The sequence below is a fragment of the Stenotrophomonas sp. YJH_SMC_20 genome, from assembly GCF_059367845.1.
The window spans coordinates 1-112,536 of the sequence record NZ_JCAFRG010000008.1; the positions used below are offsets into that span (position 1 = coordinate 1).

A 112,536-nucleotide genomic window follows, 5' to 3' on the forward strand; every position below is an offset into this window, starting at 1 on the left:
GCTGGTGGAATACATCCAGTACTACAACCAAGAGCGCATCAAATTGAAATTGAAGGGCCTGAGCCCGGTACAGTACCGGGAGCAGGCCCAACAGGCCCAATCGGCCGCCTGACCCCTGTCCAAGTCTCGGGGGTCACTTCACCCTGGGGGCTCGATGGCGCCATCCATGGCGCCAACGGTCCTCACAGCCACACCGCCCCACCCTAGACAGTGTCCCGATGACGGTCGGTAGATCCACGCCATGCGTGGATGAATCTCTTTCAGATATCGAATCAATTCGGGGTCAGATCCGTTTTCCTGCGGAAAACGGATCTGACCCCAAGCGCCATTCCGGCAGATCGCGGACATCTGTCGAAGGAGGGGTGGGGGGGGTTGGGGGGGCGTGAGCCGCATGGATGCGGCGACCGAGCTTACATGGACGTACTTGCAGCGGCCCCCGCAACCGGACCCACCCCGCCATCCCAAGGAATGCACGCTGTTGCTGTTGCTGTTGCTGTTGCTGTTGCTGTTGCTGTTGCTGTTGCTTCGGCAGGTGCAGGGCTGCAAGCCCTGCCGAACAACCCCCTACTTTGCCTGCTCGCAGAACTTCTGCCGGTACTCGAGTGCCTTCGGCATCAACGCCTGCAGGTTCTGGATACGGGTACCCGGGTTCGGGTGAGTCGACGCGAACTCCGGCGGTGACTGGCCACCACTGGCCTGGCCCATGCGCTGCCACAGCGGCACCGCCTCGCGCGGGTCGAAGCACGCCGCCGCAGCCAGCATCAGTCCCACTTCGTCGGCCTGGGTCTCGTGGCTGCGCGCATACGGCAACAGATACCCATAGCCCATCGCCGACATCATCATCTGTTGCTGCTGCGCATCCATGCCGCTGGCGGCGCCGGCCATCTGCCCGATCTGGGTCAGCTTCTGCTGCGCCATCCGCTGCGCACCGTGGCGCAGCAGCGCATGGGCAATCTCGTGGCCCATCACCACCGCCATCGCGTCGCGCGTGCGCGCCACCGGCACCAGGCCGGTATAGACCGCCATCTTGCCACCAGGCAGGCAGAATGCGTTGGCCTGTTCAGATGGGATCACGTTGACTTCCCACTGGAAATCACGCGCGAAATGCGCCGGCTGAACGCCGTGCTCCTGCGCCAGTGCAGTCTCCACCACATCAACCTTGGCAATCAGGCGCTGGGCGATGTCGCGCACATCGCGCGCGATCGGCGCGTTGGAGTCCATCGGCGGCTCCTCCGAGAGGATCTGCTGGTAGGCCTGCAGGCCCAAGGCGGTCTCCTGGCGGGCGTCCAGGCTGCTGTCAATCATCACCTTCTCGCCGGTGTAGGGGTCCACCGTGCGATTGGAAAACCAGTAGAAGAGCGCATAGCCGGCGGCCAGCAACAGCACCCACCAGCGGATGTTGCCAAACAGGCCGCGACGCTGCGGGCCTTGGGGCGAGCGGGAAAAGGGATCATTGCGCATCAGGGGTCGTCCAGCAGGCCCCGCCGGCCGGCGGGCACGGCGCAATCTTAGTGCGCGGGCGCCAGCAGCGGGTGAAGCCCGGTGCCGCTCAGATGCCCCGCACCAGGCGGAAACCGATGCGCGCGCTGGTGGTGTCCGAATCCTGCGACTGCCGCCACGCCGCACGGGTCTGCTCCGGCGCGTTGGCCCAGTTGCCCCCGCGGATCACCCGCGCGCGACAGCCCGGGTTGAACCAGGCCGCGCCATCGGAGGGCGCGCGCCGGTAGCTGGCATGCCAGCAATCGGCCACCCACTCGCTGAGATTGCCCGCCATGTCGTGCAGGCCGAAGGCATTGGCCTGGAAACTGGCCACCGGCGCGGGCCCCCACCAGCCATCGCCATAGCCGATGAAGGCGTTGTGCCAGTGCCGTCCCGATGGCGAGACATCCTTGCTGCCAGTGAAGTTGCCAGCACCGGGCGGCGGCGTGCCGGCGGCGCCCCACGGATAGCGGCCACTGCTGCCGGCGCGCAGCGCGTATTCGAACTCGGCCTCGCTGGGCAACCGGTAGCTGCGCCCGGTCTGCTCGGACAACCACGCCGCATAGTTTTCGGCATCGCGGATACTGACATGCATCACCGGCGAATTGGCCATCGCGAGGCCACCGTCGTAGTCCGAACGCCAGTCCACGCCGCTGCGGCGGATGAAGTTGCCGCTGCGTTCGTCATAGACCACCGAATGGCCGCGACGGGTCGCACGCGGGCGCGCATTGGTCGCCTTCACGTAGCGCTGGAAATCGCTGACCGTCACCTCGGTGATCGCCATCGCGAAGCCTCGATCAAAGCGTACATAATGCGATGGCCGCTCGGCATCGCTGGCGCCCGGCTCGGCATCACCGGCCCCCATCTGGAAGCCGCCGTGCGGGACCACCACCATCTGCGGCCCGCGCCCGCCATCGCGCATGGCATCGCTGAATACCTGCCCCGGGCGGAAGCTGCCGTAGTGCGTGGCCAGGTCAATGCGCTCACGCAGCTGGGCCACCACCGGGTCTCCCGGCAGGGCGATGCGCAGGGCCTCGGCCAGCTTCTCGCGTGCCGGCTTCAGGCCCTGCGGCGTGGACAGGTCGCGCAGGCCGTCATCGCGCAGCTGCAGCAACACCGCCGCACGGATCTGCTCGATGCGCTCGAACGCGTCGGCAATGGTCGGCGATGAGTCGCGCACCTTGCTGGCTTCGGCCAGCCAGGTGCCCGCGCTGGCGAAATCGCGCGTGCGAGCAGCGTCCTCGGCACGACGGATCAACCCGCTTTCGGCCGCGGCCAGTCCCTGCCGTGCACGGCTGTTGTTCTCGTCCAGTGCGAGCGCCTCGCGGAAGTTGCCGATGGCGCCATCCCCGTCCTCGCCGATCCGGTCCGCGCGCAGGTCCTCTTCACCGGCGCGGTTGTAAGCGACCACCCGCTGGGCAAGCTCCACCCGACCCTGCAGTGCGCGTACCTTCTCGTCCTTGGGCGCCAGGGTCAGCAGCACCAGCGCCTGGCGGCTGGCCTCGGCCAGCGCCTCGCGCTGCTTCAGCGGCCGCACCAGCAACGCATCCGCCTGCTGCTGCAGGCGCTGGCGGGCACGCTGCAGGCCCTGGCGGGCCTGGCGGTCGTCCGGGTCCTCTTCCTGTACTGCCAGCCACAGCGGAATGGCGGCATCGGCATCCTCATACAGCCGGCCCTCAGTGAAGGCCTGCCCGGCCGCGCGGCGCAACTGGGCCAGGCTGCGGCCCTGGCGGTCCACCCGCGGCGGCGTCCACTGCTGTACATCCTCGGCGGCATCCTCACCGGCGATGGTCACGCTGCCCTGCCCGGCCTGCGGGCGCTCGTCGCTGTCTGCGTTCGCGGACGGGCGCGCCTCCTCCCCGGCACTCCGGTCCACTGCCGTGGGGGGCGACGGCGTGCAGCCTGCCAGGGCCATGGCCAAGGCGGTGCACAGCGCGGACGACAACGGAAAACGCAAGCGGAGCCTCCTTCGGCACGGACGCGCACCGACGTTAGGCTATTCTCCCCTGCCTGAGCAAACCCGAGTAGTAGGCCCTGAACCGTGGCAACCTGGATCACCACCCCCGCCGAGCTGGATGCGTACTTCCAGCAGCGCCCGGCCCGCATCGGCCTGGACACCGAATTCATCCGTGAACGCACCTTCTGGCCGCAGTTGGCTCTGGTGCAGATGGCGGTCGGGCAGGACATCCTGCTGATCGATCCGCTGATTCCCGGCATGACCGAGGCACTGGCGCCGTGGCTGGCCGATGAATCGATCACCAAGGTGATGCACAGCGCCAGCGAAGACCTGGTTGCCTTCAAGTGGACCTGCGGCGTGTTGCCGCGACCGCTGTTCGACACACAGATCGGCGCCTCGCTGGCCGGCATTGGTGGCGGCATGGGCTACCAGAAGCTGGTCGCGGAAATCACCGGCGTGGCGCTGGCCAAGGGCGAAACCCGCTCGGACTGGATGCGCCGTCCACTCTCGGAGTCGCAACTGCAATACGCCGCCGACGACGTCGAGCACCTGTTCGCGCTGCATGACGCCATTGATGCCAAGTTGCAGGCACTGGGCCGCCAGCAGTGGCTGCACGACGACGGCGAGCGCCTGCTGGCCAGCGTCGCCAATGACGAGGACCGCTGGCCGCATCTGGCGATGCGCTCGGCGCAGTTCCTCGACGCAGCCGCACAGCGCCGCCTGCTGCGCCTGCTGCGCTGGCGTGATGTGCAGGCACGCAGCAGCGACCGCCCGCGCAGCTGGATCCTGGACAACGAACTGGCCGCCACGCTGGCACGCACGCCACCGGCCGATGCCGCCGCGCTGGCCACGCTGTTTGAACAGTTCCCGAAGGCACCGCGCAAGCTCGCCGGCGCGGTGTGGCAGGCGCTGGACACGCCGCTGGCCGATGAGGCCGAGGCACCGCTGGCGTTGCCCGCCAACGACACCAACAAGCAGGCACTGAAGAGGCTGCAGGACGCCGTTGCCGAGCGCAGCCGCGAGCTGGGCCTGCCGGATGGCGTGCTGGCCTCGCGCAAGCATCTGGAAAGCTACCTGGAGCGCCGCCAATGGCCGGCCGCTCTGGCCGGCTGGCGCCAGCAGGAACTGGAGTCGCGGCTGCAGGCGCTGCTGCCGGCACGCTGATGACAAGGCGCCGGACCACGCCGGCGCCGTGCACCTCAAGCCTGCAGGGGCCGTGCTAGGGTTGGGCGGTACTGACAAGGAGACGTCGATGCAGACCCTCAAGATCGCGACCGCCTGCGCACCGCTGCTAACCACGTTGGGCCTGGCATGCTCTGGGCAGGCCGCACCGCTTTCCTACGCACAGGAAAAGGAGAACACAGCCAAGCTGGTGGACATCATTGACGGTGCCACCCGCGACGGTCTGGTTGCCGTGCTGGTGCCGGCCCCGTATGTCGTGCACAACGGCGGGCCAGGTGTCGGCTCTCCGGTCCCCGGCTTTCATCTGGGCAACCGCTCGACCGACCTACCCGGGTTCTCGACGCGGGTGTCCTTCCAGCACAAGGATATTCCCTCCCAGGGCTATGTGCAGCTGTTCAACACCAACGAACTGGAAACCGGCCCGCAGCGGACGGTGTTGATGGACGTGTTCGAGGTGCATCTGATTCCGCCGGGCACCTATCTGCTGAACGGTGCGGAGAACTACCGCCTGAACACCCGCGTGGCCAAGCTGAAGCCGCTGGGGACCACGGACGAAGTATCGAAGGACATCGGCGCCACCCGCCTGGCCGACGTCGATTACCGTTTCTATTCCTGGAAGAAGGTCTGGGTACCACCCGGCGTCCTGACCGATCAGCACTCCCAGCAGGTCTGCATCTCGGTGCATGTGGCCTCCGGCAACTGCGTGGCATGGGGCACCCAGAACTACGAAACCTCGCGCCCGACCGAAGGCTACTGGGATGACAGGATCGTCCCTGAAGACATCCCTGCCGTACGCATCCAGGCGGTCATCGCCAAGGCCCACGCGCCACTGGCCTTCACTGCCCGCGAAGGGCAGATCCTGCTCAGCCCCTTCATTGTTGCCGCCGACGGCGATATCGATTTCAACGCCAACGACTGCGCACCGGTCGACAAGCTGATGGGATGCGCCCTGCGCCGCTTCACGGTGCACTACCAACCCGCGCCGCTGGACGCTGCACGCAAGCACATCGCAATCACCTCGCGCGGCCTCAACGGCAAGCAGCGCAAGGTACTGGAGCGGATGGAGGCGATGCAGCTGCAGGTGCTGGGCCCCAGTGCGCCGTCCGATGCAGCGCTGGGCAAGGGCGTCAGCGCCACGCCTTGAGCACGGATGATGCCTGGCCAGCAACGAAAAACGGCGCTCGATGAGCGCCGTTTCCGGTACACGACGGGGTAAGGCTTACCAGTTCATGTTCAGCGAGACACCGACGGTGCGCGGTTCGTTGTAGACCGCGGCCATGTAGTTCTCGATCACACCCTTGAGGTTCTTCTCGTTGGTGATGTTGCGCGCGAACAACGCCACTTCATAGGCACCGTAATTGCCCGAGTAGCCGATCTTCAGGCCACCTTCGAAGTCACCCTTGGAGTTGAACTCCTTGCTGTCGTACAGCACGAAGCTGGTGTAACCCTGCTTGTTCCAGTCGGTGGACACGAACATGGTGCCGGCGTCGCTGACCGGGAAGTCGTAGCGGGCGGCCAGGTTCACGTTGTACTTCGGTGCGTTCGGCAGCGGGTTGCCGTCGATCTGCGCGAAGGTGTTGGCGCCGACCTTGATGGTCGGGTCATTCACCGTGCACACCACCTGGCCGTTGAGGCCGCAGACCTGTGCGTAGACGCGCTTGTCCTTGATCTCGCTGTGCAGCAGGCTCAGGCCGGCGCTCAAGGTCAGGTTCGGGATCGGGCGCAGCTCCATGTCGGCTTCGAAGCCGTAGGCCCTGGCCTTGTCGGCGTTGAACAGCACGCCGTTGCCGTCCGAATCGTTGCCGTTGAGCTGGATGTCGTTGACGGTGTAGGTGAACGCGGTGGCGTTCAGGCGCAGGCGGTTGTCCCACAGGCTGCTCTTCACGCCCGCTTCCCAGGACAGGATCGTCTCGGAATCGGCGGTGGTGAAGTCGGCATTGAACACTGCCGAACGACCCTGGATGGTCGGGCCACGGAAGCCACGCGCGACCTTGGCGTAGACGCTCACGTCCGGCGTGATCTGATACATCGCGCTCAGATCCCAGCTCGGGGTGGTGTCGGACATCTTGACGTCGGTGCGGCCCTTGTAGGTGACCACGCCGGCAGCGGTGTCGGCGGTCTTCAGCAGGCGGGTGTGCTTCTCGTCCCTGGTCTGGCGCAGGCCGGCGGTGACGGTGAACTTGTCGGTGAAGGCGTAGCTCAGCTGGCCGAAACCGGCCCACGAGGTGTTCTTGTTGCGCAGGCGCACCCAGTTGTTCGGGTTGCGTGCCGCGCCCTGCAGGAACCAGGCGCGCTGGTAGAAGTCGGTGGTGTCGCTGCCGTTGAAGTAGAACGCACCGGCCTGCCACTGCAGCGCGCTGTCGTCATGGCTGGCCAGGCGGAATTCCTGGGTCCACTGGTCCAGGTCGCGGATGCGGCCCATCGACTGGCCGTAGCCGTTCGGCACGCCGTTCACCGGGAAGTTCACCGCAGCGCCGCCGTCGGTGTCGCCACGGCTGTAGCCGGAGGTGGTTTCGTAGGCGGTGATCGAGGTGAAGTCGATCGCGCCGAAGTCGTAACGTGCCTTCACCGAGCCGCCGTAGGTCTTGTAGGCCTGCGGATTGTTGCCGGCTTCGTCGTAGGCAACCTTGTCGCGCGGCACGTCGGTCTTGTTCGAGCCCTTGGTCAGCGCACCGCGCAGGAACAGGGTCGAGGTACCTTCGTAATCACGAGCATGGGCCGAGGCCAGGATCGAGAACTGGTCGCTCGGGGTCAGCAGCAGCTGCGCGCGCACGTTGCGGTCATCGAAGCCGCCCATGGCGTTCTTCTTCGGGCTGACCGTGCCGTCGGCGCTCGGGCCCCTGTAGGTGTTGTCGACGTAGTCGTCGCGGTGCTGGTACAGCGCCGACACGCGGAACGAGGCAATGTCGTTGATCGGGCCGCCGAAGCCGCCGTCGATCGACACGCTGTTGTAGGTGGCGTAGCTGGCGCTGACGCGGCCGGTGTAGTCCTGGGTCGGCTTCAGGGTGTCGAACTTGACGATGCCGGCGGTGGTGTTGCGGCCGAACAGCGAGCCCTGCGGGCCGCGCAGCACTTCCACCTGGTCTACGTCATAGACCGGGTTGGACTTCAGCACCACGTGCTCCAGCACCACGTCGTCCTGGATGATCGACACCGGCTGCGAGGCTCCCAGGTAGAAGTCGATGTTGCCCAGGCCGCGGATGTAGAAGCGCGGGAAGATGCGGCCGGTGGTGGTTTCCGCATACAGGCTCGGCACGCGGCCGGACAGTGCCAGCAGGGTGTCGTCGCCGCCGGCGGTGAAGTCGCGCATGCGCTCCCCCTGCACCACACCCACCGAGACCGGCACTTCCTGCAGGTTCTGCTCACGGTGTTCGGCGGTCACGGTGATCGTGTCCAGGCCGGTCGGGGTCGGCGCACTGTCCTGCGCGGCGGCACCGAAGCTGCCCGCCAGGGCCAGGCCAGCACAGGCCAGGGCCAGCGGGTGACGGCGGAAGGAAACAAAGGAAGACGACAGACCCGACAGGCGGCGGGAATCGGAATGGGAGGGCATGGAATGCTCTGAGGAGGCGTCCGTGCGGCCTGCGCGAGCCGGGCGGCAAAAGGGAGGAGAACTGCGCAAGCGGCCATTATCCCCCAAATTGTTACGATTTCGTTGCGCGGACCCCGCCGCGGCGAACCGAACGGTTTCGGCACCATTGCGCGCGCTCACGCCGCGTCGTCCGGCGTCCCGGATCGGCTTGGCAAGGCGCGGCCACTTGGCTACACTTGAGTCCTGCCGTGGGGCCATAGCTCAGCTGGGAGAGCGCGTCGTTCGCAATGACGAGGTCAGGAGTTCGATCCTCCTTGGCTCCACCACTCTTCAGAAGAACCCGCAGATCGCCATGATCTGCGGGTTTTTTCTTTTCAGCGCCTCCGGCTCAGGCCGGCTCCTGGTCTCCATCCTTGCGTTGCGGGCCGCGCGAGTGCGTATCACGCACCTGTTGATCGCGCTGCCCCGGCCGCTGCTTGGCCACATCGTCTTGCTTCCTGTCCTGGCGGCTTTCCTGGATGCCCTGCTTCGGGTCCTGATCCCTGCTTTGCTCGTTCATCGAAAACTCCCTCGCCAGCAGCAGGCCAGCGCTGCCACCACGCTAGAGGTTGCCGGGTGAGCCGCAGGTCAGTCCCGCGCCAACATCCTGTGCAGGAAGCGGCTTGCCGCCACCGCCCCGCCCAGCCAGAATCCGGGGCACCACGCTCACCGGTGTGCCATGCCCTCCTCTGCCCAGCACGCAGCCCACGCGTTGCCGATGCTCCTCAATGCGACCGACGGCAGCATCCAGCTCGGCAACCTGCCAGCATTGATCGGCCCCACCTTGTTACTGGACGAAGCGCGTGCCGCCTTTGCCCCGCTGGTCCGAGGGGAGCGCGATGTCGGCACCGGCTATCGCTGGCTCAGCCTGCACCGGCTCAGCCTGGGCGGTGTGCCCGCTGGCATCAGCCTGTGCTTCCACGGGCAACAGCTCGACATGGTGACGATCGGCGTCGATCTGCCTGGTGCGACACTGGAAGACGGCTGGCCGACCCAGGCCGCGATCGATGCCGAAGTCGCTTTCATGCGGCGCACCTTGGCCACGGCACTGGGGCGCAAACTGGCAGGTGGCCGCGCCCGGTTCGACTGGGGCGAAGCCTGGGCCGGTTTCGATCCGAAGGGCTTCATGGCCAGCAGCGGCATCCGCTACGCGCCACGCTCCTGACCCCGCTCAGGTACGTGTGATCGACACCCCACCTTCCACACGCATCGCGGTTCCGGTAACGAAACTGCTTTCATCGCTGGCCAGGAACAGCGCCGCGTTGGCGATCTCCTCCGGCTCGGCCATGCGCTTCAGTGCGTGCAGCGCGCGCACGAAGTCGCGGGCATCGCCGGTGGGTGCGGCCTGCCGCCCCATCTCGGTATCGGTACCACCGGGCAGCAGCACATTGCTGCGTACGCCGCGCGCACCGTATTCGGCGGCGATCACCTGGCTCAGGCCGATCAGCCCGGCCTTGCTCGACGCATAGGCCGCCATGCCCGGGAAGCCCACGGTGTGACCGACGAAAGTGCCAACGAACACCAGCGAGCCGCCGCCGCGCGCCAGCAGTGCCGGCAACTGCGCACGTGCGGCATGGAACGCGGCATCCAGATTGGTGGCCATCACTTCACGCCAAGCGTCCACCGGGAACTCCGCTGCCGGCACGCCCGGCCCGAGCATGCCAGCATTGTTGAGCGCGATGTCCAGGCCGCCGAAGGACTGCTGGGCCAGATCGACCAGCGCTTGTGCCGTGCCCGGGTCAGCCACGTCAGCGGCATGCGCCACGGCTTCGCCACCGGCGGCGCGAATCTGCTCGACCAGCGCCTGCAGCGGCTCCGGCCGCCGTGCGTTGAGCACCAGCTTCGCCCCTTCGGCGGCGAAGCGCAGCGCGCTGGCGCGGCCAATGCCAGCGCTGGCACCGGTGATGAGAGCGATCTTGTTGTTCAGGCGCATGGTCGTGGTGCCGGTTGTGAAGTGGCCGCCACGATGCCGCGCCTTCGGCCTGCCAACACTCCGTTTCCGGGCCTGGCCCGTCGGTGCAGGAAACGGAGTTTCCGCAGAACCGGCGCGTGCCAGAATCCGGCCATGGACAGTACCGCCACCACCGCCCTCGATGCCCGCGTCGAACGGGTCTGCCGCCACCTGCAGACCAGCCTCGACGAACCCTCACTGCAGGAACTGGCCGACATCGCCGGCTGCAGCCCGACCCGGCTGCACCGCCTGTTCAAGCAGGCCACAGGATTGACCCCCAAGCAGTACGCTGCCGCGCTGCGCGCCGACCGCCTGCGCACCGGGCTTGAACAGCAGGAACGCATCACCGATGCCTTCCATGATGCCGGCTTCGGTTCCAGTGGGCGCTTCTACGAGAACGCACCGAAGTTGCTGGGCATGACGCCCAAGCAATGGCGCGCAGGTGGTCGCGGCGAAGTCATCCATTTCGCGCTTGCCGAAAGTTCATTGGGCAGCGTGCTGGTGGCCAGCAGTGCCACCGGCGTGGTCGCGATCCTGCTCGGCGACGATCCGGAGACGCTGCTGCAGTCATTGCAGCAACGCTTCCGCCAGGCCGTACTGGTCGGCGCCGACCAGGGCTATGAACAACTGGTGGCACAGGTGGTGGGCCTGGTCGAGGATCCCACGCGGGGCGCCACACTGCCGCTGGACATCCGCGGCACCGCGTTCCAGCAACGGGTATGGCAGGCCTTGCAGCAGATCCCACGTGGCCAGACCGCCTCGTATGCCGACATCGCCGCGCGCATCGGCGCGCCGCGATCAAGCCGTGCGGTGGCTCGCGCCTGCGCCAGCAATCCACTGGCGGTGGCCGTCCCTTGCCACCGCGTCGTACGTCGCGATGGGGACCTGTCCGGCTATGCGTGGGGCGTAGCGCGCAAGCGCGAACTGCTGCGCCGGGAAAAGGCCTCGACTGCCTGACGTGGGTGCCGACCTTGGTCGGCACGCCCAGCTTCCGGTAGGTGCCGACCTTGGTTGGCACACCGCCAAGCCCTCAATCCAGCTTCACCACCAGCTTGCCGAAGTTGTGCCCCTTCAACAGCCCGAAGAACGCCTCCGGCGCATTCTCCAGCCCTTCCACCACATCCTCGCGGTACTGGATGCGGCCTTCGCGCAGCCACTGCGGCATCTCGCGTTCGAAGTCCGGCCACAGGTGGTTGAAGTCGTGCACGATGAAACCGCGCACGGTCAGGCGCTGGCGCAGAATCTGGCTGAACAGTGCGGGCAACCGGTCCGGACCGGGCTGCTCGACGCCCCGCTCGTTGTAGGTGGCGATGGTGCCGCACACTGGAACGCGGGCGAAGTCGTTGAGCAGCGGCAGCACTGCATCCAGCACGTGCCCGCCCACGTTCTCGAAATACACGTCGATACCCGCAGGAACCGCTGCGCGCAGCTGCGCGGCGAAATCAGCGGCGCGATGATCCAGCGCCACGTCCACCCCCAACGTCTGCAGGTAAGCGCGCTTGGCTTCGCCACCGGCGATGGCGACCACGCGCGCGCCCTGCAGCTTGGCCAGCTGCGCCACGGTCGCGCCCACCGGCCCGGTCGCGGCAGCCACCACCAACGTCTCGCCCGGCTTCAGACGGGCGATTTCATGCAGGCTGGAATAGGCGGTGAAGCCGGGCATGCCATATACCCCCAGCGCCGTACTCAGCGGCAGCCCGGCCGGATCCAGCCGGCGCCCCAGTGCCTTGGCCGGCAGCACCGCGTGGGTCTGCCAGCCACCCGGTGCCAGCACCAGCTCACCTGTGGCTACGCCCTCGGCGTTCGACTGCAACACCTCGGCCACGGTCTGCCCTTCCATCACCGCGCCCACCGCCACCGGCGCGGCGTACGACGGGCCCTCGTCCATGCGTCCCCGCATGTACGGGTCCAGCGACAGGTAGCGGTTGCGCAGCAGCACCTCGCCGTCGCCCAAGGGCGGCAGCGCGGCATGCTCCAAGCGGAAATTGGCTGCAGTAGGCGCCCCCAGCGGACGCGACGCCAGCACGATGCGGATGGTGGTCGATGAGTCGGACATGACGACGATCTCTGCTGTTGCCAGCGTCAGGAAGAGAACGCCGACACTACGCCGCAGCGTGCCCCAATGGCGGTCACGAAAACAGCGTTCCATGTCAGGTGTCGGTGCCGTCCAAGCGCTGGCCCCGCCACACCGCTTTTGTCGATCACCGTGGCCCGCTGAATTCCGCCGCAGGCGATGATCACCGCGCCGCCGCGCCCGGATTAATCGGCATCCAGCGCGCCCCCGCCCCGCGACGGCGGATCAAGTACTTGCGCCTGCGCAGACGGCAATGTGAAGGTTTTTTGCCAAAATGCTTGCCGTAGGCGACTGACCTCCGTAATATGCGCGTCCTTGGCAGCGACCTCGCTGCAATGAACTACGTGGCCGAGTAGCTCAGTTGGTAGAGCAGGGGATTGAAAATCCCCGTGTCGGCGGTTCGATTCCGTCCTCGGCCACCACGTTCGACAGCCTGCAGAAATGCGGGTCTTTTTTTCGGGAATCGCAGTTGATCGTGATTGCCACACAGTTTGGCCGAGTAGCTCAGTTGGTAGAGCAGGGGATTGAAAATCCCCGTGTCGGCGGTTCGATTCCGTCTTCGGCCACCATCTTTCGAGACCTGCAGAGATGCAGGTCTTTTTTTTGTCCGTGCTTCGCGCACTGCACAAGTTGCGGATGCGGCGCCTGCGCACACGCCCGGTTGACGAAACATTTACACCGGCATGCGCGGCGGCACCTACGCTCCAGACTCCTGCCTGGAGCCTAACGATGCCTCTGCGCCCTGCCCTGCTCGCCTGCCTGCTGCTGGCCGCCTTCCCGGTGATCGCCACTGAACCTGTGCGCGCGGTCGAGCGCCTGGACATCGATCGCTACGCCGGCCAGTGGCACGAGATTGCGCATCTTCCGGTTTCGTTCCAGAAGCAATGCGTGGGCGATATCACCGCCAACTACGGGCTGCGCCGCGATGGCCGCATCAGCGTCACCAATACCTGCCGCAACGGCGACGGAGAACGTGTGGTTGCTGAAGGCGTAGCACGCCCGGTCGCCGGCCATCCCGGCCAGTTGCAGGTGCGCTTCGTGCCGGACTGGCTGAGCTGGGTGCCGCTGGTCTGGGCCGACTACTGGGTCCTGGCCCTGGACCCGGACTATCAGTGGGCGTTGGTCGGTGAACCGGACCGCAAGTACCTGTGGATTCTCTCGCGCCTGCCGGAAATGGATCGCGCCCGGTTCGAACAGCTGAAAGAAAAAGCCGAAGCCATGGGCTACGACCTCGGCCCACTGCGCCTGATGGCCCCGATCCGCGATACACCCACCGACTGAACCTCCCCGCATCCGGCGCACCACGCGCGCGCCATCCGGCGCCGCGCACGCCCGGCCGCCATCTTCACGCGCTACCCTCTGCGACGGGTCGCCACAGGCGATCCAAACGACCATACGCCGTAGTATGCTTATCCAACGCACCCCTTCAGAGGAACTGCGCCCATGCTCCACCGTTTCCGTATCGCCTTGATCGTCCTGTGCACCCTCGCCCTTGTTGCCTGCAACAACGGCATCGTCAAGCGTGTTTCGGAACCGGCGGCCAGCCTCCAGCAGCTGACCGTGCGCGCCGACGGCAACTGGACCGTGGCCCTGCGCCTGCAGAACTACAGCTCCATGCCCATGACCTTCGATGACGTCGCGCTGGCGCTGACCGTCGGCGACAGCGACGCCGGCACCCTGCAGGCCAAGCCGGGCATCTCCATTGGCGGCACCTCAGCCGATGTCATCAATGTTGACCTCGTGCCCAGCTCGGCCGCACGCCTGGTGGTGGCCGACGCGCTGGCCAGCAACCGCACCCTGGCTTACGGCCTGAAGGGAACGGTGGCGGCCACGCCGCAGGAAAAGAAGCAGCGCAGCTTCGATATCAGCAGCCGCAGCACCCTCAACCAGGCGCCCGGCCTGCCGGGCGTGCTGCGCTGATTTCCACCTTCCGTCGCGGCGCCTGGCGCCACTCTCCCTGCCCTGATCAAACCGAGACGTACCGATGAGCAGCTACACCGCCCCGCTTTCCGACCTCCGTTTCGCCCTGCACGACGTGCTCAAGGTCGAACCCCTGTTCGCCCGCCTGGGCTTCACCGACGCCACCGCCGACGTGGTCGATGCCGTGCTGGAGGAAGCCGGCCGCTTCAGCGCCACCGTGCTGGCCCCGCTCAACAGCGTCGGCGACGAGATCGGCTGCGTGCTCGACCAGGCCACCGGTGAAGTGACCACCCCGCCCGGCTTCAAGCAGGCCTACGACCAGTTCGTCGATGGCGGCTGGACCGGCCTGACCGCCTCGCCGGAACTGGGTGGGCAGGGCCTGCCGCACACCCTGGGCGTGCCGCTCAACGAAATGATCAACGCCGCCAACCTGGCGTGGGGCAACTTCCCGCTGCTCTCGCACGGCGCCATCGAAGCGCTGAAGCAGCACGGCGAAGCCTGGCAGCACGAGGCCTTCCTCAAGCCGCTGATCGAAGGCCGCTGGACCGGCACCATGTGCCTGACCGAACCGCACTGCGGCACCGACCTGGGCCTGCTGAAGACCAAGGCCGAGCCGAATGCCGATGGCAGCTACGCGATCACCGGCACCAAGATCTTCATCACCGCCGGCGAGCACGACCTGACGGGCAACATCGTGCACCTGGTGCTGGCCAAGCTGCCCGACGCCCCTCCGGGCGCCAAGGGCATCTCGCTGTTCGTCACCCCCAAGTTCAAGGTCGACCGCGAAGGTAACGTCGGCGAGCGCAACGCACTGCGCTGCGGCTCGATCGAGCACAAGATGGGCATCAAGGGGTCGGTCACCTGCGTGATGAACTTCGATGGCGCACAGGGCTACCTGGTCGGCCAGCCGCACAAGGGCCTGCAGGCGATGTTCACCATGATGAACACCGCGCGCCTGGGCGTTGGCCTGCAGGGCATCGGCCTGTCTGAGCGCGCCTACCAGAACGCACTGAAGTACAGCCGTGAGCGCCTGCAGTCGCGCGCCCTGAGTGGCGCCAGGTTCCCGGACAAGCCGGCCGACCCGATCCTGGTCCACCCGGATGTGCGACGCATGCTGCTGACGGTGAAGTCGCTGGTCGAAGGCAGCCGCCTGCTGGCGCTGCACGCTGCCACCCTGATCGACATTGCCCACCATGCCGGCGATGCCGCCGAGCGCGAGCGCGCCGACACCCTGGTGAGCTTCCTCACGCCCATCTCGAAGGCCTGCCAGACCGAATGGGGCATCGAGAACACTTACAACGCCCTGCAGTGCTTCGGTGGCCACGGCTACATCCGCGAACACGGCATGGAACAGCTGGCCCGCGATGCGCGCATCACCACGCTGTATGAAGGCACCACCGGCATCCAGGCGCTGGACCTGATCGGCCGCAAGACCGCCTCCAGCCAGGGCGCCGGCCTGAAGCTGATGCTGGCCGAGATCGAAGCCTTCGCCAAGGAACACGAGGGCAACGAAGCGCTGGCCGAGTTCATTGGCCCGCTGCGCGCCAAGGCCGCCGAATGGGGCAAGCTGACGATGGACGTGCTGCAGCGCGCGGCCGGCAATCCGGACGAACTGGGCGCAGCCAGCTACGACTACCTGTTCTATTCGGGTTACGTAGTGCTGGCCTACTGGTGGGCCCGCAGCGTCGCCGCCGCCGATGCCAGCGCGCACGGTGCCGCTTTCGCCCAGGGCAAGCGCGAAACCGCGCGCTTCTACTTCGCCCGCGTGCTGCCGCGCACCCTCAGCCACGCCGCCGCCATCCAGGCCGGCGCCGCCCCGCTGATGGCAATGGACGACGAGCGCTTCGGCGCCTGAGCCGGGCTGCCGCCCGGCACCCGCGGTAGTGCCGGCCGCTGGCCGGCAACCGCAATAGGAACAGCTGGATCCCGGTGGATGGCGGGGCGGTGTGGGCTGGCAGGACACGCCGTAAACCCCGCTCCGCGGTCCGGCCCAGCCGCTGGCGGCTGGGCGTTCGGGCGCTTGCGAAGCAGTGCTTCGCAAGCAAAGCGCCCTCACCCCTGGGGGCTCGATGGCGCCTTGCTCGTGTGCGCTGTCCTGCGCACACGGCAAGACCGGGGTTGGGGCGTCCTGCCCAACCCGCCCGAAGCATGCCTCGGGCCCATGGCGCAAACGGTCCTGCCAACTCACACCTCCCCGCCTCTGACAGTTCCCCGCGATCTGCGTAAATCCACGCCACGCGTGGATGAAAGCCACCGAAATCCCTCTGGGGAAAAGCCCCCCTTTGTTAAGGGGGGCGCGCCGATGGCGCAGGGGATAGGAGGAATGCGTGGGCATCCCAACCCGCCATCGGCGGGCTGGGATGCGGAATGCGCGGACCTGAATCTTGCGATTTGGGTTTCGCCCACAGGGCGATACCCAAATCGCAATGATTCAGGTATAAGCTGTTCTCCCGATGGAGACAGACACTACACGCTTGGGTCTGATCGAAGCCGGAGCTCCCCTTTCTGCTCCGGGCGCCGAAGCATCGCCCAACGCCACGACGCTGCATCGCCCCGGATCGGTCCGGCTGCTCTCGCTTGATGCCCACGGACGCGTACTGGACTGGATCACCTGGCAGGACGCAGCCTGCCTCTACGCCCGCGAAGCGGTTGCCTGGACGCTGGGCGATCCCTGCCTGCACATCCACGGCGGTACCAACCGCTTCAGCGGCCTGCAGAGCGGCATGGACCTGCACCCGATCATTGCCGCCCGCGGCCACGCCCGCTCCCGCGCGATCGATCCGACACCGAACCTGACCAACCCGGCCCTGTTCGCCCGCGACGCCCATCTGTGCATGTACTGCGGCCAGCAGTTCAACCGCCCCACGCTCACCCGCGACCACGTCGTGCCGCTGTCCAAGGGCGGCCTGGATTGCTGGGAAAACGTGGTTACCGCCTGCTTCCACTGCAATTCGCGCAAGAGCGACCGCACCCCGCAGCAGGCCGGCATGCCCCTGCTGGCAGTCCCCTACCGGCCCAGCTGGATCGAGCACCTGATCCTGTCCAACCGCAACATCCTGGCCGACCAGATGGCCTTCCTGAAGGCGCAATTGCCCAAGCGGTCGAAACTGAGCACCTGAACGCCCGAAAATGCAACCCTCACCGTCCTGTCACGGGCGGCGGCGTTTGCTTGCCCCACCCCCGTTTGAGGGCGAAAATGGGCGTTCAGAAAAAGTGCGAACATGATGATCGACTCTGCCCGCTATCCCCGCCTCGCGCGCATCCAGACTCCGGATGACCTTCGCACGTTCGACGAATCCGAATTGAGGGCGGTCGCCGACGAACTGCGCGCCTACCTCATCGAATCGGTGGGCAAGAGCGGCGGCCACTTCGCCGCCGGCCTGGGCGTGATCGAGCTCACCGTGGCCCTGCACTACCTCTACCAGACTCCGGTCGATCAGCTGGTCTGGGACGTGGGTCACCAGACCTACCCGCACAAGATCCTGACTGGCCGCCGCGACGAGATCCATACCGTCAAGCAGAAGGACGGCGTCGCGCCGTTCCCGAAGCGCGAGGAAAGCGAGTACGACACCTTCGGCGTCGGCCACTCCTCGACCTCGATCTCGGCGGCACTGGGCATGGCCATCGCCCGCCAGTCCGAAGGCGACGACCGCAAGATCGTGGCCGTGATCGGTGACGGCGCGATGACCGCCGGCATGGCGTTCGAAGCGCTGATGCATGCCGGCGGCATGGAGCCGGAACCGAACCTGCTGGTGATCCTCAACGACAACAACATGTCGATCTCCGAGGCGGTCGGCGGCCTGACCAAGATGCTCGGCCGTGCTACCGGCAGCCGCACGCTCAATGCGCTGCGCGAAGGCGGCAAGAAGATACTCGGTGACAAGAAGAACAACCCGGCGCGCTTCGTGAAGCGCTGGGAAGAACACTGGAAGGGCATGTTCGTGCCGTCCACGATGTTCGAGGAAATGGGTTTCCACTACACCGGCCCGATCGACGGCCACGACATGCCCGCCCTGCTGTCCACGCTGAAGACGCTGCGCGCCTCCAAGGGCCCGAAGCTGCTGCACGTGATGACGACAAAGGGCAAGGGCTACGAGCCGGCTGAAGGCGATCAGATCGGCTACCACGCGGTGGGTCCGTTCGATCCGGACAAGGGCCTGGTGGCCAAGGCCGGTGCCAAGAAGCCGACCTACACCGATGTGTTCAGCGACTGGCTGTGCGATGCCGCCGCCGCCGAACCGCGCCTGTACGGCATCACCCCCGCGATGCGCGAAGGCTCCGGCCTGGTGCGTTTCAGCAAGGAATACCCGCAGCGCTACTTCGACGTGGCCATTGCCGAACAGCACGCGGTCACCCTCGCCGCCGGCATGGCGACCCAGGGGGGCAAGCCGGTGGTGGCGATCTACTCGACCTTCCTGCAGCGCGCGTACGACCAGTTGGTGCATGACGTGGCCATCCAGGACCTGGATGTGCTGTTCGCGATCGACCGCGCCGGCGTGGTCGGCCCGGACGGCGCGACCCATGCCGGCAACCTCGACCTGAGCTTCCTGCGCTGCGTGCCGAACATGGTGGTGATGGCCCCCTCCAACGAAGCAGAATGCCGGCAGATGCTCAGCACCGGCCTGCAGCACCCCGGCCCGGCAGCCGTGCGTTATCCGCGTGGCACCGGCACCGGCGTGGCTGCCGGCACCGACCTGTCCACCCTGCCGATCGGCAAGGGCGAGCTGCGCCTGCAGGGCAGCCGCATCGCCCTGCTGGCCTTCGGCAGCACGGTAGCCGCCGCCGAGCAGGTCGGCCGCGAGCTGGGCCTGAGCGTGGTCAACATGCGTTTCATCAAGCCGCTGGACCGCGAGCTGTTGCTGGCTGTGGCCGCCCAGCACGAGGGCCTGGTGACGATCGAAGACAACGTGGTGGCCGGTGGCGCCGGCTCCGGCGTCGGTGAGCTGCTCAACGCCGAAGGCGTGCTGCGCCCCATCCTGCACCTGGGCCTGCCCGACAGCTACCAGCACCACGCCAGCCGTGAAGACCTGCTGGCCGAAGCCGGTATCGATGCCGCGGGCATCCGCGCGGCGGTACTCAAGCGCTGGCCGCAGCTGGCCGCCGGCACACCGCCGCTCAGCGCGGCCGGCTGAGGCCGATTGCCAATCCGTGGATCCACGCATGGCGTGGATCTACTGCGGAACAGAGGCGCAGACCCACGCCAGATGCAAAGTAGATCGACGCCATGCGTGGATAGCGGGGTCCCAGAACCGGATCTGGCCGGAAGCCCCAACCCTCAGCCGTAGCTGACCGCTTCCACGAAGGCGCCGCTGGCTTCCACCCGCACCGCAGCGCGCTGCCCGGTGTCGACGAAGTGGAGACGTGCAAGGGTCTCGGCGAAATCATAGGCTCTGGCACCGTCGCGGAACTCGATCGGTTCGGGCCGGTCCGGGTGCAGCACGCGCCATTGGCGTTGCTCGCATTGCAGGCGGATCAACATGCAGCTCACTCCTTGAGGCAGCGTATCGACGGTGGCGGGATGGGCGTGCCGGTTACGGCAGACTTCATCGCGACGGATCAGGGGCACGCAGGGGTGCCCTGATTCGCAGAAGATACGACGTTCAAAATGTGAGCTGTATCAGATTATTCTGATTTTCGAGGGGCGCGCTCAATTCACCTGGAACTGCGCCCGGCAGCCGTCGCTGACCCAGATGCCACGGCGGTCCCAGCCCCACGTCTGGCCTTCGATGCAGGCACTGCGTGAATCCTGGCGGACCAGGCGCACGCCACGGCGGATGCGGGCATCGCAGTATTCCTGGCGGTGACCGTTGGAATGGCAGGTGATCACCTCGCCCCCGCCCCAGCCATTGCCACCATTGCCCCAGCCGTTGCCACGGCCACCACCCCAGCCACCGCCGCGGCGGTACTCGCCGACGAACTCGGCACGGCAGCCCTGGGTGACCCAGACGCCGTAGCGCGATTGCCCCCAGGTCTCGCCTTCCACGCACGGCGAGCCGGACAACTGGCGGATCATCCGGGCACGGCCTTCCAGGCGGCATTCATTGCTGCGGTTCTTGATCGATTCGCAGCGTACGATGCCGCCGCCGTCGCGACCGCCATAGCGATCGTCGTCATAGCCGTAGCCATAGCTCTGCGCCTGCGCGCCGCCCGCGGCGGCCAACATCGGCAGCAGCGTGCAGGCCAGGGCGCGCCAGGTGAGTGCCTTGCCCATCGGAATCTCCACATGAATACGATGGCGCAAGCATCCGGGATTCGCGGCGCGGCGGACAGGGGGCGCCCCCAAGGCGGTTCTTTCCCCATTCAAACAGCTCAACCGTGGCTGACTGCACCTCGGCCGGGTGGTGTCAACGTCCGAAGTGGAGTGCGTCCACGGAATTGCCAAGCGCCTCGACCCGTACCGTGCTGCACTGGCCGGTGCGGCGGTGGTGCTCCTGGGCCCGCGCTGCGGCGTCATCGAAGGCCTCGGCACCCCGTGCATAACGGGTTGCGTCATGCGCCTGCGGGTCCAGTACGGACCAGTGCCGGGCATTGCATTGAACGGTAATGACCATTGGAGACTCCTGCGGAATGGGTCAAGCCGGCGACGGAAGGCCCTGAGCACCGGTACCCCATCAGGCTAGCGATCGCCTCCGGGATGGCCCATCAGATTTGTACGAAAATGCCGCGCCGCGCTGTCAGGGCGCCCCGCCATCACATCCCTGAGGCCGTTTAGTGAGTCCCCTTTCGTGACCCTTGTCACGGAGTTGGCGGAGCTTCACACTACCGTCACCAACAGGGGCCCCTTCCACATGCGCACCTTCTTCTCGCAGCAGCGTTGGACGCTGCTGAAGTTCTACTTCGTGGCCAGCTACCTCGTGCTGATCGAGGAACTGATCCGCGCCGCCATGCACTGAGCGCTTGCTGCAGGGCTATTTGCGGCAGACACTGTCGCTTTAGGCACGGAGCCCGCCCGATGAAAGCGCTTCTTCTGATTCCAGCCCTGCTGGTGCTGTCCGCCTGTGCCAACCAGCATCAGGCCGCTGCGCGTGCCGATACGGCGGCCACTTCGCCTGCCACGCCGAAGATGGGTGGCGACCGCGATGCCCACGGTTGCATCGGTTCGGCCGGCTACCAGTGGTGCGAGCACAGCCAGCGTTGCGAACGTCCGTGGGAACTGGCGCAGGCACAGGGTCTGGCCCACACCGCCGAAGCCATCGATGCCTACTGCGCGAAGCCGGCCAGCCCGGCGCGCAAGTGAGTCGCGCCGCTCATGGCTGAGCTGAGTCCGCTAACCACCCTGGCCCCGGGCCGCTACCGCCACTTCAAGGGCGGCGAGTACGAAGTGCTCGACATCGTCCGCAGCAGTGAGACCCTGCAGCCGATGGTGCTGTACCGCGCGCTGTATGGCGAAGGTGGCCTGTGGGTACGCCCGTACGCCATGTTCGTCGAGCAGGTGCCGGGCGAGCACGGACCGCAACCGCGTTTCGCCCGCATCGACGCATGATGGCTCCGCTGCCGGCCTTGGCCGGCAGCGCGCGGCAACGCGGTGGGCCTGCGCTACAGTCGTACCGTCCAGTCGGTTTCTTCCCGCCACGCCGGTATCCGCTCCTGTTCGCGCTGCAAGGCAGCAGACCGCGTGCGCCAATCACTGCTGCGGGCCACCATCGAAGTAGCCTGCCGTAATGGCTTGGCTGCTGGTGGATGAAGCCACCGGCGCGCTGATCGGCGATTTCGAAGCGCGGGCAACCCGATGGAACCAGCGCTGCCTGCACTTGACGTCCTGGAAGCGTGCGATGCTGGCCGAATCCTGGCGACGCCAACGGTACGCGGCGCGCTGCACGCTGCCAATGGCTGCTGGGCCACGGCCTACCCGCTGGACGCGCAGGAACGTGCCAGCGCATTGACCATGGCCGAACAGGCGCTGAAACTGAGCGCAATGAGCTGGAGCGGTCAATGAATTCCTATCTCTACCTTGCCGCTGCCATCGTGCTGGAAGTGATTGCCACATCACTGCTGAAGGCGTCCGACGGCATGAGCCGGCTGGCGCCGACACTGGGCGCACTGGTCGGCTATGGACTGTGCTTCTACCTGTTGTCGATGACCATGAAGTCGATCCCGACCGGCATCGCCTACGCGATCTGGTCCGGCGTCGGCATCGTGCTGATCTCGCTGATCGGGCTGGTGGTGTTCAAGCAGCGCCTGGATGCACCCGCGCTGATCGGCATCGGCCTGATCTGCGCCGGTGTACTCGTGATCAACCTGTTTTCGCGCAGCAGCGCGCACTGAGCACACTGCTGCGCGATCAACGCTAGCTGACCTTCTTGGCCACGGTCATGCCGAGCAGGAACAGCACCACGGCGATGATGATGCCGGCCCAGAACAGGAACTTGGCGATGCCGACCGAGGCACCGGCGATGCCACCGAAGCCGAGCACGCCTGCGATCACACCGATGATGGCGAAGATGATGGCCCACTTGATCATGTCAAACCTTTCCCTGCGGGGACTGCGTACTGGATGATCAGGCTAGGCCGTCACCGATGCGGCAGTCGTGAACAGGCCGCGTGCGCGGCGTGAATCAGCGCGGACGAAAGCGCAGCAGCGCGACGGCAAACGCCAGGAACACGCTACCGACCAACCGCTCGAACCAGCGTCGCGCAAAGGGTTCGGCCAGCCAGCGGCGCAGGCCATGGCCACCGGCTGCATACATCACGTACCAGAACAGTTCGCAAGCGGCGAAGGTGGCCACCAGCACGCTGTACTGAAACGCCTGGCCACGTGACGGGTCAACGAACTGCGGCAGGAACGCCGCCGCGAACAGCAGCAGCTTGGGATTGCTCAGGCCCACCAGAAGGCCACCACGGAACACGGTCCAGGCACCAAGCGTCGGCATCATCGGCAGTGCGGCATCCACCGTCACCGTAGGCGCGGGACGGCAGCTGTCGCGCCATGCCTTCAGGCCCAGCCAGGCCAGGTAGGCCACGCCCAGATAGCGCAGCACTTCGAACAGCATCGGCGAGGAATGAAGCAATGCGCTCAGGCCAGCAGCGGACGCGGCCAGCACCAGCAGCATCGCCAGCAGGCAGCCGGCCATCGCCGGTACACTGCCGCGGAAGCCGAGTCCGACGCTGCGGCCGAGGATATGCAGCATGTTCGGCCCCGGCGTGCCACACAGAACGAACACCGTGGCGAGGAACCACCACCAGGTATGCAGGGCCATGGCGCACATCCGCTTCAGAAGACCGTACCAGCATAGAGTGCGTCTGCAACGCGCGGCACATACAGCACAGCGTGGATGTGGTGGTTACAGAGGCAGGCTCAGGCCGCGTGCGCGTCGCGCCGTACCAGTACCTGGTCGATCAGGCCCCATTCGCATGCCTGCTCGGCACTCATGAAACGATCGCGGTCCAGGGTCTGCTCGACCTCCTCGACACTGCGTCCGCAATGCTGCGCATACAGCCGGGTGATGCGCTGCTTGGTGCGCTGCATTTCCTCGGCGTGGATGAAGATGTCCGAAGCCTGGCCCTGCACCCCGCCCAGCGGCTGGTGCACGTGCAGGCTGGCATTGGCCAACGCCGCGCGGTGACCCGGCTCGCCGGCCATCAGCAGGAACGACCCCATCGACCGCGCGGTGCCCATGCACAGCGTATGCACCGGAGCAGAGATGTATTGCATCGTGTCGTACATCGCCAAGCCGCTGGAAATGACTCCGCCTGGCGAGTTGATGTACAGATGGATCGGCTTCTCCGGGTTTTCCGATTCCAGGAACAGCAGTTGCGCGCAGACCAGCGCCGATACGGTGTCATCGACTTCGCCGTTGAGAAAGATGATGCGCTCGCGCAGCAGCCGCGAGTAGATGTCATAGGAACGCTCGCCGCGCTCGCTGCGTTCCACCACCATCGGTACCAGCTGCATCCTGTCCCGCATGTGCCTGCTCCTTGTCCGGTGGGATTGAGGCGTCGCCTCACGCCGCGCGCATCATGGTGCGATGATCGTCGTTGGCGGCCAACGGCCGCAGCGCGCGCAGGTCGGTGAGCCGATGCACGATGGTCAGCACCGTTCCCCCGCCGTCATCCGCGCGCAGCCGGAAACACACCTGGCTGTGCAGATGCGGGGGATGCGCATCGCGCAGGTGGAACCCCAGCTCCCGCCCCTCCTCGCGCAGGCAAGGCTGCGGATCGGCAAGATCGGCCGCAGGCAACCAGCGCTCACGCAGCGCCGGGTCCAACAGTGCGCGCCAGACCCGTTCCGGTGGCGCTGGCAGCCACTGCTCCATCACCAACGCAGGAGCCGCTTCGTTCAGAACGTCGTCCATCAATCCATCTCCTTCAGCAGATCCTGCAAGGCATCCATACGCGCGGGCCAGTAGGCCCGGTAGCGCTGCAACCAGCGTCCGATGTGAGCCAGCCCGCGCGGATCGACCTCGTAGTAGACGAAGCGGCCTTGGCGCTGTTCGCTCACCAGCCCGGCATCGCGCAGCACCGCCAGGTGCTGGGACATCGCAGACTGGCTGATCGCCATGCCCTCGCGCAGCGCGCTGGCATGCTGCCCGCCCTCGGCCAGCTTTTCGAAGATGTGGCGGCGGGTGGGGTCGGCCAGCGCTTTGAAGAGGGCGTTCTCGATCATGACCAATACATTAGCAATCACTAATGTGTAGTGCAACTCCCGCATCGGCTGTGCTGCAATGACGGCTCCCCGGCATGGAGCTGTGCATGAAGACCCTTGGCCTGATCGGCGGCATGAGCTGGGAAAGCTCGGCGCAGTATTACCGGCTCATCAACGAGGACGTGCGGCAGCGCCTCGGTGGCGCACATTCGGCGCAGCTGCTGCTGTGGTCGGTGGACTTCGCCCCGATCAAGCAGCTGCAGCACGACGGCGACTGGGATGCACTGGGCGACCACATGGTTGAGGCCGCACGGCGCCTGCAGGCCGGTGGTGCCGAACTGCTGCTGGTCTGCACCAACACCATGCACCAACTGGCCGACCGCATCGAGGCGGCCTGCCCACTGCCACTGCTGCATATCGCCGACCCCACCGCCCAGGCCATCGTGCAGGCAGGGGCGCGAAAGGTGGGCCTGCTCGGCACCGCCTTCACCATGGAGCAGGACTTCTACCGCGGCCGGCTGCAGGATCGCTTCGGATTGGAGGTCCTGGTTCCCGAAGCCGATGATCGTCGCAGCGTGCACGACATTATCTACCAGGAACTGATCGCCGGCGTGGTCAGCGAACACTCACGACAGGTCTACGCCGGCGTGATCGAGAGACTGGTCGCGCGCGGCGCCGAGGCCATCATCCTCGGCTGTACCGAGATCATGCTGCTGGTACGGCCGGAGGACAGCACAGTGCCGCTGTTCGATACCACTGCACTGCATGCGCGGGCCGCCGTGGACGCGGCGCTGGCGTGAATCAAAGCGCGCCGGAACGCGGAATCAGTCCGCGCCCTGCACTTCCAGCGCGGTGATCAGCCATTCGACCACCGCCTGGGAATCGCACAGGAAGAAGATGGCATCGCCGGAGCGCGCTTCGGTAAGCAGGCGATAGACCGTGATCGCCACCGCCGACTGGTTGGCGATGAACACTTCCGGGCTGCGCGGCCCTTCGCTGTGGCCAGCAACCGCGTGCAGCGCCTTGCGTGCGGCCACGGTCGCAACCGGGTCCGCGCTGCGGGTCAGTTCCGGCCCGCGCAGGCCCCAGGCAGTGAACACGTGCTTGCCCTTGAACGTGGTGTCCAGGACCCGCACCTCGGCGCCGCCTGCGTCGGCCGAGCGATGAATGACGGTACTGCTGATCAACGCAACCCCCTGTGGTCGTCGTGGTCCGCGCATCCTCCCGCACAGGCCGCCCGCACACCAGTGACGGCAGCCACAGGCTGCGCCGACAGGCGTGGAAGACATGTAAGAAGGTGTAAGCCGATGCGATCGGATGTGCAGCGATGATACGGGATGTAAGCCTCTGCTTGGGCCCGTGCGCACTACTAAATCCTTACTGAGCCACTTCCGGAACGATGCGTTCCGACGGCCCCGTGCTGGGTCATTCTTGCCGCCCGAATCCCCCGCTCGAGGCTCCCCATGACCCTTCGCCCGCTGCTGCCGATCACCGGTGCCGTCCTTGCCCTGCTGCTGGCCGCCACCGCCGTGGCCGCCCAGGACCACGACACTGATCACATTCCAGCGCTGCGCTGCGAATCCCAGTTCAACAAGACCGAGCAATGCCCCATTGAGGGCCCGATGCGCCTGGCCAGGCAACTGTCGGTCACCCGCTGCGTGGAGAACCAGAACTGGGGCCAGAGCCGCCGCACGTTATGGGTGACCGACGGCTGCCGCGCCGAGTTCGTCGCCGACGGATACGGGCGCTGGCCGGGACGTGGCCGTGGCCGTGATCGCGACAACGAGGGTGAACGCCTGGTCTGCGAGTCCTACGAGAACAAGGACAAGGAGTGCCGCATCCGCGTCCGCCACGAGGTGCGGCTGGTCAAGCAGAAATCGGTGACGACCTGCATCGAGGACCGCAACTGGGGCTGGGACCGTCGCGGCGTGTGGGTCAGCGACGGCTGCCGTGCCGAGTTCCGGGTGTATTGACTGCCTGCCACGCGCTGGCTGTGGCGCATGCGCGGACACGGCCGACGTGATCGATAGACTGGGCGCAACCAGCCCAGGAGCTTCGATGGTGCCGCCCGATCCTTCCTCGACGACGCTGCATATCCGCGAGGCAATGCCCGCCGACGTTCCCGCGTTGATCGCGCTCGACAGCGTTGCGGCCCACGATCCGCGGCGCGCACGGCAGATCAGCGACTGGCAGGCCAGCGGTGGCATGCACGTGGCCGAACGGTCCGGCCAGCTGGCCGGTTACCTGGTCATCCATCGTCATTTCTTCGGCGAAGCCTTCGTCGAGATGCTCATGGTGGCGCGCGAACAACGCAGACAGGACGCCGGCGCCGCCCTGCTGCGCCATGCCATCGCGCTGCAGGGGCAAGGCAAGCTGTTTACTTCGACGAATGCATCCAACACCAGCATGCAACGCCTGCTCGCCGCCTCGGGTTTCATCGAAAGTGGCATCGTGCATGGATTGGACGAAGGCGATCCGGAACTGATCTACTGCTTTGCCGGCAGCAGATCGAGATACACGGCCACCTTGGCGTCCAGCAGGTCCATCAACAGCGGATCCATGCAGCGATAGTCGTCGGGGATGTCCAGGCAATGCAGGCGCTTGTGTTCCAGCAGTCGCGCGTACGTGGCCTGCAGGCGATGCTGGTGCTTGGCCTCCATCGCGAAGATGACATCGGCCCAGCGGATATCCGCCGGGCCGATGGGGCGTCGTGCGTGCGGGCTGGTACCGGCCGACAGCGCGTTGAAGCCGGGCCGCCGTCGCCACATGGCTTCGGCGGTCGGGCTGCGCAGCTGGTTGCGGCTGCAGACGAACAGCAGGTTGATCATTCCTGTTCCTGCAGTTGGCGGGCACTGAGGACCGGATAGGTGAAGCCCAGCTGGCGTGCGCGCGCGAGCTTGGCATCGCGCGTATACAGCAGCTTCCAGTTCTTCTCGGGCTTGTAGCTGTAGGCGGTCGTGGCGCGGTCGCCACCATGGTTGCGGGCCTGGCTGCGACGCCAGGCACGGTTTCTTGCAGATTCCATGATGTGTTCTCGTGAGTACCGGGTTCAGCAGCCGCGGTAGTACGAGTGGCGCGCAGCATACACCGCACGCACAAAAAAAACTCACGCATCGCTGCGCGGGCTTCTTGATTCATCACAGTGGTCGGGACGGCCGGATTCGAACCGACGACCCTCTGTCCCCAGGCATCATCACTGGTTGCCCCATCCCGTTGATCTATAAGGGTTTCAGGCCTGCACCGGGCCTCCCATAAGTGCCGATTGAGGCCCAATTCAATCAATTACTTCCGCGCTGATAGGGTTGCAGCCACCGGGACTAAACATGGCTCCGCATCTGCTGCGGCCCTGCCCTCATCTACGCCCTACGGGCGTCGCTCGGACGGAGCTTGGTCACCGGCGGCGGCTTGGCGGGCTCCAATGACCGCACCCTCCTGCCTCGGACTATTCCGGCGGAGAAAAACCGTGTGCTTGACCCAAAACGAAAAACTTGTACGCGTTCGGGAATCGAACAGCGCCTGGATGTGAGCTGGCCGCCAACTCTAGTGCGTACGAAAGAGATGAGACATTCTTGCCGGGGACCGGCGGATGCCGCAGCGCCATGCCCTTGTCGTCAGTAAAATGAGTGAACTCGTGGACCATCGTGCCAACCTTTGAGGGTTCACCAATGTGATTGGCAGGCAGCATAGATAGGGACCAAAATACAGGGCATGCGTGAATTACGTATGGAGCACCTGACTGCACATAAGCAATGGTGTCTGCCGGCACTTCGTCAGCATTGCACCGGCAGGAGAGGGACACCGGCGGCTTCGGGGTCACTCCGTCTCCCGAAATTCTCCAGATGATCGCCATCAAAGTGCTATCAACCAGCGCATCATCTTCGTTGACATCTTCACCGGCAACGACGTTGACGTCCGGGCCATGCTCCCCGAAGTAGCGCGTATAGTGAACTGAGGGGCTGAACCTCAGCCACAACTCAGTTTCAGATGTTGTATCGACCTCAGTCATCTGCTGGAGCTGGCTCAGCGCATTTCCTGCACCAATCGTTACCCCAGCCAATACACTCTGAAAAATTGCACTTTTTTGGCCGAAGGCGGGGTGCCAGCCGGATCGACACATGCCACAGGTTCAAGAAACTCCCCCGCCCGGGCTTGCTTCATTGTTCTTCCAGTAACGGGTACAACAACCGTGCGGGGTGCGGGATACGCACTTTGCCACTTGCCTGATTGCCGCTTTATGGGCCCAGCTTCCGCATTCCTGCCGTCGGCGGTGCGATAGGAAATCGGGGCTCGCAAGCCAATGGTGTAACTCAGCCCTGGCGACAGACTATAGCCACTTGCAAGATTTATATCTAGGCTGAAACTGCCGCCAGGAGGTATGGACAAAGAACTCGGAGTTTCGGAGAGCGTATCCCTCATTATCCCGAAGAACTGGACTTCGCGCCCATCCTGCTGTTTCACTATGAAGGGATCATCCAACAACATTTTGCGAGCATTGAGCGTCGGCAGAGAAGACTCAGCGACTACCGCAACCTGGTCACCGACATTCGAGAGCTTCAACGCGATTGAAGTTTCTCCCAGGTCGCCCTTCAGCGGAACTATTTCGACTTGTAGCCGAGCGTCGGCCATCGCAACATTGCTGCTACAAAGCGCGATGAACAGCATTGCCACTTTAATGGGTGATTTCATTCCGCCACCCGCCTTCTTCCATGATTCAAGATGCGTTATTAACATACAGATCAGCATTTTCCAACCCGAACCTCAGCCATCGATCTGTAGGACTTCCCCCGAACCGCAGATTAAATTTTCGAACCGCCATAAGAATCACGTTTTTGCAGGCACTGACCTCCAGGATCTTTTGCTACCGCGCCTACGCCACTGTGCCGAGCTCGGCCATGATCGCAAAGGCCATCGCCGGCGAGACCGTTGGACTTCAGTGAAGCGTCGAAGAACTACGCCTTTCGCCTGGCAATCGAGCGCATCAGCGGAGAGCCGCGAGTTCCAGGACGTCCGCGAGTCAATCAGCTTGGATCGGCATGCATCAGGTGTCACTCAAGGAGATCCGCAGGCTTGGCGGTGCTCTTCCACACAACCGTCGAGGTTGGTCGGAAGAACAAGTGCAGCACCTTCTCACACACAGCTCGCCGGCGATGACCGAGGTGTATCTGGAAGGCCACGAAAGGCCGTTGAGCGAGATCAACACGGGCATCCTCGCCATTCGATAGGGTGGCGATAGGGTGCACAACGAAAAAGGGCCTGCACCGTATGGCGCAAGCCCTTGTTCTATCGCTGCTTTTGGTCGGGACGGCCGGATTCGAACCGACGACCCTCTGCCCCCCAGGCAGATGCGCTACCAGGCTGCGCTACGCCCCGACTGATGCTGCGATGTGCCCGCCAGTGCGGCGGGCCGTGAAGTATAGCGGATTACGATGGAAATGGGATCAGCGGCGCAACAACTGCAGCACTTCTTCCAGCTCCATGCGTACCTGCTTGATGATCTGGTTGCTCAGCGCCGATTCCTCGCGGGCATCGGGGCCGTCCAGACGCAGGCGTGCACCCCCGATGGTGTAGCCCTGTTCGTACAGCAGGCTGCGGATCTGCCGCACCATCAGCACGTCATGGCGCTGGTAGTAGCGGCGGTTGCCTCGGCGCTTGGCCGGCTCAAGGCTGGGAAACTCGGTTTCCCAGTAGCGCAGGACGTGCGGCTTGACGTCGCACAGCTCGCTGACTTCACCGATGGTGAAGTAGCGCTTGGCCGGGATCGGCGGTAGTTCGCGGTTACTGCCCGGATCCAGCATAAGCTTCCACCCTCTCCTTGAGCTTCTGGCCCGGACGGAAGGTGACCACCGTACGGGCGGAAATCGGAATTTCCTCGCCGGTCTTGGGGTTGCGACCCGGGCGCTGGTTCTTGCGCCGCAGATCGAAATTACCGAAGCCCGACAGCTTCACCTGACGTCCCTGTTCCAATGCTTCACGCAGCACATCGAAAAACGCGTCGACGAATTCCTTGGCTTCCCGCTTGTTCAGACCGACTTCGTCGAACAGCTTTTCCGCCATCTCCGCCTTGGTCAATGCCATTGCCTGCTACCCCCGAGTGCTGCCCGCTCAGCCGCGGATCCGGGCGTGGTGTTCACGCTCGATGGCAGTGACCGCCTCGGCCACCACCGCTTCCACGTCGCGGTCCGTCAGAGTGCGCGACTTGTCCTGCAAAATCAAGCCCATAGCGAGACTCTTGAATCCCGGCTCGACGCCCTGGCCGACATAGCGGTCGAACAGGTTCAGGTCGCGCAGCAGCGGGCCGGCGGCCTGGCGGACGGTCGCCGCCAGATCGGCCCAGGCCACCTGTTCAGGCACCAGGAACGCCAGGTCGCGGCGCACCGCCGGGAAGCGCGACAGTTCGCCGGCACGCGGCAGGCGGCGGGCGGTCAGCGGTTCCAGGTCCAGTTCGAAGGCGTAGACGTCGGCTTCGATGTCCATCGCCCTGGCCAGGCGCGGGTGAACCTGGCCGATCCAGCCGATCGCCACGCCATCGCGCAACACCTCGGCCGAACGCGCCGGGTGGCCGTAGGCGCGGGTGGACGGACGGAACTCCAGCTGCGCGCCACTGGCGGCCGCCAGCGATTCGAGGTCACCCTTCAGGTCATGGAAATCGACCTTGCGGGTCGGCAGGCCCCACTGCACCGCCTGCGCATCACCGCAGACCGCAGCGGCCACGCGCGGGGTTTCCAGCGGTGCCGGCTGGCTTCCGCCAAGCGACGCATCTCCGGCCTGCTGGGCGAACACCCGACCCAGCTCGAACAGGCGCACGCGGCCGAGCTGGCGAGCGGCATTGCGGCCTAGGGTGGCAACCAGGCCCGGCAGCAGCGACGGGCGCATCACCGCCAGTTCGGCCGACAGCGGGTTGGCCAGCGGCACCAGGGCGTCGCGCAGCTGCCACTGGGCCAGCAGTGCGTCGTCGACGAAGGCGAAATTGACGGTTTCCTGCAGGTCGCGAGCGATCAGCTGGCGGCGCACGCTCAGCGCGTCCAGCTGGGTCTCGCTCGGCATCGCCACGCGCGAGGCACCGCCCGGCAGCGTGGTCGGGATCTGCTCGTAACCGTGGATGCGGGCCAGTTCTTCGATCAGGTCCTCTTCGATGGCGATATCGAAGCGGCGGCTCGGCGCGGTGACCTGCCAGCCGTCGGCGGTGGCGGCCACGTCCATGCCCAGCGCACGCAGGATGCGCTCGACTTCGGCATCGTCAATGGTGATGCCAAGCACGCGGGTGATGCGCGTGCGGCGCAGCACGACCGTGGCCGGCTGCGGCAGATCGGCCTCGCGCACAGCTTCGGTGACCGGCGCCGGGGTACCGCCGGCGAGGTCCAGCACCAGGCGGGTGGCGTACTCGATCGCGGTACGCGGCAGTGCCGGATCGACACCGCGCTCGAAGCGGTGGCCGGCATCGGTGTGCAGGCCCAGCTTGCGGCCACGGCCCATGATCGCGGCCGGCGCGAAGTGCGCGGCCTCCAGGAACACGGCGGTGGTAGCGTCGGTGACACGGGTGTCGAAGCCGCCCATCAGGCCGGCCAGGCCGACCGCACGATCGGCGTCGGTGACCACCAGGAAGCTGTCGTCCAGCGCGGCATCGCGGCCGTCCAGCAGCTTCAGCGTCTCGCCCGCGCGCGAACGGCGCACGGCAATGCTGCCCTGCAGGGTGGCCAGGTCGTAGGCATGCATCGGCTGGCCCAGTTCCAGCATCACGTACTGGGTGATGTCGACCAGCAGCGAGACCGGACGCACGCCACTGCGGCGCAGGCGCTCGGCCATCCACAGTGGGGTCTTGGCGGCAGCGTTGACGCCCTCGATCACACGGCCCAGATAACGCGGCGCTTCGGCGCCAGCGTCGAGCTGGATGGCCAGCTCACGGCTGCCGGCAGCCGGAATGGCGCCGGCGACGAAATCCAGCACTTCACTGCGGGTAGCGGCGGCGACGTCGTAGGCGATGCCGCGCAGGCTGAAGCAGTCGGCGCGGTTCGGGGTCAGCTTGATTTCGATACTGGCGTCCGGCAGGCCCAGGTACTCGACCAGGGCCTGGCCGACCGGGGCGTCATCGGGCAGTTCCAGCAGGCCGGAGGCATCGTTGTCCAGGCCCAGCTCCTTGGCCGAGCACAGCATGCCGTTGGACTCGACGCCGCGCAGCTTGGCCGGCTTGATCTTCAGCTCGCCGATCTGCGCACCGACCATCGCCAGTGGCGCGACCAGGCCCGCGCGGGCGTTCGGCGCACCGCAGACGATCTGCAGCAGCTCGCCCTGCCCGGCATCGACCTTGCACACCTGCAGGCGATCGGCTTCCGGGTGGCGCGCGGCCTCGACGATGCGTGCCACGACCACGTGATCGAGGCCTTCGCCCAGCGCGGTTACTTCTTCCACTTCCAGGCCGATGGCGGTCAGCACCGCGCTCAGCTCATCGCGCGAGGCGGAGGTCGGGACGTGGCTGCGCAGCCAGTTTTCGGAGAATTTCATGGTGTCACCCTGGTGGGAGGCGTGCCTCCCGTTGCGGTTTTTGTGGTCGCCCAGCGCATGCGCAAGGAGGCGTCCATCCAGAAAGGCAGCCGAGCATGGCCCGGCTCTACACGGTTGCGGCTTACGCGAACTGCTTCAGGAACCGCACATCGTTCTCGAAGAACGCGCGCAGGTCGTTGACGCCGTAGCGCAGCATCGCGAAACGCTCCACGCCCATGCCGAAGGCAAAGCCGGTGTAACGCTCCGGATCGATGCCGACATTGCGCAGCACGTTCGGATGCACCATGCCGCAGCCGAGCACTTCCAGCCAGCGGGTGCTGCCATCGGGCTGCTGCCAGGCGATGTCCACTTCCGCACCCGGTTCGACGAACGGGAAGTAGCTGGGACGGAAGCGCATCTCGAAATCGCGCTCGAAGAACGCGCGCACGAATTCTGCCAGCGTGCCCTTCAGGTCGGCGAAGGTCGAGTGCTCGTCCACCAGCAGGCCTTCGACCTGATGGAACATCGGCGAATGGGTCTGGTCGCTGTCGCTGCGGTACACCTTGCCGGCAGCGATCATGCGCAGCGGCGGCGCGTGGTCGCCCATGTAGCGCACCTGCACACCGGAGGTATGCGTGCGCAGCAGGCGGCCGTCGCCGAAGTAGAAGGTGTCGTGCATGGCGCGCGCCGGGTGGTGCGGCGGGAAATTCAGCGCCTCGAAATTGTGCCAGTCATCCTCGATCTCCGGCCCTTCCGACAGCTCGTAGCCCAGCCGGCCGAAAATACCGGTGATGCGTTCCAGGGTACGGGTGATCGGATGCAGGCCAGCGCGGTCGCCATTGCGGCCCGGCAGGGTGATGTCGATGGCTTCGGCAGCCAGCCGCGCGTCCAGTGCGGCGTCTTCCAGCAGCGCCTTGCGCTCGGCCAGCGCACGGGTCAGTGTGTCGCGGGCCTGGTTGATCGCTTCACCGGCGGCCTTGCGCTCCTCGGCCGGCAGGGCACCGAGCTGCTTGAGCTGCGAGGTGATGCTGCCGCTCTTGCCAAGCAGGGCCACGCGCAGCTGTTCCAGCACGTCAGGGCTCTGTGCGGCGGCCACATCGGCCAGCGCCTGGGTGGTGAGGGATTGGATGTCGCTCATGGGGGGCCGGAACTCCAGTCGATCTGCCATCGCGATGCGCGAAGGGCCGACCCCTGTCGCCACCGCCGTCCCCGCGCTGCCGCTGTGGCCGCACCGGGACCCAAAAAAGAATGGGGAAGGACTTGCGCCCTTCCCCATGCATTGCCTTGACCTGACACCGTTCCGAGTGAACGGTTACGGCATCGGGAAGGACTTATGCCGCCAGCGCGCCCTTGGCCTTTTCGGCCAGCGCGGCAAAACCGGCTGCGTCGTGCACGGCGATGTCAGCCAGGACCTTGCGATCCAGGGTGATGCCGGCCTTCAGCAGGCCGTTCATGAAGCGGCTGTAGCTCAGGCCGTTGATGCGGGCAGCCGCATTGATGCGGGTGATCCACAGCGAACGGAAGTTGCGCTTCTTCTGCTTACGGCCGATGTAGGCGTACTGCTGTGCCTTGATGACCGCCTGCTTGGCAACGCGGAAGACCTTGCGACGGGCGTTGTAGTAGCCCTTGGCGAGATCCAGAATCTTCTTGTGGCGGCGACGCGCCTGTACGCCACGCTTAACTCGTGCCATTTTTCAGTTCCTCAGAGGTAAGGGAGCATGCGGTCCAGACGGCCTGCGTCTTCTGCACGGACATGGCCCGTCTGACGCAGATTACGCTTACGCTTGGTCGCTTTCTTCGTGAGGATGTGGCTACGGTTGGCGTGGCCGCACTTGTACTTGCCCGAGGCGGTCTTGCGGAAACGCTTGGCCGCTGCCCGGTTGGTCTTGATCTTGGGCATTGCAATGTCCTTGATGGGATTTGACCCTGGTTTCTGACTGATCTGGCGGCGGCCTGGGCCGCTCTTTCCGTCCTGCCATGATCGGCGTACGACCCGTCCTGGGTGGGTCGAGCCGGGCATGATACAGGCAAAACGGCCCTGCCACCAGCCCCTGCCCGCCTTTCATCCGCAACCCGCCGGCCCGCCACAAAAGCAAAGGGACGCCAGCGGCGCCCCCTTACCCTGAACCATTCAGCCAGGCGCCCCGAAAGGCAGCCCGTCAGGCCTCAGGTCTTCTTCTTCGGCGCGATCATCATGACCATCTGACGCCCTTCCAGGCGCGGACGGGATTCAATGACGATGTCCTCGCCCAGATCGGCCTCGATCCGGTTGGCCATTTCGCGGCCCAGCTCCTGGTGGCTCATTTCACGGCCACGGAAGCGGATGTTGACCTTGATCTTGTCACCATCTTCGAGGAACCCGCGCATCTTGCGCAGCTTGATCTGGTAGTCGCCCTCGTCCGTGACCGGACGGAACTTCACTTCCTTGATCTCGACCTGCTTGGTCTTCTTCTTGGCCTCGCTGGCCTTCTTCTGCGCTTCGAACTTGAACTTGCCGAAGTCCATGATCTTGCAGACCGGCGGATCGGCCTGCGGCTGGATTTCGACCAGGTCCAGGCCTTCATCTTCGGCCATGGACAGCGCTTCGTCGCGCGACAACACGCCGATCATTTCTCCGTCACTGCCGATCACGCGGACGCGCGGCACACGGATTTCCTGATTCTTGCGGTTCTGTTTGTTGTCAGGGGTGCTGATATTACGTTCTCCCAAGGGTATCGAACCGGCCCGGGTGCCTGTGCCCCCGGACCGGACCTTTGCTTACGCGCCCTCGGCGTGGAGCCGCTCGATGAAGGCCTGCAGGCTCATGCTGCCCAGGTCTTCGCCAGAACGCGTACGCACCGCCACAGCCCCATTTTCCTTCTCGCGGTCACCGATGACCAGCAGGTAGGGCACGCGCTGCAACGTATGCTCGCGGATTTTATAGCCGATCTTCTCGTTACGCAAATCCGAGCTGACGCGGAAGCCTTGCTCCGCAAGGGTTTTGGTCACGCCCGAGACATAGTCGGCCTGGGCGTCGGTGATGTTGGCCACCACCACCTGGGTCGGCGCCAGCCAGGCCGGGAACTGGCCGGCATGGTGTTCGATCAGGATGCCCAGGAAACGCTCCATCGAGCCGACGATGGCCCGGTGCAGCATGACCGGGTGCTTCTTCTGGCTGTTCTCGTCCACGTACTCGGCGCCCAGGCGGCCCGGCATCATGAAGTCGACCTGCATCGTGCCCAGCTGCCAGGTACGGCCGATGGCATCCTTCAGGTGGTACTCGATCTTCGGGCCGTAGAAGGCGCCCTCGCCCGGCAGCTCCTGCCATTCCACGCCACAGGCGGTCAGCGCCGAGCGCAGCGCGCCTTCGGCCTTGTCCCAGGTGGCGTCGTCACCCAGGCGCGATTCCGGGCGCAGCGCGATCTTGATCTGGATCTCGTCGAAGCCGAAGTGCTGGTAGACCGCCAGCGCCTGCTGGTGGAAGGCGGTCACTTCCGACTCGATCTGGTTTTCCGTGCAGAACACGTGGCCGTCGTCCTGGGTGAAGCCACGCACGCGCAGGATGCCGTGCAGCGCGCCGGACGGCTCGTTGCGGTGGCACGACCCGAACTCGCCGTAGCGGATCGGCAGGTCGCGGTAGCTGTGCAGGCCCTGGTTGAACACCTGGATGTGGCCCGGGCAGTTCATCGGCTTGACCGCGTAAGTGCGTTTCTCCGATTCGGTGAAGAACATGTTGTCCTGGTAGTTGTCCCAGTGGCCGGACTTCTTCCACAGGCTCACGTCCAGAATCTGCGGGCAACGCACTTCGCCATAGCCGCTGTTGCGGTAGACCTTGCGCATGTACTGCTCCACCACCTGCCACAGCGCCCAGCCCTTCGGGTGCCAGAACACCAGGCCCGGGGCTTCTTCCTGCAGGTGGAACAGGTCCTGCTGCTTGCCGATGCGGCGGTGGTCGCGCATTTCGGCTTCTTCGATGCGCTTGATGTACGCCTCCAGCTGCTTCTTGTCGGCCCAGGCGGTGCCGTAGATGCGCTGCAGCTGCTCGTTCTGCGCGTCACCGCGCCAGTAGGCGCCGGAGATGCGGGTCAGCTTGAAGGCCTTCAGGAAGCGCGTGTTCGGCACGTGCGGGCCGCGGCACATGTCCACGTATTCCTGGTGGTAGTACATGCCCATCGCCTGGATGTCGTCGGCCATGTCCTCGATCAGGCGCAGCTTGTAGTCCTCGCCACGGGCCTTGAAGATCTCGATCACTTCGGCGCGCGGCGTCATCTTCTTGATGACGTCGTAGTCCTGGGCGATCAGTTCACCCATGCGCTTCTCGATCGCGGCCATGTCGTCCGGGGTGAACGGGCGCTCGGAATAGATGTCGTAGTAGAAGCCTTCGGCGATCACCGGACCGATCACCATCTTCACATCCGGGTACAGCTGCTTGACGGCGTGGCCGACCAGGTGGGCGCAGGAGTGGCGGATGATCTCCACGCCCTCCTCGTCCTTGGCGGTGATGATGCGCAGGCTGGCGTCGTGGTCGATGACGTCGCTGGCATCGACCAGCACGCCATCCACGGCACCGGCGATGGTGGCCTTGGCCAGGCCGGCGCCGATCGACTGGGCAACCTCCATGACGCTCACAGGGTTTTCGAATTCGCGGCGGCTGCCGTCGGGAAGGGTAATGTTGATCATCGCAGTGGCTTCGTGCGGGGCCCGCCGGGCGGGCTGGAAAGCGTTCCCGGGCCGTTGCCCGGGCAATAAAAAAGCGCCGCGAGGGCGCCTGGTACGCAGGGCCTTCGGGGGCAGGTCAACAGTGGGCGGTGGTAGTGCTCATGTCGCACGCTCGGCCGGCGCTGGGCGCGGGCCACCTTGTTCCAGTCAGGGGTTCTGCGATGATCTTAAACCAGCGCACCGGAAAGCCCAAGGGCCACCGTACGGCCCGCTGAATGAGCCGCGCTGGCGGCGTGAAAACGCAATGATTACCATGTGCGCGCAGCCCGCCCCGTGCCAGCCTGCCCGCTTTCCCCCAGGACCTCGTGATGCGCCACCCGCTTCGACCGGCTGCCGCCGGCCCCGCCCGTGCCCCGCGTTCGCCGACCCGCCGCCGCGCAGGCTGCCCGCGATGATCACCGTCGGCCTCTCCACGCTGGGTTTCTGCAGCCTGGGCATGCTGGCGGCGATGTTCTCGGCACTGGCCTTCTATGCGGCCTCGCCCCACTGCCGCTGGCCGCGCCTGCGCCGCGCCGGCCGCCTGGGCCGCCAGATCGGCCTGGTCGCCGCTGCCGCCGCGCTGTGGCTGTGGATGGCCGAGCTCGGCTTTGCCGCCGGCCTGGTGGCGATGTTGTGCACCTGGATGCTCGCGGCGATGCTGCTGCCGGCGCTGGCCGCCTGGCACCGACCGGGCACGGAGTTGCCCTGATGTGGGCGCGCGCCTTCGCCGGCATCATCGTCGGCTTCCTGCTTGCAGCCGCCGTTACCGGCCTGCTCGCCTGGCTTCCGCCGGGCCCTTGGCAGCGAGCGCTGGTACCTACCCTGATCGCCTTCATCCCGCTGTGGATGCTGGCCGCCCTGTGGGCGTTCAGCTTCCGCAGCGCGCTGCGCGCCTGGCTGGTGCTGGGCGGCAGCGCCTCCACCGGCTTCGTCGTGCTCGGGCTGCTGCGCCTGACCGGCGCGGTGCAATGAGATCCACGCCATGAAGTTCAGTTCGCAGACCCTGCGCACGTTCACCACCCTGCACACCTGGGTCGGCCTGGTGGCCGGCTTCGGCCTGTTCGTGGCTTTCTACGCAGGCTCGCTGACCCTGTTCCACCATGACCTGCCGCGGTGGCAGACACCGGGCGCCGCCACGGCACTCCCGGCCAGCCTGGATGACGCCCAGTACCTGCTGGAGGACGTGCTGGCGGCGCATCCGGAAGCGCGCCGCCACGTCGGCATGACCTTCCCCGGCACCGAACACCCGCAGCCTCTGGCCTACTGGCAGGCCGATGACGGCAGCTGGCGCTATGCCTGGCCCGGCCAGATCGCCGGCAGCCCCACACCACCGCAGACCGGACTGGCCGAACTGGTCAACGAGCTCCATTACAGCCTCGGCCTGCCCGTGGCCGGGATCTACGTGATGGGCATTGTCAGCCTGCTGTACGGGATGGCACTGCTCAGCGGCCTGGTGATCCATCTGCCGAAGCTGCTCGGCGACCTGTTCGCGCTGCGTCCGGGGCGCAACCTGAAGCAGCTGTGGCAGGACGCGCACAACGTGGTCGGTGTGCTCAGCCTGCCCTTCCACCTGATGTTCGCGGTCACCGGCGCCCTGCTCTGCCTGGTGTTCGTGCAGATGGCCCTGCTCAATCCGCTGATCTACGACGGCAACGCGCTGCAGGCAGTACCGACTGCGATGGACACCGCGCCGGTGCGAAATGCCAGTGGCATCCCGGCACCGCCGGGCAGCCTGCGCGTGCTGCATGCGCGCGCACTTGAAGTGGCCCGCGCACAGGGCGTGGCCAACTTCGAACCGGCCTATCTGAAGCTGGCCAATGGCGGCGATGCCAACGCGACGATCGAGATCACCGGCGAGGCCAGTGGCACCCTCGGCCCGCTTGGTGCCGTGGCATTGGACGTCGCCACCGGCAATCTGCTCGCGTCGCAGCTGCCGGGCCAGCGCGACGCCAACCACGCCACGCTCAGCGCCGCCTACGCGTTGCACTTCGGCAAATTCGGCAATGGCGTGGTGGTCTGGCTGTACTTCCTGCTCGGACTCGGCGGTGCGTTCCTGTTCTACTCCGGCAACCTGCTGTGGATCGAGTCGCGGCGCAAGCGTCGCCAGCCGCAACAGCCACGTGCCGGTGTGAACATGGCGCGGGCCACGGTCGGCGTGTGCATCGGCCTGTGCGTGGCGATCTCGATCGCGTTCGGCACCGCACTTGTGCTGGAGCGGCTGGCACCGTCGGCGGTCGACCACGGCATCCGCTGGGCCTGCTTCGGCAGTTGGGCGGCCTGCGCGCTATGGGCCACGCTGCGCCGCCCGGCGCAGGCCGCGCGCGAACTGCTGTGGGCGGCGGCGGTCAGTACCGCGCTGGTGCCGGTGCTGCACGGCGCACTCAATGGTGACTGGCTGTGGCGCGCCGCCGCAGGGGGGCACTGGCCGCTGTTCTGGGTCGATGCCATCGCGCTGGCGATGGCCTTCGGCTTCGCGCGTCTGGCCGTGGCCAGCCAACGCCGCGCCCGCAACGGCGATCCCAACAGCGTCTGGGCCGATTGAGCCTTCGCCGGGCATGGCCCGGTGCTACTGGAAGTCGGCTTGGCACGGGCAACGACGTACACCGCAGTGTGTGTATCAGGTCGGTGACGTTGCGGCATGGGCCCAGCACGACGCGCCACCCGACACTCAATCGCCGATGCGCGCCTTCTGCCAGGGGCCCAGCATGGCATTGAGCAGGCTGGCCTGTTCGTCATCGCCGGTCAGTTCCCACATGAACACGCCGGCCAGGCCCTGTTCGCGGGCGAACTGCGCACGCAGCCCGATCGAGCGCGGGTCTTCATAGCTGATGAAGACCTTCTGTTCGGCGTTGTACAGCCACGGGCTCTGCGCCTGCGGCTGCCAGTGCCTGGTCCAGCCCGGCTGGTCGAGATAGCGCGCCTTGATCACCCGCCAGTCGCCCGCATCGGCCGGTGCGCTGTAGGGCTGGTACAACCCATCCGGGGCATCGCCGGTGACCTTGAAGCCGCGCCCGTAGAACGGCACGCCCAGCACCAGCTTGTCGGCCGGTACGCCGTGGTCGCGGTAGAACTGCACGGCACCGGCCACGTTGTTCCAGCGCCGCAGTTCCGGCGCCAGCGGGTCGGCCGCCACCTCATGCAGCGGCGCGTTGAAGGTCGACACCGCCGAGAAGCCGGTGCCCATGTCGTAGCTCATCAGGTTGACGAAATCGAACACCTTGGCCAGCGCCGGCAGGTCGTAGCTCGCCGCCGGATCGTAGGGGCCATCGGTCTGCAGGCGACCGGCGGCCAGCGCGGCGGTCAGCAGCATCGGCTGTCCCATCTTGCGACCGCGCGCATCGAGTGCCACGCGGAACGCCTGCGCGAGCCGGGTCAGGTTGGCGCGGTCCTGCGGGCGGTGCGCCAGCTCCTTCGGGCCACCACTGACCGGGAACTCCCAGTCGATATCCACGCCATCAAAGCTGCCGGCGTGACGATCAAAGAACAGCGCCATGCACGAATCGACCAACCGCTTGCGGCTGGCCTCGCTCAGCGACGCATCGGAGAACCCACCCGCGCCCCAGCCACCGATCGAAATCAGCGTGCGCAGGTGCGGATGCGCCTTCTTGAGTTCGGCCAGTGCGGCGAAATTCTTCGGCGCTTCCGCACCGATCGTGCAGCGCCCGTCCTCGATGGTGGAGAACGCATAGAACAGATGCGTCAGGCGCTCGGCTGGAATGCTCGAGACCGGATAGCGTTCGGCCGAGCCGCCCGGGTAGTAGGCGCCGAAGATCGGCGGCTGCGCGGGCGCCGCGTGCGCGGCGATGGGCAAGACACCGGCAATCAGCACGGCAAGGACGGCCACGGTCTGGCGGAACATGGAGATCTCCCGGTTCGAAGGCGCCGCCACGTTAGCAAACCGATGGGGCTGCGGTACGGGTATCGCGGCATGTCGTCCCATGGACAGGCGCGATCCGTACAACCGAGACAGAACGATGGCCGCGTGGCGGCGATCATGCACTGCAGCAGGACATGCAGCGACCTGGATGAGCTTCTCTTCGCAACATCGAGGCAAAGAAAAAGCGGGCCGAAGCCCGCTTTTTCATTTGCGAAAGCGTGAGGACCAACGGTCCTCACCCACCGCACGATCAGCAGTACCGATTATTCGGCGCTGGCGCCTTCGCCTTCTTCGACTGCCTTCATCGACAGGCGGATACGGCCCTGCTTGTCGACTTCCAGCACCTTGACCTTGACCACATCGCCTTCCTTCAGCTTGTCGCCGACCTTCTCGACGCGCTCGCTGGAGATCTGCGAGACGTGGACCAGGCCATCCTTGCCCGGCAGGATGGTGACGAACGCACCGAAGTCCATGATCTTGGCGACCTTGCCTTCGTAGATGCGGCCCGGCTCGACGTCCGAGGTGATCTGCTCGATGCGGGCCTTGGCAGCCTGGGCAGCGATGGCGTTGACCGACGCGATGACGATGGTGCCGTCGTCCTGGATGTCGATCTGGGTGCCGGTTTCCTTGGTGATGGCCTGGATGGTCGAGCCGCCCTTGCCGATCACTTCGCGGATCTTGTCCGGGTGGATCTTGATGGTCAGCAGGCGCGGCGCGTAGTCCGACAGCTCTTCACGCGGAGCGGTCAGGCCGTGGGCCATCTCGCCCAGGATGTGCAGGCGGCCAGCCTTGGCCTGCTGCAGGGCCTGCTTCATGATTTCTTCGGTGATGCCTTCGATCTTGATGTCCATCTGCAGGGCGGAGATGCCCTCAGCGGTACCGGCCACCTTGAAGTCCATGTCGCCCAGGTGATCTTCGTCACCCAGGATGTCGGACAGGACCACGAAACGATCGCCTTCCTTGACCAGACCCATGGCGATACCGGCCACCGGGGCCTTCACCGGCACGCCGGCGTCCATCAGGGCCAGCGACGAGCCGCAGACCGAGGCCATCGACGAGGAACCGTTCGACTCGGTGATTTCCGAAACGACGCGGATGGTGTACGGGAAGGCTTCCAGCGACGGCATGACAGCCAGCACGCCGCGCTTGGCCAGACGACCGTGGCCGATTTCGCGGCGCTTCGGGCCCATCATGCGGCCGCACTCGCCCACCGAGAACGGAGGGAAGTTGTAGTGGAACAGGAAGTTTTCCTTGTACTCACCGGCAACGGCGTCGATGACCTGGCCATCACGGGCGGTGCCCAGGGTGATGGTCACGATGGCCTGGGTTTCGCCGCGGGTGAACAGCGAGGAACCGTGGGTACGCGGCAGCACGCCGGTCTTCACGGTGATCGGGCGGACGGTGTCCAGCGCACGGCCGTCGATGCGGACCTTGGTGTCCAGCACCGAGTCACGCATGGTGCGGTATTCCAGCTCGCCGAATTCCTTCGACAGCTCGGCCGGGTTCCAGCCTTCGGCGGCCACGCGGCCCGCCAGGGCTTCGAATACGTCCTTCTTGATCGCCGAGATGGCGTCGCGGCGCTGCAGCTTGTCACGCACCTGGAAGGCTTCGCCCAGGCGCGGGCCGATGGCTTCCTTCAGGGCGGAGATCAGCGCGTCGTTCTTGGCCGGGGCTTCCCAGGTCGACGGCTTGGTGCCGGCTTCGACGGTCAGCTCGTTGATCGCGTTGATGACCTTCTGCATTTCGCGGTGACCGAAGGTCACGGCGCCCAGCATCACTTCTTCGGACAGCAGCGCGGCTTCGGATTCGACCATCAGCACGGCGTTGGAGGTACCGGCGACGACCAGTTCCAGCTGCGAGTCAGCCAGTTCGCTGACGGTCGGGTTCAGGATGTACTCGCCGTTCTTGTAACCGACCTTGGCAGCGCCGATCGGACCCATGAACGGGGTACCGGCCAGGGCCAGGGCAGCCGAGGCACCGATCAGGGCCGGGATGTCACCGTCCACGTCCGGGTTCAGCGACATCACGGTGGCGATGATCTGCACTTCGTTCTTGTAGTCTTCCGGGAACAGCGGGCGGATCGGACGGTCGATCAGGCGCGAGATCAGCGTTTCCTTCTCGGTCGCACGGCCTTCACGCTTGAAGAAACCACCCGGGATACGGCCGCCGGCGTAGAACTTTTCCTGATAATCGACGGTCAGCGGGAAGAAGTCCTGGCCTTCGCGCGCGCTCTTGGCGGCGACGGCGGTGACCAGCAGTACGGTGTCGTCCATCTTGACGATGACGGCACCGCTGGCCTGGCGGGCGACTTCGCCGGTCTCAAGCGTGACGGTGTGCTTGCCGTACTGGAAGGTTTTGGTGATTTTTGCCACGGAGGGTGTCCTTGGGGATGCTGTCTGCGAATTTGGACCGTCGGCGACCCTTGCCGCCAGCGGGTGACCGGATCGTTCCGGCCTGAATCGGGGATTGCGGTACTACAAAACAAAACCGCGGCGCATCGCTGCGCCGCGGGGAATTCGTTGCTTAGCGACGCAGGCCAAGCTTCTCGATCAGGGCCTTGTAACGCTCGACGTCCTTCTTCTTCAGGTAGTCGAGCAGGCTGCGACGGCGGTTGACCATCTGCAGCAGGCCGCGGCGGCTGTGGTGGTCCTTCTTGTGGGTCTTGAAGTGGCCGGTCAGCAGTTCGATGCGGGCGGTCAGCAGGGCCACCTGGACTTCCGGGGAGCCGGTGTCAGCGGCGCTGCGCTTGTTGTCTTCAATGACCTTCTGGGTGTCGATCGACATTTCTTTTTTCTCTGTGATGCGTGGCCGGCAGGAACGCGCTTCGCGCACCGCCAGGCTCGCCGTGGACTACGAGGATGAAACCTGCACGAGGCAGGCTGCCGGAAAACGGCCGCGAAATTGTAACGGCCAGGGGCTTCCGGGACAAGGACCGGGGCTGAACCGCCCTGGCCCCGGTCAGAGGTTGAAACGACGCTGCGGAGCCAGCAGGCCACTGCCATCGACCTGGCCCAGCCCCTGGACAGCATCGCCCGGACCGAACACCGCCACCAGGCCGTGGGGCCAGGACGGGTCGCGCTGGCGCTGGCCGACGCAGAAGCGATGGGCCTGGTCGGCATCGAGTTCGACCCGCGGGTATTCAGCCAGGCCGGCCGCCAGCGGCAGCAGCAGCGCATCCATGGCCGCCTCGTCGCCGGCCTCGGCCATCGCCCGCAGCTGGTCCAGGGTGACCATCGCCGGTTCGCGGAACGGCTCCACCCAGAGCCGGCGCAGCGCACTGATGTGTGCGCCACATCCCAGCGCCTCGCCCAGGTCGCGGGCCAGGCTGCGGATGTAGGTGCCCGAACCGCAGGTCACGCGCAGCCGCAAGCGCTCAGGCTGCTGCTCCAGCACGTCGATGGCGTGCACCTGCACCTCGCGTTCCGGCGCCTCGATGACGTCACCACGGCGGGCCTTCACATACAGCGGCTCACCACCCTGCTTCAGTGCCGAATAGACCGGGGCACGCTGGCGGATGTTGCCGGTCAGCGGCGCCAACGCGGCCTGCAGGGCCTCGGCACCGATCGCCGGTACCGGGCGCTGCTGCAGCACCTGGCCCTCGGAATCGTCGGTATCGGTCGTCTGGCCGAGCACGATCTCGGCATCGTAGGCCTTGGCCGACCCCAGCAGCAGCCCAGCGATCTTGGTCGCCTCGCCGAAGCACAGCGGCAGCAGACCGGTGGCCAGCGGGTCGAGGCTGCCGGTGTGGCCGCCCTTCTCGGCACGGAACAGGCGACGGGCCACCTGCAGGGCGGCGTTGGAGCTCATGCCGGTCGACTTGTCGAGCAGCAGGATGCCATCCAGGCGGCGGAACTGAATTCGGGTCATGACAGATACGGGTAGCGCCGGGCCATGCCCGGCGAGCGCGAAGCGCGGCCAGCGTCCCGCCTCGCACGGTCAGAATGAAAAGACGCCGGGCATGGGCCCGGCGCTGGCTTATTCTTCGTCGCTCTCGCGACGCTTCTCCGCGGCCAGCGTATCGGGCAGGTCGCGCAGGAGGTTGTCGATATGCTCGCCACGATCGACCGAGTCGTCGTAGTGGAAATGCAGCTCCGGCACATGGCGCAGCTTCATCGCCCGGGCCAGGTCCATGCGCAGGCGGTAGCCCAGTTCCTTCAGGCCGGCCACCGCTTCCGCCGAACGCTCCGGCATCAGCGCGGTGACGAAGACCTTGGCATGAGCCATGTCGCGGGTGATTTCCACGTCGGACACGCTCACCGAGGGCAACCCGTGCTCGCGCACGGCGTTGTGCACCAGGGTGCCGAGTTCGCGGCGCAGCTGGGCAGAGACACGGTCGGTTCGATGGAAAGTCTTGGGCACGAGGAGCTCTTGGTTCAGTTGTCGCCCGACCAACGGTCGGGCGCTACCTTTGATTCGATTGTCGCCCGGCCAACGGTCGGGCGCTATCTTTGATTCGATTGTCGCCCGGCCAACGGTCGGGCGCTACATCTACCATGGTACCCGACCGTTGGTCGGGTTCTACATCACGGTAGGGCCCGACCGTTGGTCGGGCCGCCTTGCAGCATTACAGGGTGCGCGGCACTTCGATACGCTCGAAGCACTCGATCTGGTCACCCGGCTTGACGTCGTTGTAGGCCTTCACCGCGATACCGCATTCGGTACCGTTGCGGACTTCCTCGACGTTCTCCTTGAAGCGACGCAGCGATTCCAGCTCGCCCTCGAAGATCACCACGCTGTCGCGCAGCACGCGGATCGGCTTGTTGCGCTTGACCACGCCCTCGATGACCATCGAGCCGGCAACAGCGCCCAGCTTGGAGCTGCGGAAGACGTCGCGGACCTCGGCGATACCGATGATCTCTTCGCGGATCTCCACGCCCAGCAGGCCGGAGGCCACCTGCTTCACCTGATCGATCACGTCATAGATGATCGAGAAGTAACGCAGGTCCACGCCGTTGGATTCGATGATGCGACGGGCCGAAGCATCCGCACGCACGTTGAAGCCGATGACGGTGGCCTTCGAAGCGGCCGCCGAGTTGGCGTCCGACTCGGTGATGCCGCCCACGCCGGAGTGGATCACGTTGATGCGGATGTCGTCGTTGGACAGCGCGACCAGTGCCTGGCTCAGGGCCTGCACCGAACCCTGCACGTCGGCCTTGATGACCAGGTTGAGGACCTGCTGGCCCTCGCCCTTGCCCAGGGTCGCCATGATGTCTTCCATGCGGCTGCCCGCGGTGGCGACCAGGCGCGATTCACGGCGCTTGGTCTCACGCTGCTGGGCAACGTCCTTGGCCAGCCGCTCGTCCTCGACGACCACGAAGTCGTCACCGGCTTCCGGCACGCCGGACAGGCCCAGGACCTGCACCGGGATGGACGGGCCGGCGAACTCCGGCTGCTTGCCGGTTTCGTCGAACAGCGCACGCACGCGGCCGTACTGGATGCCGCACACCAGGTAGTCGCCCTTCTTCAGGCGACCCTGCTGCACCAGCACGGTGGCGACCGGGCCACGGCCCTTGTCCAGCGACGATTCGATCACCACGCCCGAGGCCCGGCCTTCGTCGACCGCCTTCAGTTCCAGCAGTTCGGCCTGGATCGAGATGGCGTCCAGCAGGTCGTCGATGCCCAGGCCGGTCTTGGCCGAGATCTCCACCATCTGGGTGTCACCACCGAAGTCCTCGGCCACGACCTGCTCGGACAGCAGTTCGTTCTTGACCCGCATCGGGTCGGCGTCGGACTTGTCGATCTTGTTGATCGCCACGATCAGCGGCACACCCGCCGAACGGGCGTGCTGGATCGCTTCCTTGGTCTGCGGCATGACGCCGTCATCGGCAGCAACGACCAGCACCACGATGTCGGTCAGCTTGGCGCCGCGCGCACGCATCGAGGTGAACGCCGCGTGGCCCGGGGTATCCAGGAAGCTGATCACGCCCTTGGGCGTATCCACGTGGTAGGCACCGATGTGCTGGGTGATGCCGCCGGCTTCGCCGGTGGCAACCTTGGTGCGGCGGATGTAATCCAGCAGCGAGGTCTTGCCGTGGTCGACGTGGCCCATGATGGTGACCACCGGCGGACGCTGGGTGGCTTCGCCCTGGTTTTCACCGGCCGAGGCCAGCAGCGCGTCTTCGGCGTCGTTGTCGTTGGCACGGATCGCCTTGTGGCCGAGTTCTTCGGTCACCAGCGCGGCGGTGTCATGGTCGATGGACTGGGTGATGGTGGCCATCACGCCCATCTTGAACAGCGCCTTCACCACCTCGCCACCCTTCAGCGCAAGCTTCTGCGCCAGGTCGGCCACGGTAATGGTGTCGCCGATCGCCACTTCACGCACCACCGGTGCGGTCGGACGTTCGAACGCGTGCGGGCCGGCGTTGTTGCCACCACGCGACATGTCGCGACGGCCACCGGCCTGGTTGCGGCCGCCCGGACGACCACGGGTGTTGCTGTTGTTGCTGTTGCCACGACGCGCACGATCGGCCGCGGACAGGTGCATCTGGCCGGCGAAACGATCACCCGGGCCACGCTCGTTGCGCGGCGCGCTGCGGTTGTTGCGGTCGTCGTTGCGCGGCGGCGGCGCACTGCGCGGCGCAGCCGGGGCTGTCGCCGGGGCGCGCGGCGGGCGCGGCGCGGTTTCGTCGATCGGAGCACGCTTGGGCTTGCTGGCAGCCAGCGTCTCGGCCGCCTTGGCGGCAGCCGCAGCTTCCTCGGCGGCCTTCTTCTCGGCCTCGGCGCGTTCCTTGGCGGCGGCCTCTTCCTCGCGGGCACGGACGATGGCTTCGTCGCGCAGACGATCCTTTTCGGCCAGCGCCTGCTGTTCGGCGAGGTTGCGCGCACGCGACTCTTCCAGCTTGCGCAGGATGTCGGCGCGCTCTTCGTCCGGCGTCATGGCGCGAGCACCATCCTTGACGTAGGTACGCTTCTGGCGCACCTCGACATTCACGGTCGTCTTGCTGCGACCGGAACTGACCGTCACTTCCTGCTGTTTCCGGCGGTTGAGCGTGATCTTCTTTGCAGACTGATCCGTCTCTTCCGGGGCCTGCTCGGGCTTGCCGTGCGAACGACGAAGGAAGCCCAGGAGCTTCACCTTCTCGGTACTGGTCACGACCTGGTCGGGACCGCTGAACTTCATGCCGGCACCGGCCAGCTGTTCCAGCAGTTTTTCGACCGGCGTGTTGACCAGTTCGGCAAGCTTGCGGATGGTGGTTTGCTGCGACATTCGGATCCTATGATCTTGTGGGCGCCCCCCCGCATCTGGAGGTGGCGCGGATTCTACGCCCTGAGCGGCTCAGGGCCCTGTTCATTGCCGGCTCATTCGCCGCGTTCCAGTCGGGCGATCTCCTCGGCACGCGCGGCCAGGATCAGCGCCGCAGCGCGCTCCTGGTCCAGCCCTTCAATGCCGAAGTCCATGACCTCGTCGGCGGCCAGGTCGGACAGGTCCTCGCTGGTACGCACGCCGTGGCCGGCCAGCGCATACGCGGTGGCTTCGTCCATGCCCTTCAGGGACAGCAGGTCCTGCGCCGGCTGGCCGTCTTCAAGGCCTTCCTCGACTGCCAGGGCCTCATTGAGCAGCGCATCGCGGGCACGAGCGCGCAGCTCTTCGACGATGTCTTCGTCGAAACCTTCCACGGCCAGCAGTTCGCCGACCGGGACATATGCGATTTCCTCGACGGTGCCGAAGCCTTCGCTGACCAGGATGCCGGCGATCTCTTCGTCCACTTCCAGCTTGTCCATGAACAGCTGGCGTGCGGCGGCCTGCTCGGCCTCCGACTTGGCGGTGACCTGGTCCTGGGTCATCACGTTGAGCTGCCAGCCGGTCAGGCGGCTGGCCAGGCGCACGTTCTGGCCGCCCTTGCCGATCGCCTGGGCGAGACGGTCTTCGGCAACGGCCAGGTCCATCGAGTGCTTGTCTTCATCGACGATGATCGACTGGACTTCGGCCGGCGCCATCGCATTGATGACGAAGTTGGCCGGATTGTCGTTCCACAGCACGATGTCCACGCGCTCGCCGTTGAGCTCGTTGGACACGGCCTGCACGCGCGAACCGCGCATGCCGATGCAGGCACCGATCGGATCGGTGCGCTGGTCGTGGGCCAGCACGGCGATCTTGGCGCGATCGCCCGGATCGCGCGCACAGGCCTTGATTTCCACCAGGCCCTGGCCGACTTCCGGCACTTCCAGCTTGAACAGCTCGATCATGAATTCCGGGGCGGCGCGGCTGATGAACAGCTGCGGACCACGCGGTTCCGAACGGACCTCGGCCAGGTAGCCGCGCACGCGGTCACCGGCGCGCAGCACGTCGCGCGGGATGCCCTTGTCCTTCGGAATGAAGCCTTCGGCGTTGCCACCGAGGTCGACATAGATGTTGCCACGCTCGGCGCGCTTGACCACGCCGGTGATCAACTCACCGACACGATCCTTCCACGCGTCCACGACCTGCTGGCGCTCGGCTTCGCGCACGCGCTGGACGATGACCTGCTTGGCGGCCTGGGCAGCAATGCGGCCGAAGTCCGGGTTCTCGATCTGTTCTTCGATGTAGTCGCCGACCTCGACGCCTTCGGCTTCGTCGACGGCATCCATCAGGCGGATCTGGCGGTCGGGCGACTCCATGACCACATCATCGGCCACCACTTCCCAGCGGCGGAAGGTTTCGTAGCTGCCATCCTTGTGGTCGATGACCACGCGGGTCAGCACTTCCTCGTCGGGATAGCGCTTCTTCGCTGCCGAGGCCAGAGCGGCCTCGATGGCATCGAAGATCACTTCACGCGGCACGCCCTTCTCGTTGGCGACTGCGTCGACTACCAGCAACAGTTCCTTGCTCATTGGCTCACTCCGCGCGCGGCTTCTTTGCCGCCGGCTCGTTGGAAGAAGAATTCGTGTTCGGCTTCGGACGCTTCGGTGCCGGACCGGTCGGCTTGCTCGGGGCCAGCCCCAGCGCCACCCAGTCGGGCATGATCCGTGCCTTGTCGATGTTGTCGGCCGACACCACCACTTCGGCCTTGTCGACGATGAAGGTGATGGTGCCCGCAGCCTCGTCGGTCGCCTCGATACGCCCCTGCAGGCGACGACGGTTGTCCTGCGGCAGCTTCAGCGTGACCTTGGCCGATTCACCCTGGTGGCGAGCGAACTGCTCCAGGTTGAACAACGGGCGATCCACGCCCGGCGAGGACACTTCCAGCGTGTAATTGCCGCTGATCGGGTCTTCGACGTCCAGCTGCGCCGACACTTCGCGGCTGACCCGCTCACAGTCGTCGACATTGATGATGCGCTCGGGCTGTTCAGCCAGTGGCACGTCGATGTAAAGGCGCAGGGTCGCACCGCCGGGGGCCGGCAGATACTCAACGCCCAGCAGCTCCAGGCCCAGCGACACAACGGTCGGGGCGAGCAGATTCGCGATGTCGGTTGCCTTGTCGCTCACAGCCTGCCTTGATCTCTTGGTTGGGTGCCGGCCTTGGCCAGCGTGAAAACATGACGCCCCGGAAACGACAAAGGGCCCGCTGGGCCCCTTTTCCGGAAAGACTCCGGTGACTGGATTCCGGTTGCAACCTGCATTGCCTGCCGGTCGCGGCCCTCCTTCCGGATCCGGACTCCCGCTGGGAGGCCGCCTTCAGGGGTACTGCTAGGCCGCTGATGATAGCGGCTGCACCGCGCTGGTGCAAGGTGCGGGCCTGGGGGCAGCCCCTTTTCCGCACCGGCAGTTCGGGCATGGCTCGACTCTACAGAAACGGGCCAGCCCAAAGAAAAACGCCTTCGAAGGAGGACTTCGAAGGCGATCTCTTTACTTGGTAGCGGGGGCAGGATTTGAACCTGCGACCTTCGGGTTATGAGCCCGACGAGCTGCCAGACTGCTCCACCCCGCATCAGAAGCGGAATTATGAGCGATTGCTTCGAAACATGCAAGCATTCCCTCATTCATCAAATCGGTTGGCGCCGATCCGACGTTGGTAGCGGGGGCAGGATTTGAACCTGCGACCTTCGGGTTATGAGCCCGACGAGCTGCCAGACTGCTCCACCCCGCACCGGAAGTGTTTGAACTGCTGCCGCGCTCTCTCGATGACGGCTACCGCAACGATGTTCTGGCTGAACCGCTGCAGTGACAACTCAGGCTGCGCATATTACACGAATCGCGCAGCTTTGTGTCAATTTTTATGCAAGATGCGCAAATGCCTGCTGGCACCAGACCATGATCGGGTTCCAGGCAAGGCCCAGCGCCAGCAGTGCCAGCGCGTTCACGCCCAGCACCAGGCCCAGCACGCGGTCGTTGCTGCGCGGCATGGCCTCGCCCACCGGCTCATCGAAGTACATGACCTTGATGACGCGCAGGTAGTAGAAGCAGCCCACCACGGCGCACAGCACGCCAAGGATGGCCAGCCACAGCAGGCCGCCGTTGACGGCCGCGCCCAGCACCGCCAGCTTGGTCCAGAACCCCAGGAACGGCGGGATGCCGGCCAGCGACGCCATGATGCACAGCACCAGGCCGGCCATCCACGGATTGCGGGCGTTGAGCCCCTTGAAGTCCTCGATGTTCTCGGCTTCGAAACCGGCGCGCGACAGGGCGATGATCGCACCGAAGGCAGCGGTCGACATGATGGCGTAGGCCAGTGCGTAGAACAGCGCGGCGGCATAGCCCTGCGCGCCGCCACCGGCGATGCCCATCAGCAGGAAGCCGATGTGCGAGACGGTGGAGAACGCCAGCATTCGCTTGAGGTTGCTCTGCGCGATGGCCATCAGGTTGCCGATGACCAGCGAGACTGCGGCCAGGCCGGCAATGAGCAGCTGCAGCTCGGTCGACAGCGGCCCCACGCCCATTTCCAGCAGGCGGTAGGCCATGCCGAAGGCCGCCAGCTTCGGCGCCGAGCTGATGAACAGCGCGATCGGTGCCGGGGCACCCTGGTAGACGTCCGGCAGCCACATGTGGAACGGCGCGGCGCCCAGCTTGAAGGCGACGCCGGCGATCATGAACACCGCACCGGTGATCAGCAGCACGCGCTCTTCCGAGTGCGGGATGGCATCGCGGATGACGTCCAGGTGCAGGCTGCCGGTGGCGCCGTAGATCAGCGACATGCCGTACAGCAGCAGGCCCGAGGCCAGCGAGCCCAGCACGATGTACTTCATCGCCGCTTCCGAGGCCAGGCCGTTTTCACGGTTGCTGGCGACCAGGGCGTAGGAGCACAGCGCCAGCAGCTCCAGGCCCAGGTAGACCATCAGCAGGCTGCCGGCCGAGACCAGGATCATCATGCCGGCGGTACCGAACAGGATCAGCACCGGGATCTCGCCCTGGAACAGGTTGCGGTCACGCAGGTAGCGCCAGCCGTAGATCAGGGTCAGGCCGCTGAGCAGCACGATCCCGGTCTTCATCACGTCCGCGGCGGTATCGCGCACGAACATGCCATGGAAGACCTCCCCCTGCCCGCCCACGCCGGTGGCCAGCATGAACAGCACCACGGCCAGCGCAGCGAGCGCGAACAGGTGGGTGACGATCTTGTTCCGGTTGCTGACGAACAGGTCGAGGATCATCAGGGCGAAGGCGCTGCCGATCAGCACCAGCTCGGGAGCGAGCGGTGGCAGGTCAGCGGCGGTCAATGGCAGCAGCGGCGAGGTGGTCATCATCAAATCCTGGAATTACAGCAGCTTGCTGGATGCGATCTGCATCGCCAGCTTCGCGATCGAGGGCTCCATCAGGTCGGTCAGCGGCTTGGGGTAGATGCCCAGGGCCAGCACGCCGATGGCGAACACGCCCAGCACCAGCCATTCGCGGCCGTTGATGTCCTTCAGTTCGGCCACATGGCTGTTGGCCACTTCGCCGAAGAAGATGCGCTTGTACAGCCACAGGGTGTAGGCGGCGCCGATGATCAGGGTGGTGGCCGCGCCCAGGGCGATCCACGGATTACGCTGGAAGGCCGAGAGGATGACCATGAACTCGCCGACGAAACCGCTGGTACCCGGCAGGCCAGCATTGGCCATGAAGAACAGCATGGCGAAGGTGGCGAACCACGGCATCACGTTGACCACGCCGCCGTAATCGGCGATGCGGCGGCTGTGCATGCGGTCGTACAGCACGCCGACGCAGGAGAACATGGCGCCGGACACGAAGCCGTGCGAGATCATCTGCACCATGGCGCCCTGCAGGCCCAGGCGGGCGGCATCGGCGTTGCCGGCTTCACGCACCAGCCACAGGGCGATGAAGGTGCCGAGGGTGACAAAGCCCATGTGCGCGATCGACGAGTAGGCGATCAGCTTCTTCATGTCGTCCTGCACCAGGGCGACCAGGCCGACATAGATCACTGCGATCAGCGACAACGCGATCACCAGCCAGGCCCATTCCTGCGACGCGTCCGGAACGATCGGCAGGTTGAAGCGCAGGAAGCCGTAGCCACCGATCTTCAGGGCGATCGCGGCCAGGATCACCGAACCGGCGGTCGGCGCTTCCACGTGGGCATCCGGCAGCCAGGTGTGGACCGGGAACATCGGCACCTTGACCGCGAAGGCGATCAGGAAGGCGAAGAAGATCCAGGTCTGTTCCTTGGCCGACAGCGGCAGTGCGTACAGGTCGGCCAGCTGGAAGCTGCCGCCCTTCATGTACAGGTAGATCAGCGCCACCAGCATCAGCACGGAGCCGAGGAAGGTGTACAGGAAGAACTTCAGCGCGGCGTAGATGCGGCGCGGGCCGCCCCAGACACCGATGATCAGGAACATCGGAATCAGCATCGCTTCGAAGAACACGTAGAACAGCATCGCGTCCGTCGCAGCAAAGATGCCCACGGTGACGCCTTCCAGGATAAGGAAGGCCGCCACGTACTGGTTCACGCGCTTGTCGATGGCGCTCCAGGCGCCGATCAGGGCAAGCACGCTGACCAGGGTGGTCAGCAGGATCAGCGCCACGGCAATGCCGTCCACGCCCAGGTTGTAGCCGATCTTGTACGCCGGGATCCAGGCGTGGGTCTCGACGAACTGCAGACCGTCGACGCCCGCGTTGTAGCCGCTCAGCAGCGAGAGGCTCGCCACGAACGTCAGCACCGCTACGCCCAGCGACGCCCAGCGGGCGGTCTGCGCATCACGGATCGCAAGAATCAGGGCACCACCGATGATCGGCAGCCAGATGAGGACACTGAGTAGAGGCCAGTTCGACACGTCTTCTTATTCCGTACAGGTCATCAACGCAGGTAATGCATCAGCACGCCCAGCAGGGCAATCAGGCCGATGATCATCGCGAAGGCGTAGTGATAGAGGAAACCGGATTGGGTACGACGCAGCACGCCGGCTGCGACGTCCACAACACGTGCCGAGAGATTGACCACGCCGTCGACGATGTTGCTGTCGATCCAGCGCGAGACCTTGCCCAGCTTGACGCTGCCACCGGCAAAGCCATCGATCCACAGCTTGTCGAAGCCGTACTTGTTTTCCAGCACCGAAACCAGCGGAGCGAAGGTCTTGCGGGCCTTGCCCGACAGGTCCGGCTTCCACAGGTAGAACAGTGCGGCCAGCAGGAAGCCCGCAACGGTCAGCACGAACGCCGGCGCCATCATGCCGTGCAGCGCGAACGCGACCGGGCCATGGAACTCCTCGCCCAGGAAGCCGATGGTGTTCTTGGCCGGATCGTAGAAGTCGACGATGCCGGTGAAGAACGTATGCGCCTGTCCCTTGATGGCGTCGTGCGCGTGGTGGCCGGCCCAGTCGGTGCCATACAGCATCGGACCGATGCTGAAGAAGCCGATGGCGATCGAAGGGATGGCCAGCAGGATCAGCGGCAGGGTCACCACCCACGGGGTTTCGTGCGGCTCATGAGGACCGTGGCCATGGCCGTGGTCGTCGTGATGCGCATCGCCGTGGTGGGCGTCGGCGGCATGGTGCTCGTCATGGCCATGGCCATGCGCGTGGTCATCATGCGTGTCGCGGAATCGTTCCTTGCCATGGAAGGTCAGGAACAGCAGGCGGAAGCTGTAGAAGCTGGTGACGATCACGCCGCCCAGTACGGCCCAGTAGCCGTAGGTGGCCACCCAGTTGTTGGACAGGTGCGCGTGCAGCTCGGCCGCCTCGATGATGGTGTCCTTCGAGTAGAAGCCGGAGAAGAACGGCGTACCCACCAGCGCCAGGGTACCGATCCACATGGTGATGAAGGTGATCGGCATGTACTTGCGCAGGCCGCCCATCTTGCGCATGTCCTGCTCGTGGTGCATCGCGATGATGACCGAGCCGGCGCCCAGGAACAGCAGGGCCTTGAAGAAGGCGTGGGTCATCAGGTGGAACACGGCGGCCGAATAGGCCGACACGCCCAGTGCAACCGTCATGTAGCCCAGCTGGGACAGCGTGGAATACGCGACGACGCGCTTGATGTCGTTCTGCACGATGCCGATCAGGCCGGTGAAGAACGCGGTGGTGGCACCGATGAACAGCACGAAGTTCAGCGCGGTCTGCGACAGCTCGAACAGCGGTGACATGCGGGTGACCATGAAGATACCGGCTGTCACCATCGTCGCGGCGTGGATCAGTGCCGAGATCGGGGTCGGGCCTTCCATCGAGTCCGGCAGCCACACATGCAGCGGGACCTGGGCCGACTTGCCCATGGCACCAATGAACAGGCAGATGCAGATGACGGTGGCGATCGACCAGATCACCGGCTCGTTCAGCAGCTGCATGCCCAGGATGGTGCCGTCCCAGATCTGCAGCTGGGCGCGCGGGTCAGCCAGCATGCCGGCCTGCGAGAACACCTGCGAGTAGTCCAGGGTGCCGAACACCCACAGCACGCCGGCGATGCCCAGCAGGAAGCCGAAGTCACCGACGCGGTTGACCAGGAACGCCTTCATGTTGGCGAAGATCGCGGTCGGGCGCTTGAACCAGAAGCCGATCAGCAGGTACGACACCAGGCCCACCGCTTCCCAGCCGAAGAACAGCTGCAGGAAATTGTTGCTCATCACCAGGGTGAGCATCGAGAAGGTGAACAGCGAGATGTAGCTGAAGAACCGCTGGTAGCCCGGGTCGTCCTGCATGTAGCCGATCGTGTAGATGTGGACCAGCAGCGACACGAAGGTCACCACTACCATCATCATCGCGGTCAGCTTGTCGACCATGAAGCCGACGTGCGCCGAATACTGGCCGACTTCAAAGAACGTGTAGATGTTCTGGTTGAACGGCTGCGCGCCGCCCCACATCAACTGGTAGAACGTGTACATCGACAGGCCGCAGGCCACCGCGACGCCGAGGATGGTGATGGTCTGCGCGCCGAAGCGCTTGACCTGGCGACCGAACAGGCCGGCGATGATGCTGCCGAACAGCGGTGCGAGCACCACTGCGATCAACAGACTCTTGGAGAGAGTGATTTCCATCTGTGGATCAGCCCTTCAACGAATCGACTTCGCCGACATTGATCGTGCGGCGGGTACGGAACAGGGTCACCAGGATCGCCAGGCCGATGGCGGCTTCCGCGGCGGCGACGGTCAGGATGAAGAACACGAACAGCTGGCCGGACGGATCGCCCAGCTGGCGCGAGAAGCCGACGAAGTTGATGTTCACCGACAGCAGCATCAGTTCGATCGACATCAGCAGGACGATGACGTTCTTCCGGTTGAGGAAGATGCCGGCCAGGCTGATGGCGAACAGCACCGCGCCAAGCGCAAGGATGTGGCCAAGGGTAATCACGGCTGGGTCTCCTCGCCGGTGGCCGGCTTGCTGTTGCTGTGCACGACCGGGGCCTCGGCACCCATCTTGACCATGCGCAGACGCTGGCCGGCCTTGACCATGGTCTGCTCACCCGGGTTCTGGCTCTTGACGCCGGTGCGGCGACGCAGGGTCAGCATCACGGCAGCAACCACGGCCACGGTCAGGATGACGGCGGCGAACTCGAACGGAAGCAGGTACTCGGTGAACAACGTGCGCGCCAGCCAGGTGATGTTGGACGTGTCGGCGGCGACCGCAGCGGCGTTGTCGGCCGGGAACGGCGTGGCCGAACGCGCCTTGACGCCGATCAGGATCAGCATCTGCACCAGCATCGCGACGGCGACGATGAGGCCGACCGGCAGGTAGCGCACCCAGCCCTCACGCAGCTTGGTGGGGTCGATGTCCAGCATCATCACCACGAACAGGAACAGCACCATCACCGCGCCGACGTAGACCAGCACCAGCGCCACACCGAGGAACTCGGCGCCCACCAGCAGCCACACGCAGGCAATGGAGAAGAAGGTCAGCACCAGGCAGAGCACGGCGTGAACCGGGTTGCGCACGCTGATCACCGCACCGGCCGAAACCGTTGCCGCGATGGCGAACACCCAGAAAGCGATATTTACCCAATCCATCTCTCGACCTCAGCGGTAAGCGGCATCGGCGGCACGACGCTCGGCGATCTCGTTTTCGAGACGGTCGCCCAGGGCCAGCAGCTGCGGCTTGGTAACGATGTTTTCGCCACGATTCTCGAAGTGGTACTCGAGGATGTGGGTTTCGACGATCGAGTCCACCGGGCAGCTTTCCTCGCAGAAGCCGCAGAAGATGCACTTGAACAGGTCGATGTCGTAGCGCGTGGTGCGGCGGGTTCCGTCCTCACGCTTGGCCGAGTCGATGGTGATGGCCAGCGCCGGGCACACCGCTTCGCACAGCTTGCAGGCAATGCAGCGCTCTTCGCCGTTGGGGTAACGGCGCAGCGCGTGCAGGCCACGGAAGCGCGGCGACTGCGGGAACTTCTCCATCGGGTACATCATCGTGTACTTCGGCTTGAAGCTGTACTTCAGCGTCAGCCAGAGGCCCGCCAGCAGTTCGAGCAGCAGCAGGCTCTTGAAGTAATGGGTAATCCTGTTCATCACTTTAGACGCCCTTTTGAATCACGCCGAAGAACACCATGACGGCGGTAACCGCGATCCACAGAATGGCCAGCGGGATGAAGACCTTCCAGCCCAGGCGCATGATCTGGTCGTAGCGGAAGCGCGGGAAGCTGGCACGGAACCAGATGTAGGCACTGGCGAAGAAGAACACCTTGACGAACAGCCACGGCGCGCCGCCCTTCCAGACCCAGTCGACCAGCGGCGAGACATCGCCGAAGTTGACCCAGCCCTGGACCGGGCTCAGCCAGCCGCCGAGGAAGAAGATCGAGATCAGGAAGCTGATCAGGATCATGTTCGCGTATTCGGCCAGGAAGAACAGGGCGAACGCGCCGCCGGAGTACTCGACCATGTGGCCGGCGACGATTTCCGATTCGCCTTCCACCACGTCGAACGGCGCGCGGTTGGTTTCAGCCACGCCCGACACCCAGTAGATGACGAACAGCGGGAACAAAGGCAGCAGGAACCAGTCGAAGAAGCCGGAACTGCCGGCCTGCGCCATCACGATGTTGCTCAGGTTCAGGCTGCCCGAGGCGATCATCACGCCGACCAGGGCAAAGCCCATGGCGATTTCGTAGCTGATCATCTGTGCCGAGGCGCGCATCGCACCCAGGAACGCGTACTTCGAGTTGGACGCCCAGCCGGCCAGGATGATGCCGTAGATGCCCAGCGAGGTCATCGCCAGCAGGTACAGCAGGCCGGCGTTGGCGTTGGACAGCACGATCTGCGAATCGAAGGGGACCACCGACCAGGCCGCGAAGGCCGGGGCCAGGGTGATCAGCGGGGCCAGCAGGTAGATCGCCTTGTTGGCGCTGCTCGGCTGGACCACTTCCTTGAACAGCAGCTTGAAGACGTCGGCGAAGGCCTGGAAGATGCCCATGCCGACATACATCGGGCCGTGGCGGACGTGCATCCAGCCGATCAGCTTGCGTTCCCAGACCACGTAGAAGGCCACCGAGATGATCACCGGAACGGCGATCACCAGGATCTTCAGGATGATCCAGATCAGCGCGCCGATGTCACCGAGGCCCAGCAGCCACTGGTGCAGCGGGTCGACCGCGTTCAACAGCAATTCGTTCATGCAGCCACCACCGATACGCGAGCGGCACCCAGCGGCGCGGTCGCGCCGTGGCCCGATTCAATCCAGACCGAACCCGCTGCGACGCGGGCGTCGACCACCACCGGCAGGGTGGCCTTGCCGGCATCGGTGCCGACCTTGGCCATCTGCCCTTCCTGCAGCTGCAGGCGAGCGGCATCTTCAGCGTTCAGCACGATGCGCGGGGCGTTGCTGAGCGGATGCGACTGCAGCGCCGGCGCGCGACGGACCACCGCATCGGTGCGGTAGATCGCGGCGGTCGAAGCCACTTCCAGGCCTTCACCGGCAACCGCCGGCTGTGCCGAAGCGGCAATACTGACCGACACAGGGGCCAGGCTGGCACGCAGTCCGGCCAGGTCGGTGAAGTCGAAACCGGCCAGCGCCATGTCGCCGCCCAGGGCGCGCAGCACGCGCCAGCCTTCACGGGCCTCGCCCGGCAGCTTGCCGCCGGCACGGGCCGACTGCTCGCGACCGTCGAGGTTGGTAAGGGTGGCATCGATTTCCGGCAGCGCACCGATCGGCAGGATCACGTCTGCAACGTCGCGGGTCGAGGCGCAGGCGAAGTGGCTGAACGCCACCACCTGGGCACCCACCAGCGCCTTGCGCGCGGCCGGTGCATCGGCGAAGTCCAGGCCCGGCTCCAGCCCGTACACCACGTAGGCCTGGCGCGGCTGCGCCAGCATCGCGGCGACGTCCTTGCCGGCCGGCAGCACGCCGGCGCGGGTCAGGCCCACGGCGTTGGCGCCCTGCGGGATGCGGCACAGCTTGGCACCGGTCGCTGCGGCGAAGTCACGCGCCGCGGCGCGGATCGCGGCAGCCTGCGGGTGATTCTCGGCGATGCCACCGACGATCAGTACGGTGTTGTTGCCGCCCTGCACTGCCGAACGCAGCTCGCTGCTGGCCAGCGCATCGACGAACTTGGACGGTGCGACGATCTGCTTGCCGGCAATGCTGAAGGCAAAGTCGAAGTCCACCGGATTGATGACGTGGATCTTCGCGCCCTTGGTGGTCTGCGCCTTGCGCAGGCGGGCGTGCAGCAGCGGCAGTTCGTGGCGGATGTTGCTGCCCAGGACGACGATGCGGTCGGCGCCTTCGATCTCGGCCAGCGGCAGGCCGAACACTTCGGCGGTTGCGGCGTCGGAGAAATCGCGGTTGTTGATGCGGTGGTCGATGTTGCCCGAGCCCAGGCCCTTGGCCAGGCGAGCCAGCAGCGCACCCTCCTCGTTCGAGGTCGACGGATGCACCAGCACGCCCAGGTTGTCGCCCTGGTTCGCCTTGAGGATCTCGGCGGCTGCGGCCAGGCCTTCGGCCCAGCTCACTTCCTTCCACTCGCCATTGACCTTGCGCAGCGGCTTGACCGCGCGGTCTTCGCTGTACAGGCCCTGGTGCGAGTAGCGGTCGCGGTCGGACAGCCAGCACTCGTTCACCGCTTCGTTGTCGCGCGGCACGGTGCGCAGCACTTCGCCGCGACGCACGTGCAGGAACAGGTTCGAACCCATCGCGTCGTGGTAGCCCAGCGACTCGCGCGCGGTCAGCTCCCACGGGCGGGCGCGGAACTGGAACACCTTGTTGGTCAGCGCGCCGACCGGGCAGACGTCGACGACGTTGCCCGACAGCTCGGTGGTCAGCGGCTTGCCGTCGAAGGTGCCGATCTGCAGGTTCTCACCGCGGTACATGCCACCCAGTTCGTAGGTACCGGCAACGTCGGCGGTGAAGCGGACGCAGCGGGTGCACTGGATGCAACGGGTCATCTCGGTGGCCACCAGCGGCCCCATGTCCTCGTCCGGCACCACGCGCTTGCGCTCGTTGAAACGGCTGACCGAACGGCCATAGCCCAACGATACGTCCTGCAGCTCGCACTCGCCGCCCTGATCGCAGATCGGGCAGTCCAGCGGATGGTTGATGAGCAGGAACTCCATCACCGAGCGCTGGAACTTCAGTGCCTTCTCACTGCGGGTGGCGACCTTCATGCCGTCCATCACCGGGGTAGCGCAGGCCGGCGCCGGCTTCGGCGACTTCTCCACGTCCACCAGGCACATGCGGCAGTTGGCGGCGATCGGCAGCTTCTCGTGGTAGCAGAAGCGCGGAATCGGAATGCCGGCCTTATCGGCCGCCTGGATGATCATCGAACCCTTGGGCACGACCAGCGACTTGCCATCGATCTCGATGGTCACGTGGTCTGGTGGCACGTTCGGGTTTACGGGTTGCGCGCTCATGCGGCGGCTGCCTCCACCTTCTTGCCGTCAACCATCGAATGACCGTTGACGATGTAGTACTCGAATTCGTCCCAGAACTGGCGCAGGAAGCCCTGGATGGGCCATGCAGCCGCTTCACCGAACGCACAGATGGTGTGGCCTTCGATCTGGCCGGCCACCGCCTTCAGCTGGTGCAGGTCATCCATCGTGGCCTTGCCGGCGACGATGCGCTCCAGCACGCGGTGCATCCAGCCGGTACCTTCACGGCACGGCGTGCACTGGCCGCACGATTCCTTGTGGAAGAACTGGCTGATGCGGCAGGCGAACTTGACGCAGCAGACGCTGTCGTCGAGCACCACGATGGCCCCCGAACCCAGGCCGGAGCCCAGCGCACGGATGGTGTCGTAGTCCATCGGCAGGCCCTTCAGCTCGGCCGCGGTCAGCACCGGCATCGACACGCCGCCCGGAATCGCGCCCTTGAGCTTGCGGCCCGGACGCAGGCCACCGGCCATTTCCAGCAGGTCGTCGAAGGTGGTGCCTAGCGGCACTTCAAAGTTGCCGCCGTTCTGCACGCAGCCGGACACCGAGAAGCACTTCGGGCCGCCGTTGGCGGTCAGGCTCAGGCCCTTGAACCACTCCGGGCCGTTGCGGATGATCGCCGGCACCGAACCGTAGGTTTCGGTGTTGTTGATCGTCGACGGCTTGCCGTAGAGGCCGAAGTTTGCCGGGAACGGCGGCTTGTAGCGCGGCTGGCCCTTCTTGCCTTCCAGCGATTCCATCAGCGCGGTTTCTTCACCGCAGATGTAGGCGCCGGCGCCCAGCGCACCGTAGATGTCGATGTCCACGCCGCTGCCGAGGATGTTCTTGCCCAGCCAGCCGTTCGCATAGGCGTCGGCCAGGGCCTGCTCGAAGTGCTCGAACGGCTCGTGGTGGAATTCACCGCGCAGGTAGTTGTAGCCCACGGTCGAACCAGTGGCGTAGCAGGCGATCGCCATGCCCTCCACCACCGAGTGCGGGTTGTAGCGCAGGATGTCGCGGTCCTTGCAGGTGCCCGGCTCGGATTCGTCCGAGTTGCAGAGGATGTACTTCTGCATGTTGCCCTTGGGCATGAAGGACCACTTCAGGCCGGTCGGGAAGCCTGCGCCACCGCGGCCGCGCAGGCCCGAGGCCTTGACCATCTCGATGACCTGCTCCGGCGGGATCTTCTCTTCGAGGATCTTGCGCAGGGCGGCGTAACCACCGGTCTTCAGGTAGCTTTCGTACGACCACGGGGTGTCGTAATGCAGGGTGGTGTAGACCACCTGGTGCGGCAGCGGCGCGGGGCCGACCGGACCCTTGGATTCGTGGTGATGTGCCATGCCCTTACTCCAGCCCGTCCAGCAGCTCGTCGACCTTTTCCAGGGTCAGACGCTCATGGTAGTGACCGTTGATGACCATCATCGGTGCGCCGCCGCAGCCGGCCAGGCACTCTTCCTCGCGCTTGAGGTAGACGCGGCCATCCGGGGTCGATTCACCGTGCTTGATGCCCAGTTTCTTCTCGCAGTGGCGCACGATGTCTTCGGCGCCATTGAGCCAGCAGCTGATGTTGGTGCAGATGGCCACGTTGTTGCGGCCCACCTTCTCGGTCTCGAACATCGAGTAGAAGCTGGCGACCTCGTAGGCCCAGACCGGCGGCAGGTCCAGGTACTTGGCCACGGCGGCGATCAGCTCGTCGGTCAGCCAGCCCTGGTTCTGCTCCTGGGCCGCATGCAGGCCCTGCAGCACGGCAGAGCGCTTGCGATCCGGCGGGAACTTGGACAGCCAGTGATCGATGTGAGCGCGGGTCTTGTCGCTCAGCACCACCATCGGGTCGACGTCGCGCGCCGCCTCGAAATTACCTGTCGCCTTCATCGGCCGACCTCAGCGAAATGCATAACGTGAAATTCCAGAAACTGCGGCGCCGGCTTGCGCCGGCTGCCTGCAGCGGGCGTTGGCGTAGCGGACGGCATTACCGGTCAACCTCGCCGAACACCAGGTCGTAGGTACCGATCATCGCCACCACGTCGGCCAGCATGTGGCCGCGCACGACCGAATCGATCGAGGACAGATGGGCGAAGCCCGGCGCGCGCAGGTGCACGCGGAACGGCTTGTTGGCGCCATCGGAGACCAGGTAGCAGCCGAACTCGCCCTTCGGGGCCTCCACCGCCGAGTAGGTCTCGCCGGCCGGTACGCAGTAGCCTTCGCTGAACAGCTTGAAGTGGTGGATCAGCGCTTCCATGTCGTCCTTCATGTCCTCGCGCCTGGGCGGAGCGACCTTGAAGTTCTTCACCATCACCGGGCCCGGGTTGGCCTTCAGCCACGCCACGCACTGCTTGATGATGCGGTTGGATTCGCGCATTTCGGCAACGCGGACCAGGTAGCGGTCGTAGCAGTCACCTTCCTTGCCCAGCGGGATGTCGAAATCGACGGCATCGTACTTGGCGTACGGACGCTTCTTGCGCAGGTCCCAGGCAATGCCCGAGCCGCGCAGCATCACGCCGGTCATGCCCCACTGATGGGCCAGCTCGGGAGTGACCACGCCGATGCCGACGGTACGCTGCTTCCAGATACGGTTGTCGGTCAGCAGGGTTTCGTATTCGTCGATGCGCTTGGGGAACTCGACGGTGAAGTTCTCCAGGAAGTCCAGCAGCGAGCCTTCGCGCGAAGCATTGAGCTGCTTCAGCGCCTTGCCCTTGTGCCAGCGCGATTCCTTGTACTTCGGCATGTGGTCCGGCAGGTCGCGGTAGACACCGCCCGGACGGTAGTACGCCGCGTGCATGCGCGCGCCGGAAACCGCTTCGTAGCAGTCCATCAGCTCTTCGCGTTCGCGGAAGGCGTACAGCATCACCGCCATCGCGCCCAGGTCGAGCGCGTTGGAGCCCAGCCACATCAGGTGGTTGAGGATGCGGGTGATTTCATCGTACATGGTGCGGATGTACTGGGCACGCTCCGGCGCCTCGATGCCCATCAGGGTCTCGATCGCGCGCACGTAGGCGTGCTCGTTGCACATCATCGACACGTAATCCAGGCGATCCATGTAGCCGATCGACTGGTTGAACGGCTTGGACTCGGCCAGCTTTTCGGTACCACGGTGCAGCAGACCCACGTGCGGGTCGGCGCGCATGATGGTTTCACCGTCCATTTCCAGGATCAGGCGCAGCACACCGTGAGCGGCCGGATGCTGCGGGCCGAAGTTCATGGTGTAGTTGCGGATTTCCTGCCGGCTTTCGGCGGCGTTGCTGGCGAACGCTTCGCCAGCCTGGTGTACGTGGCTCACTTCACTGCCTCCTGCGCGCGCTCACCTTCTGCGGTCTGCAGACGGGCGTCGTCGCGGATCACGCGCGGCACGCCGACACGCGGCTCCACCGAGGTGACCGGTTCGTAGATCACGCGCTTCTTTTCTTCGTCGTAGCGGACTTCGACATTGCCGATCAGCGGGAAATCCTTGCGGAACGGATGGCCGACGAAACCGTAGTCGGTCAGGATCCGGCGCAGGTCCGGGTGGCCTTCGAAGATCACGCCGTACAGATCGAACGCTTCGCGCTCGAACCAGTTCAGGCCCGGCCAGATGCCGGTCAGCGAGGACACCACCGGCAGCGCTTCGTCAGGGGCGAAGCAGCGCAGGTGCATCATCAGGTTGTGCTGGTACGAACGCAGCTGGGCGACCACGGCGAAGCGCTGGGTCGGCATGTGCTGCGGGCGGGCACCGTCGGCACCGTTTTCCTCGGTGGGGAACTCGCCCCACGCGAAGCGGCCCTGGGCCTTGCCTTCGACGCCACGGCTGAAGCCCTGCGAGGACACATCGGCGGTGTCCCACTCGTCGGAGCCGTAGCCGAGGTAGTCGACGCCGCACAGATCCACGGCCTGCTCGAAACCAAACTCGTCACGCAGCGCCAGGGCGGTGGCGTGCCACTCGGCGGCAGGCACTTCCAGCGTCACTTCGCCGCGGGGTTCGACCACGATGACCTTCGCACCAGCGAAACGTGCGGACAGTCGGTCGATGAAGGATGCTTGCTCTGCCATGGGGGCTTGGCGCGCTCTTGTCAGGTGAAGGGGTCAGCGGGCGATGGTCTGTGTACGCCAGATCTTCTTCTGCAGCTGCAGGATCCCGTACACCAGCGCCTCGGCGGTCGGCGGGCAGCCCGGGACGTAGACGTCCACCGGCACCACGCGATCACAGCCGCGCACCACAGAATAGGAGTAGTGGTAGTAGCCGCCACCGTTGGCGCAGCTACCCATCGAGATGACCCACTTCGGGTCCGGCATCTGGTCGTAGACCTTGCGCAGCGCCGGGGCCATCTTGTTGACCAGGGTGCCGGCCACGATCATCACGTCGGACTGACGCGGCGACGGGCGGAACACCACGCCGTAGCGGTCGAGGTCCAGGCGCGCGGCACCGGCGTGCATCATCTCGACGGCGCAGCAGGCCAGGCCGAAGGTCATCGGCCACATCGAGCCGGTGCGCGCCCAGTTCAGCAGTGCATCGACGCTGGTAGTGACGAAGCCCTTCTCCAGCAGCGGGTTGTCGCCTTCCGGCCGCAGGATGTCATCAACCCGGCCTTCCGGCGTGGGGTTGTTCATGAGGCCATCGAGAGTCTGAATCACTCCCATTCCAGCGCTCCCTTCTTCCAGACGTAAATGAAACCGAGGAACAGCATGCCGACGAACAGGCCCATGGTGATGAGCGAGCGGGCGCCCAGTTCCATGAAGACCTGGGTCCACGGCACGATGAAGATGATTTCCAGGTCAAAGACGATGAACTGGATCGCGATCAGGTAGTAGCGCACATCGAACTTCATGCGCGCGTCTTCGAAGGCCTCGAAGCCGCACTCGTACGGCGAGAGCTTTTCCAGATCGGGGCGGCGGGGACCGAGGAATCGACCAACCAGCATCAGCGTAACGCCGATACCGGTGGCAACGATCAGAAACAGCAGAGACGGCAAATATTCGGCCAGCACAGCGATTCTCTCTTGCCTCTGCCGCCGCGCCTGCAGGCGCTTTGGCATGGGGGAGTGGACGGGAATCTGCCTGGCGCCTTGCGCGCCAGACGAACCCGCTTTACTTACAAATGGTGCCCAAGAGGGGACTCGAACCCCTACGACTTGCGTCGCTACCACCTCAAGGTAGTGCGTCTACCAATTCCGCCACCTGGGCAAACGATCACATCAGACTATCTTCCCGATGCGCCGCGTATTGTAACCGGCTTCAGTGTTTCTGGGAGCCTTCCGAAGGCTTTTCTTCACCAGAAACCGAAGATTCCGCCTGAGCCGGCACATTCGCCGCCGGAACCGGGGCGGCCGGGACCGCATCGGCCTTCGGAACGGCCGGCAGTTCGCCCGCCGGAGCCGCCGGCGCGCTGGCCGCCGGGGCGGACATCAGGCCCAGATCCTGGTCGGCCGCCGGGCGGCTGCCGTGACCGGCATACCAGGCCATGAACAGACTGATGCCGAAGAACACCACGGCCAGCCACTTGGTCGACTTGGACAGGAAGTTCGAGGCGCCGCGCGCACCGAACACCGTGCCCGAGGCACCAGCACCAAAGCCCGAACCTGCCGCCGCACCCGAGCCACGCTGCATCAGGATCAGCGCGATCATGGCCACAGCGACCAGCACGTAGACGACATTGAGGATCAACATCAGCATTGGAAACCGCCCTCGGACAATACTTCTAGGATTAGTTCGCGGCCGCCGCCCGTGCGATGGCCAGGAAGTCCGCGGCCACCAGGGAGGCGCCGCCGACCAGCCCACCATCGACATCCGGCTGCGCGAACAGTTCCCCGGCATTGTCGGGCTTCACGCTACCGCCGTAAACAATGGGCAGTGAATCAGCGATTCTAGCATCGATGCGCGCGACTTCGCCACGGATGAACGCGTGCACCTGCTGTGCCTGTTCCTTGCTGGCGGTACGGCCGGTACCGATGGCCCAGACCGGCTCGTAGGCGACCACAGCATTGGCGAAACCTGCCGCGCCCACCAGCTCCAGCACCGGCGCCAGCTGGCTGGCGATGACCGCTTCGGTCTGCCCGGCCTCGCGCTGTTCCAGGGTCTCGCCCACGCACAGCACCGGCACCAGGCCGGCGTGCTGGGCGGCGGCGAACTTGCGCGCGACCAGCTCGCTGCTCTCATGGTGGTACTGGCGGCGCTCGGAATGGCCGACCAGGCCATAGCGGGCCCCAACCTCGACCAGCATGGCCGCGCAGACCTCGCCGGTGTAGGCGCCCTTCTCGTTGCTGCTCACGTCCTGCGCGCCGAAGGCCAGGCCGGTCTCGCCGAAGTCCTCGACCAGCTCCCCCAGGTAGGGCAGCGGCGGCAGGATCACCACGTCCACCCCCTCCAGCGGCAGCCCGGCAGCCACCTGCCCCAGCAGTTCATTGGCGAATTGACGGCTGCCATGCAGCTTCCAGTTTCCGGCGACGATCTTGCGGCGCATGAGCGGGTGGCTCCTGTGTGAAGTCAGCCGAGCATGATACCCGCTGCGGCAAAAATCCGTTTCCTTGTAAGCGGTTACATGGATTTTCAGCCAACGGCGCAGCCCCTCGTGGCGGAGGGGGGGGGGGCGGGGTTTGGTTGGTCGCGGAGAGCCCGGCTAGATCTGGGGCTTGGCCGGGCGGGTGGGACTGCGCAGGGGGCGCTGCAAGTACGTCCATGTAAGCTCGATCGCCGCATCCATGCTGCTCACGCCCCTGCGCAGCCCCACCCGCCCGGCCTTTGACACATTCCGGCGGTTCCGCCCGCCACGGAAAGAAAAAAAGAAGAGCAAGAGCAAAGGCAAAAGCTGCATCCCGGGTTGATGCTGGCTGGACCAACCCCCTACCCCACTTCGAACAGAGATATCTCATCCACGCATGGCGTGGATCTACCGCGTCGACCAAGGTCGACACCCACCGGGAATCGCGATTTACCCACCGTCACCGGGAAGCTGTCGGGAACGGGGCGGTGTGGGTTGGCAGGACCGTTGGCGCCATGGGCCCGAGGCATGCCTCGGGCGGGTTGGGCAGGACGCCCAACCCCGGTCTTGCCGTGTGCGCAGGACAGCGCACACGAGCAAGGCGCCATCGAGCCCCCAGGGGTGAGGTCGCTTTGCTTGCGAAGCACTGCTTCGCAAGCGCCCGAACGCACAGCCGCCAGCGGCTGGGCCGGTCTGGGGGTTCACGGCGTGTCCTGCCAACCCACGCCGCCCCGCCCAACACGCAGAAACCCAGAGCCGCTTTGGCTTTGGGTTTGCCGGCCAGCGGCCGGCACTACCGCGGGTGCAGGGTGCAACCCTGCAAAGAAAAAGGGCGCCTTTCGGCGGCCTCGCTTCTCTTTATTTCAGCTTGATCTCGCGCAGGCGCTCCTCGAGGAAGCCGTGGGCGGTGATCGGCTCCGGGTACCGGCTCGGGTTCTCCGGGGTGATGCACGAGGGCAGCACGTCGATCAGGAAGTCCGGGTTCGGGTGCAGGAAGAACGGCACCGAGTAGCGCGGCTGGCGCGCCAGCTCGCCCGGGGGATTGACCACGCGGTGGATGGTCGACGGATACACGTGGTTGGTCAGGCGCTGCAGCATATCGCCGATGTTGACCACAATGGTGTCCGCGTCTGACGTGAACGGCACCCACTCGCCATCATGCGACTGCACTTCCAGGCCTGCGGCACTGGCACCGACCAGCAGGGTGATGAAGTTGATGTCGCCATGGGCACCAGCACGCACGTTCGGGATGTCGTCGGTGGTGATCGGCGGGTAATGGATCGGGCGCAGGATCGAGTTGCCGAAGTTGGTCTTGTCGGCGAAGAAGTCTGCCGGCAGGCCGATATGCAGGGCCAGCGCCGACAGGACGCGCGACCCCAGGTTGTCCAGTGCCTGGTACAGGCCATAGCCGCGCTCACGGAAGCCCTCGACCTCGGTCGGCCACAGGTTCGGCGCCATCACATCGCGGTACTTGGAGTCGTCGGCGATCTCGCGGCCGATGTGCCAGAACTCCTTCAGGTCGAAGTGCTTGGAGCCCTTGGCGGTCTCCACCCCAAACGGGGTGTAGCCGCGGGCGCCGCCGCTGCCGGCCACGTGGTACTTGCGCTTGACCTCTTCGGGCAGGGCGAAGAAGGCCTTGAAGGCATCGTAGGCCGCATCGATGTCGGCCTGCGGAATGCCGTGGTTGCGGATGCCCGCGAATCCCCATTGGCGGTAGGCCGCGCCCAGCTCGGCCACGAAGGCCTCGCGGTCGCTGTCGAAACGGGTGATGTCGAGGGTGGGGATCTGGCTCACAGCGGTTCCTGGCTTGTCATTGGGTCTGGGGGGCCAGCGCATTCATGGCCCACCTGAACATTGTGACAGATCGCCCGGGGGACGCCACCCGATACGAAGAAACAAACAGATACAATGCGCGACCCGCGCGCGGCCCCACGATTCCGTCACCCCGGGGATCCCGCCGCCTGCATCACCCGCCGCCCCAGTCCCTCATGCGCCCTGCTGCTCCCTCTGCCGACACCGCCCTGCCCTCCGGCCCCGCACGCCACTGGCGCCGCCTGGCGTGGTGGTCGCTGTTCGTGGCCGGCAACGCGCTGCTGGCCATGGCGATCACGCTCGGCAACGTACCGCTGGCAGACAACCCGGGGGGCAGCGTGGGCCTGGCCTATCTGGCCGTTGCCCTGCCCGGTCACCTGCTGGCATTCGGCGCCCTCGCCGGCCTGCTGCCGCTGCTGATGGGCCTTTGGCCGCGCAGCGCACGCCCCCTGAGCCTCAGCGCCGTGCTGCTGCAGGGCCTGTGGCTGTGCCTGTTGCTGGTTGATGCAAAGGTTTTCACTCTGTATCGGTTTCACCTCAATGCCATGGTGGTGAACATGGTGTTCGGCGGTGCGCTGCAGGACCAGGTCGCGTTGTCGTGGAAGACCTGGCTGCAGGCCGGACTGCTGGTGGCCGCCATCTTCACGGCTGAAGGACTGTTGGCCTGGGCATGCTGGAAGCTGCTGCCCGCCCGGCCGCGCCGCCGCCGGGTCCTGCAGGGGTGGGCCATCGTTGCGCTGCTGATGGCCGGCGGCCAAGCCGCCACGGCCTATTACGATGCCCGCGGCGACCGTGCCGTCATCGCGCAGTGGAACTACCTGCCCTGGGCACAGCCGATCACCGCCAAGAGCTTCATGCGCAGGCTCGGGGTCATAAGCGAACAGCAGGCGGGCCTGCCCGACCCGCGCCATGCGCAGCTGCTGTATCCGCTCCAGCCCCTGCGTTGCCAGAACCCACACCGCCCCAATGTGCTGATGGTGGTGCTGGAATCGCTGCGCCAGGACGTGCTGACGCCGCAGCTGATGCCCAACACGTCGGCGCTGGCGCAGGACGCGCGCGTGTTCGATCGCCATTTCAGCACCGGCAATGCCACCCGCTACGGCCTGTTCGGCCTGCTCTACGGCCTGCCCGGCGGCTACTGGCAGAGCATGCTGGACGAACAGCGCGGCTCGCAGCTGTTCCAGGTGCTGGGCCAGCAGGGCTACGACCTGCACCTGTACGGCAGCGCGCCGTTGTACAGCCCGGAATTCGATCGCACGGCATTTGCCGATGTGCGCGACCGGCTGCACCAGGGCCCTTCCGCCCTGACCCCCGACAAGCGCGACGCAGCCATCGTCGCCGCGCTGCGGAATGACATCCGCAGCAGCCAGGCGGCGCAGCACCCATGGTTCGGCTTCGTGTTCCTCGACTCCACCCACGCCGGCTACCACCTGCCCGCCAGCTACCCACCGGTAGCCACGCCGATGGCCAAGGAGATCGACTTCCTGTCCTTCGGCCCGGACCACGACCCGACGCCGGAACTCAACCGCTACCGCACTGCCGTGCACTATGCCGACAGCCTGATCGGTTCGCTGCTGGACGACCTGCGCGCGCAGGGCCTGGCCGAGGACACCATCGTGCTGGTCACCGGTGACCATGCCGAAGAGTTCAACGACCTCAAGCTGAACTACTGGGGCCACAACGGCAACTTCTCCGATTACCAGCTGCAGGTCCCGTTCGTGCTGCATTGGCCAGGCAGGGCCGCTGGCCGCGACGTCCGCACCAGCTCGCACGAAGACTGGGTACCGACGCTGATGCGCCATGCGCTGGGCTGCGAGAACGCATTGACGGACTTCAGTACCGGCCAGGACCTGCTGGCCACGCCCGCCGCCAGCGAACGTGCACTGGTGGTGGAGAGCTGGTCGCAACGCGCTGTACGCCATGGCGATGCCATCTACGTATTCGACAAGTTCGGCAACGCGACCGCGCTCGACCGGCACTACCGCCCGCTGCCGCAGCAGGCTCCGGACGCCGCAGCCATCCGCTCTGCATGGGAAGCGCTGACCCGCTTCCGCAACCGCTGATCTTCAAGGACCGATCCTGCATGAACCGTCCTCTGCGCATCCTGCATACCGAAGCCGCCAAGGGAATGGGCGGGCAGGAGATCTACATCTTCCGGCACATGCAGGTGATGCGCGCGCGTGGCCATGAGGTGTCATTGCTGTGCCAGCCCGATGCACGCCTGGCCACACTGGCACGCGAGGACGGATTCACCGTGCATACGCTGCGCATGGGCGGCCTGGCACGCCTGCTGCGCGGCATGTGGTCGGTATCGCGGCTGGTGCGCCGCGAACGCTTCGACGTGGTCAATACCACCAGCCGCCGCGATGCGCTGATCGCCGCCGCCGGTGCACGCCTGGGCGGCACGCCGCTGGTGGTGCGCTCGCGCCATCTGATGAGCCCGGTCAACTCGTTGCTGACCTATACCAAGCTTCCACACCGGGTGCTGACCGTCAGCAGCTTCGTCAAGCAACTGCTGGTCGACCGCGGCATTCCAGCCGAGCGCATTGGTATCGTGCCGCCGATCGCGGTGCCTCCACGCTGGAGTGATATCCGCAAGGCCGATCCTTGGCAGTGCCTGCAGGACGTACGCGCGGAAGTGCGTGCCGAGCTTGGCTTCGGCGAGCAGGACATCGTGGTCGGCTGCGTGGCCGTGCTGCGTGAGCCCAAAGGCCATGCCGACCTGCTGCAGGCGATGGTGCCGCTGTGCAAAGCCAACCCGGACCTGCACCTGGTGATTGTCGGTGATGGCCAGGCCGTGACGGAACGACTGCAGGCGATGTGCGCCGAGCACGGGCTGCAGCGCCAGGTCCACCTGCTCGGCTACCGCGATGGAGCCTGCAGGCTGATGGCCGGCTTCGACATCTTCGCACTGGCCTCGCACAAGGAAGCGGCCGGCACCGTATTCCTGGAAGCGGCCTACGTGGGCGTACCGATCGTCGCCACGCGGGTGGGCGGCGTGCCGGAGATGGTGATCGATGGCAGCAATGCGATCCTCACCCGTTTGGGTGACAATGCCGCCCTGACAGGTGCATTGCGCCTGCTGGTGGACGACCCGGAACGGCGACGGCAGATGGGGCGCGCTGGCTGGGAGTGGATGCACGGCGCACATCGCTTCACGCCGGACGGCCACGGTGAAGCGACCGAACACTACTACCACCAGTGGCTGAAGGAGCTGGGACATGGCTGATGCACGAACCGTTCCGGTGCTGATGCACCACCACGTCAGCCCTTCGCCGGGCATGATCACCGTGTCGCCGGAGAACTTCGAAAGCCAGATTGCGTGGCTGGCAGCCAATGGCTGGACCTCACTGACGCTGGAGCAGTACGCCGGCTTCCTGGCCGGCAAGCCGGTGCCGCGCAAGTCGATCGTCATCACCTTCGACGATGGCTATCTCGACAACTGGGTGTATGCGCACCCGATCCTGCAGAAGTACGGCATGCACGCGGTGGTGTTCGTGGTCACCGGCTGGATGGGCGAAGGCCCGGAACGTCCGCACGCCGGCATTGCCGGCGCGGCACTGCCGTCGACGCCGGACCATCGTGGCTGCGAAGCGGCGATCTACGAGCAGGACCGCAGCGACGATGTGATGATGCGCTGGAGCGAAGCACGCGCAGCCATTGCCGCCGGCACCTTCGAAGTGCATTGCCATACCCACACCCACACCCGCTGGCTGCGCCGCGACGATCTGGACCGTGCGCAGCGCCGTGCGGGCCTCAGCCGGGATCTGGCGATCTCGCGCGACGTCCTGCAGGACAAGCTCGGCGAGGTGTCCGATACGCTGTGCTGGCCCTACGGCGATTTCGACCAGGACCACATCGAGGTGGCACGCGAGCAGGGCTTCCGCTACCTGCACACCACGCACCCGTTCGGCCGCAACGTGGTCGGCGGTGATCCGGAGCGGATCTACCGCTTCGCGATCCGCAACCGCCCGGCCAGCTGGCTGCGCAAGCGCATCGCGCAGAGCTACAACCCGCTGATCGCGCCACTGTTCAATGGCTTCAAAGCGCGCCAGAAGAAGATGGTGCCGGGGCCATAAGCACCACGCCCCTGCCGGTTGAATGAAAAACGCCCCGGCTTTGCGGGGCGTTTTTCGTTGGTGCGAATGTGCACGCGCTTCAGGCAGCGGCTTCACGCACCGCTGCGGACAGGCGGTCCAGCGTGTCCTGCATCAGCGTGGCGTCATCGGCCTCGACCGTGACCCGCACCACCGGCTCGGTACCGGACGGGCGCAGGAACGCGCGGCCACGGCCGGCGACAGCCTGCTGCGCCACAGCCAGCGCGGACTGCACGCTTTCAGACTGCACCGCAGTCTTGGCCGGGACATTGCCCAGACGCACGTTCACGGTCTTCTGCGGTACCCGCACAAGGCCCTTCAGCGCCTGGCGCAGGGTCTGCCCACTGTTGCGCAGCGCGACCAGCACCTGCAGGGCGCTGACGATGCCGTCCCCCGTGGTGGCGCGGTCCAGGCACAGCAGGTGGCCGGAGGCTTCACCGCCGAGCACACCACCGCCTTCGATCAGCGCCTGGTGCACGTAGCGATCGCCGACATTGCTGCGCACGAATGGAATCTGCAGGTCGGCGAGGGCCTTCTCGATGCCATAGTTGCTCATCAGCGTGCCGACCACCGGGCCGCGCAGGCGGCCTTCGGCCTTCCAGGCACGGGCCAGGATGTACAGCAGGTCATCGCCATCGACCGGGTTGCCCTGGTCGTCGGCCATCAGCACGCGGTCGCCATCACCATCGAAGGCGATACCGAGATCGGCGCCGGTCTCGCGGACCTTGGCCGCAAGGTTGTCGATATGGGTGGAGCCCACGCCGGCGTTGATGTTGATGCCATTGGGCTCGGCGCCGATGCCGATCACCTCGGCACCCAGTTCGCGGAACAGCAGCGGCGCGATCTGGTAGGTGGCACCATGCGCGCAATCCAGCACCAGGCGCAGGCCACGCAGATCGAATGTGCGCGGCACGCTGGCCTTGCAGAATTCGATGTAGCGGCCGACCGCTTCGCGTGCACGGAATGCCTTGCCCAGCTTTTCCGATTCGGCGGTGGTGAACGGAACGTCCAGCGCCGCCTCCAGGGCCAGCTCGGTGGCATCGTCGAGCTTCTCGCCCTGGGCCGAGAAGAACTTGATGCCGTTGTCGTAATGCGGGTTGTGCGAGGCGCTGATGACGATGCCGGCGTCCACGCCCAGCGTGCGGGTCAGGAACGCCACCGCCGGGGTCGGCATCGGACCCAGCAGCTGCACGTCGGCACCGGCGGCGACCAGGCCGGCCTCCAGCGCCGCCTCGAACATGTAGCCGGAAATGCGGGTGTCCTTGCCGATCACCACGATCGGCCGGCGTCCGTCCTGGCCACGCTGGGCGAGCAGGACGCGGCCCAGCGCATTGCCCAGGCGCAGCACGAAGTCGGCCGAGATCACGCCCTGCCCGACCCGGCCACGGATGCCGTCCGTGCCGAAGTACTTGCGGGCACCCATCAGGCTACCTGCGGCGCGGGCTGCCGACCCAGCATGGCGAGCAGATCGGACAGGCGGTCGCGCAGTTCGCGGCGATCGCAGATCTGGTCGATGGCACCGTGCTCCAGCAGGAACTCCGAACGCTGGAAACCTTCCGGCAGCTTCTCGCGCACGGTCTGCTCGATCACGCGCGGGCCGGCGAAGCCGATCAGTGCCTGCGGTTCGGCGATGTTGATGTCGCCCAGCATCGCGAACGACGCCGAAACGCCGCCGGTGGTCGGATGGGTCAGCACCGAGATGTACGGCAGCCCGGCTTCACGCAGCTTGCCCAGCGCAGCGGAGGTCTTGGCCATCTGCATCAGCGAGAACAGGCCTTCCTGCATGCGCGCGCCGCCACTCTGCGAGAAGCACACGTAAGGCGCACCGATCTCGACCGCGGTTTCTGCGGCCAGCGCGAAACGCTCGCCCACCACCGAGCCCATCGAGCCCCCCATGAAGGCGAAGTCGAACGACGAGGCGACCAGCGCACGGCCCTTGAGCAGGCCGCGCATGGCGATCAGCGCGTCGTATTCGCCGGTGTTCTTCTGCGCGATCTTGATGCGCTCGCTGTACTTCTTCTGATCCTTGAACTTGAGCAGGTCGGTCGGTCCCAGGCGCGCACCGATCTCGGTGGTGCTGTCGGCGTCGAACAGGGCCGCCAGGCGCGCACGCGCGCGGATCGCCATGTGGTGGCCGCACTTCGGGCAGACCTCCAGGTTCTCTTCCAGTTCCGGACGGTACAACGCGCTGCCGCAGTTGCTGCACTTTTCCCACAGGCCCTCGGGGACACTGCGCTTCTTGCTGGGGGTGTTGTCGGTGCGGATGCCGGACGGCATCAACTTGCTGAGCCAACTCATGCGGGAGGACACTTCCGTTCAGGGCGGCCCATGGGCCGCAAAGGCGGACAGTCTAGCTCCGCTTTCCCCGGCCGTGCACCCCCTTGCCAGCTACGGGGCAGCCGGAAAAACCATGCTGGGACGTACGTTTAGGTGCTGCGCGGTGCCGGCCGCTGGCCGGCGGCCCTGCACGCGGGTGGGTACGGACGATGCCGGCCAGCGGCCAGCATTACCGCTACGCGTCCAGCGCCTGCCGCAGCGGGGCGAGGAACGCCCGCGCACGCTGGGCCGCGTCTTCAGCCGAGCCCGCTTCGGCCAGCGCCGCCACCAGCGCACTTCCGACCACCACGCCATCCGCCTGGCGGGCCATGGCTGCGGCACTGCCGGCGTCCTTGATGCCGAAGCCCGCCACCACCGGCACCGAGGCGCGCGCGCGCAACGCCTGCAGGCGGGCGCTGGCGGCGTCGCTGTCCAGGCGCTCGGAGGCGCCGGTCACGCCGGCAAAGCTGACGTAATAAAGGTAACCACGGGCCAGGGCCAGCAGCTTGTCGGCACGCGCCTGGCTGGTGGTCGGCGACGCCAGCAGGACCAGCGCCAGGCCCGCTGCATCGAAGGCCTGCTGCGCTTCAACGGCTTCTTCCGGCGGAAGGTCGACCAGCAGCACCCCGTCCACGCCAGCCTGCACGGCCGCCCCGGCGAAGGCAGGGTAGCCGTGGATCTCCACCGGGTTCAGGTAGCCCATCAGCACCACCGGGGTGTGCGCATCACGCTCCCGGAACTGCGCCACCGCCTGCAGCACATAGCGGCTGCCGGCTCCCCGCGCCAGCGCGCGTTCGGAACTACGCTGGATGGTCGGGCCATCGGCCATCGGATCGGAGAACGGCACGCCCAGTTCAATCACGTCGGCACCAGCATCGACCAGCGCGTGCATGACCGGCACGGTGGCTTCCAGCGAGGGATCACCTGCGGTGATGAAGGGAATCAGCGCCTTGCGCTGCTGTTCGCGCAGGCGCTGGAAGCAGGCATCGAGTCGGGATACGGACATGTCAGGTACATCCTTCGATCAGGTCAACGGCGCCGCTGGCGCCCCAGTACATTCGGGAGATGGTGCCGTCGACGATCTCCACACGGATCGCCAGGTCGGAACCGGGGTCCTGCCAGAGCAGGCTCTCGCCGGCCTCCGCATCATCACCATAGGGTTGCGTGGAAACGCCCTTGGGCAACTGCTGGAGTGCCTGCGCGCGTGGCATGCCCAGATGAAGGCCGAACGGCCCCGGCTGCAGCACCACCTGGCCGGAATCGTCGATGGGGGCCAGGTCGAAGCGCACCACGTCGCCGTCCTGCACCATCATCGCCACGCCCTCGGGCAGCGTGCCGCGCTCGTAGTACTCGCAACGCCCAGCGGTCGACTCGCCCAGCCCGGCCGAGTGCCACTGCGCCTCGCCCTGCAGTTCGCTGAAGGGCTGGCCGATCAGCACCTCACCGGCATGGTCCAGGGCCACCGACACCACCGCCCGGGCCGCCTGGTCCTCGCCGCCATCGCCTGCCGTGAACATCGCCGCGCCCTCGATCGGGCGATGTGCGGCCTCATCGTCGTTGCTGGCCGGTTCGCGTGCCGGGGCGATCGCCGCGGGGGCGGCCGGCGCCGGGGCAAGCACCGGTGGATCGGGCGGCGTGCAGCCGCCCATGCCGATCACCAGCACCAGCGCCCCGCCGTGGCGCAGCACGTGATTCACAGCACAAGCCCTTCGCGCGCGGCGATGGTGTGCACGTCCTTGTCGCCGCGGCCGGACAGGTTGCACAGCACGATCTGGTCACGCGGACGCTCACGCGCCAGCTTGATTGCCTGTGCCAGCGCATGGCTGGATTCCAGCGCGGGCAGGATGCCCTCGGTATGCGCCAGCAGATGGAAGGCCTGCAGCGCTTCCTCGTCGGTGATGCCGAGGTAGCGCGCGCGGCCGGTATCGGCCAGGAACGCGTGCTCCGGGCCGACGCCCGGATAGTCCAGGCCGGCCGACACCGAATGGGTCTCGATGATCTGGCCGTCATCGTCGCACAGCACGTACGTGCGGTTGCCGTGCAGCACGCCGGGGCGGCCTGCTGCGATGGAGGCGGCATGGCGACCGGTACTGATGCCATCACCGGCGGCTTCGGCGCCGACGATCTCGACCTGGCGATCGTTGAGGAAGGCGTGGAACAGGCCGATGGCGTTGCTGCCGCCGCCGACGCAGGCGGTGATCGCATCGGGCAGGCGGCCGTACTCGGCCAGCATCTGCTCACGCGCTTCGCGGCCGACGATGGCATTGAAGTCGCGCACCATGCGCGGGTAGGGATCCGGACCGGCGACCGTACCGATGATGTAGAAGGTGTCCTGCACATTGGTCACCCAGTCGCGCATCGCTTCGTTGAGCGCGTCCTTCAAAGTGGCCGAACCGGAGGTGACCGGCACCACCGTTGCACCGAGCAGCTTCATGCGGTAGACGTTGATCTTCTGCCGCTCGATGTCGGTGGCGCCCATGTAGACCACGCATTCCAGGCCCAGACGCGCGGCAACGGTGGCACTGGCCACGCCATGCTGGCCGGCACCGGTCTCAGCGATGATGCGCTTCTTGCCCATGCGTGCGGCCAGCAGTGCCTGGCCGATGGTGTTGTTGATCTTGTGCGCACCGGTGTGGTTCAGGTCCTCGCGCTTGAGCAGGATCTGCGCGCCGCCGACGTGATCGCTCAGGCGCTGGGCGTGATAGATCGGGCTCGGCCGGCCCACGTAGTGCGCCAGGTCGCGGTCATAGGCCGCCTGGAACGCGGGGTCCTGGCGGGCCTGGTCATAGGCCTGGGCCAGTTCCTGCAGCGGGCCGACCAGGGTTTCGGCGACGAAGCTGCCGCCGTAGCGGCCGAAGTGGCCCTGGGCATCCGGGAAGGCGTGGTAGTCGGCAATGGGGGAGGCAGACATGGATACGACCGGTGGTTCAGACAGGTGGATACTCTAGCGCACGGGTCATGACCGGAAAATGTATATTATCTGGCACATATCGTCAGGAAATCTCACGTGAGCCGCTCCCTGCTGCCTCCCCTCAATGCGCTGCGCGCGTTCGAAGCCACTGCCCGCCTTGGCGGCGTCGGGCGCGCCGCACAGGACCTGCACGTCACCCACGGCGCGGTCAGCCGACAACTGAAGCTGCTGGAGGATCACCTCGGCCTGGCGCTGTTCCAGCGTGCCGGTCGCGGCCTGCGCCTGACCGCTGCGGGTACGCGCCTGCAGGCAGCGTGCAGCGAGGCCTTCGCCGGGATCGAAGGCTGCGTGCGCGAGCTGCGGCGGCCCGCGGCCTCCCCAGCACTGGTACTGGGCTGCAGCGGCAGCGTACTGGCACGCTGGATGATTCCGCGCCTGCCTGCCCTGCAGGCCGCCCTGCCTGGCGTGCGCCTGCAGTGGTCGGCGCTGGACGGCAGTTTCACCGAAGCGCAGGCGGCGCTGGACGCCGTGCTGTTGCTGGCGCAGGGACCGTGGCCACGCGGCTGGCAGGTCCGCGAGCTGGCACCGGAACGGGTCGGTGTGGTGGTGGCCCCGTCACATCCGGCGGCGCAGCGGCTGCGGCAGGCACCGCCCTCGGCACTGCTGCAGGAAACCGTGCTGCACACCACGTCACGTCCACAGGCTTGGCCCGCCTGGGCGCAGGCACACCGCCTGGACCCGTCAAAGCTGCAGCTGGGCACCGCTTTCGAACATCTCTATTACCTGCTGGAAGCAGCCGTGGCCGGGCTGGGCCCGGCAATCGCGCCCGAGCCGCTGGTGGCCGAAGATCTGGCAGCAGGCCGGCTGGTCGCACCGTGGGGGTTTGCGGCCACCGGCGGCTTCTGGGTGCTGGCGCGGCCGGATGGCCCGGCCGATGCACGGGTAGACGCCCTGGCCGACTGGGCAGCAGCGCAACTGCGATGAGACGAGGCCCCGGGCGGCATCCACCTCCCGGAGCCGGCAATGCAGGCCTCAGCGACCGCCCATCGCGACCCGCTGCTGCTCCTCATGCACCTGCTGCTGGTGCGACGGATCTGCCAGCAGCTTGGCACTGGTCTGCTCCAGCGACGGCGGCGCCTGGGCCAGATCGACAGCGGTGCGGAAACCCGGCGTCGTGCCCATCACGAACGGCTTGCCATCCTGCACCGTGATGCTCTGCAGCTTGTCGGCCGCGTCGATACCGTTCTGCTTTGCATGCAGGGTGATATTGGCCGCAGCCTCTTCGGAAAACACGCTGGGAAGCTTGCTGCGGACCGCGTTGTGCAGTGCGTGGTCCGGATGCGATGCATCATTGAGCGACGGCCCTTTGGGCACAGCCGCTGCGGGTTCATGACCCTGCACACGCCCCGCCGCCAGGGCGGCAGCGGTGTGGCGACCGACGATGCCGTCGGCGGACAGTCCCTGGTTGAGGGTCTGCTGCAAGGCTCACCGTCGACGATGACATCCCGGCGCCCCTCAAGTGACGCGGATCACTCCAGGACGGTGCAATCGGCGCGCCGCACTTCCTCGACGAAGGTGCGCATCTTGTAACCGTCCTTGATGCCCGGCTCCAGTTCGATACCGCTGGAGACGTCCACGCCCCACGGCAGCGTCGCCAGCACGGCGTCGTAGACGTTTTCCGGGTTCAGGCCACCGGCCAGCAGGAACGGCCGATGCAATCCGGTCGGGACGCGGCCCCAGTCGAACGCCACGCCGGTGCCGCCACCGCCACCCGGCGCGTGGCTGTCGAACAGGAAGCCGGCAGCGCTGGGATAGCGCAGTTGCAGGGTGCGGGCATTGACCTCTTCGCGCCCCCCCATGGCAATCGCCTTCAGGTACGGCATGTTGAAGCTGCGGCAGAAGCTCTCGTCCTCCTCGCCATGGAACTGCAGCAGCGTCGGTCGTACCGTGCGCAGCACCTCGCGCACTTCTTCCTTGCTGTTGTTGCGGAACAGCGCAACCACGTCGACCATCGGCGCGATTGCCTGGCGCATCGCGCGCGCCTCGGCAGGCGCGACCCGGCGGCTGCTCTCGCGGGCAAAGATGAAACCCACCGCGTCCACGCCCAGCTCACCGGCCAGGCGGACATCGCCGGCGCGGGTCATTCCACAGAACTTGATGCGTGTACGGTAGTAGGAACGGCTCATAGCGTGACCTCGGCGGGCAGATGCCAGTTGTCGGGGTACAGGGGCCCAAGGAACACCAGGCCCTGCGGCGGTGCGGTGGGACCAGCTACGGTGCGGTCGCGCCCAGCCAGCAGTTCGGCGATCCATTCCACCGGTTTTTCGCCGCTGCCCACCAGGATCAACGATCCGACGATATTGCGGACCATGTGATGAAGAAATGCATTGCCACGCACTGCGACTTCGATCACTTCGCCCTGGCGGCTGACCTGCAATGACTGCAGCTCACGCCGGGCATGCAGCGCCTGGCACTGCACCGAACGGAACGCGCTGAAATCGTTCTCGCCGAGCAGGGCCTGGCCGGCGGCGTGCATCAGGGTCTCGTCCAGCGCGCGGCGCTCCCAGCTCAGGGTCTGCCGGTCCAGCGCGGGCCGCACCTCGCGGTTGAGCAGCCGATAGCGGTAGCGGCGCGCACGTGCCGAGAAGCGCGCATGAAAATCATCGGCCACCGGCACGCACCAGCGCACCGCGATCGAACGCGGCAGGCGGGTGGTGGTGCCGAGCATCCAGGCGCGAGGGTCACGCACCACGTCAGTGTCGAAATGCACGACCTGGCACTGGCCGTGCACACCGGCATCGGTGCGGCCGGCGCAGACCACCTGCAGCGGCGCATCCGCCACCGATGACAAGGCCTGCTCAAGGCTGGCCTGCACGCTGGGACCACCCTCGCCCAGGTTCTGCCAGCCCCTGAAATCGCTGCCGTCGTACTCGACGCCAAGCGCATAACGCATGTGCTACCTCGATGTTGCGGGTGGGGCGGCGCTCAGGCCGGATCGCGTTCGGACCAGACCGCCAGTTCGTTGCCACCGGGCTCGACGAACTGGAAGCGGCTGCCACCGGGGAAGGAAAACACCGGGCGTACGATCTGGCCGCCGGCGTCGCGCACGGCGGCCTCGACCGGAGCCAGATCGTCGGCATACAGCACCAGCAGCGGTGCACCGCTGTCGTCGGCCCGCTGCGGCTGGCCACGGAAGAAGCCGCCCTGCAGGCGGCCATCGTCGAAAGCCGTGTAGTCGCTGCCGTAGTCGACGAATGACCAGCCGAACGCCGTTTCGAAAAAGGCACGGCTGGCGGCCGGGTCGCTGGAGGCGAATTCAACGTAGTCGATACGGCGCTCGCGGCTCATGGCAGGGTCCTTGTCGGCGGGTTCGGTCACGGCAGGCGGGCAAGCAGTTCGCGGGCCTGCGTCTGGCTGTGCAGGTCACCGCCCTCGGCCACTTCCAGCAACAAGGTGCGCGCCGTCTGCGCGTCACCCAGATCGAGGTAGGCAATGGCCAGTTCCAGGCGCTCCTGGCCGGCACGTGGCGACCAGCCCGCGTCATCGGCAGGCGCGGGTGCGCTCGACGCGGTGTCGTCGGAATGAGCAGCCTCGGTGCTGCCACGGTCGATGCCGTCGATGGCTTCGGGACCTGCGGCATCCGCCGCAGACGGGTTCTCAAGCGCGTCGGCCGGCAGATCGAACACCCCGCGGAACTGCGGCTGCCGTTCGGCATGCAGTGCGTAGTCGGGCACCACCACTTCGGCCGGCACCTGCGGTACAACGCGATCGTCCTGCAGCGGCTCGGCCGGGACCACCTCGTCGCCGGTGGTTGCGGGATCGTCCCAGCGCGGCAGATCGGTCACCCCTTCGGGCAATGCCACCGCGTCCTGGTCGCGCAGCGTGTCGGCCTCCTGGTCGGCCCGCACCGCGTGCTCAGCGGTGGGTTCGGCGACCACCACGTCGTGCACTTCGGTTCCGGTCGCCCACGCAGGCATCGCCGGTTCCTGGCGGCCGTTGCCGGCATCAGGCGACGACCACGAGGACTGCTCGGCCAGCGCATCCAGCGCGGCACCTGCCGGCACCGCTGCGGCCAGGCCGGCGGCATCGTCTTCCTCACGCAGCGGAGGCAACGGCGACGGCTTGCGACGACGCAGCAGCCAGGCCGCCCCCGCCACCAGCAGCAGTACCGGCAGCCCCAGCCAGTACCACGGTGTCGCCGCATCACGAGCACTCGGCGCCTGCGCCAGGCGCTGCTGCGCAGCGGCCAGGTCGTTGTCCTTCATCGCGATCAGCGACTGCTGCTGTTCCCTGAGTTTCTCCAGGTCGGCCACGCGCTGCTTCAGCTCGCCGATCTCGGCATCACGGGTGGCGATGTCCTCACGCGCCTGACGCAGTTGTTCGTTGCCCAGCATGTCGCCCTCGCTGCCGGCAGCTGTGCCGGTGGTTGTGCCCGCGTGCGCGGCGTCTGACGCCAGCGCCGGAGCGATCTCAAGCCGTGGCCCGTTGGCCGCAGCCGGGGAAGAAGCGTTCGTGGCTGCCGCCCTGGCAACCGGTGCGAGCATGCCCGCCGGTTGCGGCACGGTACGCGCCTGACGCCATTGCGCGGCGTGCTCGCGCACCAGCGTCGCCGCTTCGGCGGCGTCGACCGCCGCAAGCGCATCGCTGCCCGGCATGCGCAGCACCGCGCCCTGCTTGAGCAGGTTGACGTTGCCACGGATGAAGGCTTCGGGATTGGCACGCAGCAGGGCGATCATCGCGCGGTCGCGACTGACCTGGTTGCCACGCGCCACCACCCTGGCGATCTGCGACAGGGTCTGACCGCGCTGTACGGTGACGCTGCCATCGGCCGCCGGTGCAGCGACCGGCGCGGAGGCCGCACGCGGGCGTGCCGCTGCAGGCGCCACCGCAGATGGCGGCGCAGCGGGCGCCTCTGCGGCTGGCACCGTTGCCAAAGCCGGTGCAGATTCGCGCACGATCGTATTGGAGAGCGTGCCTGCCGGCGCGACGATTTCCGGCTCGGCCACGGCCAGCGCACTGGGCGGCGCATCGACCAGCGCCGAGTACTCGCGCACCAGGCGGCCCTGGCCCCAGTCGGCTTCGATCAGGAAGCTCAGCGACGGCGTCTCCACCGGTGCCTGCGAGGTCACCCGCACCACCGCTCTGCCCTGCGTGTCGCGGGTCAGCTCGAACTGCAGTTCGCTGACCAGTCCGGTCGGCCGCTGCAGGCCGACACGCTCGAAAGTGACCGGCGAGGCCAAGGCCACCCGCAGGTTTTCCAGCTCGGACGGATCGGCCGAAACGACCGGGATTTCTGCCAGCAGGGGCTGGCCCGGCCTGGACAGGACGCGGATGTCGCCCAACCCCAGGGCGAGCGCCGAACTGCTGGCCAAGGCGAGCAGCGCTGCGGACAGATAGGTGAGCGGGCGCTTTGCGCCCCTGGCCCGTTTATTCATGGGCGACACTATAAAGCGTGCGGACCAAGGTCCGCACCCATGTAGAGCCGAGCCCATGCTCGGCTGCATGGCCTGAGCCGAGCGTAGGCTCGGCTCTACAGAAAAGGCCGGGCATTGCCCGGCCTCTCCATCAACGCTGCTCGGCGGCAACCAGCTCGGCCAGCTGTACGGCATTCAGGGCTGCGCCCTTGCGCACGTTGTCCGACACGATCCACAGGTTCAGGCCACGCGGGTGCGAGAGGTCCTCGCGGATGCGGCCGACGTACACCGCGTCGGTGCCTGAGGCGTGGGTGACCGGGGTCGGGTAACCACCGGCCTCGTGGCGATCCACCACTTCGATGCCCGGCGACTGCTCCAGCAGCGCGCGCGCTTCGGCGACCGTGACCTTGTCTCGGGTCTCGATCGCCACCGACTCGGAGTGGCCGTAGAACACCGGCACGCGCACCGCGGTCGGGTTCACCAGGATGCCGTCATCGCCGAGGATCTTGCGGGTCTCCCAGATCAGCTTCATTTCTTCCTTGGTGAAGCCGTTGTCCTGGAAGTCATCGATGTGCGGGATCAGGTTGAAGGCGATCTGCACCGGGAAACGCTGCGGATCGATCTCCTGGAAGCTGAGCAGCTGGCCGGTCTGCTTGCCCAGTTCCTCCATCGCCGAGCGGCCGCCTCCGGACACCGACTGGTAGGTGGACACATTGATGCGCTCGATGCCGTACTTGCGGTGCAGCGGTGCCAGCGCCACCAGCATCTGCATGGTCGAGCAGTTCGGGTTGGCGATGATGCCGCGCGGACGGTTGGCGACCTGTTCCGGGTTGACCTCGGACACCACCAGCGGCACGTCATCGTCGTAACGGAAGGCCGAGGAGTTGTCGATCACCACCGCGCCTGCTGCGGCGAACTTCGGTGCGTATTCCTTGGACACGCTGCCACCGGCCGAGAACAGGGCGATCTCGACGCCGGTGGGATCGAAGGTGGCCAGGTCCTGGACCTTGACCTTCTGGCCGTTGAACTCGATCTCGCCGCCGGCCGAACGCTCGGAGGCGAGAACGCTCAGGGTGCCGACCGGGAAATCACGCTCGGCCAGGATCGACAACATGGTCTCGCCGACGGCGCCGGTGGCACCGACGACGGCGACGTGGAAACTGCGCTGTGCATTGCTCATGGGGGAACTCTCACGAAAACGGGAATGGGGAAAAACACGCACGACAGCTGGGTTCGGGGAACCTCCTCAAGCGGGGCGCGCGGAGGTTCCCTATCGTTTCCCGGTTTTTTTGCCCAGCGTCACGCGCGCGGCCATCGCCGCATCAGCGTTGATCGCGCTCGGCATGCGCGACGGGCCGCCGTCCAGGCCGAGCCCAGCAACCAGGTTATCCACGGCCAGCTGTACCATCGCCGTGCGCGTGGCCAGCGAGGCGCTGCCGATATGCGGAGTGAGCACGACGTTGCGCAGCGCCAGCAGTTCCGGGCGCACCGTTGGCTCGCCTTCGTACACATCCAGGCCCGCCGCAGCCAGGCGACCGTTGGCCAGCGCGTCGGCCAGCGCGATCTCATCGACCAGGCCACCGCGGGCGATATTCACCAGCGTCGCCGACGGCTTCATCTTCGCCAGCGCGGCGGCATCGATCAGATGATGCGAGGCCGGCGTGTACGGCAGCACCAGCAGCAGGTGGTCGGACTGTGCCAGCAGCGTATCCAGATCCACATAGGTCGCGCCCAGTTCCGCCTCGGTCGCCGCCGGCAGCTGCGAACGGTTGTGGTACAGCACCTTCATGCCGAAACCGTGCGCGCCGCGACGGGCGATGCCCTGGCCGATGCGGCCCATGCCAAGGATGCCCAACGTGCTGCCGTGGATATCGGCACCGAGCATGGTCTGGAACGACCACTGCTGCCACTGCCCTTCGCGCAGCCAGCGCTCGGACTCGGTAATGCGGCGCGCGGTGGCCATCAGCAGGGCGAAACCGAGATCGGCGGTGGTTTCGGTCAGGACGTCCGGCGTGTTGCTGGCCAGGATGCCGGCCGCGCTGAGCGCGTCCACATCCAGGTTGTTGTAGCCCACCCCGACATTGGCGATCACCTGCAGCTGCGCGGCGCCGGCCACCTGGGCCGCGCCGATGCGCTCGTTGAGCGTGATGATCGCGCCGTCGGCGCTGGCCAGTTGTTCGGCGATCTGGTCCGGCGCCCAGGCGGTGACGGTGTCGGTGCTGCGCAGCTGCACGCGATCGCGCAGCGGCGCGATGGCCGCGTCGATCAGCGGCTGGCTCACCCACACGATCGGCCGCGTGTCAGCCATCGATCTGCCCGGGAATGCGCGGGGTGACCGTGCCGACATCGCCGCACTGCGCGCGGTGGCGCAGCGCCTGGTCCATCAGCACCATCGCTACCATCGCCTCGGCGATCGGGGTGGCGCGGATGCCGACGCAGGGGTCGTGGCGGCCGGTGGTGACCACCTCGACCACGTTGCCGGACGTATCCAGCGACGGGCCCGGCAGGCGCAGGCTGGAGGTCGGCTTCAACGCGATCGAGGCGACCACCGGCTGGCCGGTGGAAATGCCACCGAGGATGCCACCCGCGTGATTGCTGGCGAAGCCCTGCGGGGTCAGCAGGTCGCGGTGTTCGGTGCCCTTCTGCGCGGCGCTGGCGAAACCGTCGCCGATCTCCACGCCCTTCACCGCGTTGATGCTCATCAGCGCAGCAGCCAGTTCACCGTCGAGTTTGCCGTAGATCGGCTCACCCCAGCCCGGCGGCACGTTGTCGGCGACCACGTCCACGCGCGCACCGACCGAATCTCCGGACTTGCGCAGCGCGTCCATGTACGCCTCCAGTTCGGGCACCTGTGCGGCGTGCGGCCAGAAGAACGGGTTGTCTTCCACCGCCGACCAGTCGAAACCGGCCGGGGTGATGTCGCCCAGCTGCGACAGGTAGCCGCGCACGGTCACGCCGAAGCGCTCGGCCAGCCACTTCTTGGCGACCACCCCGGCGGCTACGCGCATGGTGGTTTCGCGCGCCGAGGAACGGCCGCCACCGCGCGGGTCACGGATGCCGTACTTGTGCCAGTAGCTGTAGTCGGCATGGCCCGGCCGGAACTGCTGGCCGATGTTGGCGTAGTCCTTGCTGCGCTGGTCGGTGTTGCGGATCAGCAGCGCGATCGGGGTGCCGGTGGTCAGGCCCTCGTACACGCCAGAGAGGATCTCGACCTCGTCGGCCTCGCGCCGCGCGGAAGTGTGCCGGCTCTTGCCGGTGGCACGGCGCTGCAGGTCGTGGGCGAATTCGGCCGCGTCCAGCGCCAGCCCCGGAGGGCAGCCATCGATCACGCAGCCGATGGCCGGCCCGTGCGACTCGCCGAACGTGGTGACGGTGAACAGCTTGCCGAACGAATTGGAGCTCACGGGCGCTGCGCCGCCAGTTCGGTGATGCGTGCGCTGTGGGCGATCAGCTCGCGGCATTCGACCGCGAAGATGCCCATCTGGCCGACCTTGAACTCGATCCAGGAAAAATCGACTTCCGGCAGCAGCTTGATCAGGTGCTGCTCGGATTCGCCCACTTCGCAGATCAGCAGGCCGTCCTCGCTCAGGTGCAGCGGCGCGTCACGCAGGATCTTCAGCACCAGGTCCAGGCCGTCGTCGCCGGCACGCAGGCCCATCTCCGGCTCGTAGGAGTATTCCTGCGGCAGGGCGTCGGTCTCGTCGTTGGTGACGTACGGGGGGTTGGTGACGATCAGGTCGTAGTGGCGGCCGGTCAGGCCGTTGAACAGGTCCGACTTGATCAGGGTGACGTTGTGCGCCTGCAGGCGTTCCTTGTTTTCCTCGGCCAGCGACAGTGCTTCGTCACTGAGGTCGACGCCATCCACTTCCCAGTTCGGGTAGTAGTGGCCCATGGCGATGGCGATGCAGCCCGAACCGGTGCACAGGTCCAGCGCACGGCTGACATCGCGGCCGGCGAGCCACGGCTCGAAGCCGCATTCGATCAGTTCGGCGATCGGCGAACGCGGCACCAGCGCGCGCTTGTCGCTCTTGAAGCTCAGGCCGGCGAACCAGGCCTCACCGGTCAGGTAGGCGGCCGGGATGCGTTCATCGATGCGACGCTGGAACAGTTCCAGCACGCGCAGCTTTTCGGCCTGCAGCAGGCGCGCCTGGCCATAGGCCGGGCCCAGATCGTGCGGCAGGTGCAGGCTGTGCAGCACCAGCTGGGTGGCCTCGTCCAGCGCATTGTCGTAGCTGTGACCGAAGGTCAGCCCGGCTTCGTTGAAACGGCTGGTGCCGTAGCGGATCAGATCGATGATCGTGTGGAGTTCGGCGGCCGTTTCAGCGGTCATGGCGGTACTGCGGGCAAAGTGGGCCCCGATTATAGGGGCTGGCGCCCGCGGCAGCATCCGTTGCGGCGGAAACGATCCGGCCTCACCCGGTATGATGGAGCCCACTTCGCGCGGGGGCACCCATGTTCAATCGCAATGCCGGCATCATCCTGCTGATCGCCCTGGCGGCGGGCCTGGGCCTGCTGGCCGCCCAGCAGGTGTTTGCGCCGAAGCCGCCGGCCAATGCCCCGGCCACCGAAGCGATCACGCTGTACCCGCAGCCGCGCGAACTGCCCGACTTCAACCTGGCCCAGTCCGACGGCACCCGCCTGATACCGGGCGAGCTGAAGGGCCACTGGACGCTGGTGTTCCTGGGCTTCACCTTCTGCCCGGACGTCTGCCCGACCACCCTGGCCGAGCTGGCTGGCGCGCAGAACCAGTGGGAGGCCCTGCCCGACAGCCTGCGCCCGCGCGTGCTGTTCATCTCGGTCGACCCGGATCGTGACAGCGCCACCCGGCTCGGCGAATACGCGCACGGCTTCCACAAGGACACCCTGGCCGCCACCGCCGATATCCCGTCGCTGGAGCGCTTCGCCACCTCGCTCGGTTTCGTGTTCCAGAAGGTGCCGGGCAAGCACTTCGACGAGAACCCCGAGGATTACACCGTCGAGCATTCGGCCAGCCTGGCCGTGCTCGACCCGCAGGGCCGCCTTGCCGGCCTGGTGCGCCCCCCGTTCAACGCGCCGGCGATCGCCCGCGACCTGCAGAAGCTGACCGAGAAAACCGCCCCATGAGCCTCACCACCGCCCTGACGTACGCCCTGCCCCACCGCCTGCTGTCTTCGATGGCGCGTTCGCTGGCGTACTCGGACGATCCGCGCGTGTCGCGCTGGCTGATCGACACGGTCACCCGCAAGTTCAACGTGAACCTGGACGAAGCGGCCAACCCTGACCCGCGCAGCTATGCGACCTTCAACCAGTTCTTCACCCGCGCGCTGAAGCCGGGCGCGCGCGTGGCCGACGCCGATCCGCGCAGCCTGGTGATGCCGGCCGACGGCCGCATCAGCCAGCTCGGCAGGATCGAGGCCGGCCGCATCTTCCAGGCCAAGGGCCAATCGTTCACCGCCGCCGAACTGCTGGGCAGTGACGAGGATGCCAAACCGTACAACGACGGCCTGTACGCGACCGTGTACCTGTCGCCGCGCGACTACCACCGCGTGCACATGCCGTGGACCGGCACCCTGCGCGAGACCGTGCACGTGCCGGGCCGCCTGTTCAGCGTCGGCCCGGCCGCAGTGAACGGCGTGCCGCGCCTGTTCGCCCGCAACGAGCGCCTGGTCTGCCACTTCGACACCAGCTTCGGCCCGATGGTCAGCGTGATGGTGGGTGCGTTGCTGGTATCGGGCGTCGAAACCGTGTGGAGCGGCGAGGAAATTCCGCATTATGGCGACCGCATCACGCGCAAGGACTACCGCGGCCAGGGCATCAGGCTGGAGCGCTTCGCCGAGATGGCGCGCTTCAACTACGGTTCGACCGTGATCGTGCTGCTGCCGCCGGGCGTGGCTGAGTTCGCCCCGCAACTGGCCGCTGAAAGCCCGGTGCAGCTGGGCCAGGCGCTGGCGAAGCTGCGCTGAGGTACATGTAGAGCCGAGCCCATGCTCGGCTACTGGCTGCAACCGGCCGTGCATTTCTGTGGGCAAAGGAAGCCGAGCATGGGCTCGGCTCTACAGCCAGAAGCGCGTTACTGCAGGACCGGGGCCGGACCGACGTCCATGCCGTCGTAGTCTTCCACGCCCTTCTCCGCAGCCAGCGCTGCGAATTCCTGGTTGCGGCGGTCCAGCGAGGCTTCGTCGTGGATCTCCACGCGCTCTACATGCAGCACGTGGAACGGCGCGTCGCCCTCTTCCGGCTCCTGCTCGAACAATTCCACGAAGGTATAGCCCTCCGCCTGCAGGTGCTCTGCCAGCGCCTGCAGCGGCTCAGCGGTGGAGTGCACGAAGAAGTACCCCCACAGCAACGGGCCCTTGATGTCCCAGTCGGTGTTTTCGCGGAGGTTGGCGAACAGGTTGCGGGTGTCTTCGAGGTCCATTGCAGATTCCAGCGGTCGTGGGAATTACTTGTCGCAGCCCTGCAGCTTCAGCGTCTGGCCCTGGCGCAGGCTGTAGGCCGGGGCCTTCAGGCCGTTGGCGCGGGCCAGGGTCGGCACATCGCACTGGAACTTCGCGGCAATGGCGCCCAGGGTTTCACCCCGGCCCACCTTGTGGCTGCGCGGCGGCTTTGGCCGTGCGGCCGGGCGCGGCGCGGCCACCGGAGCGACCGGGGTGGTCGGCACGCTGGTGGAGGCTGCGGCGTCGGCCACCGGCACCACGCCGCCCACGGCCACGCTGCCGGTGTAGCCGGCGGCGGCCGGGCGCTTGATCGCCGCGTTCAGGTCGGCGGTGATCAGGGTACGGGCCAGGTCGGCACGCGGGCCGCTGACGCAGTTGCGCTGGTACAGGCCGGCGATGCGGGTGGTAGCGTTGATCAGCGTGCCGGCCGGAATCCAGCCGTCGGCTTCATAGCGCGGGTTGAGGTTGCGCAGCGCGCGCATGTAGCCATCGCGGGTGCCGTGGCTGCCCAGGCAGATGGTCAGTTCGTAGATGGTGGTGGACTTGGCCAGGCGCAGCGTGGCCGGCTGCGCGCTGATCTTCGGGAATTCCACGCCGTACTGCTGCGGGTGCAGGAAGATCCAGGCCGCCGCGATCACCATCGGCACATAGTCCTTGGTCTCGCCGGGGAACTGGTTGTAGACACTGTCGGTCCAGAAGCTCTGGCCCGCACTCTGCTTGAACACGCGCGCGGCACGGCCTTCACCACCGTTGTAGGCGGCCACCGACATTTCCACGTTGTTGTTCAGTTCGCGCAGGCGCTCGTTGAGATAGCTGGCGCTGGCCTCGGCGGCGCTGCGCGCGTCAAAGCGGGTGTCGAAGCCGGTGCCATCCGGGCCAAGGCCGAAGCGGCGGCCGGTAGCCGGCATGAACTGCATCAGGCCGGCGGCGCCGGCGCGCGAGGAGGCATGCACGCGGCCGTTGGACTCCTTGGCCATGATGCCGAACAGCAGCGCCTCGGGCAGGCCGCGCTTTTCCCACTCCGGCCACATCACCGCACGCAGGTTCTGGTAGTTCTCGTAGCTGGTCAGCAGCGCCGGGCGCATGTCGGTCAGCCAGCGGCGGATGCCCGCCTGCACGGCCGGGTTGTATTCGACCATGCTGTCGAAGGCGTGCCGCTTGTCGTTGAGCAGCGCAGCGGCGCGGGCCGCCTCCGGCACGTCGGCGGTAAGCGGGCCGATATGGTCGGGGTCGGCTTCCAGCCGGTCACCGCCCTCGTCGGCCACCTCATCGCTGCCCGCCGCATCGGCGTCGTGCTTGAGCAGGCGCTTGTAGCTGGCCAGCAGCGTGCCCATCTGGCAGCCCTTCTGCTTCACGCAGTCGTTGAGAACGTCTTCCATGTCCTCCAGCGCGGCGTCGGCCTCGTTGCTGCCCTTGGGGTCGGCATTGGCGACCAGCAGCAGCGCATCGCTGTAGCGCTTCTCGGCGACGGTCATGCGCTGCTGCAGCGCATCCACCTTCGCCTTGTCCCGGGCCGAGACCCGCTGCGCATGGGCGTCGGGCGCCAGGGAAACCAGGCCGGCCAGGGCCAGCAGCGGCCAACCGCGGGAAATCAGGACAGAAACGGGCATTGATGGCACTGTGTGCGAAACAGGCAGGCAGAGTAGCGGCGCCGCCAAGGTCGGGGCAAGCCGACCTTCGGACTGCCACTGCCGGCGGTTAACATTGGGCTATTCACCACAAGGGCTGGACCATGGATCCGATTCTGCTCGGCAAAGGCATCACCGACGATGTGGCCGTCACCCTGCTGCCGAAACTCGGCAACCGCCACGGCCTGGTGGCCGGCGCCACCGGCACCGGCAAGACCGTGACCCTGATGACCCTGGCCGAAGGCTTTTCGCGACTGGGCGTACCCGTATTCCTCGCCGACGTGAAGGGCGACGTGTCCGGCCTGGCCGTGCCGGGCACCGGCGCGGAGAACCTGCTCAAGCGCGCCGCCGAGATCGGCGTGGCCGACTACGCACCGGCCGCCAGCCCGACCATTTTCTGGGACCTGTACGGCAAGCTCGGGCATCCGGTGCGCACCACGGTCAGCGAGATGGGCCCGACCCTGCTGGCGCGCATCCTCGAGTTGAACGACACCCAGTCCGGCGTGCTCGACATCGTGTTCAAGCTGGCCGACGATCGTGGCCTGCTGCTGCTGGACATGGACGACCTGCGCGCCCTGCTTGGCCTGGTGGCCGAGGAGCGCAAGGACATTTCCACCGAATACGGCCTGGTCAGCGCGCAGTCGATCGCCGCGATCCAGCGGTCGGTGCTGCGCCTGGCGCAGGATGGCGGCGAGAACTTCTTCGGTGAGCCGGCCCTGGAACTGGCCGACATCATGCGGGTCAATCACGACGGCCGCGGCATGATCGGCATCCTCGCCGCCGACCAGCTTGTGCTCAAGCCCAAGCTCTATTCCACCTTCCTGCTGTGGCTGCTGTCGGAGCTGTTCGAACAACTGCCGGAGGTGGGCGACCTGGACAAGCCGAAGCTGGTCTTCATCTTCGACGAGGCCCACCTGCTGTTCGACGACGCACCGCCGTCGCTGGTGCAGCGCATCGAGCAGGTGGTGCGCCTGATCCGCTCCAAGGGCGTGGGCGTGTACTTCTGCTCGCAGTTCCCCGACGACGTGCCGGGCAACATCCTCGGCCAGCTCGGCAACCGCGTGCAGCACGCGCTGCGGGCGTTCACCCCGCGCGACCAGAAAGCGGTGAAGACCGCGGCCGAGACGTTCGTGCCGAACCCGAAGCTGGACGTGGCCAAGGTACTGAGCCAGCTCGGCACCGGTGAGGCCTTGGTTTCCACGCTGCAGGACAAGGGCGTGCCGATGCCGGTGCAGCAGACGATGATCGCGCCGCCACGCTGCCGGATGGGGCCGATCACCGAAGCCGAGCGCGCCCAGGTGCGTGCCGGCAGCCCGGTCGGCAGTCGCTACGACACCGCGATCAACCGCGAATCGGCTGCCGAACTGCTGGCCCAGCGCGCACAGAAGAGCGTCGAGCAGGCGCAGGCGCCAGCCGCGCGCAGCCGCGAACAGGACGATGCGCAGGAAGGCGGTTTCGGCCAGGCGATCAAGGATGCGATTTTCGGCACCAAGCGCCGCCAGGGCATGATCGAGACCATGGCCAAGCAGACCACGCGCACGGTCGGCACCAAGCTGGGCAACCAGATCGTGCGCGGCCTGCTGGGCGGCATCTTCGGCGGCAAGCGCTGATCTGATCCGCCGCTGCTGGGGTCAGAGCCCTTCCCGCGGGAGCGGAGTCTGACCCCACCCTCCGTTCGTCCTCCGGAAAAGAAGTCGTATTGCATGTCGCGCTGGCGTCCCCCTGCAGAAAAGAGCACCGCCCTGATCACCGCCTCCGGCCACGCTCGGCTGAAGGCCGAACTGGATGACCTGTGGCGGGTACGGCGGCCCGAAGTGGTGAAAGCACTGGCCGCAGCCGCCGCAGAAGGCGACCGTTCGGAAAATGCCGAGTACACCTACCGCAAGAAGCAGCTGGGCGAGATCGACCGCCGCGTGCGCTACCTGACCAAGCGGCTGGAATCACTGCGCGTGGTCGACACTACGCCAACCGATCCGCTGGCGGTGTTCTTCGGCGCGTGGGTGGAGCTGGAGAACGTGGACAGTGGCGACACCAGCCGCTACCGCATTGTCGGCCCGGACGAGACTGACGCAGGCCTGGGCTGGATCAGCATCGACTCGCCGCTGGCGCGTGCGCTGCTGAAGAAGCGGCTGGATGACGAGTTTTCGGTGGAGCTGCCCGGCGGGCGGTTCACCTTTGCGGTGATCGGCGTGGAATACGAGACGGTGTAGAGTCGCCTGTCAGTCGACTACCGCGCGAAGCGCGGCACAAACCTCCACAGCGGGACGGCAAACGCACCGCGATCTTCATCGCGGTTGATGACTCGCCAAAGCCATCTGTCAGGCGCTCACGGCCTCGGAACGAAGAGCAGTCGACTGACAGTCGACTCTACATGGCCCCGTGCAATGGCGGCGGGTACGCGCGGCCGGCACGCAGCGGGCGGAAGTAGTCGGCATTGCGATAGAAGGCGGCATCCTGTCCCTCGTGCCACCCCGGGATTCCAGCCAACGGCAGCGGACGCAGCTGCAAGGGATCGGTCACCGCCCTGCCCTCGGCGATGGCCACGGCCACCGCGTCAACGCAGGCCGCATCGGCATCGCTGTACACCACCACGCACTTGCCCACCAGCAATCGCCCTGGCAGCAGTGCCTGTTCCATCAGCGCATGCCCGAATACCGCGGTGATGGCGATGTCATCGCTCTGCCAGTTCACCGGGTCAAACAACGCGGGCCAGTCGTGTGCATCCCAGGCAGCCCGCAGTGAGTCATCGCGCACGCGCACGATCACACCGGTTTCGTCGAACTGGGTCAACGCGGCCTGCGCGCGGTTGCGCTGGCCAGGCGGCATGGCCTCGATATGCCCGCACTGCTGCACATTGAGCGCACGCTTCAGCTGTGGGCATGAGGCCCAGACCAGCGCATTGAACAGGTCGTGCCAGTTGTCTGCGCGGGTGGCGATGCGCCCCTGCGCGATGCGGACTTCGTAGTGCAGGCCATCGGCCAGCAGCGCGACGTCCTGTTCAACCAGGCGCTTCCCGGGCAATGCCAGGCGCGCATCAAGTGCAGCGATGGACGGCCAGCGAGGGCCGAGCAGCAGATCCCGGAAATCCTGCAATCCGGCAAACAACGGATGCGCGAACACCTGCGGATCGACCGCCGCACGCGGCGGCGGCACGAAGCGCCGGACACCGCTGCCGTCACCGGCGGCGGCCGTTGCGATCACAGTACCTTGAGGTCGAACGCCGGGCGGGCATTGGCCGGCAGCGCATCGCCGTACAGGTCGTGCTCGTCGCTCTCGGTGATTTCCACGTCGACGAACTCGCCCACCCGCAGCGGCACCTGATCGGCGTTCTGGATATGCACCAGGCCGTCGATCTCCGGCGCATCGGCCCTGGAGCGGGCCACGGCGATATCGCCTTCGATGGCATCGACCAGGCACTGCTGCACGGTCCCGATCTTGGCTTCCAGGCGCGCGGCGGAAATCTGCGCCTGCTTCTCCATGAAACGGGCCAGGCGTTCCTGCTTTACTTCTTCCGGCACAGCGTCGGGCAGGTCATTGGCGGTGGCGCCCTCTACCGGCGAATAGGCGAACGCGCCCACGCGATCCAGCTGCGCTTCGTCAAGGAACGACAGCAGTTCCTCGAACTCGGCTTCGGTTTCCCCCGGGAAGCCGACGATGAAGGTCGAACGCACAGTGATGTCCGGCGCGATACGGCGCCAGTTCTGCACGCGCTCCAGGGTCTTTTCGACTGCGCCGGGGCGCTTCATCAGGCGCAGGATGCGCGGGCTGGCATGCTGGAACGGGATGTCCAGGTACGGCAGGATGCGGTTCTCGGCCATCAGCGGCACCACTTCGTCCACGTGCGGATACGGGTAGACGTAGTGCATGCGCACCCACGCATCCAGCTCCGACAGGCCTTCGCACAGCGCCTTCAAACGGGTCTGGTAGGCCTTGTCGCGCCACATCTTTTCGGCGTACTTCACGTCCACGCCGTAGGCCGAGGTGTCCTGCGAAACCACCAGCAGCTCGCGCACGCCGCCACGCACCAGGCGCTCGGCTTCACGCAGCACCTCGTCGACCGGGCGCGAAACCAGCTTGCCGCGCATCGACGGAATGATGCAGAAGCTGCATTTGTGGTTGCAGCCCTCGGAAATCTTCAGGTACGCGTAGTGCCGTGGGGTCAGCTTGATACCGTAGTCGGGCACCAGGTCCACGAACGGATCGTGCTTGGGCGGCAGTGCTTCATGCACCGCTTCCATCACGCTCTGGTAATCCTGCGGGCCGGACACCGCCAGCACGTTGGGGTAGGCCTCGCGGATCTGCTCCGGGCGCTTGCCCAGGCAACCGGTGACGATGACCTTGCCGTTCTGGTTCATCGCCTCGCCGATCGCGTCCAGCGACTCGGTCACCGCAGAATCGATGAAGCCACAGGTGTTGACCACCACCACGTCGGCCGAATCGTAGGACGGGACGATGTCGTAGCCTTCCGAGCGGAGCTGGGTAAGGATGCGCTCGGAATCGACAAGGGCCTTCGGGCAGCCAAGGCTGACGAAGCCGACTTTGGGGTTCAGCTGGGACATGGAATCGCGGGACTCTGGGGGCCTGGGCCCCTGCCGGCATGGCAGGGGTTCCTGGGGGCCGGGGCCTGAAAGGGCGCCAGTATACCGGGGTTGGCGACCTCGCTCTGAACGGCCAGCCGCCCGATCGCGCACAGCCGCTGACACCGCGCTAACCGGCGCAGCACCGACAATGCGGTCCTGTCCCTGCAACGAGAGTAGATGACGATGGCCGAGTGGATCACCCTGGATACGCACCACGGCACCGTACGGGCCTGGCAGGCACTCCCCGAGGGCACCGCGCGAGGCGGGCTGGTGGTGGTGCAGGAAATCTTCGGCGCCAACCCGCACATCCGTGCCGTGGCCGAGCGCTTCGCCGCCGAGGGCTATGCGGTGCTGGCTCCTTCGTTCTTCGACCTGGTCGATGGACCCGATGCCGACCCGGATGCCCTGCCCTACGACGCCGACGGCGTGAAGCAGGGCCTGGAAAGGGTCAGCGCGCTGGGCATGGAGAAGGCGCTGGAAGTGGTCCGCGCGGCGGCCACCCGGCTGGCCCCCTACGGCAAGGTCGGCACCGTCGGCTACTGCTGGGGCGGCACGGTGGCGATGCTGTCGGCGCTGCGGCTCGGGCTGCCGTCGGTCAGCTACTACGGTGCACGCAACGTCCAGTTCCTCGATGAGACACCCAAGGCGCCGGTGATCTTCCACTTCGGCACCCAGGACAGGAGCATCCCGCCGGAGGCCGTCCAGGCCCACCGCGAAAAGCTGCCGCAGATGGCCACTTTCGTCTATCCGGCCGACCACGCCTTCAACCGCGAGGTCGGACATGCGTATGATCCAGACAGCGCCGCCCTGGCGCTGCAACGCACCCTGGACTTCTTCTCGGAGCATCTTGGATGAGCGAATTCGAACTCGATTCACGCCTGGCCACCGATAGCGTGCTGGTGGCGGAAGGACCGTTGTCGCAAGTGCGGCTGATGAACGACGAACGATTCCCCTGGCTGGTGCTGGTACCACGCCTGGCCGGGGTGACCGAGTGGATCGAGCTGGACGGCGAGCAGCAGGACAAGCTGCGCACCGAGCTCAACCGCGCCTGCAAGGCCCTGAAGGGCCACGACAGCGTGGAGAAGATCAATATCGGCGCGCTGGGCAACATCGTGCGCCAGCTGCACTTCCATGTGATCGGCCGCCGCGACGGCGATCCGGCCTGGCCCGGCCCGGTCTGGGGCAGCGGCCCGGCGCACCGCTACGAGCCTGCGGCGCTGGACCAGCATGTCGCCTACTGGAGGGAACGGCTAGGATATCCAGCCCATTCTTGAGCCTTGCCCGACCCGATGCGATTCAACCTCGTTGCCGCCATCCTGCTGATCCTGATCGGCCTGTTCATGCTCGCCAGCAACCTCGGCTGGACGCACCTGAACCTGTCCAAGCTGCTGCTGACCTGGTGGCCGGTGGCACTGGTGGGCGTGGGCATTGCGATGCTGTTCGGTCGCGGCAAATGACGTAGCGCCGGGTCGTGCCCGGCGAACGCACCGCGTGGACCATGCGAAAACGCCGGGCATGGCCCGGCGCTTTCGTCATGCGATGACGCGGGCGATCAGGTCCGCGGCAGGGTCACGCCGGTCTGGCCCTGGTACTTGCCGCCACGATCGCGGTACGACGTCTCGCAGATGTCATCGGCCGCGGCCTGGAAGAACAGCATCTGCGCCACGCCTTCGTTGGCATAGATGCGGGCCGGCAGCGGCGTGGTGTTGCTGAATTCCAGGGTGACGTGGCCTTCCCACTCCGGTTCCAACGGGGTCACGTTGACGATGATGCCGCAGCGCGCGTAGGTGCTCTTGCCCAGGCACACCACCAAGGTGTCGCGCGGGATGCGGAAGTACTCCACGGTACGCGCCAGGGCGAAGCTGTTCGGCGGGATGATGCACTCATCGGCCGTGATGTCGACGAAGCTGCCCGAATCGAAATGCTTGGGATCGACAATCGTCGAGTTGATGTTGGTGAACACCTTGAACTCGCGCGAGCAACGGACGTCGTACCCGTAGCTGGAGGTGCCGTAGCTGACGATGCGCTCGCCATTGGCCTGCTTGACCTGCCCGGCCTCGAACGGCTCGATCATGCCGTGCTGCTCGGACATGCGGCGGATCCAACGGTCACTCTTGATGCTCATGCTTTGTCCTGTTGAACGAGGGGGAATGGGACTGGGTCCGGGCCGGCGATTCTACAGCCGGGCCAACTGTGCCAGCCACGGTGTGGATGTTGACCAGTCGCCAGTGACGTGGGACCTCGAGCGATGCACGCGCCCGCAAGGCGGATAACAAATGAGACCACCCCGACCAAAGGAAATCAGTTACCACACATTTATGTCAGTTCCAATCGAAGCGCAAGCAATGACACATATCGACATAAAAAAATTTTCTCTTCAAATTCAACAGGATGAGGCGCCAGAAAGCACTTTTTATAAAATGAGCGCCAGATGAACGTTGCATGACGGGAGCCCGATGATTACGGTTTCATTCATCCTGAACAATTCGTTCAGGCCACTTGAACTGAACCGATTTCCATCTGCAACCGCAAAGGAACACGATGAATCTCAACTTCAATGGCCGCACACTGAAGCGCACTGCCCTTGCGCTGGTTCTCGGTGCCCTGGCAGGCACCAGCTACGCCCAGAGCACAACCGGCGATATCGTCGGCAGCGTGACTTCGGCAGATAAGATTCAGGTCAAGAGCCTGTCATCGGGCACAACGCGCGAGGTGAACGTCAGTAGCGACGGACGTTTCCGTGTATCGCAGCTGCCAACCGGAACCTACGAGGTCAGCACGGTCAGCAATGGCAGCCCAACCGCGACCACCCGGGTAACCGTGGTCGCCGGCCAGTCCTCGATGGCCACTTTCGCGTCGGCATCCTCCGGCAGCGCGACATCCCTGGAGACCGTGAACGTACGCGCACTGGGCGCGGCAAACGCCATTGATCTGGGCAGTGTCGAATCCCGGACCACATTTACCGCCGACAAGCTCAACTCCCTGCCGGTCGCCCGCGATGTCACGAGCGTCTCGCTGCTGACTCCCGGCACCGTATCATCCAGCGGGTACTTCGGCCCAGCGTCGTTCGGCGGCGCGTCGGCGGCCGAGAACAGCTACTACGTCAATGGCTTCAACGTCACCAATCTGTATGACAGTCTCTCGTTCTCGGAGATTCCGTACCAGGCCATCGACCAGTTGGACATTCAGACCGGTGGTTATGGCGCCAAGTACGGCTTTTCGACCGGTGGCGTGACCAGCGTCAACGTCAAGCGCGGCACCAACGAGTGGAAGGGCGGGTTCAGCTGGACAGGCGCTCCTGACTCGCTGCGTGAGAACGAACCGGACACCTACTACAACGATGGCTCGATTTTCCGTTCCTACGACAAGAACAGCAGCAGTTCGAATGTCTACAGTGTCTGGGCTGGTGGCCCGCTGATCGAGGACAAGCTTTTCGTCTTCGCGATGGGGCAGTTCAGCAACTCCAAGACCGGCAGCTACAGCAACCGCGGATCGCAGTACACCACCAACGGTCGCCCGCCGAGTGCTGCTGCGCTTTCAACGACCGGCTACGACTATGAGTCCAAGACGCCCTACTGGCTGCTGAAGGTCGATTGGTACCTCAATGAGAACAATCACCTGGAATACACCGGCTTCGACAACAGCCGTCGCTACAGCTACAACTATTTCAATGCACTCTATGACAAGCCCGACGCTGGTGGCGAACCCGCACGCACCAATGATCTCGGCGAATTGATCGGCAAGACCGGCGGTCAGACCGACATCTTCAAGTGGACCAGCTACCTGACCGAGAATCTGACGGGCTCGATCCAGTACGGCCAGATGCGCAACCGCAGCTCGGAACACACGATCAGCCCCGACGGTGTGACCAGCTTCTATGACGGCAACATCAACAGCCCTGAAGGCGCATGCCCGTACGTGCTGGATTACCGTTCGGAAACTGGCGGCACCGGCCGTCGCATCGGTTGCGCCGTCGCCAGCACAGTAGGCATGTTCGGCGGCCGCAACGAGCGCAAAGGCGCACGTGCCGACTTCGATTGGCAGCTGGGTGACCACAAGATCGGCTTTGGCTACAGCGATGAGAAGTGGACTTCAGTACAGGGCACCTCCTATTCCGCAGGCGCGCTCTGGTATCTGGAAGATGATTACGCCAACCGCGTGAACTTCCGCAATGGTGGCTCGATCGAAATCAAGCAGAAGTCCTGGTATGTACAGGACAACTGGCAGATCACCAACAACTTCATGCTGTACGCCGGCATCCGCAATGACTCGTTCGACAACAAGAACTCCGACGGCATCAGCTTCGTGAAGCAGGATGATATCTGGCAGCCACGCTTCGGATTCTCGTGGGACATTCTGGGTGACGGCCGCAGCAAGCTGTTCGCATCGGCCGGTCGCTACTCTCTGCCCATCGCTGCCAACGTGGCGCTTCGCGCCGCGAGCGCATCGTATTACCTGGACGAGTACTTCACCTACGATGGCATCAATCCGAACGGGTCGCCAATCATCACTGGCAGCTACGAAGATGGTGCCTATGACAACATCGTCAACGGTGAGAGCGGCGTCACCCCGGATCCTCGCGCGGTAGCGTCCAAGGGTTTGAAGCCCTACACCCAGGATGAAGTGATCCTTGGCTACCAGCAACAGATCAACTCCTCGATCGACTTCTTCAATGATTGGACCGTTGGCATCAAGGCGACCTATCGCCGTGCGAACAAGGTGATCGACGACACCTGCGATTCGCGTTCGCTCTACAACGCGGCGGTAGCCGCCGGCTATGACCTTTCCAACTGGGCCGATCCCTGGACCGTGCCGGAAGGGTTGCCGGGTTGCTGGATCTACAACCCGGGTAGCGACCTGCAGGTAACCCTGGACGTGGACGGTGATGGCAAGGTTGACGACATCACCGTGCCGGGAGCAAGCCTGGGCCCGAAGGCCAAGCGCGTGTACAAGGCCGTGACCCTCAGTGCTGACAAGCAGACCGAGCGCTGGTATGCCAGCTTCTCGTATACCTGGTCCAAGCTGGAAGGCAATTACGAAGGCCTGGTCAAGAGCACCAACGGCCAGGATGACACCGGCACCACGTCCGACTTCGATTTCGCCGAGATCATGTATGGTTCGGACGGCTATCTGTTCAATGACCATCGCCACAGCATCAAGCTTTATGGCGGCTTCAGGTTCACTGATGAGTGGTCGGTGGGTGTGAACATGCTGGCGCAGTCCGGTGCACCGAAGAGTTGCCTTGGCGGCGGCTGGGGCAGCTTCGACAGCGAGTATGGCTACTCCGGTGTGTTCCACAGCTGCGAACTCAACGGCAACCAGCCTGCTGACGATATTTCCAAGGTCGGCAGCGCGGGCCGAACCCCGTGGCAGTTCACGGTCAGTCCGAACATCACTTATACCCCGAACTGGCTGAAGGGCCTGAGCGTTCAGATGTCGGTGATCAACGCATTCAACAACATCAAGCCGGTGCAGGTGTACGAAACAAAGTACGGTCGCCCGAGCTCGGCGCCGACCATCCGGACTTATTACAACTACAACACGCCGAAGTATTTCAACGATCCGCGCTACGTCCGCTTCCAGGTTCAATACGACTGGTAAACGGACAACTCTCCAGGAAAGCGCCACTTGCCGCCGGCCTCGCGCCGGCGGCTTTTTCTTTGTAGCTGTGCTCAGAGCAGCGACGACAGAATCGGAATAGAAGCGCGCGGGCGCTTGCCCACTTCCTCGATCAGGCGCTGGGCGGCATGGCGGTAGGCCTGGGCTGGCACCGAATCGGGCTGCGCCACGGTGATCGGAGTGCCAGCATCCCCCTGCTCGCGGATGCCGATCTGCAGCGGCAGCGAACCCAGCAACGGCACACCATACTGCGCGGCCATGCGCTCGCCGCCGCCCTCGCCGAACAGGTGCTCGACATGCCCGCAGCTGCTGCAGGTATGTACCGCCATATTCTCGACGATGCCCAGCACCGGCACCTCCACCTTCTCGAACATCTTCAGCGCCTTCTTCGCATCCAGCGTGGCGATGTCCTGCGGCGTGGTAACGATCACCGCACCGGCCAGCGGAATCTTCTGGGTCAGGGTCAGCTGGATGTCACCGGTGCCCGGCGGCAGGTCGATCAGCAGGAAATCCAGGTCATCCCACAGCGTGTCATTGAACAGCTGGGTCATCGCCGAGGTGGCCATCGGCCCACGCCAGATCATCGGCGTATCCTCTTCGATCAGGTAGCCGATCGACATGGTGTCCACGCCGAACGCGCGCAGCGGCTCGATGCTCTTGTTGTCAGGGCTTTCCGGACGACCGGACAGGCCCAGCATGGCCGGTACGCTCGGCCCATAGATGTCCGCGTCAAGCACGCCCACGCGTGCGCCGAGCTGCTGCAGCGCCACGGCCAGATTGACTGCGGTGGTCGACTTGCCGACGCCGCCCTTGCCCGAACCAACCGCGATCACGTTGCGGATGCGGGCATGCGGCGTGAGTCCCTTCTGGACCTGGCTTGCATGGGGACGGCGGGGAGAACTGTTCACAACGAGCACCGGCGGGTCAGGGGAATAACCCAACATCATACAAGCTGGACACAAGCTGACTGAAATTCAGGATTGCTACAGATTCGTGCACAGATTGTTAAGTTCATGTTACGTTCGCCAAGCACTGGTTTTGGGCTGCGTCGCTGTTTCATTGCACGCACGATGGCGCATGCGCAGTGCCGTATTCGTATTTGCTCTTTGAACGGAACCACATGAAAGACCTTCGCAATTCCGCACGTCGCAACACCCTCGCTGTCGCCTTGATTTCCGCCCTGGTCGCCGCCTCGCCGGCAATGGCCCAGGACAAGGCCACCAACCTGGACAAGATCACCGTCACCGGTTCGCTGATCCCGCAGACCCAGGTTGAGACCCAGACCCCGGTCATGACCATCAGCGCTGAAGCCATCCAGTCGCGCGGCTTCAACAGCGTCGCCGAAGTGCTGCAGCAGTCTTCGCTGACCACCGGCGGCATCCAGGGTGGCCAGACCTCCGCCTCGTTCACCCAGGGCGCTGAAGCCGCTGGCATGTTCGGCCTGAATCCGGGGTACACCAAGTACCTGATCAACGGCCGCCCGATGATGTCCTACCCGGCGCTGTACAACGGCGGCGACGCGTTCAACAACATCAGCGGCATTCCGATCGACATCGTCGAGCGCATCGAAGTCCTGCCGGGCGGCCAGTCCTCCCTGTACGGTTCGGACGCGATCGCCGGCGTGGTCAACATCATCCTGAAGGACCACATGGAAGGCGGCAGCCTGTCCGTGCGTGGCGGCACCTCCACCGAAGGCGGTGGCAGCAGCTTCCGCATCAGTGGCGCGCACGGCTTCTCGGCGCTGGACGACCGCTTCAATGCGCTGGTCAACGTGCAGATCGAAAGCAGCAACCCGATCTGGGGCTACCAGCGTGACCTGACCAAGCAGAACAACACCCACGGCTATACCGCACAGCTGCCGTCGAACGACTTCGCCGTCATCGACGCCAAGACCAATGCGCTGTACATGATGGACCCGGGCAACTGCGCCAATGTCGCCGGCCAGTTTGGCGGCACCACCGTGCTGGCCAACCGCCCGACCGGCCAGTCCTGCGGCTCGGTGTTCGGCGCCGGTTACAAGACCCTGAAGAACGGCAAGGACAGCGGCCAGTTCTATTCGTCGATGACCTTCGACGTGAACGACAACTTCCAGCTGTTCGCCGACGTGCTGTACAGCAAGGAAAAGACCGAGTACACCTCGGGCTCGAACTACCTGTGGTGGGGCACCAAGAGCACCATGGGCGGCTTCTACGACCAGGCGTCAGGCAAGCTGGTCAACCTGCAGCGCGCCTTCGCTCCGGAAGACATCGGCGGCGAAGGCTACAAGAGCATCCTGAACAACGACAAGAGCCGTGCCTACCAGGTCACCCTGGGCGGCAAGGGCGCAGTGGGCAACTGGGACTACAGCCTGAGCTTCACCCGCGGCGAATATCGCCTGGATGAAAGCAAGTTCCAGCGCTTCGGCAATGCCATCAACAGCTACTTCGCCGACAAGGTGCTCGGCCCGCAGCTGGGCACCAAGGATGGCTTCGGCATCTACAACACCAACTGGGGCGCGTTCTACTCGCCGATCTCGCCGGAAGATTTCGCTGGCTTCACCGGTTACACCACCAACCACAGCCGCACCTGGCAGAACCTGGCTCGCGCGCAGGTCACCAACGGTTCGCTGTTCTCGCTGCCGGGTGGCGATGCGGGCCTGGCCGTGGTCGTCGAAGGCGGCAGCGAAGGCTGGGACTACAGCCCCGACCAGCGCCTGCTGGACGGCGACGTGTGGGGCTCGTCGGCTGTTGCCGGCAACGGCCATCGCAGCAACTATGCGGTGACCAGCGAACTGCGCATGCCGCTGCTGGAGTCGCTGACGGTGACCGCTTCCGGTCGCTATGACGCCTTCAAGATCGCCGACAACACCGTCGACAAGGCCACCTACAGCGTGGGCGTGGAGTTCCGTCCGATCGAAAGCCTGCTGTTCCGCGGCAAGTACGGCACCGCCTTCCGCGCGCCGACCCTGCCCGACGCCTTCCAGGGTCGCAGCGGCTACTATGCTGCCAACTCGACCGACTACTACCGTTGCGGCGAGCTGGGCTACACCCCGGGCAACACCGACGCCTGCCGCTACGCCGACAGCGTCTCGGTCTATTCCGAGCGTGCCGGCAACCCGGACCTGGAGCCGATCACCGCCGACGTCTGGAACGCGGGTATCGTCTGGGCACCGATGGCAAACCTGTCGATCTCGGCCGACTACTACAACTGGAAGATCGAGAACGAAGTCGATACGGCCAGCACCGACCAGCTGCTGCTGGCCGAGTACTACTGCCGCAACGGCCTGCCGAATGGCTCCTCGGCCACCTGCCAGAACGTGGCCGACTGGGTCGTGCGCGATCCGGCCGGCAACCTGAGCTCGCTGTACACCCCGAAGATGAACGTGGCCCGGCAGAACCTGCAGGCCGTGACCGTCGGCTTCAAGTACCTGCAGGACATCGGCCGCTTCGGTTCGCTGCAGTTCTCGGGCAACTACACCAACATGCTGAAGCGTGAAGTGCAGGCGCAGCCGGGTGAGGACTTCCAGGACCTGCTGGGCAACCCGAAGTCGATGTGGAACTACGACAGCTACGCCAAGGTCCGTTCCGACGCGTCGGTGGCTTGGTCGCTGGACAAGTGGACCACCACGCTGTACGCGAACTACATCGGCCACACCCCGAACTACCTGGCAGGCCTGAACGGCTACGAGTACACCCACGCCGCATCGGGCTACAAGGCAGGCAAGTGGGGGTCGTACACCACCTACAACCTGAGCGTGAACTACCGTGCGCAGGATGACCTGACCCTGTCGCTGATGGTCAACAACGTGTTCAACAAGATGCCCGAACAGCAGGCCCACAGCTACCAGGGCACCTCCGGCACGCCGTTCAACAACTACCTGTACAACGTCTACGGTCGCACCGTGTACGTGCAGGCCAAGTACGACTTCGGCAAGTAATCCCGTCGTTTTCCGGGTTTGATTCCGGACCAGGCCCCGCTTCGGCGGGGCCTTTTTTTTGACATGGCCGGGGGTGTGGCCATGGGTGTCAGCCGACAACGCTTATACGGGGATCCATCATGTCTTGCCATCGCTCCACGCCGCTGCGCCACCCACTGACCCTCGCCCTGCTTGGCACCCTGCTCGCCTCCGGTACCGCGCTGGCGCAAAGCGGCACCGCACCGACCCAGCTTGACCGCGTCACCGTCACCGGCTCGCTGATTCCACAGACCGAAATCGAGAACCACACGCCGGTCCTGACCGTCACCGCCGAGGACATCCAGACCCGCGGCTTCACCAGTGTGGCCGACGTACTGCAGCAGTCCTCACTGTCCACGGGCGGCCTCCAGGGCGGCCAGACCTCGGCCTCGTTCACCCAGGGCGCCGAAGCGGCCGGCATGTTCGGCCTCAGCCCGGGCTACACCAAGTACCTCATCAATGGCCGCCCGATGCTTTCGTATCCACCGCTGTACAACGGCGGCGATACGTTCAACAACATCAGCGGCATTCCCATCGACATCGTGGAGCGCATCGAGATCCTGCCGGGTGGCCAGTCCTCCCTGTATGGCTCGGATGCGATTGCCGGCGTGGTCAACATCATCCTCAAGGAACGCATGGACGGCGGCGTTCTCAACGTCCGTGGCGGTGCCTACAGCGAAGGCGGTGGCAACAGTTTCCGCCTGAGCGGCGCACACGGGTTCAATGGCGTCGATGACCGCTTCCACGCGCTGGTCAACGTGCAGTACGAAAAGACCAGCCCGATCTGGGGTTACCAGCGCGACCTGACCAAGGTCAACAATCCAGACGGCTACAGCCCGCAGTACGTTTCCAACGATTTCCTGGTGCTGCTGCCGGCCGCCAACAACCGCTACGCCATGATGGACCCGAACCTCTGCGCCAACGTGGCGGGCCAGTTCGACGGTACCACCGTACTGGGCACCCGCCCGACCGGCCAGGCATGCGGCTCGGTGTACGGCACCGGCTACAAGACCATCAAGAACGGCAAGGAAAGCGCACAGATCTATAGCTCTGCCACCTTTGACCTCAATGACAACCTGCAGCTGTTTGGCGATGCGCTGTACAGCCTGGAAGAGGTCAAGTATGCGACCGGCTCCAACTACACCTGGTGGGGCACCTCGTCCGGCTGGGGTCGCTTCTACGACCAGGCCAGCGGCCAGTACATGAACCTGCAGCGCGTGTTCGCCCCGGAAGACATCGGCGGCGCCGGCTACCGCGACATCATGAACACCGACCGCAACAAGGCCTACCAGGTGACACTGGGCGGCCGCGGCACGGCCGGCAACTGGGACTACAGCGTCAGCTTCACCCGTGGCGAGTACAAGCTGACCGAGCGCAACTTCGTGCGCTGGAACGATCCGATCAACGACTACTTCGAGCAGCGTGTGCTGGGCCCGGTGCTGGGTATTACCAGCACTGGCTACAACATCTACAGCCCGAACTGGGAAGCGTTCTATGCGCCACTGCCGGCAGGTGATTTCCAGACGTTCACCGGCTACAGCTACAGCCAGAGCCGTACCTGGCAGAACCTGGCCCGGGCCCAGGTCACCAACGGGTCGCTGTTCAAGCTGCCCGGTGGCGACGCCGGCCTGGCGGTGGTGGTCGAGGGTGGCAGCGAAGGTTGGGACTACACTCCCGATCCGGGCCTGATGGATGGCAGCGTCTGGGGCACCACGGCGGTCTCCGGCGCTGGCCACCGCAGCAATTACGCCGTGACAGGCGAACTGCGCCTGCCGCTGCATGACATGCTGACCGTGACCGGATCCGGCCGCTACGACGCCTTCAAGATCGGCAGCAACACCGTCGACAAGTCCACCTACAGCATCGGCATCGAGTTCCGCCCGATCGAGAGCCTGCTGTTCCGTGGCAAGTACGGGACGGCCTTCCGCGCGCCGACCCTGTCCGATGCCTTCCAGGGCCGCAGTGGCTACTATGCCAACGGCTCCACCGACTACTACCGTTGCGGCCAGTTGGGGTATGCCCCGAGCAACACCGCTGGCTGCCCGTATGACAGCGTATCGGTGTTCGGTACGCGTTCGGGCAACCCGGACCTGCAGCCTATCACCGCCGACGTGTGGAACGCGGGCGTGGTGTGGGCTCCGATCAATAACCTCTCGCTGTCGGTTGACTACTACAACTGGAAAATCAAGAACGAGGTCGACACGCTCAGTTCGGACCAGTTGCTGCTGGCCGAGTACTACTGCCGTAACGACCAGGCCAACAACACCTCTGCAAGCTGCCAGAACGTCAACGACTGGATCACCCGTGATGCATCCGGCGTGCTGGACGAGATCTACACCCCGAAGATGAATGTTGCGCGCCAGAACCTGGAAGCTTTGACCGCCAGCTTCAAGTACGTGCACGACATGGGTCGCTTCGGTTCGTTGCAGTTCTCGGGCAACTACACCGACATGCTCAAGCGCGAGCTGCAGCCGCAGCCGGGCGATGAGTTCCTGGACCTGCTGCGTGACCCCTACGCGATGTGGGTGTACGACTCTTACGCAAAGGTGCGCGCGGACGGCTCGATCGGCTGGGCCAAGGACAAGTGGACCACTACCCTGTATGCCAACTACATCGGCAAGACGCCGAACTACATGGCATACCTGGGCAATGGCTACGACTATGTGCACAGCTCCGGCTACAAGGCGGGCAAGTGGGGCTCCTACACCACCTACAACCTGAGCGTGAACTATCGCGCGCTGGACAACCTGACCCTGTCGCTGATGGTCAACAACGTCTTCAACAGGATGCCGGACAACCAGCGCTTCAGCTTCGCCGGCACCAGTGGCCAGCCGTACAACAATTACCTGTACAACGCCTACGGGCGAGCCATCTACGTGCAGGCCAAGTACGAGTTCGGTGGCCGCTGATCCGCTGACGCCACTTGTGCTGCAGAAGGCCCCGCTCCAGCGGGGCCTTCTGCTTTGGAACGCAACCAGGGCCGGCCAGGGTTGTAGATTTCACGCCAAGTTGACGAACCGGGCGCCCTCGTTCATCTTCAGGTCATCTTCCAGTCAAACTGCCAAGGATGCCCTGTACATGAAAGCCACACGCCTCTTCGCCCATGTGGGCGCTGCTGCTACGCTGCTGGGCCTGGCCGTGGGCCAGGCGCTGGCTACACCGCTGCCGGTCGACGACTTCGCCAAGATTCCCGCCATCCAATCGGTCACCATGAGCCCCGATGGCAAGCAGCTGGTTGCGATCATCGCTGCCCCGGGAAGCAACAACGGTGACACCGCGCTCGCCAACTGGAACCTGGACAATCTCGGCGCAGGCCCGGTGGCCATCACGCCCTCCGGCGACCGCATGAAGTTCATCGCCGCCAGCGCATTGAAGGCCGGCCGCAGCCTTGTCATCGGCCGCCAGGAACTTACCGCGCAGCTGGCCGGTTGTGGAGAAGGCAACTCGGTGGGAAACACCAAGACTTTCCTATCGAAGGCTTACCTGACCGACACTTCCCAGACCAAGTTCGACGAAGCATTCGCCGACAATTCACGCAAGCTTGGCATCAGCGAACAGACACAACGCTGCCTGGAACTGGCGGGAACTGCATCACTGGTTCACTCGCTCCCAATGGACCCTGACAAGGTCATCATTTCACAGATCAATCAGTCAACGTTCTCGGCAGGCTACTACCTGTTCAATCTCAAGACCGGACAGACCGAGCTGCTCTTCCGTGGCGACGCGCGCTCGACGCCCGGGTTGTTCCATCCCCGCAGCGGCGAACTCCTGACAAGGACCCAGATCGAACCGGCCGGGTCGAGCGAGTACGAACAGCAGATCCTGATCAAGGACAAGGCAAGCGGAAAGTTCGAGAAGCACGATGCGCTGACAACCAAGCTCAGCGAACGCTACACGATGGACGTGGCGGGCATCGATGACCAGACCGGCAAGCTCTACATCCTCACCGACAGATTTTCCGAGCAGGTGCAGGCCCGCCTGTACGACCCAGCAACCCGGACCTTCGACAAGGAGCCGCTGGCCGCCCACCCGCAGCATCCGATCAGCGGCCTCATCCTCGGCAGCAAACCCAGCAACTTCAATCAGGTTCTGGGCTTCTATGTGGATGGGCCGCGGCGCGAAGCGATCTATGTCGACCCGCAGATGAAGGCCCTCTTCGACGGCCTCAAACAGGCCTATCCGGGGAAGTACGTCGCCATCACCGGCTACAACGACGATCTCTCCCGCGTGCTCTTTACCACCAACAATGCCGACACGCCGACGACCTATCACATACTCAGCGACCGCAAACAGGTGACCACCCTGGGCAGTGAGCGACCCTGGATCGATGGCAGGCAGATCGGCCAGCAACGCTGGGTCACCTATACCGCCCGCGACGGACGAAAGATTCCCGCCATCCTTGATCTGCCCGCGGGCTGGAAGGAAGGGGGAGAACCACTTCCAGCGCTCGTGCACCCGCACGGTGGCCCATGGGCTCGTGACTATGCCGGCTGGGATGCATCTGGCTGGGTGCCTTACTTCACCTCGCGTGGCTACGCTGTCATCCGCCCCCAGTATCGAGGCTCAACCGGCTTTGGACGCGACCACTGGCTCGCGGGTGACAGGCAGTGGGGGCTGACCATGCAGGACGACAATGACGATGCGGCTGCGTGGCTGGTGCAGCAGGGCATCGCCGCAAAGGACCGCCTGGCCATCTTCGGGTACTCCTATGGCGGCTTCGCAGCCGCTGCTGCCACGGTCCGCAGCCCCTCGCCTTTCCAGTGTGCCATTGCCGGAGCGCCCGTCACCGATCTCGGCAGAGTCGGCATGTCATGGAGCGAGAACCGCCTGCAGCGCATCCTGCAGGGGCAGACCGTCAAGGGAATGGACCCGATACAGAACACGGCCAAGGCGACCATCCCGGTACTGCTTTACGTCGGAGATCGTGACGTACGTACTCCGGCGTTCCACGCCCGATCGTTCTACAACGCAGTCCAAGGCAAGGTTCCGGCGAAGTTCGAGTTGATCGCCGACATGCCGCACAGCATGCCGTGGTACCCGAGCCACTACCGGGCCACGCTGCCGCTGATGGCCGACTTCCTGGCCAAGGACTGCGGCCCAGGCGGCCTGTAGGCCGCCCAGGGAGGCACCCTGCCGTCGTCCACGCAGCTGGGGAGCTCTGCAGCTCCCCACCGGTACATGAATACGCCATTAGCAAAAGCGCGTTACATACGGGGAATGTTCATGTTGCATTTACTTTACGCCGTACATACACTCCGTTAACCGAAGCATAACAAGTGGGGATCCGACACAATGCGCAAGACCAACCGCCTTATTACGCCCAGCCGCCTGCCGCTCGCCCTGGCAGTGATTGCCTGCCTGCAGGCAGCCCCGGTGCTGGCCCAGGAATCCACCCGCGAGGAAGCAGCGGCGTCAAGTGCTTCGACGTCTGACAAGAAGGCCACTGATCTTGACAAGGTTACGGTCACCGGCTCCCTGATCCGTCGCGCGGACTATGAAACCACCTCGCCGGTG

The 112,536-nt window shown here is 65.7% G+C and carries 107 protein-coding genes, 8 tRNA genes and 1 pseudogene (1 of these 116 only partly in view); 39 read left to right on the forward strand and 77 right to left on the reverse strand.

All coding sequences use genetic code 11. From position 1 onward, the window contains the following. The coding region (locus AC5P6A_RS14010; protein WP_288042072.1) for an IS3 family transposase at window positions 1-112 on the forward strand (112 nt) is incomplete at its 5' end. 452 nt (window positions 113-564) lie between these two features. On the opposite strand, the gene AC5P6A_RS14015 is transcribed toward AC5P6A_RS14010, so the two are convergent. Together AC5P6A_RS14015 and AC5P6A_RS14020 are read right to left on the reverse strand one after the other, a co-directional pair. Next, window positions 565-1,461, reverse strand: coding sequence for a M48 family metallopeptidase (locus AC5P6A_RS14015; RefSeq protein WP_019660530.1), 897 nt, complete (start codon window positions 1,459-1,461; stop codon window positions 565-567). 88 nt (window positions 1,462-1,549) lie between these two features. Beyond that, window positions 1,550-3,436 (reverse strand): formylglycine-generating enzyme family protein, encoded by a 1,887-nt coding sequence (locus AC5P6A_RS14020; RefSeq protein ID WP_346715168.1) that lies wholly within the window; start codon window positions 3,434-3,436, stop codon window positions 1,550-1,552. Between the two features lie 84 nt (window positions 3,437-3,520). On the opposite strand from AC5P6A_RS14020, the gene rnd reads away from it, so the two are divergent. Next, window positions 3,521-4,600 (forward strand): ribonuclease D, encoded by a 1,080-nt coding sequence (gene rnd, locus AC5P6A_RS14025; RefSeq protein ID WP_346715167.1) that lies wholly within the window; start codon window positions 3,521-3,523, stop codon window positions 4,598-4,600. A gap of 88 nt (window positions 4,601-4,688) precedes the next feature. Further along, window positions 4,689-5,762, forward strand: a complete 1,074-nt coding sequence (locus tag AC5P6A_RS14030; RefSeq protein WP_058979641.1) for a hypothetical protein — start codon at window positions 4,689-4,691, stop codon at window positions 5,760-5,762. A 75-nt stretch (window positions 5,763-5,837) separates the two neighbouring features. Here AC5P6A_RS14030 and AC5P6A_RS14035 read toward each other — a convergent pair whose 3' ends face one another. Further along, window positions 5,838-8,168, reverse strand: a complete 2,331-nt coding sequence (locus AC5P6A_RS14035; protein ID WP_346715166.1) for a TonB-dependent receptor — start codon at window positions 8,166-8,168, stop codon at window positions 5,838-5,840. A gap of 229 nt (window positions 8,169-8,397) precedes the next feature. Between AC5P6A_RS14035 and AC5P6A_RS14040 the strand changes: the two genes are divergently transcribed. Continuing rightward, window positions 8,398-8,473: transfer RNA gene (locus AC5P6A_RS14040), tRNA-Ala, on the forward strand. Between the two features lie 62 nt (window positions 8,474-8,535). Here the strand turns inward: AC5P6A_RS14040 and AC5P6A_RS14045 are convergent. Then, the gene (locus AC5P6A_RS14045; RefSeq protein ID WP_019660537.1) at window positions 8,536-8,706 is read right to left on the reverse strand and encodes a hypothetical protein; all 171 of its coding nucleotides are present in this window, start codon (window positions 8,704-8,706) and stop codon (window positions 8,536-8,538) included. Window positions 8,707-8,865: 159 nt separating this feature from the next. Here AC5P6A_RS14045 and AC5P6A_RS14050 point away from each other — a divergent pair, with 159 nt between their 5' ends. Then, window positions 8,866-9,351, forward strand: coding sequence for a hypothetical protein (locus tag AC5P6A_RS14050; protein ID WP_019660538.1), 486 nt, complete (start codon window positions 8,866-8,868; stop codon window positions 9,349-9,351). A gap of 6 nt (window positions 9,352-9,357) precedes the next feature. On the opposite strand, the gene AC5P6A_RS14055 is transcribed toward AC5P6A_RS14050, so the two are convergent. Next, a complete protein-coding gene (locus AC5P6A_RS14055) occupies window positions 9,358-10,119 on the reverse strand; it encodes an SDR family oxidoreductase (protein WP_134735705.1) in 762 nt (253 codons plus the stop codon). A 132-nt stretch (window positions 10,120-10,251) separates the two neighbouring features. Between AC5P6A_RS14055 and AC5P6A_RS14060 the strand changes: the two genes are divergently transcribed. After that, a complete protein-coding gene (locus tag AC5P6A_RS14060; RefSeq protein WP_233653913.1) occupies window positions 10,252-11,094 on the forward strand; it encodes a bifunctional transcriptional activator/DNA repair enzyme AdaA in 843 nt (280 codons plus the stop codon). Between the two features lie 73 nt (window positions 11,095-11,167). On the opposite strand, the gene curA is transcribed toward AC5P6A_RS14060, so the two are convergent. Next, complete coding sequence (gene curA / locus AC5P6A_RS14065) at window positions 11,168-12,193, reverse strand: NADPH-dependent curcumin/dihydrocurcumin reductase (RefSeq protein ID WP_346715165.1); 1,026 nt, start codon at window positions 12,191-12,193, stop codon at window positions 11,168-11,170. A gap of 364 nt (window positions 12,194-12,557) precedes the next feature. Here curA and AC5P6A_RS14070 point away from each other — a divergent pair. The 7 genes from AC5P6A_RS14070 (at window position 12,558) to dxs (ending at window position 19,263) form a co-directional block, all read left to right on the forward strand. Further along, a tRNA-Phe gene (locus tag AC5P6A_RS14070) sits at window positions 12,558-12,633 on the forward strand. A gap of 71 nt (window positions 12,634-12,704) precedes the next feature. Next, window positions 12,705-12,780: transfer RNA gene (locus AC5P6A_RS14075), tRNA-Phe, on the forward strand. 160 nt (window positions 12,781-12,940) lie between these two features. Then, window positions 12,941-13,492 (forward strand): lipocalin family protein, encoded by a 552-nt coding sequence (locus AC5P6A_RS14080; protein WP_329866764.1) that lies wholly within the window; start codon window positions 12,941-12,943, stop codon window positions 13,490-13,492. 162 nt (window positions 13,493-13,654) lie between these two features. Continuing rightward, a complete protein-coding gene (locus tag AC5P6A_RS14085) occupies window positions 13,655-14,131 on the forward strand; it encodes an LEA/WHy family protein (RefSeq protein ID WP_010486516.1) in 477 nt (158 codons plus the stop codon). A 64-nt stretch (window positions 14,132-14,195) separates the two neighbouring features. Continuing rightward, on the forward strand, window positions 14,196-15,986 hold the full coding sequence (locus AC5P6A_RS14090) for an acyl-CoA dehydrogenase C-terminal domain-containing protein (RefSeq protein WP_111098304.1): 1,791 nt from the start codon (window positions 14,196-14,198) through the stop codon (window positions 15,984-15,986). A 598-nt stretch (window positions 15,987-16,584) separates the two neighbouring features. After that, window positions 16,585-17,250, forward strand: a complete 666-nt coding sequence (locus tag AC5P6A_RS14095; RefSeq protein WP_019660544.1) for an HNH endonuclease — start codon at window positions 16,585-16,587, stop codon at window positions 17,248-17,250. A gap of 105 nt (window positions 17,251-17,355) precedes the next feature. Further along, entirely contained in the window at window positions 17,356-19,263 is a 1,908-nt protein-coding gene (gene dxs / locus AC5P6A_RS14100) for a 1-deoxy-D-xylulose-5-phosphate synthase (protein WP_032953273.1), read from the forward strand. A gap of 143 nt (window positions 19,264-19,406) precedes the next feature. Here the strand turns inward: dxs and AC5P6A_RS14105 are convergent, their stop codons facing one another. From AC5P6A_RS14105 to AC5P6A_RS14115, 3 genes are all read right to left on the reverse strand, one after another. Then, window positions 19,407-19,610 (reverse strand): hypothetical protein, encoded by a 204-nt coding sequence (locus tag AC5P6A_RS14105; protein ID WP_005417823.1) that lies wholly within the window; start codon window positions 19,608-19,610, stop codon window positions 19,407-19,409. A gap of 168 nt (window positions 19,611-19,778) precedes the next feature. After that, window positions 19,779-20,342 carry a DUF3011 domain-containing protein gene (locus AC5P6A_RS14110; RefSeq protein WP_180876570.1) on the reverse strand — a complete coding sequence of 188 codons (564 nt, stop codon included), beginning with the start codon at window positions 20,340-20,342 and terminating at the stop codon, window positions 19,779-19,781. Between the two features lie 133 nt (window positions 20,343-20,475). Continuing rightward, window positions 20,476-20,682, reverse strand: a complete 207-nt coding sequence (locus AC5P6A_RS14115) for a hypothetical protein (protein ID WP_019660547.1) — start codon at window positions 20,680-20,682, stop codon at window positions 20,476-20,478. A 401-nt stretch (window positions 20,683-21,083) separates the two neighbouring features. Here AC5P6A_RS14115 and AC5P6A_RS14120 point away from each other — a divergent pair, with 401 nt between their 5' ends. From AC5P6A_RS14120 to AC5P6A_RS14135, 4 genes are all read left to right on the forward strand, one after another. Further along, the gene (locus tag AC5P6A_RS14120; protein ID WP_180876569.1) at window positions 21,084-21,368 is read left to right on the forward strand and encodes a hypothetical protein; all 285 of its coding nucleotides are present in this window, start codon (window positions 21,084-21,086) and stop codon (window positions 21,366-21,368) included. A 12-nt stretch (window positions 21,369-21,380) separates the two neighbouring features. Next, the gene (locus tag AC5P6A_RS14125; RefSeq protein WP_346715164.1) at window positions 21,381-21,614 is read left to right on the forward strand and encodes a DUF1653 domain-containing protein; all 234 of its coding nucleotides are present in this window, start codon (window positions 21,381-21,383) and stop codon (window positions 21,612-21,614) included. A 246-nt stretch (window positions 21,615-21,860) separates the two neighbouring features. Next, window positions 21,861-22,067, forward strand: coding sequence for a hypothetical protein (locus AC5P6A_RS14130; RefSeq protein ID WP_229301557.1), 207 nt, complete (start codon window positions 21,861-21,863; stop codon window positions 22,065-22,067). Then, a complete protein-coding gene (locus tag AC5P6A_RS14135; RefSeq protein WP_019660551.1) occupies window positions 22,064-22,396 on the forward strand; it encodes an SMR family transporter in 333 nt (110 codons plus the stop codon). Before AC5P6A_RS14130 ends, AC5P6A_RS14135 begins: the two co-directional genes overlap by 4 nt. 22 nt (window positions 22,397-22,418) lie before the next feature. Here AC5P6A_RS14135 and AC5P6A_RS14140 read toward each other — a convergent pair whose 3' ends face one another. The 5 genes from AC5P6A_RS14140 to AC5P6A_RS14160 all read right to left on the reverse strand — a co-directional run bounded on the left by AC5P6A_RS14140 (window position 22,419) and on the right by AC5P6A_RS14160 (window position 24,734). Beyond that, window positions 22,419-22,592, reverse strand: a complete 174-nt coding sequence (locus AC5P6A_RS14140; protein ID WP_021202178.1) for a DUF1328 domain-containing protein — start codon at window positions 22,590-22,592, stop codon at window positions 22,419-22,421. Window positions 22,593-22,686: 94 nt separating this feature from the next. After that, window positions 22,687-23,328: a LysE family translocator gene (locus tag AC5P6A_RS14145; RefSeq protein WP_019660553.1), complete on the reverse strand. Its 642-nt coding sequence runs from the start codon at window positions 23,326-23,328 to the stop codon at window positions 22,687-22,689. Window positions 23,329-23,426: 98 nt separating this feature from the next. Then, the gene (locus tag AC5P6A_RS14150) at window positions 23,427-24,035 is read right to left on the reverse strand and encodes an ATP-dependent Clp protease proteolytic subunit (protein WP_111102443.1); all 609 of its coding nucleotides are present in this window, start codon (window positions 24,033-24,035) and stop codon (window positions 23,427-23,429) included. Between the two features lie 37 nt (window positions 24,036-24,072). Next, window positions 24,073-24,423, reverse strand: coding sequence for an SRPBCC family protein (locus tag AC5P6A_RS14155; protein ID WP_019660555.1), 351 nt, complete (start codon window positions 24,421-24,423; stop codon window positions 24,073-24,075). After that, window positions 24,423-24,734 carry an ArsR/SmtB family transcription factor gene (locus AC5P6A_RS14160; protein ID WP_206621284.1) on the reverse strand — a complete coding sequence of 104 codons (312 nt, stop codon included), beginning with the start codon at window positions 24,732-24,734 and terminating at the stop codon, window positions 24,423-24,425. The genes AC5P6A_RS14155 and AC5P6A_RS14160 overlap by 1 nt, the downstream gene beginning before the upstream one ends. Window positions 24,735-24,820: 86 nt before the next feature. On the opposite strand from AC5P6A_RS14160, the gene AC5P6A_RS14165 reads away from it, so the two are divergent. After that, window positions 24,821-25,513 (forward strand): aspartate/glutamate racemase family protein, encoded by a 693-nt coding sequence (locus AC5P6A_RS14165; protein WP_026347077.1) that lies wholly within the window; start codon window positions 24,821-24,823, stop codon window positions 25,511-25,513. Window positions 25,514-25,537: 24 nt separating this feature from the next. Here AC5P6A_RS14165 and AC5P6A_RS14170 read toward each other — a convergent pair whose 3' ends face one another. Continuing rightward, window positions 25,538-25,933 carry a hypothetical protein gene (locus AC5P6A_RS14170; RefSeq protein WP_019660558.1) on the reverse strand — a complete coding sequence of 132 codons (396 nt, stop codon included), beginning with the start codon at window positions 25,931-25,933 and terminating at the stop codon, window positions 25,538-25,540. Between the two features lie 243 nt (window positions 25,934-26,176). Here AC5P6A_RS14170 and AC5P6A_RS14175 point away from each other — a divergent pair, with 243 nt between their 5' ends. Further along, window positions 26,177-26,686, forward strand: coding sequence for a DUF3011 domain-containing protein (locus tag AC5P6A_RS14175; protein WP_111102445.1), 510 nt, complete (start codon window positions 26,177-26,179; stop codon window positions 26,684-26,686). Window positions 26,687-26,771: 85 nt separating this feature from the next. Then, window positions 26,772-27,284 (forward strand): GNAT family N-acetyltransferase, encoded by a 513-nt coding sequence (locus AC5P6A_RS14180; protein WP_258009900.1) that lies wholly within the window; start codon window positions 26,772-26,774, stop codon window positions 27,282-27,284. On the opposite strand, the gene AC5P6A_RS14185 is transcribed toward AC5P6A_RS14180, so the two are convergent. The 14 genes from AC5P6A_RS14185 to thrS all read right to left on the reverse strand — a co-directional run bounded on the left by AC5P6A_RS14185 (window position 27,200) and on the right by thrS (window position 37,850). Beyond that, the gene (locus AC5P6A_RS14185) at window positions 27,200-27,541 is read right to left on the reverse strand and encodes an arsenate reductase/protein-tyrosine-phosphatase family protein (protein WP_180876563.1); all 342 of its coding nucleotides are present in this window, start codon (window positions 27,539-27,541) and stop codon (window positions 27,200-27,202) included. The two genes, AC5P6A_RS14180 and AC5P6A_RS14185, sit on opposite strands and share 85 nt — an antisense overlap. After that, window positions 27,538-27,738 (reverse strand): hypothetical protein, encoded by a 201-nt coding sequence (locus AC5P6A_RS14190; protein WP_021202185.1) that lies wholly within the window; start codon window positions 27,736-27,738, stop codon window positions 27,538-27,540. The genes AC5P6A_RS14185 and AC5P6A_RS14190 overlap by 4 nt, the downstream gene beginning before the upstream one ends. 118 nt (window positions 27,739-27,856) lie before the next feature. After that, window positions 27,857-27,926 (reverse strand) — tRNA-OTHER (locus tag AC5P6A_RS14195). Between the two features lie 229 nt (window positions 27,927-28,155). Next, window positions 28,156-28,719, reverse strand: a complete 564-nt coding sequence (locus AC5P6A_RS14200; RefSeq protein WP_180876562.1) for a M35 family metallo-endopeptidase — start codon at window positions 28,717-28,719, stop codon at window positions 28,156-28,158. Between the two features lie 38 nt (window positions 28,720-28,757). Continuing rightward, complete coding sequence (locus AC5P6A_RS14205) at window positions 28,758-29,399, reverse strand: hypothetical protein (RefSeq protein WP_171952888.1); 642 nt, start codon at window positions 29,397-29,399, stop codon at window positions 28,758-28,760. 607 nt (window positions 29,400-30,006) lie between these two features. After that, window positions 30,007-30,083 (reverse strand) — tRNA-Pro (locus tag AC5P6A_RS14210). 68 nt (window positions 30,084-30,151) lie between these two features. Then, a complete protein-coding gene (locus AC5P6A_RS14215; protein ID WP_005410431.1) occupies window positions 30,152-30,508 on the reverse strand; it encodes a MerR family transcriptional regulator in 357 nt (118 codons plus the stop codon). After that, window positions 30,489-30,788, reverse strand: coding sequence for an integration host factor subunit alpha (locus AC5P6A_RS14220; protein WP_005410432.1), 300 nt, complete (start codon window positions 30,786-30,788; stop codon window positions 30,489-30,491). Before AC5P6A_RS14220 ends, AC5P6A_RS14215 begins: the two co-directional genes overlap by 20 nt. Before the next feature lie 27 nt (window positions 30,789-30,815). Continuing rightward, entirely contained in the window at window positions 30,816-33,212 is a 2,397-nt protein-coding gene (gene pheT, locus AC5P6A_RS14225) for a phenylalanine--tRNA ligase subunit beta (protein ID WP_171952890.1), read from the reverse strand. 121 nt (window positions 33,213-33,333) lie between these two features. Continuing rightward, on the reverse strand, window positions 33,334-34,329 hold the full coding sequence (gene pheS / locus AC5P6A_RS14230) for a phenylalanine--tRNA ligase subunit alpha (RefSeq protein ID WP_164145054.1): 996 nt from the start codon (window positions 34,327-34,329) through the stop codon (window positions 33,334-33,336). Between the two features lie 193 nt (window positions 34,330-34,522). Then, a complete protein-coding gene (rplT, locus tag AC5P6A_RS14235) occupies window positions 34,523-34,882 on the reverse strand; it encodes a 50S ribosomal protein L20 (protein WP_005410435.1) in 360 nt (119 codons plus the stop codon). Between the two features lie 11 nt (window positions 34,883-34,893). Beyond that, entirely contained in the window at window positions 34,894-35,091 is a 198-nt protein-coding gene (gene rpmI, locus AC5P6A_RS14240) for a 50S ribosomal protein L35 (RefSeq protein ID WP_005410436.1), read from the reverse strand. A gap of 266 nt (window positions 35,092-35,357) precedes the next feature. Further along, the gene (infC, locus tag AC5P6A_RS14245) at window positions 35,358-35,900 is read right to left on the reverse strand and encodes a translation initiation factor IF-3 (RefSeq protein ID WP_019660568.1); all 543 of its coding nucleotides are present in this window, start codon (window positions 35,898-35,900) and stop codon (window positions 35,358-35,360) included. 48 nt (window positions 35,901-35,948) lie between these two features. Then, window positions 35,949-37,850, reverse strand: a complete 1,902-nt coding sequence (gene thrS, locus AC5P6A_RS14250) for a threonine--tRNA ligase (RefSeq protein WP_019660569.1) — start codon at window positions 37,848-37,850, stop codon at window positions 35,949-35,951. Between the two features lie 430 nt (window positions 37,851-38,280). Here thrS and AC5P6A_RS14255 point away from each other — a divergent pair, with 430 nt between their 5' ends. From AC5P6A_RS14255 to AC5P6A_RS14265, 3 genes are read left to right on the forward strand one after another with little or no spacing between them, the layout of a single operon-like run. After that, entirely contained in the window at window positions 38,281-38,577 is a 297-nt protein-coding gene (locus tag AC5P6A_RS14255; protein ID WP_021202190.1) for a hypothetical protein, read from the forward strand. Next, a complete protein-coding gene (locus tag AC5P6A_RS14260) occupies window positions 38,577-38,840 on the forward strand; it encodes a hypothetical protein (RefSeq protein WP_227845063.1) in 264 nt (87 codons plus the stop codon). The genes AC5P6A_RS14255 and AC5P6A_RS14260 overlap by 1 nt, the downstream gene beginning before the upstream one ends. Before the next feature lie 10 nt (window positions 38,841-38,850). After that, the gene (locus AC5P6A_RS14265) at window positions 38,851-40,410 is read left to right on the forward strand and encodes a PepSY-associated TM helix domain-containing protein (RefSeq protein WP_346715162.1); all 1,560 of its coding nucleotides are present in this window, start codon (window positions 38,851-38,853) and stop codon (window positions 40,408-40,410) included. A gap of 126 nt (window positions 40,411-40,536) precedes the next feature. On the opposite strand, the gene AC5P6A_RS14270 is transcribed toward AC5P6A_RS14265, so the two are convergent. The 28 genes from AC5P6A_RS14270 to AC5P6A_RS14405 form a co-directional block, all read right to left on the reverse strand. Continuing rightward, window positions 40,537-41,727: a glycoside hydrolase family 18 protein gene (locus AC5P6A_RS14270; protein WP_155029895.1), complete on the reverse strand. Its 1,191-nt coding sequence runs from the start codon at window positions 41,725-41,727 to the stop codon at window positions 40,537-40,539. A gap of 281 nt (window positions 41,728-42,008) precedes the next feature. After that, on the reverse strand, window positions 42,009-44,117 hold the full coding sequence (gene pnp / locus AC5P6A_RS14275; protein ID WP_005417884.1) for a polyribonucleotide nucleotidyltransferase: 2,109 nt from the start codon (window positions 44,115-44,117) through the stop codon (window positions 42,009-42,011). Window positions 44,118-44,268: 151 nt separating this feature from the next. Next, window positions 44,269-44,529: a 30S ribosomal protein S15 gene (gene rpsO / locus AC5P6A_RS14280; RefSeq protein WP_005417886.1), complete on the reverse strand. Its 261-nt coding sequence runs from the start codon at window positions 44,527-44,529 to the stop codon at window positions 44,269-44,271. Between the two features lie 174 nt (window positions 44,530-44,703). Then, the gene (gene truB, locus AC5P6A_RS14285; protein WP_227845066.1) at window positions 44,704-45,612 is read right to left on the reverse strand and encodes a tRNA pseudouridine(55) synthase TruB; all 909 of its coding nucleotides are present in this window, start codon (window positions 45,610-45,612) and stop codon (window positions 44,704-44,706) included. A 108-nt stretch (window positions 45,613-45,720) separates the two neighbouring features. Further along, window positions 45,721-46,104, reverse strand: coding sequence for a 30S ribosome-binding factor RbfA (gene rbfA / locus AC5P6A_RS14290; protein WP_019660575.1), 384 nt, complete (start codon window positions 46,102-46,104; stop codon window positions 45,721-45,723). A 205-nt stretch (window positions 46,105-46,309) separates the two neighbouring features. Next, entirely contained in the window at window positions 46,310-48,952 is a 2,643-nt protein-coding gene (gene infB / locus AC5P6A_RS14295; RefSeq protein WP_019660576.1) for a translation initiation factor IF-2, read from the reverse strand. A 92-nt stretch (window positions 48,953-49,044) separates the two neighbouring features. Further along, window positions 49,045-50,556 carry a transcription termination factor NusA gene (nusA, locus tag AC5P6A_RS14300; RefSeq protein ID WP_019660577.1) on the reverse strand — a complete coding sequence of 504 codons (1,512 nt, stop codon included), beginning with the start codon at window positions 50,554-50,556 and terminating at the stop codon, window positions 49,045-49,047. Window positions 50,557-50,560: 4 nt separating this feature from the next. Further along, complete coding sequence (gene rimP, locus AC5P6A_RS14305; RefSeq protein WP_019660578.1) at window positions 50,561-51,151, reverse strand: ribosome maturation factor RimP; 591 nt, start codon at window positions 51,149-51,151, stop codon at window positions 50,561-50,563. 365 nt (window positions 51,152-51,516) lie between these two features. Further along, window positions 51,517-51,593 (reverse strand) — tRNA-Met (locus AC5P6A_RS14310). 82 nt (window positions 51,594-51,675) lie between these two features. After that, window positions 51,676-51,752: transfer RNA gene (locus tag AC5P6A_RS14315), tRNA-Met, on the reverse strand. A gap of 127 nt (window positions 51,753-51,879) precedes the next feature. Continuing rightward, window positions 51,880-53,340, reverse strand: a complete 1,461-nt coding sequence (gene nuoN, locus AC5P6A_RS14320; protein WP_019660579.1) for an NADH-quinone oxidoreductase subunit NuoN — start codon at window positions 53,338-53,340, stop codon at window positions 51,880-51,882. Between the two features lie 15 nt (window positions 53,341-53,355). Further along, window positions 53,356-54,864, reverse strand: coding sequence for an NADH-quinone oxidoreductase subunit M (locus AC5P6A_RS14325; protein ID WP_019660580.1), 1,509 nt, complete (start codon window positions 54,862-54,864; stop codon window positions 53,356-53,358). Between the two features lie 23 nt (window positions 54,865-54,887). Next, window positions 54,888-57,056, reverse strand: coding sequence for an NADH-quinone oxidoreductase subunit L (gene nuoL, locus AC5P6A_RS14330; protein WP_019660581.1), 2,169 nt, complete (start codon window positions 57,054-57,056; stop codon window positions 54,888-54,890). A 7-nt stretch (window positions 57,057-57,063) separates the two neighbouring features. After that, a complete protein-coding gene (gene nuoK / locus AC5P6A_RS14335) occupies window positions 57,064-57,369 on the reverse strand; it encodes an NADH-quinone oxidoreductase subunit NuoK (RefSeq protein WP_005417921.1) in 306 nt (101 codons plus the stop codon). Next, window positions 57,366-58,022 (reverse strand): NADH-quinone oxidoreductase subunit J, encoded by a 657-nt coding sequence (locus tag AC5P6A_RS14340; protein ID WP_019660582.1) that lies wholly within the window; start codon window positions 58,020-58,022, stop codon window positions 57,366-57,368. Before AC5P6A_RS14340 ends, nuoK begins: the two co-directional genes overlap by 4 nt. Before the next feature lie 9 nt (window positions 58,023-58,031). After that, complete coding sequence (gene nuoI, locus AC5P6A_RS14345; protein ID WP_005410456.1) at window positions 58,032-58,520, reverse strand: NADH-quinone oxidoreductase subunit NuoI; 489 nt, start codon at window positions 58,518-58,520, stop codon at window positions 58,032-58,034. Window positions 58,521-58,524: 4 nt separating this feature from the next. Next, entirely contained in the window at window positions 58,525-59,619 is a 1,095-nt protein-coding gene (nuoH, locus tag AC5P6A_RS14350) for an NADH-quinone oxidoreductase subunit NuoH (protein ID WP_058982298.1), read from the reverse strand. After that, window positions 59,616-61,850, reverse strand: coding sequence for an NADH-quinone oxidoreductase subunit NuoG (gene nuoG, locus AC5P6A_RS14355; protein ID WP_134729864.1), 2,235 nt, complete (start codon window positions 61,848-61,850; stop codon window positions 59,616-59,618). Before nuoG ends, nuoH begins: the two co-directional genes overlap by 4 nt. Then, window positions 61,847-63,187: an NADH-quinone oxidoreductase subunit NuoF gene (gene nuoF, locus AC5P6A_RS14360; protein WP_180876558.1), complete on the reverse strand. Its 1,341-nt coding sequence runs from the start codon at window positions 63,185-63,187 to the stop codon at window positions 61,847-61,849. Before nuoF ends, nuoG begins: the two co-directional genes overlap by 4 nt. Window positions 63,188-63,191: 4 nt before the next feature. Further along, window positions 63,192-63,719, reverse strand: a complete 528-nt coding sequence (gene nuoE / locus AC5P6A_RS14365; RefSeq protein WP_014647867.1) for an NADH-quinone oxidoreductase subunit NuoE — start codon at window positions 63,717-63,719, stop codon at window positions 63,192-63,194. 97 nt (window positions 63,720-63,816) lie between these two features. Then, entirely contained in the window at window positions 63,817-65,124 is a 1,308-nt protein-coding gene (locus AC5P6A_RS14370; protein ID WP_005417935.1) for an NADH-quinone oxidoreductase subunit D, read from the reverse strand. Then, window positions 65,121-65,870: an NADH-quinone oxidoreductase subunit C gene (locus AC5P6A_RS14375; protein ID WP_005410462.1), complete on the reverse strand. Its 750-nt coding sequence runs from the start codon at window positions 65,868-65,870 to the stop codon at window positions 65,121-65,123. The genes AC5P6A_RS14370 and AC5P6A_RS14375 overlap by 4 nt, the downstream gene beginning before the upstream one ends. Window positions 65,871-65,903: 33 nt before the next feature. Further along, entirely contained in the window at window positions 65,904-66,458 is a 555-nt protein-coding gene (locus AC5P6A_RS14380) for a NuoB/complex I 20 kDa subunit family protein (RefSeq protein WP_005410463.1), read from the reverse strand. After that, complete coding sequence (locus AC5P6A_RS14385) at window positions 66,449-66,805, reverse strand: NADH-quinone oxidoreductase subunit A (RefSeq protein ID WP_010486426.1); 357 nt, start codon at window positions 66,803-66,805, stop codon at window positions 66,449-66,451. The genes AC5P6A_RS14380 and AC5P6A_RS14385 overlap by 10 nt, the downstream gene beginning before the upstream one ends. A gap of 111 nt (window positions 66,806-66,916) precedes the next feature. After that, window positions 66,917-67,001: transfer RNA gene (locus tag AC5P6A_RS14390), tRNA-Leu, on the reverse strand. Window positions 67,002-67,052: 51 nt separating this feature from the next. Beyond that, window positions 67,053-67,490, reverse strand: coding sequence for a preprotein translocase subunit SecG (gene secG, locus AC5P6A_RS14395; protein ID WP_019660586.1), 438 nt, complete (start codon window positions 67,488-67,490; stop codon window positions 67,053-67,055). 31 nt (window positions 67,491-67,521) lie between these two features. Then, entirely contained in the window at window positions 67,522-68,277 is a 756-nt protein-coding gene (gene tpiA / locus AC5P6A_RS14400; protein ID WP_021203422.1) for a triose-phosphate isomerase, read from the reverse strand. Between the two features lie 876 nt (window positions 68,278-69,153). Then, entirely contained in the window at window positions 69,154-70,131 is a 978-nt protein-coding gene (locus tag AC5P6A_RS14405) for an isopenicillin N synthase family dioxygenase (protein WP_050563262.1), read from the reverse strand. 152 nt (window positions 70,132-70,283) lie between these two features. On the opposite strand from AC5P6A_RS14405, the gene AC5P6A_RS14410 reads away from it, so the two are divergent. From AC5P6A_RS14410 to AC5P6A_RS14420, 3 genes are read left to right on the forward strand one after another with little or no spacing between them, the layout of a single operon-like run. Beyond that, window positions 70,284-72,170 carry a DUF3413 domain-containing protein gene (locus tag AC5P6A_RS14410; RefSeq protein ID WP_019660589.1) on the forward strand — a complete coding sequence of 629 codons (1,887 nt, stop codon included), beginning with the start codon at window positions 70,284-70,286 and terminating at the stop codon, window positions 72,168-72,170. 20 nt (window positions 72,171-72,190) lie between these two features. Continuing rightward, on the forward strand, window positions 72,191-73,336 hold the full coding sequence (locus tag AC5P6A_RS14415; RefSeq protein ID WP_058981121.1) for a glycosyltransferase family 4 protein: 1,146 nt from the start codon (window positions 72,191-72,193) through the stop codon (window positions 73,334-73,336). Further along, window positions 73,329-74,186: a polysaccharide deacetylase family protein gene (locus AC5P6A_RS14420; protein ID WP_021203418.1), complete on the forward strand. Its 858-nt coding sequence runs from the start codon at window positions 73,329-73,331 to the stop codon at window positions 74,184-74,186. Before AC5P6A_RS14415 ends, AC5P6A_RS14420 begins: the two co-directional genes overlap by 8 nt. A 79-nt stretch (window positions 74,187-74,265) precedes the next feature. Here the strand turns inward: AC5P6A_RS14420 and glmM are convergent, their stop codons facing one another. The 5 genes from glmM to trpB all read right to left on the reverse strand — a co-directional run bounded on the left by glmM (window position 74,266) and on the right by trpB (window position 79,431). Next, window positions 74,266-75,627, reverse strand: a complete 1,362-nt coding sequence (gene glmM, locus AC5P6A_RS14425) for a phosphoglucosamine mutase (RefSeq protein WP_111102200.1) — start codon at window positions 75,625-75,627, stop codon at window positions 74,266-74,268. Then, window positions 75,627-76,502: an acetyl-CoA carboxylase, carboxyltransferase subunit beta gene (accD, locus tag AC5P6A_RS14430; RefSeq protein WP_019660593.1), complete on the reverse strand. Its 876-nt coding sequence runs from the start codon at window positions 76,500-76,502 to the stop codon at window positions 75,627-75,629. The genes glmM and accD overlap by 1 nt, the downstream gene beginning before the upstream one ends. A gap of 214 nt (window positions 76,503-76,716) precedes the next feature. Then, the gene (trpA, locus tag AC5P6A_RS14435; protein WP_346715161.1) at window positions 76,717-77,526 is read right to left on the reverse strand and encodes a tryptophan synthase subunit alpha; all 810 of its coding nucleotides are present in this window, start codon (window positions 77,524-77,526) and stop codon (window positions 76,717-76,719) included. 1 nt (window position 77,527) lies between these two features. Further along, window positions 77,528-78,217, reverse strand: coding sequence for a hypothetical protein (locus tag AC5P6A_RS14440; RefSeq protein WP_155029900.1), 690 nt, complete (start codon window positions 78,215-78,217; stop codon window positions 77,528-77,530). After that, a complete protein-coding gene (trpB, locus tag AC5P6A_RS14445) occupies window positions 78,214-79,431 on the reverse strand; it encodes a tryptophan synthase subunit beta (protein ID WP_014647880.1) in 1,218 nt (405 codons plus the stop codon). Before trpB ends, AC5P6A_RS14440 begins: the two co-directional genes overlap by 4 nt. Before the next feature lie 96 nt (window positions 79,432-79,527). On the opposite strand from trpB, the gene AC5P6A_RS14450 reads away from it, so the two are divergent. Then, window positions 79,528-80,415 carry a LysR family transcriptional regulator gene (locus AC5P6A_RS14450; protein WP_180876551.1) on the forward strand — a complete coding sequence of 296 codons (888 nt, stop codon included), beginning with the start codon at window positions 79,528-79,530 and terminating at the stop codon, window positions 80,413-80,415. Window positions 80,416-80,463: 48 nt separating this feature from the next. Here AC5P6A_RS14450 and AC5P6A_RS14455 read toward each other — a convergent pair. From AC5P6A_RS14455 to prmB, 9 genes and pseudogenes are all read right to left on the reverse strand, one after another. Then, window positions 80,464-80,892 (reverse strand): annotated as a pseudogene (locus AC5P6A_RS14455) (peptidoglycan-binding protein); the annotation flags it as partial. A 68-nt stretch (window positions 80,893-80,960) separates the two neighbouring features. Continuing rightward, window positions 80,961-81,617 (reverse strand): phosphoribosylanthranilate isomerase, encoded by a 657-nt coding sequence (locus AC5P6A_RS14460; RefSeq protein ID WP_019660598.1) that lies wholly within the window; start codon window positions 81,615-81,617, stop codon window positions 80,961-80,963. Continuing rightward, a complete protein-coding gene (truA, locus tag AC5P6A_RS14465; protein ID WP_019660599.1) occupies window positions 81,614-82,384 on the reverse strand; it encodes a tRNA pseudouridine(38-40) synthase TruA in 771 nt (256 codons plus the stop codon). Before truA ends, AC5P6A_RS14460 begins: the two co-directional genes overlap by 4 nt. 32 nt (window positions 82,385-82,416) lie before the next feature. Further along, entirely contained in the window at window positions 82,417-82,779 is a 363-nt protein-coding gene (locus tag AC5P6A_RS14470) for a VOC family protein (protein WP_021203413.1), read from the reverse strand. Between the two features lie 26 nt (window positions 82,780-82,805). Continuing rightward, window positions 82,806-84,866 carry a FimV/HubP family polar landmark protein gene (locus AC5P6A_RS14475; RefSeq protein WP_155029902.1) on the reverse strand — a complete coding sequence of 687 codons (2,061 nt, stop codon included), beginning with the start codon at window positions 84,864-84,866 and terminating at the stop codon, window positions 82,806-82,808. A 130-nt stretch (window positions 84,867-84,996) separates the two neighbouring features. After that, the gene (locus AC5P6A_RS14480) at window positions 84,997-86,025 is read right to left on the reverse strand and encodes an aspartate-semialdehyde dehydrogenase (protein ID WP_134734795.1); all 1,029 of its coding nucleotides are present in this window, start codon (window positions 86,023-86,025) and stop codon (window positions 84,997-84,999) included. A gap of 90 nt (window positions 86,026-86,115) precedes the next feature. Beyond that, on the reverse strand, window positions 86,116-87,153 hold the full coding sequence (locus AC5P6A_RS14485; RefSeq protein WP_155029903.1) for a 2-hydroxyacid dehydrogenase: 1,038 nt from the start codon (window positions 87,151-87,153) through the stop codon (window positions 86,116-86,118). Next, on the reverse strand, window positions 87,146-88,249 hold the full coding sequence (gene aroC, locus AC5P6A_RS14490) for a chorismate synthase (protein WP_019660604.1): 1,104 nt from the start codon (window positions 88,247-88,249) through the stop codon (window positions 87,146-87,148). The genes AC5P6A_RS14485 and aroC overlap by 8 nt, the downstream gene beginning before the upstream one ends. Next, the gene (gene prmB, locus AC5P6A_RS14495) at window positions 88,246-89,175 is read right to left on the reverse strand and encodes a 50S ribosomal protein L3 N(5)-glutamine methyltransferase (protein WP_021203410.1); all 930 of its coding nucleotides are present in this window, start codon (window positions 89,173-89,175) and stop codon (window positions 88,246-88,248) included. Before prmB ends, aroC begins: the two co-directional genes overlap by 4 nt. A 122-nt stretch (window positions 89,176-89,297) precedes the next feature. On the opposite strand from prmB, the gene AC5P6A_RS14500 reads away from it, so the two are divergent. Together AC5P6A_RS14500 and asd are read left to right on the forward strand one after the other, a co-directional pair. Continuing rightward, complete coding sequence (locus AC5P6A_RS14500; RefSeq protein WP_021203409.1) at window positions 89,298-89,948, forward strand: SCO family protein; 651 nt, start codon at window positions 89,298-89,300, stop codon at window positions 89,946-89,948. Continuing rightward, entirely contained in the window at window positions 89,945-90,787 is an 843-nt protein-coding gene (gene asd, locus AC5P6A_RS14505) for an archaetidylserine decarboxylase (protein WP_021203408.1), read from the forward strand. The genes AC5P6A_RS14500 and asd overlap by 4 nt, the downstream gene beginning before the upstream one ends. A 107-nt stretch (window positions 90,788-90,894) precedes the next feature. Here the strand turns inward: asd and AC5P6A_RS14510 are convergent, their stop codons facing one another. Beyond that, entirely contained in the window at window positions 90,895-91,242 is a 348-nt protein-coding gene (locus tag AC5P6A_RS14510) for a ribonuclease E inhibitor RraB (protein WP_019660608.1), read from the reverse strand. 24 nt (window positions 91,243-91,266) lie between these two features. Then, window positions 91,267-92,871 (reverse strand): transglycosylase SLT domain-containing protein, encoded by a 1,605-nt coding sequence (locus AC5P6A_RS14515; RefSeq protein ID WP_021203406.1) that lies wholly within the window; start codon window positions 92,869-92,871, stop codon window positions 91,267-91,269. Between the two features lie 122 nt (window positions 92,872-92,993). Here AC5P6A_RS14515 and AC5P6A_RS14520 point away from each other — a divergent pair, with 122 nt between their 5' ends. Next, window positions 92,994-94,499, forward strand: coding sequence for a helicase HerA-like domain-containing protein (locus AC5P6A_RS14520; RefSeq protein ID WP_019660610.1), 1,506 nt, complete (start codon window positions 92,994-92,996; stop codon window positions 94,497-94,499). 93 nt (window positions 94,500-94,592) lie between these two features. Next, window positions 94,593-95,099: a transcription elongation factor GreB gene (gene greB, locus AC5P6A_RS14525; protein WP_019660611.1), complete on the forward strand. Its 507-nt coding sequence runs from the start codon at window positions 94,593-94,595 to the stop codon at window positions 95,097-95,099. 157 nt (window positions 95,100-95,256) lie between these two features. On the opposite strand, the gene AC5P6A_RS14530 is transcribed toward greB, so the two are convergent. Further along, window positions 95,257-96,087: a DUF3025 domain-containing protein gene (locus AC5P6A_RS14530; protein ID WP_180876620.1), complete on the reverse strand. Its 831-nt coding sequence runs from the start codon at window positions 96,085-96,087 to the stop codon at window positions 95,257-95,259. Next, on the reverse strand, window positions 96,087-97,448 hold the full coding sequence (gene rimO / locus AC5P6A_RS14535; RefSeq protein WP_021203404.1) for a 30S ribosomal protein S12 methylthiotransferase RimO: 1,362 nt from the start codon (window positions 97,446-97,448) through the stop codon (window positions 96,087-96,089). The genes AC5P6A_RS14530 and rimO overlap by 1 nt, the downstream gene beginning before the upstream one ends. Window positions 97,449-97,652: 204 nt before the next feature. Here rimO and AC5P6A_RS14540 point away from each other — a divergent pair, with 204 nt between their 5' ends. The 3 genes from AC5P6A_RS14540 to AC5P6A_RS14550 are packed head-to-tail and all read left to right on the forward strand — an operon-like array spanning window position 97,653 to window position 98,926. Beyond that, window positions 97,653-98,324, forward strand: a complete 672-nt coding sequence (locus tag AC5P6A_RS14540; protein WP_155030460.1) for a dienelactone hydrolase family protein — start codon at window positions 97,653-97,655, stop codon at window positions 98,322-98,324. Next, a complete protein-coding gene (locus AC5P6A_RS14545; protein ID WP_155029905.1) occupies window positions 98,321-98,743 on the forward strand; it encodes an HIT domain-containing protein in 423 nt (140 codons plus the stop codon). Before AC5P6A_RS14540 ends, AC5P6A_RS14545 begins: the two co-directional genes overlap by 4 nt. A 15-nt stretch (window positions 98,744-98,758) precedes the next feature. Beyond that, window positions 98,759-98,926: a LiaI-LiaF-like domain-containing protein gene (locus AC5P6A_RS14550; protein WP_005410498.1), complete on the forward strand. Its 168-nt coding sequence runs from the start codon at window positions 98,759-98,761 to the stop codon at window positions 98,924-98,926. A 95-nt stretch (window positions 98,927-99,021) separates the two neighbouring features. Here the strand turns inward: AC5P6A_RS14550 and dcd are convergent, their stop codons facing one another. After that, window positions 99,022-99,594, reverse strand: coding sequence for a dCTP deaminase (dcd, locus tag AC5P6A_RS14555; protein WP_005410499.1), 573 nt, complete (start codon window positions 99,592-99,594; stop codon window positions 99,022-99,024). A gap of 416 nt (window positions 99,595-100,010) precedes the next feature. On the opposite strand from dcd, the gene AC5P6A_RS14560 reads away from it, so the two are divergent. Continuing rightward, complete coding sequence (locus tag AC5P6A_RS14560) at window positions 100,011-103,070, forward strand: TonB-dependent receptor (RefSeq protein ID WP_155029906.1); 3,060 nt, start codon at window positions 100,011-100,013, stop codon at window positions 103,068-103,070. Window positions 103,071-103,141: 71 nt separating this feature from the next. Here the strand turns inward: AC5P6A_RS14560 and apbC are convergent, their stop codons facing one another. Next, entirely contained in the window at window positions 103,142-104,032 is an 891-nt protein-coding gene (apbC, locus tag AC5P6A_RS14565) for an iron-sulfur cluster carrier protein ApbC (RefSeq protein ID WP_219633825.1), read from the reverse strand. Window positions 104,033-104,208: 176 nt separating this feature from the next. On the opposite strand from apbC, the gene AC5P6A_RS14570 reads away from it, so the two are divergent. The 4 genes from AC5P6A_RS14570 to AC5P6A_RS14585 form a co-directional block, all read left to right on the forward strand. Next, complete coding sequence (locus tag AC5P6A_RS14570) at window positions 104,209-107,004, forward strand: TonB-dependent receptor domain-containing protein (protein WP_180876547.1); 2,796 nt, start codon at window positions 104,209-104,211, stop codon at window positions 107,002-107,004. A gap of 119 nt (window positions 107,005-107,123) precedes the next feature. After that, window positions 107,124-109,931 carry a TonB-dependent receptor domain-containing protein gene (locus AC5P6A_RS14575; RefSeq protein WP_346715159.1) on the forward strand — a complete coding sequence of 936 codons (2,808 nt, stop codon included), beginning with the start codon at window positions 107,124-107,126 and terminating at the stop codon, window positions 109,929-109,931. 169 nt (window positions 109,932-110,100) lie between these two features. Then, a complete protein-coding gene (locus tag AC5P6A_RS14580; protein ID WP_346715158.1) occupies window positions 110,101-112,134 on the forward strand; it encodes an alpha/beta hydrolase family protein in 2,034 nt (677 codons plus the stop codon). A 180-nt stretch (window positions 112,135-112,314) separates the two neighbouring features. After that, on the forward strand, window positions 112,315-112,536 hold the start of the coding sequence (locus AC5P6A_RS14585; RefSeq protein WP_019660622.1) for a TonB-dependent receptor domain-containing protein. It continues 2,640 nt past the right edge of the window; 222 of the gene's 2,862 nt are visible here — the first part of the coding sequence; the start codon lies at window positions 112,315-112,317; the stop codon falls past the right edge of the window.

Coding starts and splice junctions, on each gene's coding strand:
- nuoF (WP_180876558.1), bottom strand. CDS start 63,187: ATGGCACATCACCACGAATCCAAGGGTCCGGTCGGCCCCGCGCCGCTG.
- AC5P6A_RS14050 (WP_019660538.1), top strand. CDS start 8,866: ATGCCCTCCTCTGCCCAGCACGCAGCCCACGCGTTGCCGATGCTCCTC.
- AC5P6A_RS14560 (WP_155029906.1), top strand. CDS start 100,011: ATGAATCTCAACTTCAATGGCCGCACACTGAAGCGCACTGCCCTTGCG.
- AC5P6A_RS14340 (WP_019660582.1), bottom strand. CDS start 58,022: ATGGATTGGGTAAATATCGCTTTCTGGGTGTTCGCCATCGCGGCAACG.
- AC5P6A_RS14165 (WP_026347077.1), top strand. CDS start 24,821: ATGAAGACCCTTGGCCTGATCGGCGGCATGAGCTGGGAAAGCTCGGCG.
- AC5P6A_RS14085 (WP_010486516.1), top strand. CDS start 13,655: ATGCTCCACCGTTTCCGTATCGCCTTGATCGTCCTGTGCACCCTCGCC.
- AC5P6A_RS14480 (WP_134734795.1), bottom strand. CDS start 86,025: ATGAGCAATGCACAGCGCAGTTTCCACGTCGCCGTCGTCGGTGCCACC.
- AC5P6A_RS14190 (WP_021202185.1), bottom strand. CDS start 27,738: ATGGAATCTGCAAGAAACCGTGCCTGGCGTCGCAGCCAGGCCCGCAAC.
- apbC (WP_219633825.1), bottom strand. CDS start 104,032: ATGTTGGGTTATTCCCCTGACCCGCCGGTGCTCGTTGTGAACAGTTCT.
- AC5P6A_RS14035 (WP_346715166.1), bottom strand. CDS start 8,168: ATGCCCTCCCATTCCGATTCCCGCCGCCTGTCGGGTCTGTCGTCTTCC.
- AC5P6A_RS14205 (WP_171952888.1), bottom strand. CDS start 29,399: ATGAAATCACCCATTAAAGTGGCAATGCTGTTCATCGCGCTTTGTAGC.
- AC5P6A_RS14140 (WP_021202178.1), bottom strand. CDS start 22,592: ATGATCAAGTGGGCCATCATCTTCGCCATCATCGGTGTGATCGCAGGC.
- secG (WP_019660586.1), bottom strand. CDS start 67,490: ATGCTGATGTTGATCCTCAATGTCGTCTACGTGCTGGTCGCTGTGGCC.
- AC5P6A_RS14180 (WP_258009900.1), top strand. CDS start 26,772: ATGGTGCCGCCCGATCCTTCCTCGACGACGCTGCATATCCGCGAGGCA.
- nuoI (WP_005410456.1), bottom strand. CDS start 58,520: ATGAACAGGATTACCCATTACTTCAAGAGCCTGCTGCTGCTCGAACTG.
- AC5P6A_RS14420 (WP_021203418.1), top strand. CDS start 73,329: ATGGCTGATGCACGAACCGTTCCGGTGCTGATGCACCACCACGTCAGC.
- rplT (WP_005410435.1), bottom strand. CDS start 34,882: ATGGCACGAGTTAAGCGTGGCGTACAGGCGCGTCGCCGCCACAAGAAG.
- AC5P6A_RS14485 (WP_155029903.1), bottom strand. CDS start 87,153: ATGGCTGACACGCGGCCGATCGTGTGGGTGAGCCAGCCGCTGATCGAC.
- AC5P6A_RS14105 (WP_005417823.1), bottom strand. CDS start 19,610: ATGTTGATCCGCCTGCAATGCGAGCAACGCCAATGGCGCGTGCTGCAC.
- truA (WP_019660599.1), bottom strand. CDS start 82,384: ATGCGTTATGCGCTTGGCGTCGAGTACGACGGCAGCGATTTCAGGGGC.
- greB (WP_019660611.1), top strand. CDS start 94,593: ATGTCGCGCTGGCGTCCCCCTGCAGAAAAGAGCACCGCCCTGATCACC.
- nusA (WP_019660577.1), bottom strand. CDS start 50,556: ATGAGCAAGGAACTGTTGCTGGTAGTCGACGCAGTCGCCAACGAGAAG.
- AC5P6A_RS14510 (WP_019660608.1), bottom strand. CDS start 91,242: ATGGACCTCGAAGACACCCGCAACCTGTTCGCCAACCTCCGCGAAAAC.
- thrS (WP_019660569.1), bottom strand. CDS start 37,850: ATGATCAACATTACCCTTCCCGACGGCAGCCGCCGCGAATTCGAAAAC.
- AC5P6A_RS14155 (WP_019660555.1), bottom strand. CDS start 24,423: ATGGACGACGTTCTGAACGAAGCGGCTCCTGCGTTGGTGATGGAGCAG.
- AC5P6A_RS14215 (WP_005410431.1), bottom strand. CDS start 30,508: ATGCTGGATCCGGGCAGTAACCGCGAACTACCGCCGATCCCGGCCAAG.
- AC5P6A_RS14470 (WP_021203413.1), bottom strand. CDS start 82,779: ATGAGCCGCGAGCGCCGTATCGACTACGTTGAATTCGCCTCCAGCGAC.
- truB (WP_227845066.1), bottom strand. CDS start 45,612: ATGACCCGAATTCAGTTCCGCCGCCTGGATGGCATCCTGCTGCTCGAC.
- pheS (WP_164145054.1), bottom strand. CDS start 34,329: ATGAGCGACATCCAATCCCTCACCACCCAGGCGCTGGCCGATGTGGCC.
- AC5P6A_RS14175 (WP_111102445.1), top strand. CDS start 26,177: ATGACCCTTCGCCCGCTGCTGCCGATCACCGGTGCCGTCCTTGCCCTG.
- nuoH (WP_058982298.1), bottom strand. CDS start 59,619: ATGAACGAATTGCTGTTGAACGCGGTCGACCCGCTGCACCAGTGGCTG.
- AC5P6A_RS14255 (WP_021202190.1), top strand. CDS start 38,281: ATGATCACCGTCGGCCTCTCCACGCTGGGTTTCTGCAGCCTGGGCATG.
- rimO (WP_021203404.1), bottom strand. CDS start 97,448: ATGTCCCAGCTGAACCCCAAAGTCGGCTTCGTCAGCCTTGGCTGCCCG.
- pheT (WP_171952890.1), bottom strand. CDS start 33,212: ATGAAATTCTCCGAAAACTGGCTGCGCAGCCACGTCCCGACCTCCGCC.
- glmM (WP_111102200.1), bottom strand. CDS start 75,627: ATGGGTGCCCGCAAGTACTTCGGCACGGACGGCATCCGTGGCCGGGTC.
- dcd (WP_005410499.1), bottom strand. CDS start 99,594: ATGAGCATCAAGAGTGACCGTTGGATCCGCCGCATGTCCGAGCAGCAC.
- AC5P6A_RS14200 (WP_180876562.1), bottom strand. CDS start 28,719: ATGACTGAGGTCGATACAACATCTGAAACTGAGTTGTGGCTGAGGTTC.
- AC5P6A_RS14160 (WP_206621284.1), bottom strand. CDS start 24,734: ATGATCGAGAACGCCCTCTTCAAAGCGCTGGCCGACCCCACCCGCCGC.
- infB (WP_019660576.1), bottom strand. CDS start 48,952: ATGTCGCAGCAAACCACCATCCGCAAGCTTGCCGAACTGGTCAACACG.
- AC5P6A_RS14545 (WP_155029905.1), top strand. CDS start 98,321: ATGAGCGAATTCGAACTCGATTCACGCCTGGCCACCGATAGCGTGCTG.
- AC5P6A_RS14170 (WP_019660558.1), bottom strand. CDS start 25,933: ATGCGCGGACCACGACGACCACAGGGGGTTGCGTTGATCAGCAGTACC.
- AC5P6A_RS14475 (WP_155029902.1), bottom strand. CDS start 84,866: ATGAATAAACGGGCCAGGGGCGCAAAGCGCCCGCTCACCTATCTGTCC.
- asd (WP_021203408.1), top strand. CDS start 89,945: ATGAGCCTCACCACCGCCCTGACGTACGCCCTGCCCCACCGCCTGCTG.
- AC5P6A_RS14095 (WP_019660544.1), top strand. CDS start 16,585: ATGGAGACAGACACTACACGCTTGGGTCTGATCGAAGCCGGAGCTCCC.
- AC5P6A_RS14030 (WP_058979641.1), top strand. CDS start 4,689: ATGCAGACCCTCAAGATCGCGACCGCCTGCGCACCGCTGCTAACCACG.
- AC5P6A_RS14015 (WP_019660530.1), bottom strand. CDS start 1,461: ATGCGCAATGATCCCTTTTCCCGCTCGCCCCAAGGCCCGCAGCGTCGC.
- AC5P6A_RS14060 (WP_233653913.1), top strand. CDS start 10,252: ATGGACAGTACCGCCACCACCGCCCTCGATGCCCGCGTCGAACGGGTC.
- rpsO (WP_005417886.1), bottom strand. CDS start 44,529: ATGTCGATCGACACCCAGAAGGTCATTGAAGACAACAAGCGCAGCGCC.
- prmB (WP_021203410.1), bottom strand. CDS start 89,175: ATGACCGCTGAAACGGCCGCCGAACTCCACACGATCATCGATCTGATC.
- AC5P6A_RS14580 (WP_346715158.1), top strand. CDS start 110,101: ATGAAAGCCACACGCCTCTTCGCCCATGTGGGCGCTGCTGCTACGCTG.
- AC5P6A_RS14515 (WP_021203406.1), bottom strand. CDS start 92,871: ATGCCCGTTTCTGTCCTGATTTCCCGCGGTTGGCCGCTGCTGGCCCTG.
- AC5P6A_RS14120 (WP_180876569.1), top strand. CDS start 21,084: ATGAAAGCGCTTCTTCTGATTCCAGCCCTGCTGGTGCTGTCCGCCTGT.
- dxs (WP_032953273.1), top strand. CDS start 17,356: ATGATCGACTCTGCCCGCTATCCCCGCCTCGCGCGCATCCAGACTCCG.
- AC5P6A_RS14540 (WP_155030460.1), top strand. CDS start 97,653: ATGGCCGAGTGGATCACCCTGGATACGCACCACGGCACCGTACGGGCC.
- AC5P6A_RS14575 (WP_346715159.1), top strand. CDS start 107,124: ATGTCTTGCCATCGCTCCACGCCGCTGCGCCACCCACTGACCCTCGCC.
- nuoN (WP_019660579.1), bottom strand. CDS start 53,340: ATGACCACCTCGCCGCTGCTGCCATTGACCGCCGCTGACCTGCCACCG.
- AC5P6A_RS14110 (WP_180876570.1), bottom strand. CDS start 20,342: ATGGGCAAGGCACTCACCTGGCGCGCCCTGGCCTGCACGCTGCTGCCG.
- curA (WP_346715165.1), bottom strand. CDS start 12,193: ATGTCCGACTCATCGACCACCATCCGCATCGTGCTGGCGTCGCGTCCG.
- AC5P6A_RS14405 (WP_050563262.1), bottom strand. CDS start 70,131: ATGCGCTGGCCCCCCAGACCCAATGACAAGCCAGGAACCGCTGTGAGC.
- nuoL (WP_019660581.1), bottom strand. CDS start 57,056: ATGGAAATCACTCTCTCCAAGAGTCTGTTGATCGCAGTGGTGCTCGCA.
- AC5P6A_RS14135 (WP_019660551.1), top strand. CDS start 22,064: ATGAATTCCTATCTCTACCTTGCCGCTGCCATCGTGCTGGAAGTGATT.
- AC5P6A_RS14185 (WP_180876563.1), bottom strand. CDS start 27,541: ATGATCAACCTGCTGTTCGTCTGCAGCCGCAACCAGCTGCGCAGCCCG.
- AC5P6A_RS14150 (WP_111102443.1), bottom strand. CDS start 24,035: ATGCGGGACAGGATGCAGCTGGTACCGATGGTGGTGGAACGCAGCGAG.
- AC5P6A_RS14145 (WP_019660553.1), bottom strand. CDS start 23,328: ATGGCCCTGCATACCTGGTGGTGGTTCCTCGCCACGGTGTTCGTTCTG.
- AC5P6A_RS14115 (WP_019660547.1), bottom strand. CDS start 20,682: ATGGTCATTACCGTTCAATGCAATGCCCGGCACTGGTCCGTACTGGAC.
- AC5P6A_RS14260 (WP_227845063.1), top strand. CDS start 38,577: ATGTGGGCGCGCGCCTTCGCCGGCATCATCGTCGGCTTCCTGCTTGCA.
- AC5P6A_RS14410 (WP_019660589.1), top strand. CDS start 70,284: ATGCGCCCTGCTGCTCCCTCTGCCGACACCGCCCTGCCCTCCGGCCCC.
- AC5P6A_RS14220 (WP_005410432.1), bottom strand. CDS start 30,788: ATGGCATTGACCAAGGCGGAGATGGCGGAAAAGCTGTTCGACGAAGTC.
- AC5P6A_RS14520 (WP_019660610.1), top strand. CDS start 92,994: ATGGATCCGATTCTGCTCGGCAAAGGCATCACCGACGATGTGGCCGTC.
- trpA (WP_346715161.1), bottom strand. CDS start 77,526: ATGTCCGTATCCCGACTCGATGCCTGCTTCCAGCGCCTGCGCGAACAG.
- AC5P6A_RS14265 (WP_346715162.1), top strand. CDS start 38,851: ATGAAGTTCAGTTCGCAGACCCTGCGCACGTTCACCACCCTGCACACC.
- rpmI (WP_005410436.1), bottom strand. CDS start 35,091: ATGCCCAAGATCAAGACCAACCGGGCAGCGGCCAAGCGTTTCCGCAAG.
- accD (WP_019660593.1), bottom strand. CDS start 76,502: ATGAGTTGGCTCAGCAAGTTGATGCCGTCCGGCATCCGCACCGACAAC.
- AC5P6A_RS14130 (WP_229301557.1), top strand. CDS start 21,861: ATGGAACCAGCGCTGCCTGCACTTGACGTCCTGGAAGCGTGCGATGCT.
- nuoG (WP_134729864.1), bottom strand. CDS start 61,850: ATGAGCGCGCAACCCGTAAACCCGAACGTGCCACCAGACCACGTGACC.
- AC5P6A_RS14080 (WP_329866764.1), top strand. CDS start 12,941: ATGCCTCTGCGCCCTGCCCTGCTCGCCTGCCTGCTGCTGGCCGCCTTC.
- AC5P6A_RS14500 (WP_021203409.1), top strand. CDS start 89,298: ATGTTCAATCGCAATGCCGGCATCATCCTGCTGATCGCCCTGGCGGCG.
- nuoE (WP_014647867.1), bottom strand. CDS start 63,719: ATGAAGGCGACAGGTAATTTCGAGGCGGCGCGCGACGTCGACCCGATG.
- trpB (WP_014647880.1), bottom strand. CDS start 79,431: ATGTCTGCCTCCCCCATTGCCGACTACCACGCCTTCCCGGATGCCCAG.
- AC5P6A_RS14550 (WP_005410498.1), top strand. CDS start 98,759: ATGCGATTCAACCTCGTTGCCGCCATCCTGCTGATCCTGATCGGCCTG.
- AC5P6A_RS14375 (WP_005410462.1), bottom strand. CDS start 65,870: ATGGCAGAGCAAGCATCCTTCATCGACCGACTGTCCGCACGTTTCGCT.
- AC5P6A_RS14380 (WP_005410463.1), bottom strand. CDS start 66,458: ATGGGAGTGATTCAGACTCTCGATGGCCTCATGAACAACCCCACGCCG.
- AC5P6A_RS14090 (WP_111098304.1), top strand. CDS start 14,196: ATGAGCAGCTACACCGCCCCGCTTTCCGACCTCCGTTTCGCCCTGCAC.
- AC5P6A_RS14125 (WP_346715164.1), top strand. CDS start 21,381: ATGGCTGAGCTGAGTCCGCTAACCACCCTGGCCCCGGGCCGCTACCGC.
- AC5P6A_RS14460 (WP_019660598.1), bottom strand. CDS start 81,617: ATGAGCCGTTCCTACTACCGTACACGCATCAAGTTCTGTGGAATGACC.
- tpiA (WP_021203422.1), bottom strand. CDS start 68,277: ATGCGCCGCAAGATCGTCGCCGGAAACTGGAAGCTGCATGGCAGCCGT.
- AC5P6A_RS14570 (WP_180876547.1), top strand. CDS start 104,209: ATGAAAGACCTTCGCAATTCCGCACGTCGCAACACCCTCGCTGTCGCC.
- AC5P6A_RS14055 (WP_134735705.1), bottom strand. CDS start 10,119: ATGCGCCTGAACAACAAGATCGCTCTCATCACCGGTGCCAGCGCTGGC.
- AC5P6A_RS14045 (WP_019660537.1), bottom strand. CDS start 8,706: ATGAACGAGCAAAGCAGGGATCAGGACCCGAAGCAGGGCATCCAGGAA.
- AC5P6A_RS14415 (WP_058981121.1), top strand. CDS start 72,191: ATGAACCGTCCTCTGCGCATCCTGCATACCGAAGCCGCCAAGGGAATG.
- AC5P6A_RS14270 (WP_155029895.1), bottom strand. CDS start 41,727: ATGTTCCGCCAGACCGTGGCCGTCCTTGCCGTGCTGATTGCCGGTGTC.